This window comes from Tessaracoccus sp. MC1756 (assembly GCF_014164735.1).
Classification (GTDB): domain Bacteria; phylum Actinomycetota; class Actinomycetes; order Propionibacteriales; family Propionibacteriaceae; genus Arachnia.
The window spans coordinates 402406-517748 of sequence record NZ_JACJFZ010000001.1 but is presented as its reverse complement, the minus strand read 5'-3'; the positions used below and the strand labels follow the sequence as shown (position 1 = coordinate 517748).

The 115343-nt window shown below is 69.2% G+C and carries 96 protein-coding genes and 4 tRNA genes (2 of these 100 only partly in view); 41 read left to right on the top strand and 59 right to left on the bottom strand.

Going from position 1 to position 115343, the window contains the following annotated elements; translation table 11 throughout:
* Positions 1 to 275, bottom strand: partial view of an NADH-quinone oxidoreductase subunit B gene (locus tag H5393_RS02365; protein ID WP_182765366.1) — the 5' portion only. The gene continues 112 nt to the left of window position 1, outside the view; the window shows 275 of its 387 coding nt (coding positions 1–275); it begins with the start codon at positions 273 to 275; the stop codon falls past the left edge of the window.
* 58 nt (positions 276 to 333) lie between these two features.
* Between H5393_RS02365 and H5393_RS02360 the strand changes: the two genes are divergently transcribed.
* The 11 genes from H5393_RS02360 (at position 334) to H5393_RS02310 (ending at position 17259) form a co-directional block, all read left to right on the top strand.
* Positions 334 to 3486: a DEAD/DEAH box helicase gene (locus H5393_RS02360; RefSeq protein WP_182765365.1), complete on the top strand. Its 3153-nt coding sequence runs from the start codon at positions 334 to 336 to the stop codon at positions 3484 to 3486.
* 66 nt (positions 3487 to 3552) lie between these two features.
* Positions 3553 to 5190 (top strand): hypothetical protein, encoded by a 1638-nt coding sequence (locus H5393_RS02355; RefSeq protein WP_182765364.1) that lies wholly within the window; start codon positions 3553 to 3555, stop codon positions 5188 to 5190.
* Between the two features lie 135 nt (positions 5191 to 5325).
* Positions 5326 to 7200: a 2-oxoacid:acceptor oxidoreductase subunit alpha gene (locus H5393_RS02350; protein WP_370585901.1), complete on the top strand. Its 1875-nt coding sequence runs from the start codon at positions 5326 to 5328 to the stop codon at positions 7198 to 7200.
* Positions 7200 to 8234, top strand: coding sequence for a 2-oxoacid:ferredoxin oxidoreductase subunit beta (locus H5393_RS02345; RefSeq protein WP_182765363.1), 1035 nt, complete (start codon positions 7200 to 7202; stop codon positions 8232 to 8234). The genes H5393_RS02350 and H5393_RS02345 overlap by 1 nt, the downstream gene beginning before the upstream one ends.
* Before the next feature lie 29 nt (positions 8235 to 8263).
* On the top strand, positions 8264 to 9463 hold the full coding sequence (locus H5393_RS02340) for a hypothetical protein (protein ID WP_182765362.1): 1200 nt from the start codon (positions 8264 to 8266) through the stop codon (positions 9461 to 9463).
* A 19-nt stretch (positions 9464 to 9482) separates the two neighbouring features.
* The gene (locus H5393_RS02335) at positions 9483 to 11432 is read left to right on the top strand and encodes a M13 family metallopeptidase (protein WP_182765361.1); all 1950 of its coding nucleotides are present in this window, start codon (positions 9483 to 9485) and stop codon (positions 11430 to 11432) included.
* A gap of 212 nt (positions 11433 to 11644) precedes the next feature.
* The gene (locus H5393_RS02330; RefSeq protein ID WP_370585900.1) at positions 11645 to 12925 is read left to right on the top strand and encodes an ABC transporter substrate-binding protein; all 1281 of its coding nucleotides are present in this window, start codon (positions 11645 to 11647) and stop codon (positions 12923 to 12925) included.
* 60 nt (positions 12926 to 12985) lie between these two features.
* On the top strand, positions 12986 to 13939 hold the full coding sequence (locus tag H5393_RS02325; protein WP_076060815.1) for a carbohydrate ABC transporter permease: 954 nt from the start codon (positions 12986 to 12988) through the stop codon (positions 13937 to 13939).
* On the top strand, positions 13939 to 14844 hold the full coding sequence (locus tag H5393_RS02320) for a carbohydrate ABC transporter permease (protein WP_182765763.1): 906 nt from the start codon (positions 13939 to 13941) through the stop codon (positions 14842 to 14844). The genes H5393_RS02325 and H5393_RS02320 overlap by 1 nt, the downstream gene beginning before the upstream one ends.
* A complete protein-coding gene (locus H5393_RS02315; RefSeq protein WP_182765360.1) occupies positions 14841 to 16235 on the top strand; it encodes a GH1 family beta-glucosidase in 1395 nt (464 codons plus the stop codon). Before H5393_RS02320 ends, H5393_RS02315 begins: the two co-directional genes overlap by 4 nt.
* A gap of 10 nt (positions 16236 to 16245) precedes the next feature.
* Positions 16246 to 17259: a LacI family DNA-binding transcriptional regulator gene (locus H5393_RS02310; protein WP_182765359.1), complete on the top strand. Its 1014-nt coding sequence runs from the start codon at positions 16246 to 16248 to the stop codon at positions 17257 to 17259.
* A 21-nt stretch (positions 17260 to 17280) separates the two neighbouring features.
* Here H5393_RS02310 and H5393_RS02305 read toward each other — a convergent pair whose 3' ends face one another.
* The 17 genes from H5393_RS02305 to H5393_RS02225 form a co-directional block, all read right to left on the bottom strand.
* Positions 17281 to 18429, bottom strand: coding sequence for an MFS transporter (locus H5393_RS02305; protein ID WP_182765358.1), 1149 nt, complete (start codon positions 18427 to 18429; stop codon positions 17281 to 17283).
* A 95-nt stretch (positions 18430 to 18524) separates the two neighbouring features.
* Positions 18525 to 19490, bottom strand: a complete 966-nt coding sequence (locus H5393_RS02300) for a polyprenyl synthetase family protein (protein ID WP_182765357.1) — start codon at positions 19488 to 19490, stop codon at positions 18525 to 18527.
* Between the two features lie 16 nt (positions 19491 to 19506).
* Positions 19507 to 21087: an NADH-quinone oxidoreductase subunit NuoN gene (gene nuoN / locus H5393_RS02295; RefSeq protein ID WP_182765356.1), complete on the bottom strand. Its 1581-nt coding sequence runs from the start codon at positions 21085 to 21087 to the stop codon at positions 19507 to 19509.
* A complete protein-coding gene (locus H5393_RS02290; RefSeq protein WP_182763841.1) occupies positions 21087 to 22598 on the bottom strand; it encodes an NADH-quinone oxidoreductase subunit M in 1512 nt (503 codons plus the stop codon). The genes nuoN and H5393_RS02290 overlap by 1 nt, the downstream gene beginning before the upstream one ends.
* A 20-nt stretch (positions 22599 to 22618) precedes the next feature.
* Positions 22619 to 24475 carry an NADH-quinone oxidoreductase subunit L gene (gene nuoL / locus H5393_RS02285; RefSeq protein ID WP_182765762.1) on the bottom strand — a complete coding sequence of 619 codons (1857 nt, stop codon included), beginning with the start codon at positions 24473 to 24475 and terminating at the stop codon, positions 22619 to 22621.
* Between the two features lie 58 nt (positions 24476 to 24533).
* Complete coding sequence (nuoK, locus tag H5393_RS02280; protein ID WP_076060835.1) at positions 24534 to 24833, bottom strand: NADH-quinone oxidoreductase subunit NuoK; 300 nt, start codon at positions 24831 to 24833, stop codon at positions 24534 to 24536.
* The gene (locus tag H5393_RS02275) at positions 24830 to 25651 is read right to left on the bottom strand and encodes an NADH-quinone oxidoreductase subunit J (RefSeq protein WP_245243961.1); all 822 of its coding nucleotides are present in this window, start codon (positions 25649 to 25651) and stop codon (positions 24830 to 24832) included. Before H5393_RS02275 ends, nuoK begins: the two co-directional genes overlap by 4 nt.
* Positions 25648 to 26208 (bottom strand): NADH-quinone oxidoreductase subunit NuoI, encoded by a 561-nt coding sequence (gene nuoI / locus H5393_RS02270; RefSeq protein ID WP_076060839.1) that lies wholly within the window; start codon positions 26206 to 26208, stop codon positions 25648 to 25650. The genes H5393_RS02275 and nuoI overlap by 4 nt, the downstream gene beginning before the upstream one ends.
* Positions 26208 to 27536, bottom strand: a complete 1329-nt coding sequence (gene nuoH / locus H5393_RS02265) for an NADH-quinone oxidoreductase subunit NuoH (RefSeq protein WP_182763842.1) — start codon at positions 27534 to 27536, stop codon at positions 26208 to 26210. Before nuoH ends, nuoI begins: the two co-directional genes overlap by 1 nt.
* Positions 27533 to 29941: an NADH-quinone oxidoreductase subunit G gene (locus H5393_RS02260; protein WP_182765355.1), complete on the bottom strand. Its 2409-nt coding sequence runs from the start codon at positions 29939 to 29941 to the stop codon at positions 27533 to 27535. Before H5393_RS02260 ends, nuoH begins: the two co-directional genes overlap by 4 nt.
* On the bottom strand, positions 29938 to 31251 hold the full coding sequence (gene nuoF, locus H5393_RS02255; protein ID WP_182763844.1) for an NADH-quinone oxidoreductase subunit NuoF: 1314 nt from the start codon (positions 31249 to 31251) through the stop codon (positions 29938 to 29940). The genes H5393_RS02260 and nuoF overlap by 4 nt, the downstream gene beginning before the upstream one ends.
* Positions 31248 to 31991: an NADH-quinone oxidoreductase subunit NuoE gene (nuoE, locus tag H5393_RS02250; protein WP_182765354.1), complete on the bottom strand. Its 744-nt coding sequence runs from the start codon at positions 31989 to 31991 to the stop codon at positions 31248 to 31250. Before nuoE ends, nuoF begins: the two co-directional genes overlap by 4 nt.
* Entirely contained in the window at positions 31988 to 33268 is a 1281-nt protein-coding gene (locus H5393_RS02245) for an NADH-quinone oxidoreductase subunit D (RefSeq protein WP_220488198.1), read from the bottom strand. The genes nuoE and H5393_RS02245 overlap by 4 nt, the downstream gene beginning before the upstream one ends.
* 68 nt (positions 33269 to 33336) lie before the next feature.
* A complete protein-coding gene (locus H5393_RS02240) occupies positions 33337 to 34038 on the bottom strand; it encodes an NADH-quinone oxidoreductase subunit C (protein ID WP_182763846.1) in 702 nt (233 codons plus the stop codon).
* Positions 34035 to 34589 carry an NADH-quinone oxidoreductase subunit B gene (locus H5393_RS02235; RefSeq protein WP_182763847.1) on the bottom strand — a complete coding sequence of 185 codons (555 nt, stop codon included), beginning with the start codon at positions 34587 to 34589 and terminating at the stop codon, positions 34035 to 34037. Before H5393_RS02235 ends, H5393_RS02240 begins: the two co-directional genes overlap by 4 nt.
* A 12-nt stretch (positions 34590 to 34601) precedes the next feature.
* A complete protein-coding gene (locus tag H5393_RS02230; RefSeq protein WP_076060858.1) occupies positions 34602 to 34961 on the bottom strand; it encodes an NADH-quinone oxidoreductase subunit A in 360 nt (119 codons plus the stop codon).
* 16 nt (positions 34962 to 34977) lie between these two features.
* Entirely contained in the window at positions 34978 to 36267 is a 1290-nt protein-coding gene (locus tag H5393_RS02225) for a geranylgeranyl reductase family protein (RefSeq protein ID WP_182765352.1), read from the bottom strand.
* A 277-nt stretch (positions 36268 to 36544) separates the two neighbouring features.
* Here H5393_RS02225 and H5393_RS02220 point away from each other — a divergent pair, with 277 nt between their 5' ends.
* Complete coding sequence (locus H5393_RS02220; protein WP_255436246.1) at positions 36545 to 37777, top strand: isochorismate synthase MenF; 1233 nt, start codon at positions 36545 to 36547, stop codon at positions 37775 to 37777.
* A 54-nt stretch (positions 37778 to 37831) separates the two neighbouring features.
* On the opposite strand, the gene H5393_RS02215 is transcribed toward H5393_RS02220, so the two are convergent.
* Both H5393_RS02215 and H5393_RS02210 read right to left on the bottom strand, forming a co-directional pair.
* Positions 37832 to 39463, bottom strand: coding sequence for a DUF6297 family protein (locus H5393_RS02215; RefSeq protein ID WP_182765350.1), 1632 nt, complete (start codon positions 39461 to 39463; stop codon positions 37832 to 37834).
* Between the two features lie 3 nt (positions 39464 to 39466).
* The gene (locus tag H5393_RS02210; protein ID WP_076060865.1) at positions 39467 to 40111 is read right to left on the bottom strand and encodes an ABC transporter ATP-binding protein; all 645 of its coding nucleotides are present in this window, start codon (positions 40109 to 40111) and stop codon (positions 39467 to 39469) included.
* A gap of 72 nt (positions 40112 to 40183) precedes the next feature.
* Here H5393_RS02210 and H5393_RS02205 point away from each other — a divergent pair, with 72 nt between their 5' ends.
* Positions 40184 to 40888, top strand: a complete 705-nt coding sequence (locus H5393_RS02205; protein WP_182763851.1) for a demethylmenaquinone methyltransferase — start codon at positions 40184 to 40186, stop codon at positions 40886 to 40888.
* Positions 40888 to 42648: a TM0106 family RecB-like putative nuclease gene (locus H5393_RS02200; protein WP_182765349.1), complete on the top strand. Its 1761-nt coding sequence runs from the start codon at positions 40888 to 40890 to the stop codon at positions 42646 to 42648. Before H5393_RS02205 ends, H5393_RS02200 begins: the two co-directional genes overlap by 1 nt.
* On the opposite strand, the gene menD is transcribed toward H5393_RS02200, so the two are convergent.
* From menD to H5393_RS02180, 4 genes are read right to left on the bottom strand one after another with little or no spacing between them, the layout of a single operon-like run.
* On the bottom strand, positions 42579 to 44111 hold the full coding sequence (menD, locus tag H5393_RS02195) for a 2-succinyl-5-enolpyruvyl-6-hydroxy-3-cyclohexene-1-carboxylic-acid synthase (RefSeq protein WP_182765348.1): 1533 nt from the start codon (positions 44109 to 44111) through the stop codon (positions 42579 to 42581). The two genes, H5393_RS02200 and menD, sit on opposite strands and share 70 nt — an antisense overlap.
* Entirely contained in the window at positions 44108 to 45034 is a 927-nt protein-coding gene (locus tag H5393_RS02190; RefSeq protein ID WP_182763854.1) for an o-succinylbenzoate synthase, read from the bottom strand. The genes menD and H5393_RS02190 overlap by 4 nt, the downstream gene beginning before the upstream one ends.
* The gene (locus H5393_RS02185; RefSeq protein WP_182765347.1) at positions 45031 to 45909 is read right to left on the bottom strand and encodes a 1,4-dihydroxy-2-naphthoate polyprenyltransferase; all 879 of its coding nucleotides are present in this window, start codon (positions 45907 to 45909) and stop codon (positions 45031 to 45033) included. The genes H5393_RS02190 and H5393_RS02185 overlap by 4 nt, the downstream gene beginning before the upstream one ends.
* Complete coding sequence (locus tag H5393_RS02180) at positions 45906 to 46895, bottom strand: AMP-binding protein (protein ID WP_182765346.1); 990 nt, start codon at positions 46893 to 46895, stop codon at positions 45906 to 45908. Before H5393_RS02180 ends, H5393_RS02185 begins: the two co-directional genes overlap by 4 nt.
* Before the next feature lie 49 nt (positions 46896 to 46944).
* On the opposite strand from H5393_RS02180, the gene H5393_RS02175 reads away from it, so the two are divergent.
* The 4 genes from H5393_RS02175 (at position 46945) to H5393_RS02160 (ending at position 49920) form a co-directional block, all read left to right on the top strand.
* On the top strand, positions 46945 to 47193 hold the full coding sequence (locus tag H5393_RS02175; protein ID WP_182763857.1) for a PLD nuclease N-terminal domain-containing protein: 249 nt from the start codon (positions 46945 to 46947) through the stop codon (positions 47191 to 47193).
* A gap of 77 nt (positions 47194 to 47270) precedes the next feature.
* Complete coding sequence (gene dhaL / locus H5393_RS02170; protein WP_182764239.1) at positions 47271 to 47876, top strand: dihydroxyacetone kinase subunit DhaL; 606 nt, start codon at positions 47271 to 47273, stop codon at positions 47874 to 47876.
* Positions 47877 to 47917: 41 nt separating this feature from the next.
* On the top strand, positions 47918 to 48736 hold the full coding sequence (locus H5393_RS02165) for a nucleotidyltransferase family protein (protein ID WP_182765345.1): 819 nt from the start codon (positions 47918 to 47920) through the stop codon (positions 48734 to 48736).
* A complete protein-coding gene (locus H5393_RS02160) occupies positions 48733 to 49920 on the top strand; it encodes a galactokinase family protein (RefSeq protein WP_182765344.1) in 1188 nt (395 codons plus the stop codon). The genes H5393_RS02165 and H5393_RS02160 overlap by 4 nt, the downstream gene beginning before the upstream one ends.
* 135 nt (positions 49921 to 50055) lie before the next feature.
* On the opposite strand, the gene H5393_RS02155 is transcribed toward H5393_RS02160, so the two are convergent.
* Together H5393_RS02155 and H5393_RS02150 are read right to left on the bottom strand one after the other, a co-directional pair.
* The gene (locus H5393_RS02155) at positions 50056 to 50967 is read right to left on the bottom strand and encodes a cation diffusion facilitator family transporter (RefSeq protein WP_182765343.1); all 912 of its coding nucleotides are present in this window, start codon (positions 50965 to 50967) and stop codon (positions 50056 to 50058) included.
* A gap of 47 nt (positions 50968 to 51014) precedes the next feature.
* Entirely contained in the window at positions 51015 to 51956 is a 942-nt protein-coding gene (locus H5393_RS02150; RefSeq protein WP_182765342.1) for an NAD(P)-dependent oxidoreductase, read from the bottom strand.
* 198 nt (positions 51957 to 52154) lie between these two features.
* Here H5393_RS02150 and H5393_RS02145 point away from each other — a divergent pair, with 198 nt between their 5' ends.
* Together H5393_RS02145 and H5393_RS02140 are read left to right on the top strand one after the other, a co-directional pair.
* Entirely contained in the window at positions 52155 to 55202 is a 3048-nt protein-coding gene (locus H5393_RS02145) for a glycine--tRNA ligase (RefSeq protein WP_182765761.1), read from the top strand.
* Between the two features lie 18 nt (positions 55203 to 55220).
* Positions 55221 to 56684, top strand: a complete 1464-nt coding sequence (locus H5393_RS02140; protein WP_182765341.1) for a patatin-like phospholipase family protein — start codon at positions 55221 to 55223, stop codon at positions 56682 to 56684.
* Here the strand turns inward: H5393_RS02140 and H5393_RS02135 are convergent.
* The 3 genes from H5393_RS02135 to H5393_RS02125 all read right to left on the bottom strand — a co-directional run bounded on the left by H5393_RS02135 (position 56681) and on the right by H5393_RS02125 (position 59318).
* Positions 56681 to 57679: a tocopherol cyclase family protein gene (locus tag H5393_RS02135; RefSeq protein ID WP_182765340.1), complete on the bottom strand. Its 999-nt coding sequence runs from the start codon at positions 57677 to 57679 to the stop codon at positions 56681 to 56683. The two genes, H5393_RS02140 and H5393_RS02135, sit on opposite strands and share 4 nt — an antisense overlap.
* A 9-nt stretch (positions 57680 to 57688) precedes the next feature.
* The gene (locus H5393_RS02130) at positions 57689 to 59188 is read right to left on the bottom strand and encodes a CYTH and CHAD domain-containing protein (protein ID WP_182765339.1); all 1500 of its coding nucleotides are present in this window, start codon (positions 59186 to 59188) and stop codon (positions 57689 to 57691) included.
* Positions 59189 to 59242: 54 nt separating this feature from the next.
* Positions 59243 to 59318 (bottom strand) — tRNA-Lys (locus H5393_RS02125).
* A gap of 42 nt (positions 59319 to 59360) precedes the next feature.
* On the opposite strand from H5393_RS02125, the gene H5393_RS02120 reads away from it, so the two are divergent.
* The 5 genes from H5393_RS02120 to H5393_RS02100 all read left to right on the top strand — a co-directional run bounded on the left by H5393_RS02120 (position 59361) and on the right by H5393_RS02100 (position 62217).
* The gene (locus H5393_RS02120; RefSeq protein WP_182765338.1) at positions 59361 to 60008 is read left to right on the top strand and encodes a hypothetical protein; all 648 of its coding nucleotides are present in this window, start codon (positions 59361 to 59363) and stop codon (positions 60006 to 60008) included.
* A 361-nt stretch (positions 60009 to 60369) separates the two neighbouring features.
* Positions 60370 to 61755 carry an SH3 domain-containing protein gene (locus H5393_RS02115; RefSeq protein ID WP_182765337.1) on the top strand — a complete coding sequence of 462 codons (1386 nt, stop codon included), beginning with the start codon at positions 60370 to 60372 and terminating at the stop codon, positions 61753 to 61755.
* 69 nt (positions 61756 to 61824) lie between these two features.
* Positions 61825 to 61897 (top strand) — tRNA-Glu (locus tag H5393_RS02110).
* A gap of 143 nt (positions 61898 to 62040) precedes the next feature.
* Positions 62041 to 62114 (top strand) — tRNA-Asp (locus tag H5393_RS02105).
* Positions 62115 to 62143: 29 nt separating this feature from the next.
* A tRNA-Phe gene (locus H5393_RS02100) sits at positions 62144 to 62217 on the top strand.
* A 45-nt stretch (positions 62218 to 62262) separates the two neighbouring features.
* Here the strand turns inward: H5393_RS02100 and H5393_RS02095 are convergent.
* Together H5393_RS02095 and H5393_RS02090 are read right to left on the bottom strand one after the other, a co-directional pair.
* A complete protein-coding gene (locus tag H5393_RS02095; RefSeq protein WP_182765336.1) occupies positions 62263 to 63213 on the bottom strand; it encodes an alpha/beta hydrolase in 951 nt (316 codons plus the stop codon).
* A gap of 11 nt (positions 63214 to 63224) precedes the next feature.
* The gene (locus tag H5393_RS02090) at positions 63225 to 63470 is read right to left on the bottom strand and encodes a DUF3073 domain-containing protein (protein ID WP_182765335.1); all 246 of its coding nucleotides are present in this window, start codon (positions 63468 to 63470) and stop codon (positions 63225 to 63227) included.
* Between the two features lie 196 nt (positions 63471 to 63666).
* Between H5393_RS02090 and H5393_RS02085 the strand changes: the two genes are divergently transcribed.
* Together H5393_RS02085 and H5393_RS02080 are read left to right on the top strand one after the other, a co-directional pair.
* Entirely contained in the window at positions 63667 to 65871 is a 2205-nt protein-coding gene (locus tag H5393_RS02085) for an NADP-dependent isocitrate dehydrogenase (RefSeq protein ID WP_182765334.1), read from the top strand.
* Positions 65872 to 66110: 239 nt separating this feature from the next.
* Entirely contained in the window at positions 66111 to 67736 is a 1626-nt protein-coding gene (locus H5393_RS02080; protein ID WP_182765333.1) for an endo-1,4-beta-xylanase, read from the top strand.
* A gap of 65 nt (positions 67737 to 67801) precedes the next feature.
* Here the strand turns inward: H5393_RS02080 and H5393_RS02075 are convergent, their stop codons facing one another.
* Positions 67802 to 68350: a type 1 glutamine amidotransferase domain-containing protein gene (locus tag H5393_RS02075; protein ID WP_304650648.1), complete on the bottom strand. Its 549-nt coding sequence runs from the start codon at positions 68348 to 68350 to the stop codon at positions 67802 to 67804.
* 161 nt (positions 68351 to 68511) lie between these two features.
* On the bottom strand, positions 68512 to 69204 hold the full coding sequence (locus H5393_RS02070; protein WP_182765331.1) for a YceI family protein: 693 nt from the start codon (positions 69202 to 69204) through the stop codon (positions 68512 to 68514).
* 144 nt (positions 69205 to 69348) lie between these two features.
* On the opposite strand from H5393_RS02070, the gene H5393_RS02065 reads away from it, so the two are divergent.
* The 4 genes from H5393_RS02065 to H5393_RS02050 are packed head-to-tail and all read left to right on the top strand — an operon-like array spanning position 69349 to position 77007.
* Positions 69349 to 72705: an ABC transporter permease gene (locus H5393_RS02065; RefSeq protein WP_182765330.1), complete on the top strand. Its 3357-nt coding sequence runs from the start codon at positions 69349 to 69351 to the stop codon at positions 72703 to 72705.
* A complete protein-coding gene (locus tag H5393_RS02060; protein ID WP_182765329.1) occupies positions 72702 to 75392 on the top strand; it encodes an ABC transporter permease in 2691 nt (896 codons plus the stop codon). The genes H5393_RS02065 and H5393_RS02060 overlap by 4 nt, the downstream gene beginning before the upstream one ends.
* Positions 75389 to 76309 carry an ABC transporter ATP-binding protein gene (locus H5393_RS02055; RefSeq protein ID WP_182765328.1) on the top strand — a complete coding sequence of 307 codons (921 nt, stop codon included), beginning with the start codon at positions 75389 to 75391 and terminating at the stop codon, positions 76307 to 76309. Before H5393_RS02060 ends, H5393_RS02055 begins: the two co-directional genes overlap by 4 nt.
* Complete coding sequence (locus tag H5393_RS02050) at positions 76306 to 77007, top strand: ABC transporter ATP-binding protein (RefSeq protein ID WP_182765327.1); 702 nt, start codon at positions 76306 to 76308, stop codon at positions 77005 to 77007. Before H5393_RS02055 ends, H5393_RS02050 begins: the two co-directional genes overlap by 4 nt.
* Here H5393_RS02050 and H5393_RS02045 read toward each other — a convergent pair.
* From H5393_RS02045 to modA, 6 genes are all read right to left on the bottom strand, one after another.
* Positions 76986 to 77930 carry a transporter gene (locus tag H5393_RS02045; protein ID WP_182765326.1) on the bottom strand — a complete coding sequence of 315 codons (945 nt, stop codon included), beginning with the start codon at positions 77928 to 77930 and terminating at the stop codon, positions 76986 to 76988. The two genes, H5393_RS02050 and H5393_RS02045, sit on opposite strands and share 22 nt — an antisense overlap.
* A 72-nt stretch (positions 77931 to 78002) precedes the next feature.
* Complete coding sequence (gene purM, locus H5393_RS02040; protein WP_182765325.1) at positions 78003 to 79043, bottom strand: phosphoribosylformylglycinamidine cyclo-ligase; 1041 nt, start codon at positions 79041 to 79043, stop codon at positions 78003 to 78005.
* Positions 79040 to 80488 (bottom strand): amidophosphoribosyltransferase, encoded by a 1449-nt coding sequence (gene purF, locus H5393_RS02035; protein ID WP_182765324.1) that lies wholly within the window; start codon positions 80486 to 80488, stop codon positions 79040 to 79042. The genes purM and purF overlap by 4 nt, the downstream gene beginning before the upstream one ends.
* A 43-nt stretch (positions 80489 to 80531) precedes the next feature.
* Positions 80532 to 81587 carry an ATP-binding cassette domain-containing protein gene (locus H5393_RS02030; RefSeq protein WP_182765323.1) on the bottom strand — a complete coding sequence of 352 codons (1056 nt, stop codon included), beginning with the start codon at positions 81585 to 81587 and terminating at the stop codon, positions 80532 to 80534.
* Positions 81580 to 82353, bottom strand: a complete 774-nt coding sequence (locus H5393_RS02025) for an ABC transporter permease (protein ID WP_182765322.1) — start codon at positions 82351 to 82353, stop codon at positions 81580 to 81582. Before H5393_RS02025 ends, H5393_RS02030 begins: the two co-directional genes overlap by 8 nt.
* Positions 82350 to 83054 (bottom strand): molybdate ABC transporter substrate-binding protein, encoded by a 705-nt coding sequence (gene modA, locus H5393_RS02020; RefSeq protein ID WP_182765321.1) that lies wholly within the window; start codon positions 83052 to 83054, stop codon positions 82350 to 82352. The genes H5393_RS02025 and modA overlap by 4 nt, the downstream gene beginning before the upstream one ends.
* Before the next feature lie 63 nt (positions 83055 to 83117).
* On the opposite strand from modA, the gene H5393_RS02015 reads away from it, so the two are divergent.
* On the top strand, positions 83118 to 83636 hold the full coding sequence (locus tag H5393_RS02015; protein ID WP_182765320.1) for a molybdenum cofactor biosynthesis protein B: 519 nt from the start codon (positions 83118 to 83120) through the stop codon (positions 83634 to 83636).
* On the opposite strand, the gene moaC is transcribed toward H5393_RS02015, so the two are convergent.
* Positions 83625 to 84101, bottom strand: a complete 477-nt coding sequence (moaC, locus tag H5393_RS02010) for a cyclic pyranopterin monophosphate synthase MoaC (RefSeq protein WP_182765319.1) — start codon at positions 84099 to 84101, stop codon at positions 83625 to 83627. The two genes, H5393_RS02015 and moaC, sit on opposite strands and share 12 nt — an antisense overlap.
* A gap of 61 nt (positions 84102 to 84162) precedes the next feature.
* Between moaC and H5393_RS02005 the strand changes: the two genes are divergently transcribed.
* On the top strand, positions 84163 to 84696 hold the full coding sequence (locus H5393_RS02005; RefSeq protein ID WP_182765318.1) for a DUF488 family protein: 534 nt from the start codon (positions 84163 to 84165) through the stop codon (positions 84694 to 84696).
* Between the two features lie 2 nt (positions 84697 to 84698).
* Here the strand turns inward: H5393_RS02005 and glp are convergent, their stop codons facing one another.
* From glp to moaA, 12 genes are read right to left on the bottom strand one after another with little or no spacing between them, the layout of a single operon-like run.
* The gene (gene glp / locus H5393_RS02000) at positions 84699 to 85898 is read right to left on the bottom strand and encodes a gephyrin-like molybdotransferase Glp (RefSeq protein ID WP_182765317.1); all 1200 of its coding nucleotides are present in this window, start codon (positions 85896 to 85898) and stop codon (positions 84699 to 84701) included.
* Positions 85898 to 86701, bottom strand: a complete 804-nt coding sequence (locus tag H5393_RS01995) for a HesA/MoeB/ThiF family protein (protein ID WP_182765316.1) — start codon at positions 86699 to 86701, stop codon at positions 85898 to 85900. The genes glp and H5393_RS01995 overlap by 1 nt, the downstream gene beginning before the upstream one ends.
* Positions 86692 to 87108, bottom strand: coding sequence for a molybdenum cofactor biosynthesis protein MoaE (locus H5393_RS01990; protein WP_370585899.1), 417 nt, complete (start codon positions 87106 to 87108; stop codon positions 86692 to 86694). Before H5393_RS01990 ends, H5393_RS01995 begins: the two co-directional genes overlap by 10 nt.
* Before the next feature lie 52 nt (positions 87109 to 87160).
* Positions 87161 to 88549 carry an MFS transporter gene (locus H5393_RS01985; protein ID WP_182765314.1) on the bottom strand — a complete coding sequence of 463 codons (1389 nt, stop codon included), beginning with the start codon at positions 88547 to 88549 and terminating at the stop codon, positions 87161 to 87163.
* Positions 88546 to 89889, bottom strand: a complete 1344-nt coding sequence (locus H5393_RS01980) for a nitrate/nitrite transporter (protein WP_255436244.1) — start codon at positions 89887 to 89889, stop codon at positions 88546 to 88548. Before H5393_RS01980 ends, H5393_RS01985 begins: the two co-directional genes overlap by 4 nt.
* Positions 89890 to 89897: 8 nt before the next feature.
* Positions 89898 to 90656, bottom strand: a complete 759-nt coding sequence (gene narI / locus H5393_RS01975) for a respiratory nitrate reductase subunit gamma (RefSeq protein WP_182765313.1) — start codon at positions 90654 to 90656, stop codon at positions 89898 to 89900.
* Positions 90653 to 91264 carry a nitrate reductase molybdenum cofactor assembly chaperone gene (narJ, locus tag H5393_RS01970; protein ID WP_182765312.1) on the bottom strand — a complete coding sequence of 204 codons (612 nt, stop codon included), beginning with the start codon at positions 91262 to 91264 and terminating at the stop codon, positions 90653 to 90655. The genes narI and narJ overlap by 4 nt, the downstream gene beginning before the upstream one ends.
* The gene (gene narH / locus H5393_RS01965; protein WP_182765311.1) at positions 91264 to 92844 is read right to left on the bottom strand and encodes a nitrate reductase subunit beta; all 1581 of its coding nucleotides are present in this window, start codon (positions 92842 to 92844) and stop codon (positions 91264 to 91266) included. The genes narJ and narH overlap by 1 nt, the downstream gene beginning before the upstream one ends.
* Entirely contained in the window at positions 92844 to 96557 is a 3714-nt protein-coding gene (locus H5393_RS01960; protein ID WP_182765310.1) for a nitrate reductase subunit alpha, read from the bottom strand. Before H5393_RS01960 ends, narH begins: the two co-directional genes overlap by 1 nt.
* Before the next feature lie 56 nt (positions 96558 to 96613).
* Positions 96614 to 97195 (bottom strand): NTP transferase domain-containing protein, encoded by a 582-nt coding sequence (locus tag H5393_RS01955; RefSeq protein ID WP_220488144.1) that lies wholly within the window; start codon positions 97193 to 97195, stop codon positions 96614 to 96616.
* Positions 97196 to 97199: 4 nt separating this feature from the next.
* On the bottom strand, positions 97200 to 97439 hold the full coding sequence (locus tag H5393_RS01950) for a MoaD/ThiS family protein (protein WP_182765309.1): 240 nt from the start codon (positions 97437 to 97439) through the stop codon (positions 97200 to 97202).
* A gap of 18 nt (positions 97440 to 97457) precedes the next feature.
* On the bottom strand, positions 97458 to 98456 hold the full coding sequence (gene moaA, locus H5393_RS01945) for a GTP 3',8-cyclase MoaA (protein ID WP_182765308.1): 999 nt from the start codon (positions 98454 to 98456) through the stop codon (positions 97458 to 97460).
* A 73-nt stretch (positions 98457 to 98529) separates the two neighbouring features.
* Between moaA and H5393_RS01940 the strand changes: the two genes are divergently transcribed.
* Positions 98530 to 99135, top strand: coding sequence for a metalloregulator ArsR/SmtB family transcription factor (locus H5393_RS01940; RefSeq protein ID WP_182765307.1), 606 nt, complete (start codon positions 98530 to 98532; stop codon positions 99133 to 99135).
* A gap of 130 nt (positions 99136 to 99265) precedes the next feature.
* Here H5393_RS01940 and H5393_RS01935 read toward each other — a convergent pair whose 3' ends face one another.
* The 3 genes from H5393_RS01935 to H5393_RS01925 all read right to left on the bottom strand — a co-directional run bounded on the left by H5393_RS01935 (position 99266) and on the right by H5393_RS01925 (position 103151).
* Positions 99266 to 100153, bottom strand: a complete 888-nt coding sequence (locus tag H5393_RS01935; protein ID WP_182765306.1) for a sugar ABC transporter permease — start codon at positions 100151 to 100153, stop codon at positions 99266 to 99268.
* Complete coding sequence (locus H5393_RS01930; protein ID WP_370585897.1) at positions 100153 to 101724, bottom strand: ABC transporter permease subunit; 1572 nt, start codon at positions 101722 to 101724, stop codon at positions 100153 to 100155. Before H5393_RS01930 ends, H5393_RS01935 begins: the two co-directional genes overlap by 1 nt.
* A 119-nt stretch (positions 101725 to 101843) precedes the next feature.
* Positions 101844 to 103151, bottom strand: coding sequence for a maltose ABC transporter substrate-binding protein (locus H5393_RS01925; RefSeq protein ID WP_182763898.1), 1308 nt, complete (start codon positions 103149 to 103151; stop codon positions 101844 to 101846).
* Between the two features lie 294 nt (positions 103152 to 103445).
* Between H5393_RS01925 and H5393_RS01920 the strand changes: the two genes are divergently transcribed.
* A complete protein-coding gene (locus tag H5393_RS01920; protein ID WP_245243967.1) occupies positions 103446 to 104447 on the top strand; it encodes a LacI family DNA-binding transcriptional regulator in 1002 nt (333 codons plus the stop codon).
* Positions 104437 to 106062, top strand: coding sequence for a glycoside hydrolase family 13 protein (locus H5393_RS01915; RefSeq protein WP_182765305.1), 1626 nt, complete (start codon positions 104437 to 104439; stop codon positions 106060 to 106062). Before H5393_RS01920 ends, H5393_RS01915 begins: the two co-directional genes overlap by 11 nt.
* Positions 106063 to 106072: 10 nt before the next feature.
* On the opposite strand, the gene H5393_RS01910 is transcribed toward H5393_RS01915, so the two are convergent.
* Complete coding sequence (locus H5393_RS01910) at positions 106073 to 107737, bottom strand: phosphoenolpyruvate--protein phosphotransferase (protein WP_182765304.1); 1665 nt, start codon at positions 107735 to 107737, stop codon at positions 106073 to 106075.
* Between the two features lie 113 nt (positions 107738 to 107850).
* On the opposite strand from H5393_RS01910, the gene H5393_RS01905 reads away from it, so the two are divergent.
* Positions 107851 to 108105 (top strand): HPr family phosphocarrier protein, encoded by a 255-nt coding sequence (locus H5393_RS01905; protein WP_182763901.1) that lies wholly within the window; start codon positions 107851 to 107853, stop codon positions 108103 to 108105.
* Between the two features lie 4 nt (positions 108106 to 108109).
* Here H5393_RS01905 and H5393_RS01900 read toward each other — a convergent pair whose 3' ends face one another.
* Positions 108110 to 108763 carry a response regulator transcription factor gene (locus tag H5393_RS01900; protein WP_182765303.1) on the bottom strand — a complete coding sequence of 218 codons (654 nt, stop codon included), beginning with the start codon at positions 108761 to 108763 and terminating at the stop codon, positions 108110 to 108112.
* Between the two features lies 1 nt (position 108764).
* A complete protein-coding gene (locus H5393_RS01895) occupies positions 108765 to 110828 on the bottom strand; it encodes an ATP-binding protein (RefSeq protein WP_182765302.1) in 2064 nt (687 codons plus the stop codon).
* 350 nt (positions 110829 to 111178) lie between these two features.
* On the opposite strand from H5393_RS01895, the gene H5393_RS01890 reads away from it, so the two are divergent.
* Positions 111179 to 112063 carry a nitronate monooxygenase family protein gene (locus H5393_RS01890; RefSeq protein WP_182763904.1) on the top strand — a complete coding sequence of 295 codons (885 nt, stop codon included), beginning with the start codon at positions 111179 to 111181 and terminating at the stop codon, positions 112061 to 112063.
* On the opposite strand, the gene H5393_RS01885 is transcribed toward H5393_RS01890, so the two are convergent.
* Positions 112060 to 113541, bottom strand: coding sequence for an aspartate ammonia-lyase (locus H5393_RS01885; protein WP_370585896.1), 1482 nt, complete (start codon positions 113539 to 113541; stop codon positions 112060 to 112062). The two genes, H5393_RS01890 and H5393_RS01885, sit on opposite strands and share 4 nt — an antisense overlap.
* Before the next feature lie 59 nt (positions 113542 to 113600).
* On the opposite strand from H5393_RS01885, the gene H5393_RS01880 reads away from it, so the two are divergent.
* The 3 genes from H5393_RS01880 to H5393_RS01870 form a co-directional block, all read left to right on the top strand.
* Complete coding sequence (locus H5393_RS01880; RefSeq protein WP_182765301.1) at positions 113601 to 114029, top strand: NUDIX domain-containing protein; 429 nt, start codon at positions 113601 to 113603, stop codon at positions 114027 to 114029.
* An 87-nt stretch (positions 114030 to 114116) separates the two neighbouring features.
* A complete protein-coding gene (gene nrfH / locus H5393_RS01875) occupies positions 114117 to 114596 on the top strand; it encodes a cytochrome c nitrite reductase small subunit (RefSeq protein WP_182765300.1) in 480 nt (159 codons plus the stop codon).
* Positions 114597 to 114601: 5 nt separating this feature from the next.
* Positions 114602 to 115343, top strand: the 5' portion of a protein-coding gene (locus tag H5393_RS01870; RefSeq protein WP_182765299.1) for an ammonia-forming cytochrome c nitrite reductase subunit c552. The gene runs 719 nt beyond the window's last position; the window shows 742 of its 1461 coding nt (coding positions 1–742); it begins with the start codon at positions 114602 to 114604; its stop codon lies off the right edge, out of view.

The following is a 115343-nucleotide window of genomic DNA, read 5'->3' as shown; positions in this document are numbered from 1 at the left end:
GAATCCCAGTAGGGCCCACCGACGCAGGCGCAGGCGCCGAACGCGACCACCGTGGCGCCCGGCACCTGGTCGAGCGCGAGACGGATGGCCGGGACCATCGGCGCGGTGATCGTGCCGGACAGAGTGACCACGATCCTGGCCCCGTCGGGGATGGCCGCGATGTCGACGACGGGGCGCGAACCGGCCGCTGACTGCGATTCCAGCGCGCAACAGGCAAGCGGGACGTCGACGACGAAGATGTCGCCGTCGCCGAACCAGTCGCGTGCCATGAGCATGCCGAGAGTCTAGTGCGATACGGCACAGTCGGCTCGGGCGGCTAGACTCGCCCGAGCAATGACGACGACCTACCCGGACTGGGTCCCGCGACTGACCGACGCGGACCTCACTCTTCACTTCGGCGCACCGACGGTGGCGCGCGGGGCGCACTATGCCAACCTGGGGCGGGTCTCCAACATCCAGACGGCCGGCGTGCTGGCCACGGCGCAGGTGCGCGGCAGTAACTTCCGGCAGTACCAGACGAGCGTCGCGCTCAACCGCGGCGTGCTCACCGCCACGTGCAGCTGCCCCATGCGGGCGAACTGCAAACACGCGGTGGCCCTCATCCTCAGCATGCGCACACCGGCGCTCACCCGCCCACAGGTGTCCTGGCGGGCGCTCCTGCAACCGCTGATGGACCAGCCCACGGTGGCGGACGGCTCACCGATGGCGCTGGTCTTCAGCGAAGACGGCGCGGAACTGGGCATCGCCCCCGCCCGGTTGGGCGCGCGCGGCAACTGGGTCCGCTCCGGTGTCGGCTGGGCCGAGATCATCAGGGACCCAGGAAACCTGGAACCGTCCCACCTCCAGGCTGTCCGGGCCGTCCTCGAATCACGCGACCTGTCCAGGGGCGGCGGCAACTGGGTGCCGCAGGTGCTCGCGTTCAACGACCTCAACCCGGGCGTCTGGGAGGCCCTGCGCCGCGCCTCCGCCGTCGGCATAGAGTTCATCCCGGGTGCGGCGGCCTCGGGCCGCACGATGGCCCCACCGGTGGTCTCGGCCCAGCCCTTCGAGCCCACGCTGCTGCTGCGCCGCGACGACGGCGGCCTGAGGTTGGTCCCGGCCGTGCACGACGGCGAGGACACCGTCGAGGTGACCGGCCGGGCGCTGCTGGGTCGCCCGGCGCACGGCGTGTCGTTCCCGCGCGAGGGCGAGTTGGTCCTGGGCGCGCTGTCGCGCCCGCTGGACCAGTCGGAGCAGCGGGTGTTCGCGCACGGCTCCATCACCGTTCCCGAAGCGGAGGAGGCGGCGTTCTCCGCCGGCTTCCTGCCGCAGTTGCGCCGCCGGCTCCGGGTGAAGCTCGCCGACGACGTGCAACTCCCGGAGCCTGAACCGCCGAAACTGCTCCTCCGTGCCGAGTTCTCCCCGGACGCTGCCACCCTGCAGTGGGGGTTCCGCTACCGCATCGGCACCACCGTCGTCGACGTGCCGCTGCATGCCCGCGCGTCGGAACCCCACCCCCGCGACTACGCGGCCGAGGCGAAGCTGCTGCCCCTGGCGGCGAGCCCCTGGTTGCAGCCGCTCTCCCAGCGGCGCCCTGAACCCACCACCCTCACCGGGCGACCGCTGATCGGGTTCGTCAGCGACACCCTCCCGGACCTGCAGGCGCACCCGGCTGTCGAAGTGGAGTCCACGGGCAGCGCCCGCACCTACCGTGAGGCTGACGACCAACCGGACATCGAGCTCAACGTCACCGAGTCGGAGCGGGGCGACTGGTTCGATCTGGGCGTCAACGTCACCGTCGGCGGCGAATCCGTGCCGCTGGCCGAACTGCTGGCAGCCCTCACGGCCGGCGACGACCATCTCGTCCTCGATTCGGGTATCTGGTTCTCGCTGGACGTGCCGGAGCTGGTCCAGCTCCGCGAGCTCCTCGACGAGGCGAGGCTGCTCGTCGAGCACGACGGCGACACCATCCGCCTGCGGCCCGAACACGCCGGCCTCTGGGATGAGCTGGTCTCGCTCGGCGTCGTCGCAGAGCAGTCCGCCGCGTGGCGGCAGTCGGTGCAGGGCCTGCTGGACCCGGAATCGCTTCCCCCCGTGGACCTCCCGAGGGGCCTCGACGCGGAGCTGCGCCCCTACCAGGACACCGGTTTCCGCTGGCTCACGTTCCTGTGGCAGACGCGGCTGGGCGGCATCCTCGCCGACGAGATGGGTCTGGGCAAGACCCTCCAGTCGCTCGCCTTCCTGCAGTCGGTGCGCGAGCGGGGAGAGCTGACGCATCCCGCGCTCGTCGTGGCCCCCACCTCCGTGATCGGCACCTGGGTGGCGGAGGCGGAGCGGTTCGCCCCCGGCCTCACAGTCGTGGCCATCACGGAGACCCACGCCCGACGTGGCACCCAGCTGTCGGAGGCCATCGAGGGGGCAGACCTCGTCGTGACCTCCTACACACTGCTGCGGCTCGAGGAGGAGGCCTACCGGGACCTGGAGTGGTCTGCGGTCCTGCTCGACGAGGCTCAGTTCGTGAAGAACCACACGTCGAAGGCGTACAAGGCCGTCCGCCGGCTCCGGGCCCGCCTGAAGGTGGCCCTCACCGGCACGCCGCTGGAGAACAACCTGATGGACCTGTGGTCGCTGCTGTCGATCGCCGCCCCCGGGCTGTTCCCGGACCCGAAGGCGTTCACCATCGCCTACCGCAAGCCCATCGAGAACGGGAACCGCGACACCCTGGCCCGGCTCCACCGCCGGACGCGCCCGCTGATCCTGCGGCGCACCAAGGCCGCCGTCGCGGAGGAACTGCCGGACAAGCAGGAGCAGTTGGTGCCGGTGCAGCTCGCGCCGGCCCACCGACGGATCTACGACAAGCACCTGGCCCGCGAACGACAGAAGATCCTCGGCCTGGTGGGAGACCTGCAGCGCAACCGCATCACCATCCTGCGCTCGCTCACCATGCTGCGCCAGCTGAGCCTCTCGCCCGTCCTGGTCGACGGCGACTACCCGGCCGTCTCCGCCAAGATCGACGCCCTGCTCGACTTGCTCGACGAGGCCCTCTCCGGGGGTCACCGGGCCTTGGTCTTCTCGCAGTTCACCGGGTTCCTGGGGTTGGTGCGAGAGAGGCTCGACGCCGAGAAGATCAGCTACGAGTACCTCGACGGCAGCACCCGCAACCGGGCGGAGCGGATCTCCGCCTTCCGCGGCGGTGAAGCCTCCCTGTTCCTGATCAGCCTGAAGGCCGGCGGCTTCGGCCTCACGCTGACGGAGGCGGACTACGTCTTCATCCTGGACCCGTGGTGGAACCCCGCCGCGGAGGCGCAGGCCATCGACCGGACGCACCGCATCGGGCAGGACAAGCCCGTCAACGTCTACCGGCTCGTCGCGGAGGGCACCATCGAGGAGAAGGTGGTGGCGCTGCAGGAACGCAAGCGCGCCCTGTTCGACGACGTGGTGGGCTCCGGTTCGGACACCGCGGCCCCCATGAGCGCGGCAGACATCCTGGGGCTGATTCAAGACTGACAAGGCTTTGGGTTAGGCTCCGTGATCGGGGAAAGACGCCGCGAGAGCCCTGGGGAGAAGAACCTGATGAACCGCCTGAAGACCGTCATGCTGGTCACGCTCATGGCAGTGGGCGGCGTGCTGCTCCCCACCGTCACGGAGGCCCCCGAAGCGGCCGCGCTCGATGTGTACACCACGCCCGGCACCCACACGCTCAACGGCCGCCAGTGGAAGACGACGTGTGCCGCGTACTCCCCGACGATCGACCGCTGCCGCACGGAGATCTTCGCCACGCAGATCACCCGCGACGCGGCGGGGCGCTTCAGCCAGGCCAACGGCTGGGCGTTCAACAACCTCACCTACAAGCCCGTCGCACACAAGCTGTGGGGCGCCAACCCGCTGGCCAACCCCGGCGAGTGGACGGAAGGCGGCCGCAGGTGGCGCACCGAGTGCGGCACCGCGGCCACCGGCAAGGACGGCTGCCGCAGCTACATCCACGGCACCGCCTACACCTCCGTGGGCGGCCGGATCGAGGCCGTCAACCAGTGGATGTTCAACAACATCGTCCGCGTCACGCCGGGCTCGATGAAGGTGGGCCTGGAGGCGGACCCGATCCAGAAGGCGCCGGCCTTCCTGCTCGGCCGGCGGTTCTTCTCGCTGGGCACGATCATCACCAACCCCACCGAGGCCGGCCAGGCGCGCGGCACCGGCCGCCTCAGCCAGGTCGAGCTGGACCCCGCGGGCAAGGTGGGCACGTTCCGGGAGAGCCACTGGTCGTTCACCTGGGATATGGCGCGCGAGTCGGACTACGGCGCCTTCCGCACCTCCATCGCCAACCGCCCCATCGGCTGCACGGTGAGCGCCCCGGACAACGCGGACCGCGCCCGCATGGGGCTGCCCGCCTTGTCCGCCGGCACCTGCGACGTGCGCGCCGCACGTTCCTTCAGCGCCAAGCCCACCGTGCGCTACGGCACCTACGACCACTCGGGCGGCAACCGCCTCCGGCTGTTCTGGAACAACTCGTTCACCACGGAGACCTACCTCGACGTCACCGCCCCCGGCGCCGCCCACAGTGAGCTGCGCCTCGCCTCGCACACCCACCCGGGCAGCGTCGACGCGCTGGGCTTCATGTTCGGCTCGACGAAGGCGCCGGCTGCCGGCCGCTCCATGGTCCCGGAGACCCAGAAGCAGCCGCCGTGGCTGCCGCCGCGCTCGGTCAATCCGGCCGTCGTGTCACAAGCGCTCTTCCCGAGCCCTGCCGGGGGCGCCGACAAGACCCTCTGGGTGCAGAACCTGGCCACCCCTACCCTTCTCCCGGTGCGGCAGTCCTTCCAGTTCCGCGATTACCAGGACGCCGGGCGCGGCTGCATCGTGACGAAGCCGGAATTCCGGGGTCGGGTGTCGCCGTCCGGCTGGCACTCCTACTTCTGCCCCCTGGCCGACAACGGCAAGCTGGTCTGGCACCACATGGCCGCGTCGCTCGTGGCGGAAGGTCACGGCCTCTGCGGCATCGGAGACTGGAGCAAGTGCGCCGCCGCCAGCCCCCAGACCGTCCGGTACGGGCTCCCCGCACGGGCCGGCGGCCACGTCTACGCCGGGCTGCAGCTGATCGACGACAACAACGAGCTGGCCGCGATCGTCGGCCTGGAGACGAGCATGTACAACCACAAGGCCAGTTCGCAGTCGGCCATGGCACTGTTCGCCGCCGTGTCCCCTAACAGCTGAACGGGGATTCTCCCGAGCGATCGGGACTAATCGGGTGCCGCCCGGTGTTATGCGCTGAGGGACCCGCGAAACACCGGGTCTAAACTCTGACCGGAGACGATTCGTCTCCAGCGACACGACAAGAGGGAACAAACAGTGGCAGACCAGCTCTCGCTCGACCGGGTGGTCATCCGTTTCGCCGGTGACTCCGGCGACGGCATGCAGCTCACCGGAGACCGGTTCACGGCCGAAACGGCCGCGTTCGGCAACGACATCGCGACACTGCCCAACTTCCCGGCGGAGATCCGCGCGCCACAGGGCACGCTGCACGGGGTGTCCAGCTTCCAGCTGCACTTCGCCAACTTCGACATCGTCACCCCGGGTGACCGGCCGGACGTGCTCGTCGCGATGAATCCTGCGGCCTTGAAGGCGAACCTGAAGGACCTGCCCAAGGGCGGCGTCATCATCGTCGACACGGCAGACTTCACGCCCCGCAACCTCAAGAAGATCGGGTGGCAGACCAACCCGCTCGAGGACGGCAGCCTCACCAACTACTCCGTGCACTCGCTGGACCTCACCGGCCTGGCCACCGGCGCCGTCGAGGGATTCGGGCTGACCCGCAAGGACGCCTCGCGCACCAAGAACATGTTCGCCCTGGGCCTGCTGAGCTGGCTCTACTCGCGCCCCGTCGACGGCACCCTCCGGTTCCTCAGCGAGAAGTTCGCCTCCAAACCGGACATCCGCGACGCCAACATCGCGGCCTTCAAGGCCGGTCACGCCTACGGCGAGACCACGGAGGCGTTCGAGGTCAACTACACCATCGCCCCCGCACCGGTCCCCGCCGGCCGCTACCGCCAGGTGTCGGGCAACTTGGCCACGGCCTACGGCCTCATCACGGGTGCCCACAAGGCCGGCCTGCAGCTCTTCCTCGGGTCCTACCCCATCACCCCCGCGTCGGACATCCTGCACGAACTGTCACGCCGCAAGGACCTGGGCGTCATGACCTTCCAGGCGGAGGACGAGATCGCCGCCGTCGGCGCCGCGCTGGGCGCGTCGTTCGCCGGCTCCCTGGGCGTCACCACGACCTCGGGCCCCGGCATGGCGCTGAAGGCCGAGACCATCGGCCTGGCGGTGATGACCGAACTCCCGCTCGTCGTCGTCAACGTGCAGCGCTCCGGCCCGTCCACGGGCATGCCCACCAAGACCGAGCAGGCGGACCTGCTGCAGGCGATGTACGGCCGCAACGGCGAGTCGCCGCTGCCCGTGCTGGCCGCAAAGTCCTCGACGGACTGCTTCGACACGGCGCTGGAGGCCTGCCGTATCGCGGTGAAGTACCGCACACCGGTCATCATGCTGTCCGACGGGTACCTCGCCAACGGCGCGGAACCCTGGAGGCTGCCGGACCTCAGCGAGATCGAGCCCATCGAACCGGGCTTCGCGACCGAACTCAACGGCACCGACGCCTCGGGCAAGGATGCGTTCCTGCCCTACGCGCGTGATCCCGAAACCCTCGCCCGCGCGTGGGCCGTGCCGGGCACCCCCGGCCTGGAGCACCGCATCGGCGGCCTCGAGAAGTCCGAGGGCACGGGCAACATCTCCTACGACCCGGACAACCACGAGGCCATGACGCTGACGCGCCGGGCGAAGTTGCGGGGCATCGCCCGCGACATCCCGGACCTCGTCGTCGACGACCCCACCGGCGACGCCCGCGTGCTCGTGCTGGGCTGGGGTTCGACCTACGGCCCCATCACCGCGGCCGCGCGCCGCGTCCGCCTCTCCGGCCGCAAGGTCGCGCTCGCCCACCTGCGTCACCTCAACCCCATGCCGGACAACCTGGGCGACATCCTGCACCGCTACGACAAGGTCGTGGTGCCCGAGATGAACCTCGGTCAACTCGCCGTCGTGTTGCAGGCCCGGTATGCCAAGGCCATCACCCGTTACTCGCGCGTCCGCGGGCTCCCGATCTCGCTCACCGAGCTCGAAGTCGACCTGTGCGCGGAGATCGACGCCACCACCAAGGAGGACAACTGATGTCGGGTCTCGTCGGAGTTCCGCTGAGCGTCGAACCGCTCAGCAAGAAGGACTTCACCTCCGATCAGGAGGTGCGCTGGTGCCCCGGCTGTGGCGACTACGCCGTGCTGTCGACCTTCCAGTCCATGATGGCCACGCTCGGCATCAAGCGGGAGAACACCGTCATCATCTCGGGCATCGGCTGTTCGTCGCGGTTCCCGTACTACGTGGACTCCTACGGCATGCACTCCATCCACGGGCGCGCGCCGGCCATCGCAACGGGCGTGGCCATGACGCGGCCGGATCTCAACGTCTGGGTCGTGACGGGAGACGGTGACGCCCTCTCCATCGGCGGCAACCACCTGATCCACACGCTGCGCCGCAACGTGAACCTCACCATCCTGCTGTTCAACAACCGGATCTACGGCCTCACCAAGGGCCAGTACTCCCCCACCTCGGAGATCGGCAAGCTCACCAAGTCGACGCCGTACGGCTCGGTGGACACGCCGTTCAACCCCGTCACGCTCGCGCTCGGCGCCGAGGCGACCTTCGTGGCCCGCACCATCGATTCGGACCGCGCGCACCTGTCCGAGGTGCTGACGGCGGCGGCCAACCACCGCGGCACGTCGCTGGTGGAGATCTACCAGAACTGCCCCATCTTCAACGACGACGCCTTCTCCACGTTGAAGGGCCCGGACGGTCTGCTGATCAAGCTGGTGCACGGCGAGCCCATCACGTTCGGCAACGGGGAACTGGCGGTTGCCCGGGGAGTCGACGGCGACCTCAAGGTGGTCCGCACCGCGGAGGTGGACCAGGCCAGCATCGTCGTGCACGACGAGACGCGCCAGGACCCCACGCTGGCGTTCGCACTGTCGCGCCTCACGGAACCGGGCGTGCTCCGGCAGGCCCCCATCGGCATCTTCAGGCGCGTTGAGCGCCCCAGTTATGATGACCTCGTCCGGGACCAGATCGGTACCGCCAAGGCCGAAGACACCGAGGCAGCGCTGGCCGCGATACTCGCCGGGCCAGATACCTGGGAGGCAGAGACGCGATGACAGACCGGCAGCCGGGTTGGCATCAGCCGATGCCTCCCGACGGCCCCACGTCACCCACGACGCCCACCCGCCCCATGACCGGCGACGAGGCGCCGCCCCCCGCTCCGGACACGTTCGACGCCGTCGGCATGCAGTCCGTGCTCACCCGCGCCCGGAACCACAGCCGCTTCGTCGCGCCTCCCTCTGGGGACGCCGCGGTCCGGCGACCCTTCCCCGTGCGGGCGTTCGTGGGGGGTATGGCGCTGATCCTCGCCGTGGGTGTACTCACCGGTTTCCTCTACGTGAACCACTTCAGGCCGGTGGCCGATGATCCTGACACGATCGTCTCCCTGCCCAGCCCGACGGCGAGCATCTCGGAGGTCACGGCACAGACGCCGCAGGAGATCGTCTCGGAGTATTTCGAGGCACTCTCCACCGGCGACCTCGGCCGCGCGCTGGCGATGGGCGACACCGGCGGCAACGGCTCGCAGGCGCTGCTGAACGCGGACGTCTACGCCCGCTCCCGCGAACTGAGCCCCATCACCGATGTCGAGATCCTGTCGGACAGCCTGACGGCCACCGACATCCCGGTGCGCTACCTCATCGCGGGCCAGCCGTTCGAGACCACCATCTCGCTCAACCTGCTGGACAACGGCAGGTACCGCTTGGCGCAGACCACGGTCACTGCAGAGTTCGTGCTCGCCGGCGGCCAGAACCTCCCGGTGCTGGTCAACGATCAGCGGATCGACCCGTCGCTCACCTACGAGGTGGTGCCCGGCACCTACGAGGTCTCCACTGGGCTGCCCTTCCTCGATTTCACCGAGACCAGCGTGCTGCAGGTGGCCTCCCCGTCCCGGGCCGACGCCGTGAAGGTCAACATCACGCCCGAGCTCACAGAGGCGGGCCGGGACGCGCTGATCGGGGCCGCCAGGGCCTCCCTCAACGCCTGCTTCAGCACTCCGAGCATCGCTCCGGCCGGGTGTCCCAACCAGGCGGAAGCAGCCGGTGGCGCGACGGTCTCCTCTGCGAGATGGCGCCTGACCAACAACCCCTGGTCCGATGTTTCCCCCACCCTGGTGGCAGACGACCAGAGCGTGGCCCTGATCCGGCTGCGGCTGGCCACCGCGCTCGACATCACCTACAGCAACGGGTCCGCCTCGCACCCCACACCGACGATCTCCGCCGACGTGCGCGCCTCCATGCTGGGCCGCGATCCGTCGGCCATCGAGGTGACCTGGAGCACCGGATAGCGACGGTAGGGTGGCCGCCATGACCCCTGCGATCGACTTCGAACATTCCGACCCCGCCGTGCGTCCACAGGACGATCTCTTCCGCCATGTCAACGGAACCTGGCTGCGGACGGCCACCATCGAGCCTGACCAGTCCTCGGCCGGCGGTTTCGTGGACCTGCGCAACGCCGCAGAACTGGACGTGCGCGCGATCGTGGAGGAGCAGCAGCAGAGCGACCCCACCAGCGACGAGGGCCGCATCGCCGCGCTCTACGCCTCCTCCATGGACACGGACCGCATCGAGGCGCTCGGCATCGAGCCGGTGCGCCCCATCCTGGACACGATCGACGCGATCGACTCGCCCGTCGCCCTGGCCCGGCACCTCGGCTGGTCGCTGCGCCATGGGTTGAGCCCCTTGGTGCACCTCTACGAGGAATCAGACCCGGGAGACCCCAGCCGCTACGCCGTGTTCGCCTCCCAGGGTGGCCTGGGGCTGCCCGACGAGGCCTACTACCGCCTGGAGGAGCACGGCGAGATCCGGGAGAAGTACCTGGCGCACCTGACGCGGGTCTTCGAACTGGCCGGCTTCGAGCTGCCCGAGCAGCAGGCCCAGGCCGTCCTCGCCGTCGAGACCGAGATCGCGTCACACCACTGGGACAGGGTCCGGTGCCGCGACCTGCGGGCGATGTACAACCCCACGTCGCTGGAGGACGTCATCTCCGCCACGCCGGGGTTCGACTGGGACGCGTTCCTCGAAGGCGCCGAGATCCCCCGCGGGAAGCTGGCTGAACTGATCGTCAGCCAGCCGTCGTTCCTCGAGGGGGTGGCCCCGGTGCTGGTGTCGGCACCCCTCGACACGTGGCGGTCGTGGGCACGGTGGAAGGCCCTTTCGGGGCTGTCGGCCTACCTGTCCGAGGACTTCGTCGAGGCCCGCTTCGACTTCTACGAGAAGACGCTGGCGGGCAACGAGGAGCAGCGCCCCCGCTGGAAGCGCGGCCTCGCCCTGGTGGAGGGCGTGCTCGGTGAAGCCGTCGGCCGCCTCTACGTGGAGCGCCACTTCAAGCCCGAGGCGAAGGCCGCCATGGACGAGCTCGTGGGCAACCTGATGAGGGCCTACGCGAACTCCATCACGAAGCTGACCTGGATGACCGAGGAGACGCGGGCCGAGGCGCTGCGCAAACTCAGCAAGTTCACTCCCAAGATCGGTTACCCGGTGAAGTGGCGCGACTACTCGGCGCTGCCGGTCACCGCCGACGACCTGGTCGCCAACGTGCTCGCCGCCAACTCCTTCGAGCTGGACTACACCCTCGAGCGCATCGGTGGGCCGGTGGACCGCGACGAGTGGCAGATGTTCCCGCAGACGGTCAACGCCTACTACCACCCGCTCCGCAACGAGATCGTGTTCCCGGCCGCAATCCTGCAGCCGCCCTTCTTCAACGCGGACGCGGACGACGCGGTCAACTACGGCGCCATCGGCGCGGTCATCGGCCACGAGATCGGGCACGGCTTCGACGACAAGGGCAGCACCTGCGACGGCGACGGCCGCCTGCGTGACTGGTGGCAGCCCGCAGACCGGGAGGCCTTCGAGGCGCTCGCCGAGCGGCTGATCGGTCAGTATGAGGGCCTCATCCCGGAAGGCATCGAGGGCGCCGGCGTCAACGGCAGGCTCACCGTCGGGGAGAACATCGGCGACCTCGGCGGCCTGGGTATCGCCTACGACGCCTGGCTGCTGGCCGGCGGCGACCCCCATGGCGAGGCGGTCGACGGCCTGACCCCGGCCCAGCGCTTCTTCACCGGCTGGGCGCAGGCCTGGCGCGGCAAGCGGCGCCCCGAAGCCATGAAGGTCCTGTTGGCGACGGACCCGCACTCCCCCAACGAGTTCCGCTGCAATCAGATCGTGCGCAACCTCGACGCCTTCTACGGCGCCTTCGAGGTCAGCGACGACGACGCTCTCTGGCTCGCCCCTGAGGACCGCGTCACCATCTGGTGATCTCGGAAGAGGGGGCTGGAGCGCTGATCATGGCGCTCCAGCCCTTTTTACGTTTCCCCTTGTCAATGCCATTTCACGCAACGTGAGATCGCTCTCATGTCTCGATTTGATAACAGAACCTCGCTTCAGCTTGACGTACGTCGCGCGAACGATGACAGTTGCTCCATGAGAGCGCTCCCACGGAGCGCACGGACATTGACGAAGGAGTCATAGTGAAGAAGCGTTCCATCGCTCTGGTCAGTGCGCTGGCCATCGGGCTCACCGCCTGTTCCGCCAGCGCGGAGCCTGCCGACAACGAGACCGGAGCCAGCAGCGACGAGCAGATCACCCTGCGCGTGGCCACGTTCAACGAATTCGGCTACGAGGATCTCTTCCAGGACTACATGGATGAGCACCCCAACGTGAAGATCGAGCACAAGAAGGCCGCCACCACCGATGAGGCCCGCGACAACCTCAACACCCGCCTGGCCGCCGGCTCCGGCCTCTCCGACATCGAAGCCGTCGAGGTCGACTGGCTGCCCGAACTGATGCAGTACGCCGATAAGTTCGTCGATCTCAAGAACGACGACGTCGAGGGCCGCTGGCTCGACTGGAAGGAAGCCTCCGCCACCACCGCCGACGGCCAGCTGATCGGCTACGGCACCGACATCGGCCCCGAGGCCGTGTGCTACCGCTCGGACCTCTTCGAGGCCGCCGGCCTGCCGTCGGACCGTGAAGCCGTCGCCGACCTCCTCGAGGGCGACTGGGACACCTACTTCAACGTCGGCAAGGACTTCGTCGCCAAGTCCGACGCCGCCTGGTACGACTCCTCCGACGCCACCTTCCAGGGCATGGTCAACCAGGTCGCCACCCCCTTCGAGAACGAGGACGGCACGCCCATCCCGCTGGGCGAGAACACCGAGATCAAGGCCATCTACGACCAGATCATGCAGGCCAAGGCCGACGACCTCTCCGCCGGGTACGCCCAGTGGAGTGAGGACTGGACCGCGGCCTTCCAGAACGACGGCTTCGCCACGATGCTGTGCCCCGGCTGGATGATGGGCGTCATCGAGGGCAACGCGGCCGGCGTGACCGGCTGGGACGTGGCTGACGTGTTCCCCGGCGGCGGCGGCAACTGGGGCGGCTCGTTCCTGACCGTTCCCGAGCAGTCGGCCAACCCCGAGGCCGCCCGCGAGCTCGCGGCGTGGCTGACGGCCCCCGAGCAGCAGATCAAGGCTTTCATGTCGAAGGGCACCTTCCCCTCGCAGGTCGACGCCCTGGACAGTGAAGAGCTCCTCGGCCAGACCAACGAGTTCTTCAACGGCGCCCCCACCGGCGAGATCCTCGCCAACCGTGCGGCCGCCGTCGAAGTCACCCCCTTCAAGGGACCGAACTACTTCTCGATCCGCGCCACCGTCACCGATGCGCTGAACCGCGTCGAGTCCGGCACCGACGACGCGGCGTCGTCGTGGGACAAGGCCATCGAAGCCTACGAGGCCCTCGGCCTCAACTGATCCCCCGACTGGGTGGGCCCGGCGCTCCGCCGGGCCCACCACACACCCAAGGAACTGCGAATGCCATCCATGACCACCTGGCGGCAGCGGGCGAACCGCTGGGACGTCAAGTACTCGCCCTACCTGTACATCAGCCCCTTCTTCATCCTCTTCGCGATCGTGGGGCTCTACCCCCTCATCTACACCGCCTGGGTCTCCGTGCACGACTGGCACCTGATCGGCGGCCAGGGAGACTTCGTCGGGCTGCAGAACTTCATCGACGTCCTGCAGCAACCGCGCTTCTACAACGCGCTGCGCAACACGTTCTCGATCTTCCTGCTGTCGTCCGTGCCCCAGCTCATCGCGGCGATCTTCATCGCGTGGATGCTCGACGCCAACCTGCGGTCCAAGACCCTGTGGCGCATGGGCGTCCTCCTGCCCTACGTGGTGGCACCGGTGGCGGTCTCCCTGATCTTCTCCAAGCTCTTCGCGGACAGCTCCGGCCTGATCAACACCCTGCTCGGCCAGATCGGGATGAACCCCGTGGGCTGGCACTCCGACAGCTTCGCCGCCCACGTGGCGATCGCGACGATGGTGAACTTCCGGTGGACCGGCTACAACACGCTGATCTTCCTGGCCGCCATGCAGGCCGTGCCGCGCGAGCTCTATGAGGCCGCCGTCGTCGACGGGGCCAACCGGGTCCAGCAGTTCTTCTCCGTGACGCTGCCGTCGCTGCGTCCCACGATGATCTTCGTCATCATCACCTCCACCATCGGTGGCCTGCAGATCTTCGACGAGCCGCGCATGTTCGACCAGCTGGGTCAGGGCGGCGCGGACCGGCAGTGGCAGACGCTGACCATGTACCTCTACGAACTGGGCTGGGGGCCGCAACGCAGCTTCGGCCGGGCCTCCGCGGTGGCGTGGCTGCTGTTCCTCATCATCATCGTCATCGGCGTGATCAACTTCTGGCTGACCAGCCGCATCTCCAGTTCCGAGGGCCGCAAGGCCAGGCAGCGCACCAAGGAGGCCGTGTGATGCATTCGACACCCATGATCGAACAGACCGCGGGCAAGGGCGCGGCCCGCTACGCACGCCGCAAGCTGGGGCTGGTCTCCGGCAGGCGCCGGGCCGGGTGGGGCACGTACGCGACCCTGACGCTGGTGCTGCTCATCTCCATCTACCCCCTGTACTACGCCATCCAGCTGGCGAGTTCCGACGCGGCCACCATCGCCCGCAACCCCATCCCGCCCCTGCTGCCGCAGGGCAACCTCATCGAGAACCTCAACCGGGTACTCAACTCCGACATCAACTTCTGGCGGGCCTTCACCAACAGCGTCATCGTCTCGACGGTCACGTCGGTGTTCCTCGTGATCTTCTCGACGCTGGCGGGCTACGCGTTCGCCAAACTGCGCTTCCGCGGCAGGGGGCCGCTGCTGATCTTCGTCATCGCCACCATGGCCGTGCCGATGCAGCTGGGCATCGTCCCGCTGTTCATCGTCATGGGTGAACTGGGGCTCACGGGCAGCCTCGCCGCCGTCATCATCCCCAACATCGTCACCGCTTTCGGCGTGTTCTGGATGACCCAGTACCTGAGCCAGGCGCTGCCCTACGAGCTGATCGAAGCGGCCCGCGTCGACGGCTGCTCCATGATCAGCACGTTCCGCCACGTCGCGCTCCCTGCCGCGATGCCGGCGGCCGCGATGCTCGCCCTGTTCACCTTCGTGGCCCAATGGACCAACTTCTTCTGGCCGTTCATCGTCCTCGATGCCAGCAACCCCACGCTCCCCGTGGCGTTGCAGCTGCTGCAGTCCAGCTACTTCAAGGACTACTCCCTCATCATGGCCGGCGTGGTCATCTCCACCGTGCCGCTCATCATCGTTTTCATCATCACAGGACGTCGGCTCGTCGCCGGCGTCATGGAAGGAGCAGTGAAGGGATGACCCCCGTCACCTTTACCCCCGACTTCATCTTCGGCGCAGCCACGGCCGCCTTCCAGATCGAGGGCGCCAACACCGAGGACGGTCGCGTGCCGTCCATCTGGGACACGTTCTGTGCCACCCCGGGCAAGGTCGTCGGCGGCGACACCGGTGAGGTGGCGTGCGACCACTACCACCGCATGCCGCAGGACGTCGCCCTCATGAAGGAACTGGGGCTCCAGGCCTACCGGTTCTCGACGGCCTGGCCCCGCGTGGTGCCCGCCCCCGGTGAGGTCAACCAGAAGGGTCTCGACTTCTACTCGCGGCTCGTGGACGAGCTCCTGGCCGATGGCATCAAGCCGTGGCTGACCCTGTACCACTGGGACCTGCCCCAGTACGAGCAGGACAGGGGCGGCTGGACCAACCGCGACACCGCCCACCGGTTCGCCGACTACGCCGAGGTGATGTACCGCGCCCTGGGCGACCGGGTCGACATCTGGACCACGCTCAACGAGCCCTGGTGCTCCGCGTTCCTGGGCTACGCGAACGGCGAGCACGCCCCGGGCCACCAGGACGGACGCGAGGCACTGGCCGCGGCCCACCACCTCCTCCTGGGGCACGGGCTGGCCGTGACGCGGCTGCGTGAGCTCGGTCTCGCACAGCCGAAGCAGGTGGGGATCACCATCAACCCCAGCATCCACCACCCGGCAGACCCGGACAGCGCCGCCGACCGCGACGCCGCCCGGCGGCACGACGCCCTGCGCAACCGCATCTGGCTGGACCCCCTCTTCACGGCGGAGTACCCGGCCGACCTCATCGCCGACATGGGCGACCTCTGGCCCGCGGAACTGATCCTCGACGGGGACCTGGAGATCATCTCCCAGCCCATCGACGTGCTCGGCATCAACTTCTACAACGGTGAGACCACCGCCGCTGTCCCGGGCGCCGACGTCGACTCCCCCGGCTCGCCGCACCCGCGCACCGGCGACACCACGGGCGTCGGCCGCGACGTCCCCCTGACCGCCATGGGCTGGGAGGTCTACGCGCCGGACTTCACCGACGTGCTGGTGCGCCTGAGCCGCGACTGGGCCGCCCCGCACGGGGCCTACCTCGTCGTGACCGAGAACGGGGCCGCCTTCAACGACGTGCCGGACGCCGAGGGCTTCGTGGCCGACGCCGACCGCAGCGACTACCTCTACCAGCACATCGGTGCCGTCCACGACGCCATCGAGGCCGGCGCCGACGTCAGGGGCTACCTCGCCTGGTCGTTGCTGGACAACTTCGAATGGGCCTGGGGCTACGAGAAGCGCTTCGGCATCGTCCACGTGGATTATGACACCCAGGTGCGCACGCCCAAGGCTTCTGCCCGTTGGTACGCTGATGTGATCCGTTCACGCGAACTGGCCAAGCCGTAAGAAGGATGAGATGACTCTCAACGGTCGCCCGCCGACACTCGAAGACGTGGCACGCCTCGCCGGTGTGTCGCGGGCGACCGCTTCCCGCGCCATCATCGAACCCGCCAAGGTGTCGGAGGAGCGCCGCTCCGCCGTCGAGGAGGCGATGGCCCGCCTGGGCTACGTCCCCAACGCCGCGGCCCGCAGCCTGGTGACGCGCCGAACCATGTCGATCGCCGTCGTCGTGCCCGAACCCACGCGCACGGTGTTCGAGGACCCCTTCTTCCAGGCCGCCATCGGCGGCATCAACTCCGTGCTCACCGGCGCCGACTACCAGCTGGTCCTCCTGATGGGAGACCCGCAGGGGCAGACGCAGCGGGTGCGCCATTACCTGCGCTCCCGCCTGGCGGACGGCATCGTCGTGGTGTCCCACCACGGGTCCGACGGCGTGGTGGAGACCGCCGTGGCTGCGGGCGTGCCCACCGTGCTGGTGGGGCGTCCGTTCAGCGGCGCCGTCAATGTCGCCTACAGCGACCTGGACAACGTGCTGGGCGGCCGGCTCGCCACCCGGCACCTGGTCGAGCAGGGCTGCTCGACCATCGGCATCGTCACCGGCCCGCTGGACATGGTGGGCGCCCGCGACAGGTTCCAGGGTTGGCGCACCGAGCTCGCCGAGCACGGCAAGGCGGCCGGCGGCATCTGGCATGGCGACTTCGACCGTGACTCCGGCCTCTCCGCAGGGCACGAGATCGCCACCGGTGCGGTGAAGCTCGACGGGCTCTTCGTCTCCTCAGACCTCATGGCGCTGGGGGTGCTGGAATCGCTCGCGGAGCACGGCGTCCGGGTTCCGGACGACCTGCGCGTGGTGGGCTTCGACGACATCAGCCTGGCCGCCTATGCGAGGCCCTCCCTCACGACTGTCACGAACTCCGGTTTCGCGCTTGCCGCCGCCGCCGCCGACCTGCTGATCCAGCAGCTCCAGACCGGGGTGATCCCGGAACCCAGGATCTTGCATCCCGATCTCATCGTCCGCGAATCGGCCTGAGCGCTCATCTGATCCGGGCAGTCAGGGGAGGCGCTCGCGCAATGCGATGGCGACCGCCGCCAGCGCCACTGCGGCAGCGGTGACGACGAAGGCCTGGGCGAAGCCGAACCCGCCGGCCAGCGCACCGATCGCCATGGCGCCGACGCCGGTGCCGACGTCGAAGCCCACGTTCCAGATCACCGAGGTGGAGGCACGGTTCTCCTCCCCCGCCTCCACGAACGAGCGCACCAGCGTCACCGTCTGCAGCGCACCGTAGGCCACGCCCAGCAGGGCGGCGCCGACGATCATCCACGCGGGCTGCCCCCACCGGAGCGAAGCCGCGATGCCCGCCACGCCCAGCGCGGCCACCCCGAGCAGCGACCAGATGAACGGCCTGGTGCCGTAGCGGTCGCTCAGCCCCCCGACCAGGTAGCGCCCCACGGCGGCCAACCCGGTCACGGCGAGCAGGACCGTCATTGCCACGAGGGGGTCGCTGACCAGCTGCGGCGCGAACGTCAGCACCGCACCCCCGGAGGCCGTCACCAACAGCAGGGCGGCCACGGGCATCCAGATCAACGGGAGGACGCGCAGCAGCGGCGCGCCCGCCGAGGACGCCCCCGGGTCGCCCGCCGTCTGCCTGGAGATCTGCCGCCCGAGTTCCGCCACCCACAGGAGGGCGACCAGCGGCAGCAGGCCGAGGACGAGCGTCCAGCGCACGCCGATCACGTCGGCCAGCAGGGGCGCCACCGACATCAGCACCAGCTGCGGGATGGAGATGGCGAGGCCGTAGAGGCCGACGCCCCGGCCACGCACCTCGGGAGGGGTCAGGAGTGCCACGGCGGTGGCGCCGCAGACCGTGATGACGCCGAAGCCGACGCCGCGCAGGGCGTTGGTGCCGAGTACCACCCACAGGTCCGGGCTGATCGCCTGGAGTGCGGCGGGGATCCCCAGCGCCAGGAGGCCGAGCGAGAGCGTGCGGGTCCAGCCCCATTTCGCCAGCCACCGGTTGACCTGTAGCTGGGTGAGGACGGTGGTGGCCATGAGCACCGTGGTGGCCATGCCGGAGCCGAACTCCGCCGCGCCGCCCCGGGCGGCCCACAGCGGGGAGATGGGCAGCAACAGCGCGAACCCGGCGAACGCCACGGAGGCGGTCAGCAGGATCAGCGGCATACCCGGCGCGCGCAGCACCACGAGGAATCACTCCAAGAGCTAGGGGGAATCAACCGCCTCACTCTACCCGGACGGCCGTTAGGCCCCGCCTCGTCGGGCGGCGAGCCGGGCGTGGCCTAGGAGGTGCGCTCGACGAGATCCGTGCACACCTGCAGCAGCGCGTCCTTCGCCTCGCCCTCGGGCAGTGGCGCCAGGTGGGCGCGGGCGATGTCGGCATGGCGCTCGACCTCGGCCTTCGCACGGCCCATGACCGGGTGGGCCTTGAGCCCTTCCAGGGCGGCCTCCAGGTCCTCGTCGGAGCTGAGGTCGCCGTCGATCAGGGCGAGCAGGTCCGCGTCCGCCGCATCCTTCTCCGCCCGCAGCATGAGGACCGGCAGCGTGGGGACGCCCTCGCGCAGGTCCGTACCGGGCGTCTTGCCGGTGCTGGTCGAGGTGATGTCGATGAGGTCGTCCGAGAGCTGGAACACCAGCCCGATCTCCTCGCCGAAGTTCGTCAGCGCGGTGAGCACCTCGTCGGAGGCGCCGGACACCATGCCGCCGAAGCGGGCCGACGCGGCGATCAGCGAGCCGGTCTTGTCCGCGATGACCTGGATGTAGTGGGCCAGCGGGTCCTCGCCCTCGCCGGGGCCCTTGGTCTCGGCGATCTGGCCCTGCACCAGTCGCGAGAACGTCTCTGCCTGCAGCATGACGTAGTCGACACCGAGCTCGGCAACCGTGGTGGAGGCGCGGGCGAACAGGAAGTCGCCCACGAGGATGGCCACGGAGTTGCCCCACAGCCGGTTGGCCGACGGGGCGCCGCGGCGCAGGTCCGCGACGTCCATGACGTCGTCGTGGTAGAGGCTCGCCACGTGGGTGAGCTCCATGACCATGGCGGCCCGCATGAGGTCGTCATGGTCGGACTCCCCACCGAAGTGGGAGGAGAGGAAGACCAACAGCGGACGGAACCGCTTGCCGCCCGCCGCGATGATGTGGCGGGCAGCCTCGGTCACGAACGGCGAACTGGCCACGGCGCTCTCGACCAGGTTGCCCTCGAACTCGTCGAGGAGCACGGTCAAGCGTGCGTCGAGCAGGTCGTTGCCCACTGTGGGTCTCCTAGGGTCAGCGAATGAACTGTGCGGCACCGGCAACCAGGCTGAGCACGCCGCCCGGCACGAGGCCGAGGACCAGCGTAGCCAGACCTGTGACCACGAGCACAACCCACGTCCCGGCGGACGGGGAATCGACCACGCCCACGGTCGCCTCGTCGGCGTCCTGGAACCACATGGCCACAACGACCTTGAGGTAGAAGAACGCGGCGATGACGCTCATCACCACGGCGACCAGGACGAGCCAGCCGTAGCCGCCCTCCCACGCAGACGCGAACACGGTCAGCTTGCCGACGAAGCCCGCGGTCAGCGGGATGCCGGCGAAGCTCAGCATGAACAGGGTCATGAGGGCTGCGATGAGCGGGCTGCGCCTCCCGAGGCCCTTCCAGGACTCGAGGCCGTTGGCCTCACCGCCCGCGCGGCGCACCATCATGACGATGGCGAAGGCACCCAGCGTGGCCACGCCGTAGGTCAGCAGGTAGAACGCGACGGCGGCCACGGACGCCACCGACACGTTGTCGCCGGCCTGCACCGCCCCGACGACGCCCACCAGGATGAAGCCGGCGTGTGCGATCGAGGAGTAGGCAAGCAGGCGCTTGATGTCGGTCTGCGCGAGTGCCGCGGTGGCACCCACCAGCATCGTGACGACCGCGACGACGGAGAACAGCAGCTGCCAGTCCCAGGCGAGTCCGCCGAGTGCGACGTAGTACACGCGCAGCAGAGCGGCCACGGCGGCGGTCTTGGTGGCCACCGCCATGAAGCCCGTCACCGGGGTGGGCGCGCCCATGTAGGCGTCCGGGGTCCACGAGTGGAACGGCACTGCGCCCATCTTGAACAGCAGGCCCACCGATGCCAGCAGCATGCCGCCGAGCAGCAGCCACTTCGAGCCGGTCCCGGCGGTGACCGCATCTGCGATCCCGGCCAGCGTCAGGGCGCCGGAGTAGCCGTACAGCAACGAGATGCCGTAGAGCATGATCGCCGAGGCGATGGAGCCGAGGAGGAAGTACTTGAGGGCAGCTTCCTGGCTCAGCAGGCGACGGCGGCGGGCCATGCCGGTGAGCAGGTACAGCGGCAGCGACAGGATCTCCACGGCCACGAACAGCACCAGCAGGTTGTTGGTGGACGAGAACAGCAGCATGCCGAACAGCGCGAACACCAGCAGCGGGAAGACCTCGGTGTGCTCACGACGGAGGCGGTCCGCCTCCCGCTCGAGCGGCGAGCCGGGCACGGTGGCGGCCGACGACGCGAACGCCGACACTCCCCCACCGACGCGGCGCTCGGCGAAGAGCGCCACCCCGGCCAGCCCGACGAGCAGCAGCAGCGTCCAGAAGACGTAGGTCGGGCCGTCGATCGCGAGCAGCCCCATGGCGGCCAGCGAAGGTGTTTCCTGGACCCAGTTGAGGATGGTCACCCCGAGCGACGCGAGGATGCCGATCGCGGCCAGACCCGCCTGCACCGGCTGGCGGAGGTGCCGGGGCACGAAGCCCTCGAGCAGGATGCCCAGGGCACCCACACCGAGCAGGATGAACAGCGGCGTCAGCAGCATCCACTCCAGCGTGGGAGCGGGGATCGGCGTCTCCAAGAGGTTGATCATCAGTTGCCTTCCTCAGCCTGCGGGGCGGGATCGGTCACGCCGACGGTCGCCATCGTGCCCTGAGCAGCGTCGTCCGCCACTGACAGCACGGGCTTCGGGAAGAAGCCGAACAGCAGCAGCAGGGCGATGAGCGGCGCAACGACGGCCTTCTCGCGGAGCGTGAGATCGGTGGTGACATGGCTGGCGACCTGCTCGGTCACCGGGCCGGTCATCGTGGTCTTGTACATCCGCAGCACGTACACGGCGGCCAGCACCATGGCCAGCACCAGGAACGCGATGTGGATGGGGTAACGCTGCCAGGAACCGGCGAGCACCAGGAACTCGGCGACGAAGTTGCCAAAGCCCGGCAGCGACAGGGCGGAGAGACCCGCGAGCAGCAGGACACCGGAGAGCACCGGGGCCACCTTCTGCACGCCGCCGTACGCGTCGATGTCTGCGGAACCGCGGCGTCGGATCATGAACCCGACGACGAGGAACAGCGCGGCCGTCGACAGACCGTGGTTGAGCATGTAGTAGATGGAGCCGCTCATGGACTGGCTGGTCAGCGCGAAGATGCCGAACACCATCAGGCCGAAGTGGCTGATCGAGGTGTAGGACACCAGTCGCAGCAGGTCCTTGGCGCCGAACGCCATGAGAGCGCCGTAGAACATGGACACGATCGCCCAGACCAGGATCACCGGGGTGGCCCACTGGCTGGCCTCGGGGAACGCCTGGAGGCATATCTTGATCATCCCGAAGGTGCCGATCTTGTCCAGGATGCCCACGAGCAGCGTCGAGGTGCCCGGCGTGGCCTGCTCGGCCGAATCAGGCAGCCACGTGTGCAGCCCGGCCAGCGGCGCCTTCACCGCGAAGGCGAAGAAGAAGCCCGCGAAGAGCCAGCGCCCCATGGACGTGTCGATGTCGAGCCCGACGAGGTCGCCGATCAGGAAGCTCGGCGAGCCGGCCGCCGCCGTGACTGCGTAGACGCCCGCCACCGCGACCAGCATGACCAGGCCACCGGCCAGGGAGTAGATCAGGAACTTGACCGCGGCGGCGCTGCGACGGGGGCCGCCGTAGCCACCGATGAGGAAGTACGTCGGGATCAGCGTCGCCTCGAAGGCCACGTAGAACAGCAGGATGTCCGAGGCCATGAACACGAACAGCGCGAAGCCCTGCAGCAGCAGCGCGAGCGCGAAGAACGTGGAGCCGCCCCAGCGGGAGGTGGGCTCATCGCCCGTGTGCCATTCGGCGAGCAGCACCACCGGCACGATGAGGACGGTCATCAGCACCAGGATGGCGCCCATCCCGTCCAGGTCCAGCGCGTAGCGCGCGCCGATCGAGGAGATCCAGGAGACGTCCTCGGCCAACACGGCGTCCTGCGTGTGCAGGATGAACGCCAGGACACCGAGCACCAGAGTGGTGACCGCGAAGCCGTAGCCGACGAGCTTGCCGACGTGACCCTTCACGAAGAACAGCACGATCGCGCCGACGATGGGCACCAGGCCGAGGACCGTCAGAAGAGGGAATGCCATTGTCATTTCTCAGTTACTCCTTAGCCCAGCTGCCCGATGACAACGACGACGGCGAGGGCCAGGAGGCCCACCCCTGCGGTCAGCCCGTAGCTGCGGACGTAGCCGTTCTGCAGTTTGCGGAACCATTCACCCGCTCCGGTCGCGACCGCGGCGGAACCCATGACCGCGCCGTCCGCGACACCGTGGTCGAAGGCGCCGATGCCGGCTGCCAGAGACTTGGTGGGGCGGATGATGGCGTGCTCGTTGAAGGCGTCGCCGTACAGGTCGTGGCGGCCCGCGTGCACGAGCGGGTTCTTCGTCTCCGGCGCTTCGCGCGGGATGTCCCCCTTGTGCAGGAACCAACCGATCGCGACACCGACGACGACCACTGCCAGCGTCAGGATGCCGATGGTGGTGAAGTGGATCAGCGGGGTGTTGTGCGGCTCCTGGCCGGTGGCCGGGGCCAGCCAGTCCTGGATCCAGCCGTTCATGAGGACGCCGGCCACGATGGACAACAGCGCCAGCACGATGAGGGGCACCGTCATGACGAGCGGCGACTCATGCGGCTCGACGCCGTCCTCCCAGCGCTTCTTGCCGAAGAACGTCATCATCATCAGGCGTGTCATGTAGTACGCCGTGATGCCGGCGCCGAGCAGGGCCAGCACGCCGTAGATCACGTTCTGCTCGAAGGCGGCCTCGATGATGTGGTCCTTCGAGTAGAAGCCCGAGAGGAACGGGAAGCCGATGATGGCGAGGTAGCCGATCCCGAAGGTGAGGAAGGTGATCCGCATGGGGCGGGCCAGGGCACCGAAGTGACGCATGTTCACGTCGTCGTGCATGCCGTGCATGACGGAGCCGGCGCCCAGGAACATGTTGGCCTTGAAGAAGCCGTGCGTGATCAGGTGGAAGATCGCGAACGAGGCGCCGATGGGGCCGAGGCCCGCGGCGAGCATCATGTAGCCGATCTGCGACATCGTCGAGCCCGCGAGGACCTTCTTGATGTCGTCCTTCGACGTACCGATCCAGGCACCGAAGAGCAGCGTGACCGTGCCGACGATGGCGACCGCCGTCGTGGCGATCGGCGCCGCCTCGTAGATGACGTGCGAGCGCACGACCAGGTAGACGCCGGCGGTGACCATGGTCGCAGCATGGATGAGGGCCGACACCGGAGTGGGGCCCTCCATCGCGTCCAGCAGCCAGGACTGCAGTGGCACCTGGGCGGATTTACCGCACGCGCCGAGCAGCAGGAAGAAACCGATGAGCGTGACCCAGACGGGCGTCAGGTTCGCGACCCCCGCGTTGACGTCCTCGAAGCGCACCGAGCCGAACATTGCCAGCATCGTGAAGATCGCCATCGACAACCCGAGGTCGCCGACGCGGTTGACGATGAAGGCCTTGTTGCCGGCGGCCGACGCCGAGGGGCGGTGGGCCCAGAAGCTGATCAGGAGGTAGGACGCGAGGCCCACGCCTTCCCAACCGACGAACAGCACCAGGTAGTTGTCCGCCAGGACCAGGAGCAACATGGCGGCGATGAACAGGTTCAGGTACGCGAAGAAGCGACGGCGACGCTCGTCGTGCTCCATGTACCCGATCGAGTAGATGTGGATCAGCGAGCCGACGCCGGTGACCAGCAGGACGAACAGGATCGACAGCTGGTCTGCCAGGAAGCCGACGCCGACCGACCAGTTGCCGGTGGCGATCCACTCGTACAGCTGGACGTTGATGGCGCGGTCGTCGGGGGACGCCCCGAGGAGTTGCAGGAACAGCACCAGGCCGATGGCGAACGACGCGATGGGTGCCAGGGTGCCGAGCCAGTGGCCCCAGGCGTTGGTCGCCCGGCCTGCCAGCAGCAGGAAGGCGGCCGAAGCCAGCGGGATGGCCACCAGCAGCCAGACCATCAGGCCGGTGCTCGACAGGGCGGAGACGGATTCAAGGAGTTGCACGCTCGTAGTCCCCTTACAGCTTCATCAGGTTGGCGTTGTCGACGGAGGCCGAGCGACGGGACCGGTACACGGCGACGATGATCGCCAGGCCGACCACAACTTCAGCGGCTGCCACGACCATCACGAAGAACGCCGCGACGAGTCCGTCGAGGTTCCCGTGGAATCGGGCGAATGCGACGAATGCGAGGTTCGTGGCATTGAGCATCAGTTCGATGCTCAGAAAGGCGATGATCGCGTTGCGGCGCAGCAGGAACCCTGCGATGCCGATGGCGAACAGGATCGCCGAGAGGATCAGGTAACCCTCGGGGCTCATTCGTCGTCTCCTTCGATCTCAAGCGTGCGACCCTCGAGCGCCTGGTAGGCGGAGGAGGTGGGTGCGCGCAGTTCGTCCACGTCGACCACCACGCCACGCATGGTGAGGGTGCGCGAGACGGACTTCTCGGCGATGGACCCGTCCGGGAGCAGCGCCGGGATGGAGATGGCGTTGTGCCGGGCGAACACACCCGAGTTGGGCAGCGGGCCGGGGTGCTCGCCGAGCTCGGCGTAGGCGCGCTTGCGGAGTTCAGCGGACTCCACCTGGTTGACCTTCTTGCTGAGGAGCTCGCCGTGGGCCAGCACCATCGCGCCGACCGCGGCCGTGATCAGGAGGGCCGCGCTCGCCTCGAAGAGGAACACGTACTCGCCGAACAGCTTGTTGGCCAGCGACGGGATGTTGCCGCCGTACTCGGCGTTGGCCTCCGCCAGGCCGGCGGGCTGCCCGCCGACGGTGAACTGGCCGACGGCGGAGATCATCAGGATGCCGATGCCCAGCGCCACCAGCGAGGCGGCTATGCGATGGCCCTTCAGCGTCTCGACGACCGAGTCGAGCGAATCCACGCCGATCAGCATGACGACGAACAGGAACATCATCAGGATGGCGCCGGTGTAGACGACGATCTGGATGACGAACAGGAAGGGCGCGTCCTGGGCTGCGTAGAGGACCGCGATGGCCACCATTACGCCGGCCATCGCGATGGCCGAGTGGATGGGCTTGCGCGACAGCAGAAAGATCAGGGCGCAGATCACCGCGATGGGCGCGCACACCCAGAAGGCGACCTCACCGGCTGTCACCAGCGGGATCATGGGGATCATTTGGCCGCTCCTGTGGTCGTCGAGCCGGTGCGGGTGTCGGGGGTGCCCGTCGCGGGCAGCCCCAGGAAGTAGTCGCGCTCGTCCGCGCCGAGGCGACGGGGGTGCGGCGGTTGTTCCATGCCGGTCAGCAGCGGCGCGAGCAGGTCTTCCTTTTCGTAGATCAGGCTCAGCCGCGTGTCGTCGGAGATCTTGAACTCGTTGGTCATCGTCAGCGCCCGGGTGGGGCAGGCTTCGATGCAGAGGCCGCAGAAGATGCAGCGCAGGTAGTTGATCTGGTAGACGTGGCCGTAGCGTTCGCCCGGCGAGTAACGGGCGTCGTCTGTGTTGTCGGCGCCCTCCACGTAGATGGCGTCCGCCGGGCAGGCCCAGGCGCACAGTTCACAACCGACGCACTTCTCCAAGCCGTCCGGCCAGCGGTTGAGCTGGTGCCGGCCGTGGAAGCGCGGCATGGTGACCTTCTCCGCGCCCTTCTTATGCGGGTACGACTGCGTGAACGTCTTGCGGAAGATGGTGTTGAGCGTGATGCCGAAGCCGGCCCACGGATCGAAGATGCCCATCAGGCTTCCTTCCCTTCTGCGGTGACCTCGGCCATGGTCTGGTCCTGCGCGGGTCCGCGCACGACGCCTGCGAGCTCAGGCAGCATCTGCCCGGGCATCGGGGGCACCGGGTAGCCGCCGGCGAAGGGGTCGTAGACCTCTTCGACGACCGGGCGCTCCTCCGGCAGTTCGGCCACGGGGTCCTTGCCGCCGAACAGCCACCACAGGACGATGAGCAGCGCGAGGCCGAGGCCGAGAGTGGCGTTGCGGAACTGCGTGTTGGCGACCAGCGCGACCACGATGATCCAGATCAGCGAGATCTCGATCAGCACCTTCCAACCGAGACCCATGAACTGGTCGTAGCGCAGGCGCGGCAGCGTGCCACGCAGCCACACGAACACCGAGATCAGGAACTGGACCTTCAGCATGAAGAAGATCGGGCCGAACCACGGGTTGTTGAAGAACTCGATGTTGTTCAGCGGCCAGATCGGCAGGTAGCCGCCGAGGAACAGCGTCGTGCAGACCGCCGACACGGTCGCCATGTTGATGTACTCCGCGAGGAAGTACAGCGCGTAGCGGAAGCCGGAGTACTCCGTCAGGTAACCGGAGACCAGCTCCGACTCGCACTCGGGCAGGTCGAAGGGTGCACGGTTGGTCTCGCCCACCATGGCGATGGCGTAGATGATGAACGACGGGATCAGCAGCAGGAAGTACCAGGTCTGCAGCCCGAGCGGCAGCGCGATGTCGGTGAAGGGCACGACGAGTTGCAGCGGGATGCGCTGCGACTCGACGATCTCCGAGGTGGACATGGAGCCGGCCATCAGGAACACGGCGACCATGGACAGCCCCATCGAGATCTCGTAGGAGATCATCTGCGCCGTCGAACGGATGGAGCCGAGGAAGGAGTAGGTGGAGTTGCCGGCCCAGCCCGCGAGCACGATGCCGTAGATGCCGATCGAGGCCGAGGCCAGGATGAACACCGCGGCGACCGGCAGGTCGGTGAGCTGGAGGCGGGTCTCGACGCCGAACATCGTGACCTGCCCGCCGAACGGGATGACCGTCCAGCAGGTGAAGGCGGCCACCGCGGTGAGCACGGGGGCGATGTTGAACAGCCACTTGTCGGCGTTCTTCGGGCGGAAGTCCTCCTTGATGAGGGCCTTCATACCGTCTGCGAGCGCCTGGCCGAGGCCGAAGGGGCCGTTCATGATGGGGCCGAGGCGGTGCTGCATCTTGCCGACGAGGCGACGCTCGTACCACACGTTGAAGATCGTCCAGACGAGGAGGACGACGAAGAGCGCCACCACCTTGATCAGGATCAACCACCAGGGATCGTTCATGAAGATGTTCATGCCGTTGCTCCTTCGACGACGGTGACGGCCGTGACGCGGACCGGCGAACCGGGGGCGGCGACGAGGCGCTCCCCCTGGCCGGGGTTGACGGGCACCCAGACCACATCGTCGACCATGCCGGGGACGATGTCGACCGGCAGCACCAGGCTGCTGCCCGCTGCCTCCACGGTGGCGACCTCGGACAGACCGAGCCGCTCCGCAGTGGCGGCGGAGACCCGGGCGACCGGCGGACGTGCGGTGGCCCGCAGCGCCAGTTCGTAGTCGTTGCCCTGGGAGGCGTCGAGCAGTTCGCGCCATCCGGCGACGACCGGGCCGGCGTGGGCGGGAGCAGCCGCGACGGCGGGGGCCGCCGGCCGGTCGCCGTCCCAGGCACCGAGCTCGGTGAGGTCCGTGTAGGCCTGCTTCGGCGCGCGGAAGCCGAGCGTCGACCCGAGGGCATCTGCCAGCGCGGCCAGGATGCGGATGTCGGTCATCGGCGACACGGGCTGCTTGACGATCACGTTGACGCGGCCGTGGCGGTGCTCCCAGTTGAGGAAGTGACCCGACTGCTCCTCGAGGAGTGCGGCCGGGAAGACCACGTCCGCGCGGGCGGTGACGGCGCTGGCGCGCTGCTCGATGCTGACCACGAACTGGGCGGCCTCGAGGCCGGCCAGCGCGGTGGCCGGGGAACCGAGGTCGTGCGGGTCCACACCGGCGACGACCAGCGCCTTGAGCGTGCCGTCTGCCAGCGCGGCGAACTGCTCCTCGGCCGAAAGACCGGCCTCAGCGGGCAGCGAGCCGACGCCCCAGTGGGAGGCGACATCGACGCGGGCGGCGGGGTCCGCCACCGGGCGACCGCCGGGCAGCAGGCCCGGCAGGCAGCCGGCCTCGATGGCCCCGACGTCACCTGCGCGACGCGGGATCCAGGCCAGGCGGGCGCCCGTGGCGTCCGCCTTCGCGGCAGCGGCGCTCAGCACGCCGGGGAGGACTGCGGCGCGCTCGCCGACGAGGATGACCGAGCCCGCGTCGAGGTCCGTCAGGGCGTCCAGCGCCTCGGCTTCGCGGCCGGGGGCCGTGGGCACGAGGGTGGCGGACAGCTTGTCGGAGCCGCGGGAGAGGAACGGCGCGAGGGTGGTGACCTTCAGGTGCCCCTTGCGGACCGCCTTGCGGAGGCGGAGGAACACGATCGGCGACTCGTCCTCAGGCTCGAAGCTCACCAGCACCACGTGCTTGGCTACCTCCAGATCCGCGTACGTGACGGCTTCGTCGACCCCCCTGCCGGCCACGCGGGCGGCGAGGAAGTCTGCCTCCTCGGCAGAGGCGGGACGCGAGCGGAAGTCGACGTTGTTGGTGCCCAGCACCGCACGGGCGAACTTGCCGTAGGCGTAGGACGCCTCGACGCTCAGGCGACCACCGGTCTGGACACCGACGGCGGAGCCGGCGGCGCGGAGACCCTGGACCGCGGCGTCGATGGCCTCGGGCCACGACGCGGGCTCCAGCACTCCACCGCGGCGCACGAGCGGGCGGGTGATGCGGTCGTCGCCCCGGCCGTACATGAAGCCGAAGCGGCCCTTGTCACAGCTCCACTCCTCGTTGACCTCAGGCTTGTCGCCGGCGAGGCGACGCTTGACCTGGTGGTGCCGCTGGTCCGTGCGCAGTTCACAGCCGGACGCGCAGTGCTCACAGGTGGTGACCCGCGACACGAGGTCGAAGGGACGCGCCTGGAAGCGGTAGGCGGCGGAGGTGAGGGCGCCCACGGGGCAGATCTGCACCACGTTGCCGGAGAAGTACGAGTCGTACGGGTCCTGCTCGTAGGTACCGACCTGCTGCAGCGCACCGCGCTCCACCAGGGCGATGAAGGGGTCACCGGAGATCTGTTCGGAGAAGCGCGTGCAGCGCGCGCACAGCACGCAGCGTTCGCGGTCCAGCAGGATCTGCGCGGAGATGGCCACGGGCTTGGGGAAGGTGCGCTTCAAGCCTTCGAAGCGGCTCTCACCGGGGCCGTTGGCCAGCGCCTGGTTCTGCAGGGGGCATTCGCCGCCCTTGTCGCAGACGGGGCAGTCGAGCGGGTGGTTGATCAGCAGGAACTCCAGCATGCCGCGCTGCGCCTTCTCGGCGACGGGCGAGGTGCGCTGGGTGTTGACCTTCATGCCCTCGGCCACCGGCATGGTGCAGGAGGCCTGGGGCTTCGGGAAACCGCGGCCGTTGCCGGCGTCGGGGATGTCGACCATGCACTGGCGGCAGGCGCCCACCGGGTCCAGCAGCGGGTGGTCGCAGAAGCGCGGGATGGCGGTACCGATCATCTCGGCGGCCCGGATGATCAGCGTGCCCTTGGGAACGCTCACCTCCGTGCCGTCGATGGTCAGGGTGACCAGGTCGGGCTTCGGAGCCACCTCACCCGAGGTCGTCTTGGCGTCGACGGTCATCGCACGTCTCCTTCCGCGGCGAACAGTGCGCTCTTCTCGTACGGGAACACTTCCCAGGCGGGAGTGTGGTAGCCCTGCTCGAACTCGGAGCGGAAGTGCCGCACGGCACTGGTCACCGCGGCGACCGCACCGTCGGCGAGCGCGCAGAACGAGCGGCCACCGATGTTGTCGCAGATGTCGAGGAGCTTGTCGACGTCGCCCTCGCGGGCGGTGCCGGCTTCGAACTTCATCAGGAGCTGCACGAGCCACCAGGTGCCTTCACGACACGGGGTGCACTTGCCGCAGCTCTCGTGCTTGTAGAACTCGACGAAGCGCAGCGTCGTACGCACCACGGAGGTGGTGTCGTCGAAGATCTGCAGTGCCTTGGTGCCAAGCATCGAACCGGCCGCCGCCATGGATTCGTAGTCCATGGGGAGGTCGAGGTGCTCCGGCGTGAGGATGGGCGTCGAGGAACCGCCCGGGGTGAAGAACTTCAGTTCGTGGCCGTCGCGCATGCCGCCGCCGAGCTCAATGAGCTCGCGCAGCGTGATGCCCATCGGGGCCTCGAACTGGCCGGGAGTCTTGATGTGGCCCGACAGCGAGTACAGCGTGAAGCCCTTGGACTTCTCCGTGCCCATGGACTGGAACCAGTCTGCGCCGTTGTTGACGATGGCCGGCACCGAGGCGATGGACTCCACGTTGTTGACCACCGTCGGCGAGGCGTACAGACCCGCGACGGCGGGGAACGGCGGGCGCAGGCGGGGCTGGCCACGTCGGCCCTCGAGGGAGTCCAGCAGCGCCGTCTCCTCGCCACAGATGTAGGCACCGGCGCCGGCGTGCACGATCACGTCGAGGTCGTAGCCGGTGCCCATGATGTTCTTGCCCAGGTAGCCGGCCGCGTAGGCCTCCCGGACCGCCTGCTGGAGGCGGCGGATGACGTGCAGGACCTCACCTCGGCAGTAGATGAACGCCGTATGGCAGTTGATCGCGTACGACGAGATGATGACGCCCTCGACCAGCGTGTGAGGCGTGGCCATCATGAGCGGGATGTCCTTGCAGGTGCCCGGCTCCGACTCGTCGGCGTTGACCACGAGGTACTTCGGGTTGGGATTGTCCTGCGGGACGAAGGACCACTTCATGCCCGTCGGGAAGCCTGCGCCACCGCGGCCGCGGAGGTTGGCGTCCTTGACGAGCGAGATGAGGTCTGCGGGCTGCATGGCCAGGGCCTTGCGCATCGCGCGGTAGCCACCTGTGGCCTCGTAGCGGGCGAGCTTCCAGGAGTTGGGTGCGCCCCACTGTTCGCTGAGGACGGGGGTGAGCAGGTCGGTCACTGTGCGGCCTCCTGCTCGGCGGCGGCCGGCTTCGCGTCAGCGGCCGGGGCCTTCCAGTCGTTCTCACGGGCGATGTCGACACCGGCCAGCGAGGCGTGACCTGCGGAGGGCCCTTCGTCGGCCCGGCCGTCGGGGAACCCGGCGAGGACGCGCTCGGCTTCGCGCCAGGAGGTGATGGTCGCGCCACGGGAGGAGACGACCTCCTCGTCCTTCTGCAGCTTCTCCAGCAGGTCGTCGGCCTTCTCCGGGGTCATGTTGTCGAAGAACTCCCAGTTGACCATCATCACGGGGGCGAAGTCGCACGCCGCGTTGCATTCGAGGCGCTCCAGCGAGATCTGGCCGTCCGGGGTGGTCTCACCCTCGTCGATGCCGAGGCGCTGCTTGGCCCGGTCGAGCAGGATGTCGCCGCCCATCACCGCGCAGAGCGCAGTGGTGCAGACGCCGACGTGCTGCTTGCCTGCGGGGCGGCGCTTGTACATGGTGTAGAACGTCGCGACCCCGGAGACCTGCGCCGTGCTGATGCCCAGCACGTCGGCGCACACTTCGATGCCCCGGGGGCTGATCCGGCCGTCGACCGACTGGACGAGGTGGAGCATCGGCAGGAGTGCGGAACGGGGCTGCGGGTAGCGGGCCGCCAGCTCGCGCAGTTCGGCGATGGTGCCGTCGTCGATCTGGGACGACTGGTCGGTGTAGTCCACCGAACCGGAATCTGGGAAGTGGCTGGCAAAGTGGCCGCTCATCGGTCCACACCTCCAAGTACGGGGTCAAGGCTGGCGAGCGAGACGACGACGTCGGACATCATTCCGCCCTCGCACATCATCGGGATCGACTGCAGATGGTTGAAACCGGGATCGCGGAAGTGCACCCGGTAGGGTCGTGTCCCGCCGTCGGAGACGACGTGGCACGCGAGTTCGCCCTTGGGGGATTCGATGGCCTGGTAGACCTGCCCCACCGGGACCCGGAAGCCCTCGGTGACGATCTTGAAGTGGTGGATGAGCGCTTCCATGGACTCGCCCATGATGTGCTTGATGTGCTCGTTGCTGTTGCCCTGGCCGTCGGCGCCCAGCGAGAGTTGCGCGGGCCAGGCGATCTTCGGGTCTGCGACCATGACCGGCTGGCCGTGCGTGCGCTCGAGGCGGTCGATGCACTGCTCGACGATCTTGAGGGACTCCCAGCACTCCTGCAGACGGATCCGGAAGCGGCCGTAGCTGTCGTCCGAGTCCCAGGTCACGACGTCGAAGTCGTAGGTCTCGTAGCCGCAGTAGGGCTGCGTCTTGCGCAGGTCCCAGGCGTAGCCGGTGGCGCGCAGCGGCGGACCGGACATGCCCATCATCGTGGCCGCGGTGAGGTCCATCACGCCGACGCCGGACTGGCGGCCGATGAAGATGGGGTTCTCGTTGCAGAACGTGGCGTACTCCGGCAGGTGCTTCTTGAGCCAGTCCACGATGGTGCGCAGCTGGCTGATGCCATCCTCGGGCAGGTCGTTGGCCACGCCGCCGGGGCGGATGAACGCGTGGTTCATGCGCAGGCCCGAAATGGCCTCGAAGAAGTCGAGGATCATCTCGCGCTCGCGGAACGCGATGGTCATGACCGTCAGCGCGCCGATCTCCATGCCGCCGGTGCCCATGGCGACCAGGTGTGAGGCGATGCGGTTGAGCTCCATCATGAGCACGCGGATGACGCTGGCGCGCTCCGGGATGTCGTCGGTGATACCGAGCAGCTTCTCGACGGCCAGGCAGTAGACGGCCTCGTTGAACAGCGGCGCGACATAGTCCATGCGCGTCACGTAGGTCACGCCCTGGACCCACGTCTTGTACTCCGCGTTCTTCTCGATGCCCGTGTGTAGGAAGCCGATGCCGGGGCGGATGGACTTGACGGTCTCGCCGTCCATCTCGAGGATCAGGCGCAGCACGCCGTGCGTCGACGGGTGCTGCGGGCCCATGTTGACGACGATGGTCTCGTCACCACGTTCGGCCTGCTCGGCCGCGATGTCGGTCCAGTCGCCGCCCTGAGCCAGGTAGACGCGATCGACCTTCTCCTCGCTGGTGCCGGCGAAGACGTCTTCGGTGGTTGCGTGGGTGTGGGTCACGAGTAGGTCCTCCTGTTGTCGGGAGCGGGCACCTTGGCGCCCTTGTACTCGACGTCGACGCCACCCAGCGGGTAATCCTTGCGCTGCGGGTGGCCCTTCCAGTCGTCCGGCATGAGGATGCGGGTGAGCGACGGGTGGCCGTCGAAGATGATGCCGAACATGTCCCAGGTCTCACGCTCGTGGTAATCCACCATGGGGTAGGTGGCCACGACCGACGGGATGTGGGGATCTTCGTCCGGACAGGTGACCTCGAGCCGGACCCGACGGTTGTGGGTGTAGCTCAGCAGGTGGTACACGGAGTGCAGTTCCGCGCCCTTTTCGTTCGGGTAGTGCACGCCCGAGACGGACACGCAGACCTCGAAGCGCAGGAACGCGTCGTCGCGGAAGGTCCGGGCGACGGCGGCGAGGTGCTCGCGCGGAACGTAGATCGTGAGCTCACCGCGGTCGAACAGCACACGGGCGCCGCCGAGTTCCTCGGGCAGCAGTTCCAGGGCCCGGCCGTAGACGGCGTCCGACGGGTCGTCGAACGGCGGCTCGGTGCGGCCCGGCATGCTGAGGCCGCGGGTGAGGCCGCCGTAGCCGGAGGTGTCGCCGGCACCGCGGGACCACATGCCCGCCTTGCTGGTGAAGATGGGCTGCTGGGCGGGGAGGCCCGAGGTGGCGGGAAGGTTCTCCTCAGGAGTCTGGTCGTCGCTCATCGCATGAGACCCTTCATCTCGACCTTCGCGGGCGCGGCCAGCGCGGCCTGCTCGGTGTCCTCGACCCAACGGTCCATGTTGGCGCCGATCGGGTGCTTCTGCACCTTCTCGCGCAGCTTGAACATCGCCTCGATCAGCATGTCTGGGCGCGGCGGGCAGCCGGGGACGTACATGTCGACGGGCAGGAAGTGGTCACAGCCCTGGACGATCGAGTAGTTGTTGAACATGCCGCCGGAGGAGGCGCAGGCGCCCATGGAGATGACCCACTTGGGGTTGGGCATCTGGTCGTACACCTGGCGGATGACCGGCGCCATCTTCTGCGACACGCGGCCGGAGACGATCATCAGGTCAGCCTGGCGCGGCGAGGCGCGGAAGACTTCCTGACCCCACCGACCGGAGTCGTAGCGCGGCGTGCCGAAGGCCATCATCTCGATCGCGCAGCAGGCGAGGCCCATCGTCGCGGGCCAGAACGAGGCCTTCCGGACCCAGCCGAAGACGCCCTCGAACGTGGTCAGCAGGATGCCGCTAGGAATCTTGTCTTCGATACCCATGTTTATCTCCGATCATTCCCAGTCGAGGCCGTTGCGGCGCAGGACGTAGATGTAAGGGATGAAGAACAGCACGATGAACACGATCATGGCGATGATCGCGAACATGCTGAGCTGGTTGTAGGCGACCGCCCACGGGAGCAGGAACACCACTTCGATGTCGAACACGATGAACATCATCGCCGTGATGTAGTACTTGACCGGGAACCGGCCGCCGCCGATCGGCTGCGGGGTGGGCTGGATGCCGCACTCGTAGCTGTCGTACTTTGCACGGTTGTACCGAGCCGGTCCGACGACCAGGCTCAGCCCCATGGATACCACGACGAACACGGTGGCGAGCAGCACCATGCCGACGATGGGGATATAGGGGTTCATCGTTGTTTCCTTCCGATCAGGCCGACGGAGCGACCTTGCACAAGGTGTTAATGATCCGGTCCATCGCGTCCCCGTCACGGGCATCGGTCAGGTTGGCCAGGAGCTTCATCACGAAGCGCATGAGCATGGGCCGGGGTAGACCGTATCGGGTGCAGATGTACATGATCCGCGGGTCACCGATGAGCTTGGTGAAGATCATTCCCAGGCGATAGTAACCACCCAGGCTGTCCTTCAGCGCGGCGGGGTAGGCCTGCATGGCCCGCTCCGCGGAGGCGGTGCCGACACCGCGCGACTTCGCTTCGGCCAAGGCCTGGGCCGCCAGTTCGCCGGCCTCCATGGCGTAGGCGATGCCTTCACCGTTGAAGGGGCTGACCATGCCGCCGGCGTCGCCGACGAGCACGAGCCCGCGGCCGTAGTGCGGCTGACGGTTGAACGCCATCGGCAGCGCAGCGCTGCTCACCTTGCCCACCATGTTCTCGTCGCGGTAGCCCCACTCCTCCGGGGTGCCGGCCAGCCACCGCTTCAGCAGGTCGCGGTAGTTGGTCTGCCCGAAGCCCTTCGACGTGCTGAGGACCCCGAGGCCGACGTTGCAGGTGCCGTCGCCCATCGGGAAGATCCAGCCGTAGCCGGGGAGCAGCGTGGACTTACCGGGCTCGCCGTCCCAGAGCTGCAGGTGCGACTCGAGGAACTCGTCGTTGCTCTGCGGGCTCGTGTAGTACGTGCGCACAGCGACACCCATGGGGCGGCTGTCGATCTTGTTGATGCCCATCGAGATGGCCAGCCGCGCGGAGTTGCCGTCAGCGGCGACGACGTAGGGGGCCTTGAAGACGCGGCCGTCCTTGGTCTCGACGCCGGTGATGCGACCGGTGCGGTCGTCCAGCACGGCGTTGGTCACGTTGGCGCCCTCGATGAGTTCGGCCCCCGCGGCCACCGCGTGGCGGGCCAGGAGGTCGTCGAAATCCGAGCGGGGACGCTGCACGCCGTAGGGCGGGAAGTCGGTCAGTTCAGGCCACAGCAACTCGAACGGCTTGACATGGCCGCCGTGCACGCGAAGACCCTTGTTGTGGATCCAGCCGGCCTCTTCAGAGGTGTCGATCCCCAGCCGGGTGAGGGCGCGGGTGGCGCGGGGCGTGAGGCCGTCGCCACACACCTTCTCCCGGGGGAAATGAGACTTCTCGAGCAGCGTGACGGAGAGCCCGTGCCGTGCGAGGTAGGTGGCTGTCGCTGATCCGCCCGGTCCGGCTCCGACGACGATGACGTCCGATTCGTGGGTGGGGCGGGCCGTGCCAGAGTTGGCGAACGACATACACACTCCTGTCGACTACGACGGTGATTACCGAGTCAGTCTAGGGGTGCCGGGACATTTCGGCCAACCAAGGCTCCGACTGCGGGCTACACTGCGAACCGCCTGCTGACTTGGGTATTTGGTCACGGCAGGCTTGCTAAATTACGTGCCCGGCCGTGCGTCGCAGATACCCCTCCCCCGCCTGGGGACGGTGGTCCCATAATCGGGGGCTGAATGGCCTCAGGCGAGCGTCGCGGCTATGCTCGCGAGGGTGATTCTGGACTTCGGGAGCGCTCGGATGCGTGCGACCACTGTCGCGATCGACGACCCCGGGGCCCTGGAGAGATTCCTCCCGGAGACCGGCCCGTCGACGGCGTTCCTGCGCCGCGGCGACGGCTTTGTGGCACTGGGCGAAGTGGCCCGGTTCGAGACCGACCGGCTGGACGCCGCCGACGTCTGGTGGGAGGAGATCTCCGGCCAGATCGACCACGACTCCGAGGTGCTCGGCGAATTCGGCACCGGTCCCATCGCGGTGGGCACCTTCACCTTCGACCCCGACAGGTCCGAGGAGCGCTCGGTCCTCACCGTCCCGGAGGTGATCATCGGCAGGCGCGGCGGGCTCAGCTGGATGACCAAGCTCGGCCCGGCCCGCGGCAACGCCACCCTCCCCTCGCCCGGTGAGCCCGTCCGGCCCCCGGCAGGCGTGACCTCGTTGGGCGGTTCCATGGCCGACCACGCCTGGACCGACATCGTGGCAGCGGTGGTGTCGCTGATCCGCAAGGGCGAGGTTCACAAGGTGGTGCTCGCCCGCGACCTCATCGCCCGTGCCGACAACCCGCTCGACCTGCGGTTCGTGCTGCGCGAACTGATGGCCACCTACCCCATGACCTGGGCGTACCTGGTGGACGGCATGATCGGCGCCACCCCGGAACTGCTCGTCCGCCGTGAGGGTGGACTCGTCACGTCGCGCGTGCTGGCCGGCACCGTCTGGGGCGACGACGAGGATGCGGACCCGATCAGGCTCGCCGCACGCCTCGCGAAATCCAGCAAGGACATCTCCGAGCACGAGTTCGCCGTCGAATCCGTGGCGAGGGCGCTGGCGCCCTACTGCAACGCGATGAACGTGCCCGAAGCCCCCTCAGTGCTGAAGCTCCCCAACGTGATGCACTTGGCCACCGACATCACCGGGGTGGTCGACGGGGCGGCCAGCGCCATGACACTGGCCGCCGCGCTGCACCCGAGTGCCGCAGTGTGCGGGACCCCGACGCACCTGGCGCTCGACGTGATCTCAGAGCTCGAATCCCTGGACCGCGGCCGGTACGCCGGGCCCGTCGGGTGGGTGGACACCCACGGCGACGGGGAATGGGCCATCGCGTTGCGCGGCGGCCAGGTGAGGCCCGAGACCCCCAACGAGATCCAGTTGTTCGCCGGGGCGGGCATCGTGGCAGATTCCTCGCCCGAATCCGAACTGGCCGAGACCGGCGCGAAGTTCGTGCCGATGCTGCAGGCCCTCGGTCTCAACGGCTCCTGAACGGCGAAGCGCGCCGCGGCCTGAGCCACGGCGCGCACACTCCCCCTGGCGCGGTCAGCGGTTGCGCTGGACCTTGATCTTCGCCTTCGGTGCGGCCGTTCCCTCGCGGCGACGGCGTTCCTCGGCGAGTTCGCGCTTCTGCTCCTCCTGCTGCTCCATGAGCTGCTCGCGGTCAAGACCGCTGCGCAGGATCATGAACGCGATGAGGCCGACGACCAGCGAGATCCACACGGGCCAGCCCAGCACGATGGGCAGGGTGACGAGCGCCACCATGTCGAGGCCGCGCAGCAGCGAGAACATCAGGCCGGGCGGCATGGCGCCGAAACCGGTGGACATGATGGGTCCGGAGTAGTCCGGCGGGCGGGCCGAGACCCATCGCACCGCGCCGAGGAACCCGGCAATGCCGGTGACCACGGCGGCGGAGGCCGCGGCGACGGGCTCGACGGTGACGCCGCCGCCCACGCCCATGAACGCAGGCAGCGTGGCGACGGCCCACAGCAGGGCGAGGACTCCAGGGACGACCATCGCGGCCTGCTTGACCTTGCCCGGGTCGAACGGGAAGCAGCGCTGCAGGCCCCTGGTGCGGGTCAGCACGCGCAGCGAGTTCATGAACGGGATCAGCGCCGCCACCAGCACCAGCGCCGACAACGGCGGGTTCAGGGTGGCCAGGCCCAACGCCTGCACCGCATAGGGCACCACGACGGTGGCCGCCAGCGTGACCAGCCGCATGGGCTGGCGCCAGAGGCGCTGCACGTCGCGCATGACCAGGGCGGTCATGCCGGAGCCGGCGCCGCGGGTGGGCTTCACGTGACCCTTTTCGCGGGCCTTGGCCTCGATGAGGATGTCTCGGATCAGGGCGAATTCGAGCGCGAACGCCGCACCCTGCAGCCCGCTCAGCAGCGACCCGCCGGCGGTGAGGCGGTTACGACGGACCCCGCGGAGCCTGCGGTAGGCAACGAAGCCGGCCACGAGGACCAGCAGGAGGCCGACGCCCGCCACGATGTAGGCGAGTTCGACGGCGATGAGATGGGCCCCGCCCAGGTCGATCCAGCCGGCGGCGCCGAAGACCAGCAGGACGAGGGTGCCGATGGCGATGACGCCGATGATCCACTGCAGCACGGTCACGACCCAGCGACGGTCGAGCCCCTGCTCGGCCGCGGCGAACGCGAGCAGGCCTGCGGAGCCGAAGCCCCCGGCCAGCGCCCAGATGCCCACTTCCGGCAGCGGTGATCCCGTCAGCGCGGCGATCAACGCCCCCAGCAGCCCGCCGACGACGAGCGCCAGGACGATGGCCGCGACCAGGCGGCCGGCCAGCAGCCGCCGTCGGTCCGTGGGGCCGTCCATGAGCCAGAAACCTTCAGCGGCGGAGGCGACGACGGGGCCGAACATGCGCGACAACACCAGCGTCGACGCCAGGATGCCGGCGACCGAGGCCCAGGGCAGCAGGCCGCGGGCGGCGAGACAGCCGGCGGTGTCACAGATCGCCACCACCTGCTGGGCGCGGACGATCGAGGAGATCACCATGGCGCCGATCAGCACGATGGAGAACACCATGACGTAGCCGTCGGACAGCGCCTGCCAGAGGCTGCGGTCGGCGCGCCCGCGTCGCCAGTCCTTCATCAGCAGCTTGAGCTGCTTCTCGTCGACGACCCCCAGGCCGTCGAAGTGGTCGTGCGCGGTGCTCAAGGCTCAGACCCCCAGCCGGATGGTGCGCGCGCCGATGGCCTCGAGGAGCGAGGGCTCATGGCTCGCCAGCACGATCGCCAGGCCGCCGGCGATGTCGGCCTTCAGCCGCTGGCCCAGCCAGGCGACACCTTCCACGTCGAGGCGCTGCTCTGGCTCGTCGAGCACCAGCAGCTGCCTCGGGCGGACGAAGGCGGTGGCCAGCGCCAGGCGACGCCGCTGGCCCGACGACAGGGTGGAGGGGAGCTGGCCGGCCTGCGGCACGAGCTGCACCTCCTCGAGCACCTCGTCGACGAGGTCGTCAGGGTGCTCGAGCCCGTGCGCACGGGCGAGCAGGTCGAGGTGTTCCACGACGGAGAGGTCCGGGAAGAAGTCGAGGTCGTCGATGACGGTGGCCACATCGCGGCGGATGATCGGGTTGGTCTCCGACACCTTGATCCCGTTGACCATGACGGTGCCCTCATCCGGCCTGTCCGCGCCGACGAGGCAGCGCAGCACCGTCGACTTGCCGGCGCCGTTGCGCCCCGTGAGCGCGACGGCTTCACCGGCCCGCACCTTCATGGAGAAGCCCTCCACGATGGTTACCGGGCCGTAGCCCTTCTTGAGGTTGTCCACCTGGAGTACGACGTCATTCTTAGCCACGTCCGCCATTGTCCACCATCGCCGCAACCGGGGCGAACCGGCGTCCCTGCATCCGTCGGTGGGCAGCGATAAGGTGAACCAATGCAGAGTGAGCCCGGCAGCCGAGCAACCCTTGACAAGCGGCGCGGTGACGTCGCCGCCATGTTCGACGGTGTCGCCAAACGCTATGACCTGTTCAACGACGTGCTGAGCATGGGTCAGGTGAGGAGGTGGCGCCGCGCCACGGTGGAGGCGGTGGACCCGCAGCCCGGGCAGCGCATCCTGGACCTCGCGGCGGGCACCGGCACGTCGTCGGCCGTCCTCGCGGCGCACGGCGCCTACGTGGTGCCCAGCGACATCTCTCTGGGCATGCTGGCCCAGGGCAGACGGCAGCAGCCCGGCCTCGACTTCGTGGCGGGCGACGCGGTGGCCCTGCCGTTCCCGGACGACACGTTCGACGCCGTCACCATCTCCTACGGGCTGCGCAACGTCGAACGCACGCTGGACGCGCTGAAGGAGATGTACCGGGTCACCAAGCCCGGCGGCCGCGTGGTCATCGCGGAGTTCTCCACCCCCACCAACCGGGCCTTCCGGCACGTCTACACCAACTACCTCGTGGCCGCGCTGCCCCGCATCGCCAAGCTGTCCAGCAATCCGGTGGCCTACGGCTACCTGGCGGAGTCCATCCTCGCCTGGCCGGATCAGCAGGGGCTGGCAGACCTCATGCGCGAGGCCGGCTGGCAGAGCGTGGAATGGCAGGACCATGCCGCCGGCATCGTGGCGCTGCACCGGGGCTGGAAGCGTTGATGAACAGTTTCGTGCTGGACGCCTACGCCGCCCGTAGTTGCCCGGTGAAGACGTTCCACACGTTCGACCCCACGGTCCCCCAGCCGGCACAGCCGCATGACGAGTCGCTGCGCGAATCGTTCCAGGGCGGCTCGGATTTCCGCGACGGGGTGCTCAATCGGCTGGCCGCCCGCACCCAGGGCGTCGTGGACCTCCGCAGGCTCCACGCGGAGGGCGCCTCGTGGGAGGAGCGGCTCAAGGCCGCGCTCGAGGCGATGGGCGCAGGGGCGCCGCTGATCCTCGGCGGCGTGCTACCCATGGATCTCGACGGCCACCGCAGCGGCCGGCCGGACGCGCTGGTGCGCGGCAGGGACACCGAGGCGGGGACGCCCGGCTACTGGCCGCTGAAGGTCAAGCCGTACCGGGTGCGCGAAAAGCAGGTGGGCGCCACGCAGCTGCAGGTCTCCACCATCGACGCCATCGGCACCCTGCAGGCCCTCCCTGACCTGCGCTATCGCGGCTACCGAGAAGGTGTGCTGCTGGAACTGGCACACCACTGGCGGCTGCTGGAATCCTGCGGCTTCGCATCCTCCTCCCCGCTGGCAGCCGTCGTGGGCGACGACCGGGCCGCCGGTTCGGAGCCGTCGGCCACCTGGGTGGACCTCACCACCAAGTTCATCCGGACCTATTCGAAGACCGCGGGCCACAAGCTGCGCTCGGCGCTCGAGCGCTACGACCACGAGCACGGCTTCCGCGTCTACGTGGCCGAGCATGCGCGTGAGCGTACGGGCGTGGATGACCCCGCGCCGGTGGTGCGGCCCATCCGCATCAAGGAGTGCGAGTGGTGCGCCTGGTGGCAGGTGTGCCGCCCGCTGATCGACGACGACGACCTCTCGCTGCGCATCTCCAAGGCGCCGCTCGACGTGCGCGAACTCCAGACGCTGCTGGGGCTGGGCATCAAGACCGTCGCGGAACTGGCGGAGGCGGACATCGACGCCATCCTCCTCCGGTACCTGCCGCTCACAGGTCACCGCGACCGCTCCGAACACCGCCTGCGCCAGGCGGCCCGCCGTGCCAGGATGTTGGCCAGCGGCGTGGAGCTGGAGCGCGTGAGCACCGAGGCCATCGGGGTGCCGCGCGCCCCCGTCGAGGTGGACCTCGACATCGAGACCGCCGACGACGGCACCGTGTACCTCTGGGGTGTCCTGGTGACCGACGCTGGGGGCTCGCGGTTCCAGCACTTCAGCCGCTTCGAGCAACTCACCCAGGAGGCGGAGACGGCCGTGGCGGCGGAGTTCGCCCAGTGGCTGCTGGACATGGTGGCGCGTCATCCGGGGCTCAGGGTGTTCCATTACAGCGACTACGAGACCGTGCACCTGCGACGGCTCGCGGAACGCAGCGCAAACCCCGCGCTGCTCGCGGCCGTGGAACTCATCAAGGACCACTTCACAGACCTGTTCGGCTTCGTCCGCGACAACTTTGTGGGCGTCGACGGGCTCGGGTTGAAGGTCGTCGCCAGCCGCGGCGTCGGCTTCCATTGGCGCGACGAGGAGCCCGGCGGGCTCGCGTCGCAGACGTGGTTCGCGCAGGCGGTCAAGGGCGGCACCGCGGAGGCCCGAAGCTCTGCGCGGCAGCGGGTGCTCGACTACAACGAGGACGACGTGCGCGCCACGTTGGCCGTCCGCAACTGGCTCACCGCCCACGACGGCCGTCAGGGCCTCGGGACCCCCGCCACGATGAACTCTGCGTCCGAGGCGAGCGCCTCCTCCAGCGAGGGCTGATCGGCCACGCGCACCGCCCGCCACCCCATGGCTGTGGCCACGGCCACCAGGTCCAGCCCCTGGGGCGTGCCGAACACCCGTTCGAAGCTGTCGGCGTAGTCCGGCGCGCCCTGCTCGAGCGTATGGAAGATCGAGCCGCCGTCGTCATCGGCGACCACGACGCGAAGCCCCGGCCACGGCTCGAGGGTGGGCCGGACGAGGGCCCCCAGGTCGTGCTGCACCGTGAGGTCACCGACCAGCACCGTGGTGGGGCGGTGGTCGGCCAGCGCGATGCCGGTGGCGGTGGCGATGGTCCCGTCGATGCCCGCCACGCCGCGGTTGGCGTAGACCCGCGGGGCGTCGTCACCCACCGGGAGCACGTCTGCGGCGCGGATGATCGAGCTGGAACCGAGCATGAGGTCGTGCCCACCGTCGAGCGCCGCGAGCACGGCCCTGGCGACGTGGCGCTGCGTGAAGCCCTCGCCGACCCCCGCCGCGTCGGCCGCGCGCCAGCGGGCCAGCCAGGACTCATCCTGTTCCGGGATCTCGACCGAGTCCGCGATGACGACCGCGCGATGCCCGGGATCCGTCCAGTCGGCCGCGGAGGTCACCACGATGAGTTCGACGTCGGCGCGGGCCATCAGGCCGACCACCGGCCGCGACAGGGTGGGGTGACCGAACACCACCACCCGTTCGATCTCGGCGCCCAGCGTGCCCAGGAGGTCGCGGTAGCCGGCGATGGCGCAGCCACCTCCTCGGGCGTTGGAGCTGGGTTCAGCGAAGAGCGGCGCCCCAGCCGCTTCGGCGACCCTCCTGGCTTCGGCGCCGATCTCGGGCGGGGCGTCGCCGGCCAGCACGACGGTGCGCAGGCCTGCCTCAACCCGGTAGACCTGCCCGGGCAGACTGGGGCTCACCAACAGCGGCCACTGCCCTGGTGCCGGCAACGGGCCCACCACCGGGGCGGCGAACTCGACGTTCAGCTGCACGGGCCCCGGCCGGCGGGTGCGGTAGCCGGCCGCGAGCACGACGGCGCGGTGCACGCCGGCGGCCCAGGCCGCCTCGTCACCGGATTCGGACGACAACCGGACGACGCCCAGCGCGGCCGGCCCGAGGGCCCCCGCCTGGTCTGCCGTCTGGCTCGCGCCGGTGCCCACGAAATGGGCGGGGCGGTCTGCCGTGATGAAGACCAGCGGGATGCCGGCGGCCCGCGCCTCCATGGCCGCGGGGGCCAGGTTCGCGACGGCGGTGCCGGACGTGGTCATGACAACGGCGGGGCGCTGACCGGCCTTGGCCAGGCCCAACGCGGTGAACGAGGCCACCCGCTCGTCGATGCGGACGTGCAGCCGGAGCACCCCGGCGCGGTCGGCGCGCTCGACGGCGAGCGCCAGGGCCGCGCTGCGGGAGCCGGGCGCGAGCACGACGTCGCGCACCCCCATGCTGAGGAGGGCGTCGACGATCGTGCTGCCCAACCGGATGCTGCTCATGAGACCCTCCTCCACCGATCCAACCAGAAGCGGGTGAGTTCCGGGCCGGCCGCGTACCGCTCGAGCAACGCGGGGTCCACGACCACCGGCCGCACCGGGAGCACGCCGTCGACCGGGTGGAGCGGGCTCGCCGTGACGTCGCCGTCGAGGAGGCGGGCGGTCTCCAAACCGCAGGCGTGGGGCAGCTCGGGCAGCGCGGCAGCCAGGGCCAGCCCCGCCCGGAGGCCGACGGAGGTCTCCACGGCGCTGGACACCACCACGGGCATGGCCAGTTCCTCGGCGAGCCGCAGGCAGGCGCGCACGCCGCCCAGCGGCTGCACCTTGAGCATGGCGATGTCGGCCGCCCCGGCCCGCTTCACCCTGAGCGGGTCGCCTGCGCGGCGGATGGATTCGTCGGCGGCGATGGGCGTGCCCAGGTCGAGCCGCCGCAGCGCGGCCAGTTCCTCGACGGTGGCGCAGGGCTGTTCCGCGTACTCGAGCCCGAACGGGTCCAGTTCCCTGAGGGCGGCGGCCGCCTCCTCGAGGCTCCAGCCGCCGTTGGCGTCCACGCGGAGCTTGGCCCCCGGCAGTGCGGCGTGCACCGCGGCGACCCGGGCGATGTCGTCGTCGATCCGCTCCCCCGAGGCAGCCACCTTGATCTTGATCGTGCTGCAGCCGGACGCCACCGCGCGGGCCGCGGCCTGCTCCGGCGGGAGGCCCGGGACGATGCCGTTGACGGGCACGGTGTCGCGCACCGGCGCCGGGTACCCCTCCTCGGCCATCTCCATGGCCGCGCGGAGCCAGGCGGCGGCCTCCGCGTCGTCGTACTCCGGGAAGGGACTCCACTCGGCCCAGCCCGCCGGACCCTCGAACAGGACCCCGCTGCGGTGGCTGATGCCGCGGAACCGGACGGTGAGGGGGATGTCGTAGACGAAGAGCCTCATGCCAGGTAGGTCCCGACGAGCAGCCCCAGGCCGATGCCGATCTCGGCGAAGCCGGTGGACTGGATCACGGGGATGAGTCCCCGGCCGTTGGCTCCCCCGAGGATGCGGCGCAGGGGCTCGACGAGCAGGCCCACGGCCAGGAGCGCCACCAGGGCCCACCACGTGGTCAGCGCAGCGAAGCCGATGACGGCGGCGACGGTGAGCCCGACGAGCGCCACGTAGAAGAGGCGGCTGTTGCGGTCGCCCAACCGCGCGGGCAGCGTCATCTTGCCGGCGATCCGGTCCGTGGGGATGTCGCGCAGGTTGTTGGCCACCAGGATGCCGGCGGCGAGCGCGCCCACCGCTGCGCCTGCCAGCCACGCGTGCCACGGCGCGGCGTCGGAGATCACGTAGGCGGTACCCACGGTGGCCACCAGGCCGAAGAACACGAACACCATGAGCTCGCCCAGCCCCAGGTAGCCGTAGGGCCGCTGGCCGCCGGTGTAGAACCAGGCGGCGACGATGGCGAGAGCCCCCACGACCAGCAGCCACCAGTGACCGCTCCACGCCACGACGCCCAACCCGGCCAGGGCAGCCACTCCGAACGAGAGGAACGCGGCCCGCTTCACTGCGGCGGGCGACGCCAGGCCGGAGGCGGTGATGCGGGTGGGGCCCACCCGGTCGTCGTCGGTGCCACGCACGCCGTCGGAGTAGTCGTTGGCGTAGTTGACGCCCACCTGCAGCGCCAGGGCCACCACGAGGCAGAGGGCCGCGATGCCCCAGTGGTACCTGCCGAGGGCGGCGGCGGAGGCGGATCCCGCCAGGATGGGGGCGACGGCGGCGGGGAGGGTGCGGGGGCGCGCACCGGCCACCCAGACGGAGAGGGAGTCGTTCATGATTTGACCAATCCTAGGAGGATTCGCCGGTCCGGTTTACCGCCGCCGGTGCGCGGCAGCGTCTCGACGGTGACCAGTTGCCGCGGCAGCGCCGGGGCAGGCAGCGAGCCGCGCAGGGTGTCCCGCCAGGTTTCCAGCGTGCCCCGGGTGGCGAACAGCACGATGCGCGCGCCCCATTCGGGGTCGTCGACGGCGAGCACGTCGGTCTCCGGGTCCAGGTCCGCGACGGCGCGGCGCACCGCTGCGAGGTCGACGTTGACGCCGCCGCTGATGACGACATCGTCGAAGCGGCCGTCGACGACCAGTTTCCCGTCGGCCCAGTGGCCACGGTCGTTGGTCAGCACGGTCCCCCGTCCGGCGGGGTGGCCGAGGTAGCCCTCGAACACGGTGGGCCCGCCGATCTCGATCCGGCCGCGCTCCCCCACAGTGACCCTGACGCCGGGCAGCGGGACGCCGTCCCACACCACTCCGCCGCAGGTCTCGCTCATCCCGTAGGTCTCGATCACCCGGATGCCGGCCGCCTTGGCCCTGGCGCGCAGTTCGGGACGCAGCGCGGCGCCCCCGACGAGGACGGCGTCGAACCTGCCCAGCATCGCGCTCAGCGCGGGCGACTCGAGGGCGCGGTACAGCTGGGTGGCCACGATCGAGAGGCAGTTGCGTCCGGGCGCCGGATCGAGGTCCGTGAGGTCGGCGGACGCGGTGCGCACCCCGTCGCCCAGGTGGCCGCGCACGAGCACCATGAGCCCGGCCACGTAGTGCGGCGCGAGCGTCAGGTGCCAGGTGGCGGGGAATCCGAGGCGCTCCTCGGCGGCGCGCGCCGCTGCCAGGAGCGCGGCGCGGTGCAGCACCACGAGCTTCGCGTCGCCGGTCGAGCCGGAGGTCGCCACGACGGCGCACCCGTCCGGCGCGGTGCCGCTGCCGGGGGCGAGCCACAGGCCGGGGCCGCCGTCGAGGAGGTCGCGGACCCGGGCGCTGATGGTGTGCATCCCGTCACCCTAAACCGCGCTCCGGCCTGGACGACGTAGACTTAGGCGCATGCCCAGGATCCTCCTCATCATCGCGGTGGTGATGCTCACCATCTACTGCGTGGTCGAGGTCGCGCAATCCCGCGGTTACCAGGTCCGGGCCATGCCCCGCTGGCTCTGGGCCTTCGCCGTCATAGCGCTGCCCATCGTGGGGCCGGTGTCGTGGCTCGTCCTGGGCAGGCCGCTGAAGAATCACCCGCAGGTCCGCGATCATCGGGCCCCCGATGACGACGAGGATTTCCTGCGCGGCCTGCGCTGACATCGCGCGTTCACCTTGTGGGCGTACAATCTCGCCCGTTGTCTCGTCTGAGGAGGACGCACGTGGGAGCCGGAGTGATGGTGGTGGCCGAGTGGCTGCTGGAATGCTCGCGCGAATTCGTTGCCCGCATCGATGAGCTGGATGAACTCGACCGCGCCCTGGGCGATGGCGATCACGGCACGAACATGGTGCGCGGTTTCGCGGCGGCCGAGAACCTCGACCTCAGCGCCCAACTCCATGCCGCCGAGGCGCTGCGCCAGGTCGGCATGGCGCTGGTGCAGAACGTGGGCGGCGCCTCCGGGCCGTTGTTCGGCACGTTCTTCCTCCGTGCCGGCGCCCACTGGGACCCGTCGCTGACCACCCCCGGCCTCGCCCTCGCGCTGCGGGAGGCGCTCCGCGGAGTGCAGGCGCGCGGCAAGGCAGAACCGGGCGACAAGACGATGATCGACGCGCTGGCCCCGGCCTCTGCCTCCCTCGACGCGTCGGCCGCCGAAGGCGAGAATGTCGCGGATGCCCTGGAGAAGGCGGCCGCGGCCGCCGAGGCCGGGCGCGACGCCACCGTCGACATGGTCGCCCGCCGCGGCAGGGCCGCGCTGAACGCAGACCGGTCGGTGGGCATCATCGACCCGGGAGCCGTGTCGATGGCCCTGATTCTGCGCACGGCGGTTCACCACATCGGCTGACCACTTCGCGTCCCACCCGCGGCGGGCAATAGGGTGGTGCCATGAGCTATGAGGCACCTCACAAGGCAGTCATTCTGGCCCGCGGGCTGGGTTCGCGCATGCGCAAGGAAGCTGAGGGTGTCGACCTCAGCGAAGAGCAGTCCAAGGCGGCCGACGCGGGCGTCAAGGCGATGATCTCCGTCGGGCGTCCGTTCCTCGACCATGTGATCTCCGCGCTGGCCGACGCCGACTTCACCGACATCTGTCTGGTGATCGGCCCGGAGCACGACATGATCCGCGAGTACTACGACAACGTGGCCAAGGAGCGCATCACCGTCTCCTACGCCGTCCAGGAGGAGCCGCTCGGCACCGCCAACGCCGTGCTCGCCGCGGAGGAGTTCGCCGGCGACGACCGCGTGCTGGTGATCAATTCGGACAACTACTACCCCGCAGAGGCCCTCACCCTGCTGACGGACGTCCCCGGCTCCGCCCTCGTGGGCTTCACCCGCAACGGGATGCTCACCAAGTCCAACATCGCACCGGAGCGCATCGCCGCCTTCGCGCTGGCCACCGCCGATGACGAGGGGAACCTGGCCGAGTTGGTGGAGAAGCCGGACCAGGAGACCATCGAGCGCCTCGGCGACGATGCGGTCATCTCCATGAACTGCTGGCTGTGCACTCCGGCCATCTTTGCGGCGGCCAAGGCCATCCCGCTGTCGGCGCGCGGCGAGTACGAGATCACCGACGCGGTGCGCCGCGCCATCGAGGACGGCGACCCGTACGCCGTCGTGAAGGCCGACGCCGGCGTGCTCGACATGAGCAACCGCGGCGACATCGCCTCCGTCGTCGAAGCCCTCGGTGACCGCGAGGCCCGTCTGTGAAGTGGTTCGTCCCCGGCCGCCTCGAGGTCCTCGGTAAGCACACCGACTACGCCGGCGGCCGGTCGCTGCTGGCTGCCGTGGACCGCGGCATCACCATCACACTGGAGGACGCGGACGAAGGCTTCTACGCCTCGACGACGGCCGTCCCCGGTGAACTGACGCTCACGCCCGGGTCGCCATCAGGCCTGCCGAAGGGCCACTGGGGCAACTACGTCCAGGCGACGCTCGACAGGCTGTTTATGAACTTCGGCGAGCTGAAGCCCGCCCGCCTCGTGATCGACTCCAACCTGCCGCTGGCCTCGGGCATGAGCTCGTCGTCGGCGCTCGTGGTGGCGGTGGCGCTGGCCGTGGTGGACCACAACGACATCCGGGAGCGCGACGAGTGGAAGGCCAACATCCACTCCGACATCGACCTGGCCGGCTACATGGCCACGATGGAGAACGGGCTGACCTTCGGCACCCTCGCCGGCATGCGCGGCGTGGGTACCTTCGGCGGCTCGGAAGACCACACGGCGATGCTCTGCTGCCACGAGGGCAGCCTGACCGAGTTCACGTTCTGCCCCATCGAGGAGGGCGCCTCGGTGGCGCTTCCCCAAGAGTGGTCGTTCGTCGTGGCGGTCTCAGGTGTGCTGGCCGAAAAGACCGGCGGGGCGCTGGAGTCGTACAACAACGCCTCGTTGCGGGCGCGCGAACTGGCTGAGGCGTGGAACGACGCCACCGGCCGCGAGGACGCCGTCCTCGCAGACGCGCTGGCGTCCGACGATGACGCCCTCGAGGGGCTGCGCGCGATCGCGGCCTCGGATGAAGGCCTCACCAGGCGCCTGACGGCCTTCGTCACCGAATCCGAGGTCGCCATCCCCCAGGCGGTGAAGGCCCTGCAGGCCGGCGACCTGGAGGCCTTCGGCCGCGCCGCCGACCTCTCGCAGCGCAACGCTGACGAGCAGTTGGGCAACCAGATCCCCGAGACCAACCGCCTCCAGCGGCTCGCCCGCGAGCTGGGCGCGGCCGCCTCGGCAGGCTTCGGCGCCGGCTTCGGCGGCTCCGTCTGGGCCCTGGTCAAGACCGACGAGGCTGAGGCCTTCGCCGACAGGTGGCTGGCTGCCTATGTGGCCGAGTACCCCGAGGTCGCCGAGACCGCCTCGACGATCGTCACCCGCCCCGGCGGCCCGGCCCGTCGCCTCTAGCGGCAACAAGAGAGAAAATAGCTCCCTCGCAAGGGGTTCCCTGCGTGACGTCACGCACGGAACCCATCGCGAGGGAGCTTTGTTGCGCATCCAGCCGCCAGCGGCACCTTGCGGCGGCAGTGCGGCCAATCTTGATCAGATGAGGAATTCGTCCTGGTAGCTGCGCGGGTCCTCGATGGGCTCCAGGTGGCCCAGCACGCGGAGGTCCGGGAACTCCTCCTGGATGAGGTCGACCAGGTCCTCCATCGCGTCGTGGCCCTCCTGCACCGTCCAACTCCCGGGGACGAGCATGTGCATCTCCATGAAGGCGCGGGCCCCGGAGACGCGGGTGCGGAAGGCATGGAACTGCACATGCTCGTTGGTGTGTCGGTCCAGGATCTCGCGCAGCCTGGTGTTGGTCTCCTTGGGCAGCGACTCGTCCATGAGCCCGGAGGACGACTCCATGACCAGCCGCCAGCCGGTCCACAGGATGTTGAGGCCCACGAGGATGGCGATCACCGGGTCGAGCCAGTCCCAGCCGGTGAGGCCCACGAGGAGGATGCCGACGATGACGCCGGCCGTGGTGATGAGGTCGGTGTAGAGGTGCTTGGCGTCGGCACGCAAGGTGATCGAGTTGTGCTTCTTCCCGGCGCGCATCAGGACGAACGCGACGGCCCCGTTGACGAGGGCCGCCACCACGGAGATGCCGAGGCCGAGGCCCACCTCCTCGATGGGCCGCGGGTCCATCAGCCGCTGGATGCCGAACACCAGGATCGCGGCGGCCGCGATGAAGATCAGCACGCCCTCGACCCCCGAGGAGAAGTACTCCGCCTTCGTGTGACCGAAGTGGTGGTTCTTGTCCGCGGGGCGAGCAGCGAGTTTCAACACGTACAACGCCACGAACGCCGCGACCAGGTTCACCACGGATTCGGCCGCGTCGGACAGCAGGCCCACCGAGCCGGTGACCCACCACGCGCCCATCTTCAGGACGATGGTGAGCAGGGCGGCGGCGATGGACAGCCACGCGAACCTGGTCAGGTCAACGCGCTGCGTGGGAGAGGAAGGCACGCGTCAATGGTGGCCCTTCTGGCGGGTCAAACCCAAACGCCGCGCACTCAGCGCAGGACGTTGCGCAGCTGACCGCCCGTCGCCAGCGCGCTCACCTGCCGCGCCACGAACTCCGAGGCACCGACGGGCCGGTCGCTGGCGATGTGGGGGGTGATCAGCACGTTCGGCTCGTCCCACAACGGCGACTCCGCGGGCAACGGCTCCACCGCGGTCACATCCAACGCCGCAGCGGCCAGCCGCCCCGAGCGCAGCGCGGCCAGGAGCGCCGCCTCATCGACGGTGGTGCCGCGCCCCACGTTGACCAGCAACGCGCCCTCCTTCAGCGCCGCCAGCCGGCCAGCGTCCAGCGCCTTCGCCGTGGACTCCTGGCTGGGCAGGATCATGACCAGCACGTCGGTGTCGGCGAGCACCTCGTCGAGGCCCTCATCGGCGACCACCGGGAACCCGTGCCGCTCCCCCGCGCTCCTGGCGACGCCCGTCACCTCGGCGCCCAACGACTTCAGCAACGGAGCGACGGTGGACCCGATCGACCCGAAGCCCCAGACGGTCACCTTCGCCCCGCGCAGGCTCACGACGCGGCCGTCGTCGCCACGGGCCGCGACGGCGCCGCCCAGGTGGTGGTCCCAGCGGCGCTCGCTCTTCCTGACCAGAGCCAGCGGCAGGAAACGCACCAGCGCCAGGGTCAGGGCCAGGATGTGCTCGGCGACGTTGTCGTCGTGCAGCCCGACGCCGTTGGCCAGCACCACGTCATCGTCGAACCCCGCCGCCAGCACGCTGTCCGCACCGGCCGCCAGCCCCTGCACCAGCCGGAGGCCGGTCATCCGCCGGGCGGCGTCGTCGATCACCGTCTGCGGCTGCCCCCACACGACGAGCACGTCGGCGTCGAGGTGCGCTTCGGGCACCGCCTCGTCGGGCGGCACGACGACGACCTCCGCGCCCTCGAACTGCGGCGCTCCGCCGGGAAAAGTGCTGGGGATCACAACCTTCATGCCTGCAGGCTAGCCGTGGTTGCGCTGATTCCCCACAAGCAATTGGATGTGGTCACGGCTTCGGTAACGACGTTTCTCGGCGTGTCGCGGCGCTGACCCCATCCATTGCTCACGGCCCAGGGTGCGGGGCGCGACCACCGGGCGAAACCCGGATGGGATTCCCAGGCGCGAAGTCGATAGCATGACGGGGTGCTGACCATGCAAGATGCCCTCCGCCGTCTTTCCGACTACTGGACCTCGAAGGGGTGCCTGACCTGGCAACCGTTCAACGGTGAGGTCGGTGCCGGAACGATGAACCCCGCCACCGTGCTGCGCGTGCTCGGGCCTGAGCCGTGGGACGTGGCGTACGTGGAACCTTCGGTGCGCCCGGATGATTCCCGCTACGGCGAGAACCCCAACCGCCTGCAGATGCACACCCAGTTCCAGGTGATCCTGAAGCCGGAGCCCGGCAACCCGCAGGAGCTGTACCTCGGCTCGCTCGAGGCGCTCGGCATCGACCTGTCCGCCCACGACGTGCGCTTCGTCGAGGACAACTGGCAGCAGCCCGCCATCGGCGCGTGGGGACTCGGCTGGGAGGTCTGGCTCGACGGGATGGAGATCACCCAGTTCACCTACTTCCAGCAGGTGGGCGGGCAGAACCTCGACCCCATCCCGGTGGAGCTCACCTACGGCGTCGAACGCATCCTGATGGCACAGCAGGGCGTGACGCACTTCAAGGACATCGTCTACTCGATCGCCGCGGACGGCCGCCCCGTCACGTACGGCGAGGCCTTCGGCCAGCAGGAGTACGAGATGAGCCGCTACTACCTGGACGACGCTGACGTCGATGCCAACCGTCGCCTGTACGAGACCTACGTGGCAGAGGCCACCCGGATGGTGGAGGCCCGCCTCCCCGTGCCGGCGCACGGCTACATCCTGAAGTCGAGCCACGCGTTCAACGTCATGGACGCCCGCGGCGCGATCTCCACCACCGAGCGCGCCAAGGCCTTCGCGACGATGCGCCGACTCATGCGCGACACCGCCGCCCTCTGGATCGAGCGCCGCGAGGAGCTCGGCTTCCCGCTGCTGCACGAGGCTGCCGTCGGGGAGCAGGCTGCGCCCGCCGTCGACGCCGGCACGCTGAGCGACGACCCGCAGACGCTCGCCTTGGAGATCGGTGTCGAGGAACTCCCTCCGCACGTCGTGCCGCAGACCATCGAGGCCGTGCGCACCGCACTCACCGAGAAGCTCGCCGCCACGCGCCTCAGCTACGGCGACATCACGGTGGAGGGCACCCCCCGCCGCATCGTCGCAGTGGTCGACGGCGTGGCCGCCCGCGAACCCGACGCCGAGCAGTTGCGCAAGGGCCCCAAGTGGAGCGCCGCGTTCGACGCCGACGGCAACCCCACCAAGCCGCTCGAGGGCTTCATGCGCGGCCAGGGCGTCACGGCGGATCAGATCGTGCGCGCCGAGATCGGCGGCAACGAGCACGCCGCGGTGTCGGTGAAGGTCGACGGCCGCCACGTCGTGGATGTGGCCGCCGAGGCCATCTCATCCATCATCGGTGGTCTTCGCGCCGAGAAGAACATGCGCTGGAACGACGCCAACCTGTCGTTCTCCCGCGCCATCCGCTGGCTCGTCGTGCTCTGGGGCGACACCGTCGTCCCGGTCAACGTCTCGGGGCTGACGGCGGGCCGCACCACCTACCTCCAGCGCGCGGTCCAGGGCCAGGAGAGCGGCAGGCGTTCCGACGGTGCCCTCGTCGGGTTCGTCGAGGTGGCCACCGCCGCAGACCTGCTGCCCACCATCCAGCAGGGCTCCATCCTGCTCAGCTCCGAGGACCGCCGCGCCTCCGTCGTCAGCCAGGCCGAGGCCCTCGCCCGGGGCGTGGGCGGCACCATCGATGTCGACGCCGAGTCCTCCGTCATCGACGAGATCACCAACCTCGTGGAGGACCCCCGGGGTGTGCTGGGCAACTTCGACGAGCGCTACCTCGACCTGCCCGAGCAGATCCTGACCGCCGTCATGCGCAAGCACCAGCGGTACCTCCCCATCTACCGCGATGGCAGGCTCGCTGCGCACTTCGTCACCATGGCCAACGGCCTGTGCGACGACGACGTGGTGCGCGCCGGCAACGAATCCGTCATCCGCGCCCGCTACGAGGATGCGCTGTTCTTCTGGAACGCCGACCTCGCTGCAGAGGGCGTGGACGGCTTCGTGCCCGGCTTGGACAAGCTGACGTTCGAAGACCGCCTCGGCTCGGTGGGCATGCGCGCGCGCCGCATCGCCGATGTCGCCGGCAGGCTGGCAGACCGGCTCGGCATCGACGGCACGGACCGCGAGACCCTGAGGCGCGCCGGGCAGCTCGCCAAGTTCGACCTGGCCACCCAGATGGTGGTCGAGATGAGCTCGCTGGCCGGCTTCATCGCCCGCGAGTACGCCGTCCGCAAGGGCGAGACCCGGGCGGTGGCGGACGCGCTGTTCGAGATGGAACAGCCGCACACCTCCGCCGACGCCGTGCCCGCCTCCGTCCCCGGTGCGCTGCTGGCGTTGGGTGACCGCTTCGACCTGCTCGCCGCCATGTTCGCGCTCGGCGCCAAGCCCACCGGCTCCTCAGACCCGTTCGGTCTGCGTCGCGCCGCCCTCGGCGTCGTGCGCATCTTGCGCGAATCGGCCGGCACCCCGCTGGAACGCCTCACCGTGCGGGCCGGGCTCGAGGACGCCGTCGCACGGCTGGCTGAGCAGGGCGTCGACGTGGCCCCGGACGCCGTCGAATCCGCCCTGGAGTTCACCATCGGCCGCTTCGCGCAGCTGCTGCGCGACGAGGGCACCTCCGCAGATCTCGTGACGGCGATCCTGCCCGCGGCAGACGCGCCCGGACGTGCCGCCCGCCTGCTGGGCGAACTCGCCGGGGCCCAGTCGGACCAGGCGCTGCGTGACCTCGTGTCCACCAATGTGCGCATCGCCCGTATCCTGCCCGACGGTGTCGCGGCCGGCTACGACGAGGCCAGCCTGACCGAACCCGCTGAGGTGGCCCTGAAGGAGGCCGTCGAGGCGGTCCAGACCGGCATCGCCGACCAGCCCATCGCTCACGTAGTGACGCACACCGCCCCGGTGGTGCGGGCCGCGGTGACGTTCTTCGACGACATCCTCGTCAACGCGGAGGACCCCGCCGTCCGCGCCGCCCGACAGGGCCTCCTGGCGTCGGTGCTGGCGTTGTCGCCGGAGGGTATCGATTGGAAGGCCCTCGACATCGCGCTGAGCTGAGGCCAGTAACCTGGGGTCATGGCAGTTAAGGGCTGGTTCGGGCTTCCGTTCTTCGCGAAGGATCCGCAACCGGAGGTCGTGACGTGCACGCTCTCGGGCGGCGGCTCTCGGGCCAGCTTCCAACTGGGCGCGCTCGACTACCTGTACCAGCATGACGAGCGGTTCACGCCGACGATCTTCGTCGGCACCTCCGCCGGTTCGATCATCGCCAGCGCGCTGGCACAGGGCCGCGACAGGGAAGAGCAGTACGGCTATCTCACGCGGCTGCGGACCATCTGGAACGGGATGCGGGAGCAGAGCGACATGTTCACGCCCCGTCCCTGGCTGTCGACGGCGGAGCGCCAGGCGCCCACCCTGCTGGAGCTGATGAAGCCGCTGCGGCCTGAACCCCCGAAACCGCGCCAACCGCTGCTGCAGCTGCCCTTCCTACGCCCGCAGCTTCAGACCCCGGTGACTCCTGCGTCACCGATCGAGGCACCGGACCCGCTGGAGTTGGCGCTCCAACCAGACGAGGAGCTCCGTTCCGACTGGTCGTTGGCCACGCTCGGCGCCATGGCGGGCGCCCTGAGCCGGCTGAGGCTCAGCGACCTGAACGCCGTCGCGTTCGGCCTGGAGCGCACCCGTTCCATGTACCGGCCCGGCCCGGTGCTCTCCCAGCTCCTGCACGACGAGATGTTCGTCCCCGATCGGGTGGCCGTGTCCGGCATGACGTTGCGCATCGCGATGGTGGGGCTGGAATCCGGTGAGCTCCGGTTCATGACGGAGGACGGCCAGTTGGTGAGCCGCTGGAACGAGCCGTACGACGACACGCACCACGACCTGGGTGTGGGCGTGCTGGCCTCCTGCTCCATCCCCGCGGTCTTCCGACCGGTGCCCATCGGCGGCGAGACCTACGTCGACGGCGGGGCCCGGGAGAACCTGCCCGCCGAGCTCGCCATCGGCCACCTGGGCGGGGCGCGCAACTACGTGCTGAGTTCCCAGAGCCAGGGCGTCCAACGGCGCGCCGCGATGACCGACGTGGACCTGTTCGCCGTGGTGATGCGCTCCACCGAGATCCTCATCGACGAGGCCGGCCGCGACGAGCTCGCCTACGCCCACTCCACCGGCGCCGAGGTGGTCCATCCGGAACTGAGCGTGCACGACGCCATGACCGTGCATCCGGCGCTGATCACGATCAACGAGGCCTACGGCTGGTTGCGAGCCGCAGAGATGCACCTGGGGCTCGGCCCGGACGAAGAGGCCCGGCACCGCCGCATCATCGAACTGCGGATGCGGATCGTGCAGTTGGAGGACCACTTCCTCAGCCTTGAACTGCCGTTGAAGCGCGACGTACAGCGGCTGCGCAGCGCCAAGGTGGAGCTGCGCGACCTGGTCCGCTCAGCCCACTCCACCCCCATGCCGGCGGGCGCGGACAGCTGGTGGCTTGAGTGGGAGCGGCGGGTCGTACCGCCGTCGATCGATCCACCCTGGCTCAGCCTCTAGCCTCGCCTGCGCGCGGCCTCCGCCTCTGCCCGCGCCAGCCCGCCGTGCTCGAGGCCGGCCAGCCGTGACTCCCCGGCCCACATGACGCGGCCGTCGCGTCGGACCGTGACGGCCATCCGCCCGGCCAACTGCTCGAGCGCCCCCGGGGTGCCGCGGCGCTCCTCGACGAGGGGGACGGGAAGCACCAACGCCTGGGCGGGTTCGGCCTCGGCGTCGAGGTCCACCTGCCAGCGGGCCGAACGGGCCCGAAGTCGCCAGCGCGAGTCGCTGGTGGTGGCCCGGACGGGCGACGTCACAGGGTTGCCGAGCCGGAGCACCGCACCGTCGGGAAGGCGGACCACCAACCCGGTGACCTCCGTGCGCAACGGGCCGGCGCGCACCTCGCCTCCGGCGAAGGCCACGCAGACCTCCGCATCCGCGAACCCGTGCGCCTGTCCCCACCACCAGGACTCTGGAAACCCCGCCCGTCCCCAGTTCTTCTCCCCGTACACGGCCGCACCCGAGAGGTCCCAGCGTTCGCCGTCGACCACGGCCCCTCCGTCGGCCGTGCCGCCCAAGAGCCAGGGGTGCCAGTACTGGTTGAGCGCGGGCACGCTCTGGAAGTAGCTGGAGCCACCGAGGAGGCGGTGCGGCCAGCGCCGCTGCGCGCCGATCGTGACGTCGAGCCGGGCATCCGGACCGAGATCGACGGCGACCCTGGCGTCGTCGCCGAAGAAGCGGCCATCGAGGGTGCGGGCACCGGGCCCGAAGCGTCTGCATTCGGCTCCTTCGATCACCGCGTGGCGCCAGAAGCCGCCGGAGGTGCCGATCCCGCACAGGGCCCAGGGCCCGGCCGCAGTCTGCTGGACGCCGATCAGCGCGATGAGCACGCGGCCGGTCTCGGCGTGCGTGAACCGCCAGAAGTGTCCCTCCATGGCGACCCCGTGGGCTCGCTCGGGGAACCCGAAGGGAAGGTCCGCGCCGCTGCGTCGGTAGGAGCCCAGGTGATGCGGCATGGGCATACCCTAACGGGGGAGTACCCGGTCGAGGGCCCGTTCGGCTCCCTTCCTGAGGTCGCCGCTCTGACCGGCGCGTTCCAGGCCGGCGAGCACGCCGTAGGTGAAGCTCGGCTCCCCCGCCGTCTCCGCCGCCGCAGCTACGTCCGTCAGCGACCGGGTGGCCACGGAGGAGTCCTGCAGCAGGCCCATCGCATCCGTGGCGGCCTCCCACTCCTCGGCGGACTCGCCTGCGCGGTCGCCGAACGAGGGCGCCACGGCCTCGTAGGCGTAGCGCACGGCCTTGGCCCGCTTGCGTGCCTCATGCAGCAGGTGCAGCTGGGCGTCGCCCTCGGCGTGCGCCGCCGCGTCCCTGTCACGCCCGGCCCGACGCACCGCCTTGCGGATGAGCGGCGGCAAGACCGTGCGCGCCGGTTTCGAGGCCCGCCCCCGCCACGGCGTGTCGCCCAGGAAATCCAGGAGCGAGTCAACCAGCGCCAGATAACGCTCCGAGTTCAGCGCCGCCACCAGCGCATCATGGGCGGAGTCGTGCCGGGTGCCCACCTCGTGCCGCAGCCGTTCGTGCACCGGGCCCCTGACCAGATCGCCGGGCAGCTCGTCGAGCTCACCGCCGAGGTGCTCGAGCATGACCTCCGCGTCGCGGGGTGCGCCGAGGAGGTCGCCGAGCCAGGACAGTTCGTCGCGCAGCGGGTCCGAGAGCTCGCGCCGGAACAGCCGCCGGAACGTGCGCAGTGCGCTCCGCAGTCGCCGCACCGCGAGCCTGCCCTGGTGCACGGCGTCCTCCTCATCGGCCCGCATCGCGTCCTCGCGCCCGACGACGGCGGCCACCTCCCGGCGCAGGTAGGAGTGCACCAGCACCGCCGCTGGCCCCGAACGACGAGGGCCCCGCCCCTTCCCGACGCGGCGGGGCAGGCTGCCGAGGGACCACACCATCTTGGACGGGGATTCCGAGCGCTCGACGCCGTGCTCGGCGAACCGCTCTTCGACCGCGGCGAGCAGTTCCTCGGCGCCGTCGATGAGCTCGACCTCGACCTCCCGCATCGACAGCCCAGAGGGCAGGGCGCTGACGCGGTCGTCGGACAGGCCGGCGAGGACGGCGCCCTCCGGGCCGAGCAGCTCAGTCTCGGTGCGCTGGGTGGTGAGGAAGGAGAGCGGGACCAGCGCGTTCTCGGGGTCGGCGGGCCAGTCGGCACCCAGGGCGGCGGCGACCGCGCCCAGCAGCTCGGTCGGCACCCGCAGGTGGCCGGGCGCATCGTCGAGATCCGCGTGGACCTCCCGGCGCGAGCGGGGGCCGACGGGCAGCTTGAGGTGCCAACCGTCGTCGCTGCCCCCGATCCTCCGGCGAAGGGTGATGGAGTGCCTGGTCAGGAGGAGGTCCACCGTGTCGCAGTAGACGGCCCGCTGCCGGTACTCGTGGACGGCACCGAGGCGGACGAGCCCGTCCAGCGGGGGGACCGAACCGTCCTTCTCCAGCTCGAACTTGAACTCAGTCTCAAGGTGTCCAGCCATGCCACCCAAGCTACGCGACACCCGTCGGGCGCCGCGCTGGTGTTCGGCAAGTGATGGTGCCCCCAGCGGGGCTCGAACCCGCGACCCATGGATTAAAAGTCCACTGCTCTGCCAACTGAGCTATAGGGGCCTAGACAGAATAGCGCCACTTCGGCATGGCATGCTTGGGGACATGCCTTCCTGGCTCTGGTTCGTCGTTGTCGTCGGCGTGGGTGTCCTCATCCTCGCCGGAGCCGTGCTGCTCGACCGCAGGCAGCGTCGCCGCAGCACCGGCGCCGGTGAACCCGCACCTCGACGCGGGCATCCCCAAGTGGACAGCCACGTGCCCCGCTACATCACGCAGGACGAGATCGACGACCTCCCGTCGCCCGCCGCCGGGCACACCCGCGACCTCCCCCGGCAGGGCGAGGGTTTCGGCTTCGGCCACGCCCATCCGGATTTCGCCACCAACCCCGAGGGCGCCTCCTACGATGACCCCCGGCTGCTGATCGTCGACGGCGAACTCAGCTCCATGCGGGAACTCCTCGCGCCGTTGAAGTGGGCGCGCGAGGGCGTCCCCCTGGTCGTGGTGGCGGCCGGCTTCCATCCGGAGGTCCTGGCCACGCTCGCCGCGAACCGCCGCGCCCTGGCCATGCCTGTGGTGGTCGCGGTGGCCGACAGGCGGGACCGTCGCCGGCTGGCCGAACTCAGCGGCGCTCAGGAACTGAGCGGGGCGGATCTCCAGGCCGGCTACGTGCCGGGTTCCGCCCTGGGCACGGCCCGACACTGGTCGAGCACCTCGAGCAGTGCGTGGGTGGAGCCCGGCTCGGCGCGGCCCTGATCCGAACCTCAACCTCAAGCCTCAACCTCATGGTCGAACCTCAAGCTGCACTTGAGTCGGGTTCTTCCTGAAGCTTCTGACACTTCTTACCAGACCTTCAGTTACCGGATCTGGCACGGTCTCCGGCGGAACCCCTAGCCAACCCTGAGTCGGGCCATGAAAGCCCATGAAAACTACGTCAGTGTGTTTCTCATCATTCACCCGGCGTGTCGCCTTGCCGTCTCTAAGGAAACTCTCAAGTTCCATTGTCTGACAACGCGTTTCCTTCCTAATGTCCATCGCACCGGCGGACGTGCCGGGACCAATTTCCGGTCCGGGGAAGCGGCACGTCCTCCCGCCCCCAGCGACGACGAGGAGAGACGTGAACAAGGCACTGAAGAGCCTGAGGCTGAGCGCGGCCGCGGTCGGAATCGCCGTCCTGGCGCAGGGACTCGGCGGATTGGCGCTCGGCCCCGCAGCCACTGCCAACGGCGAGGTGACCGCGAAGACACGCGTCCACGTGCGCACGGAACCCAGCGCCTCCAGCGCGAGCCTCGCCGTGCTGAACAAGGGCGACAGCCTGCCCGCGCAGGGCTCGAAGGACGGCTGGACCGAGGTCTCCTTCAACGGCACGACGGCCTACATCGCCACCGCCTACATCCAGGGCAGCAGCGTCCTCGCCGGCGCGCCCACCTCCGCCATCGCGAACGGCACCAGCCAGGGCAGCAAGGGCACGGTCTACTCGACCACCACCCTCAACCTGCGCAAGGGCCCCTCCACCGACGACCCCATCGGCGTCCGCGTCGAACGCGCCGTGCGCCTGGAGTTGACCGGCACCGTCAGCGGCGAGTTCGCCCAGGTCACCTACAAGGGCGGCACCTACTGGGCCGCCGCGCGCTACCTGAGCGATACCGCCGCCTCGGCCCTCTCCTCCCTCCCCATGGCCACCGGCAAGGCCCGCGGCACCGCGGCGCTGATGGTGCGCTCCTCCCCCAAGGCCGAGTACATCAACTACGGCGACGCGCCCGTCGGCACGATCTTCGACACCACCGGCAAGACCTCCAACGGCATGGCCCAAGTCATCCACAACGGCGCGGTCCGCTGGGTCAACGCCCGGTACCTCACCCAGATCCCGCTGAAGGCAGCGTCGCCTTCAGCGCCAGATCTGCCCAAGACGTCGACCCGGTACGCCACCACCCTGCTCAACATCTGGGCGGCGAGCACGGGGTCCAAGTACAACGGCGAAATCCAGCGCGGCGCGGAACTGCAGGTCACCGGCATCGTGGAGAACGGCCGCGCCCAGATGGTGCACAACGGCGAGCTGCGCTGGGTGACGGCACGCTACGTCGCCAAGACCCCTCCGGCGACCGGCGGCGCCTCGGGCGGCAACAGCGGCGACATCAACAAGGGGTACTCCTCCGGCCTCGAGAAGACCAACGCCAACGTCCAGGCCATCGCCTGGGACGTCTGGGCACGCTTCCCGCAGATCAAGACGCAATACGGCTGGCGTCGCGACGTGACGCCGGACCACCCGGCCGGCCGCGCCGTCGACGTGATGATCCCGAGCTACAAGAGCAACCAGGCCCTCGGCTGGGAGATCGCGAACTACTACCGCGCCAACGCGAAGAAGTTCAACATCAACTACATCATCTTCGGCCAGAAGATCTGGTCCGTGGCCCGCAACAGCGAGGGCTGGCGCGCCATGGCCTCCCGCGGCGGCGACACGGCCAACCACTACGACCACGTGCACATCAACACGTACGGGTGAGTGTGAACCGCCGGCGTTTGCCGGCGGTTTGCCTGAACGGCTCAGAGTCTCTAAACTTCTTCGAGCTAGGTCCCCATCGTCTAGCGGCCTAGGACCCCGCCCTTTCACGGCGGTAGCACGGGTTCGAATCCCGTTGGGGATGCGATGCAGTTGAGCTTCGGTTCGGCTGCAAACAGGTAATGACAACGGGTTCGCCCGATGTGACAACCGCGAGGATGTCACGCTATAGTTACCGGGCTGGCGCAGGCCAGCAGGGCCGGGAAACCGGTCGAAGGTCAAGAAATTGGCCCCGTAGCGCAGTTGGTTAGCGCGCCGCCCTGTCACGGCGGAGGTCGCGGGTTCGAGTCCCGTCGGGGTCGCTGGTATGGCGGAAACGCCAGGCCAAGCCGGCCAGGTAGCTCAGTTGGTACGAGCGTCCGCCTGAAAAGTGGAAGGTCGCCGGTTCGATCCCGGCCCTGGCCACAAACCCCCTCGCCCAGCGTGGGGGTTTCTGCTTTTCCCGGTTCTTCAGCGCTGCGCGTAGCAGCGGATGAAGCGGCCGAATTCCTCGAAGACGACGGCACGGACCTTCTCGGACGACAGCGTCAGGTCGTGCATGGCGTCGGGCACGCGGATGATGGTCACGCTGTTGCCCAGTTTCGGCGCGCGCGCCGCGATGAGCTCGACGTCGAGCACGATGTCGGCCAGCTGCTGCTCCTCGCCCCACACCCTGCTGAAGAACGACCGCTCCGAGATGGCCACCAGCACCGGGCAGTCGACGTGGAGGCCCTCCGCGACGCGGGCGTGGCCGGTGGTGATGGCGGCCAGCCACCCGAAGCGGGCCCGGAAGGCCGGATCGCCCTTGAGGTTGAGGTTGTAGGTCCACTCGCCGTCCTCGGAGGCGGCCACCGAGCGGCGGTAGAAGCCCGAGTCCCCCAGCGGCAGCACCGTCGTGGGGGCGACGGCGCGCGCCGCCGTCACTGCGGGCCTCAGCAGCGTGTTGCCGTAGGTCTCCAGCCAGGGGGCGTTCAGGATCAGGCCAGTGAATGTGCCGGGCCGCTCATCGGCGAACAGGGCGGAGGTCAGGCCCCCGGTGGAGTGCCCCATCAATACGATCTCGTCGTGCCCCTCGGCCCGCACGATGTCGACGGCGGCGTCGAGCTCCACGAAGTAGTCGGCGAGGTCCGCGATGTAGCCGGCCAGCAGGCCCGGACGCAGCGATCGCCCGTACCGCCGTAGGTCGAGGGCATAGAAGTCACGGCCCAGATCGCGCATCGCGTCCGCGAGATGGGTCTGGAAGAAGTAGTCGTTCCAGCCGTGGACGTACAACACGGCGCGCCCGGAGACGGGCGCGCCGCGGCGCACAACTGTTGCCACCAGGGAACCCTTCGGTTCCAGGGCGTACGTGGGTTCATCACTGAGGTCTATCGAGCGCTGCTCGTAGCCCGGCAACTCGGTGTCGGGCACCCAGTTGGTCACATCAGTGTCTGTCAGGAAGAACGACGCTCGTCGAGGCCGTCGTAGTCCTCATCGTCGGTGTAAGCCTCATATTCGGCTGCCAACTCGGCGTAGGGGTCAGGGTCCTCGGTTTCGCTGGTGTCATCGTCCTCGTAAACTTCGTCGACAACATCCCCGCGCAGCTCCCGTTCCAGAGACGAGAAATCCGTCTGGATTGAACGGTACTTGAGCTCACGGGCGACCTTGGTCTGCTTCGCCTTTGCACGGCCGCGCCCCATATCGGGTCGACCCCCTTGCTTTGTTCATCGCGTGCTTGCCGCGGATCTGGTCACTAACTCGTGGGTACAGGCTACCTAATCGTTCGATTTACTCCAAAGAAGGCGTCGTCTCGCTCATCCCCTGTTCGCGGCCGACGAACAACGCGCCCGATGGCTAAGCTGAGGAGGCGCATCCCGACTCAAGGAGTTCCTTCGCATGGGCAAGATCATTTACACCCTCACTGATGAGGCCCCCCTCCTCGCCACGTACTCGTTCCTCCCGATCGTCAACGCTTTCGCCGGCCAGGCAGGCGTCGATATCGAGACCCGGGACATTTCGTTGGCGGGCCGGATCCTGGCACAGTTCCCGGATCGCCTCGAGGAGAAGGTGGATGACTCCCTCGCCGAACTCGGAGAGCTCGCCAAGACCCCGGATGCGAACATCATCAAGCTGCCCAACGTGTCCGCCTCGCTCCCCCAGTTGAAGGCGGCCATCGCCGAACTGCAGGGCCTGGGCTACGCCATCCCGGACTTCCCGGAAGACCCGCAGACCGACGAGGAGCGCGACGTCCGCGCCCGCTACGGCAAGGTCATGGGTTCGGCCGTCAACCCGGTGCTCCGCGAGGGCAACTCGGACCGCCGCGCCCCGGAGTCCGTGAAGAACTACGCCAAGAAGAACCCCCACCGCATGGGCGCGTGGAGCAGCGACTCCAAGACCTCCGTGGCCACCATGGATGCCGACGACTTCCGCCACAACGAGCAGTCCGTCGTACTGCCCTCCGCAGACACCCTGACCATCCGTCACCGCGCCGCCGACGGCACCGAGACCGTCCTGAAGGACGGCCTGAAGGTGCTGGAGGGTGAAGTGGTCGACGCCACGGTGCTGCGCGCCGCCGCCCTCGACGCATTCCTCACGGAGCAGGTCGCCCGCGCCAAGGAGCAGGGCGTGCTGTTCTCCGTCCACCTGAAGGCCACCATGATGAAGGTGTCGGACCCGATCATCTTCGGCCACGTCATCAAGGCGTTCTTCCCCGAGGTCTTCGAGAAGTACGGCGCAGACCTGGCGGCTGCGGGCCTCTCGGCCAACGACGGGCTGGGCGCGATCTATGCCGGCCTGGAGAAGCTCAACAACGGCGCCGAGATCAAGGCTGCCTTCGAGCAGGGCATCGCAGACGGCCCGACGCTGGCGATGGTGAACTCCGACAAGGGCATCACCAACCTGCACGTCCCCTCGGATGTCATCGTCGACGCCTCGATGCCCGCGATGATCCGCACCTCCGGCCACATGTGGGGCCCCGACGGCGGCGAGGGCGACACGCTCGCCGTGCTGCCGGATTCGTCCTACGCCGGCGTCTACCAGGCCGTGATCGAGGACTGCCGCGAGAACGGCGCCTTCGACCCCTCCACCATGGGGACAGTGCCCAACGTGGGGCTGATGGCACAGAAGGCAGAGGAGTACGGCTCGCACGACAAAACCTTCGAAATCGAGTCCGACGGCGTCGTCGAGGTGGTGAACTCGGCCGGTGACGTGCTGATGAGCCACGACGTGGCCGCGGGCGACATCTGGCGCGCCTGCCAGGCCAAGGACGCCCCCATCCAGGACTGGGTGAAGCTGGCCGTGACCCGCGCGCGGATCACCGGCTGGCCGGCCATCTTCTGGCTCGACCCGGAGCGGGCCCACGACCGCAACCTCATCGAGAAGGTACGCACCTACCTGGCAGACCACGACACGGAGGGGCTCACCATCGAGATCATGAGCCCGATCGAGGCGACGAAGTACACCATCGAGCGGATCCGCCGTGGCGAGAACACCATTTCGGTCACCGGCAACGTGCTGCGCGACTACCTGACGGACCTCTTCCCCATCCTGGAGCTGGGCACCTCCGCCAAGATGCTGTCGGTCGTGCCGTTGATGGCGGGCGGCGGCCTGTTCGAGACCGGCGCCGGGGGCTCGGCCCCGAAGCACGTGCAGCAGCTCGTGGCCGAGGACTACCTCCGCTGGGATTCGCTGGGCGAATTCCTGGCGCTGGCCGCCTCGTTCGAGCACCTCGCCCAGACCGAGGACAACGCCCGCGCCGCCGTCCTGGGCGCCACGCTCGACAGGGCCACCGGCACGTTCCTCGACAACGACAAGTCCCCCACCCGTCGCATCGGTGGGATCGACAACCGCGGCTCGCACTACTGGCTGGCCCGCTACTGGGCCGAGGAACTCGCCTCCCAGACGGATGACGCGGAGCTGGCACAGACCTTCAAGCCGGTCGCGGAGGCGCTGGCGTCGAAGGAGGGGCAGATCATCTCCGACCTGCTCGGGGTGCAGGGCAAGCCGGCCGACATCGGCGGCTACTACCGGCCCGATCCGGCGAAGACCACGGCGGTGATGCGCCCCAGCGCCACCATGAACGAGGTCATCGACTCGCTCTGACCGCCGCCCACACATCGGACACACAGTGCCCCGCAGCCACGGCTGCGGGGCACTGTCACTGCTACCGGACGGCTAAGCCCCTGGAAAAAACGTTATCGAAAACTCCCGGGGCCCTTGACGATGATCCTGGGACCAACTTATGGTCGTATTAAGTTTGGTGACGCACCAAAATGGGTGGGGCGGCCGGGCATCACGGATGATGCCCAGCATGCCTGCCCCGCCACCCACGAGAGGAAGCAATGTTGTCTCGTCATCGCCGCCGAGTCGCGGCCCGCTGGATCGGCGCGGGTCTCGCAGCAGCACTCGCCACCGTCAGCTACGCCGTGCCCGCCCAAGGGGCGCCCGCCGACGTCGCTGATGCCCCCATCCCATCGCTGAAGGAGACCTACGCGGACTACTTCAACGTGGGCAACATCTACTCCGGCCGCCAGACCTACCAGGAGGGCACCCCGAACTGGGCCCAGGTGGATCGGCACTACAACGTCATGACGGCCGAGAACATCATGAAGCCGGACCAACTGCTCCCCAACGCGAACATCAACCTCGACACGGGCGAGTGGAACTTCACGTTCGACGAGGCTGACTACTTCGTGAACGAGTCCCTCGCGAGGGACATCAAGGTCCACGGCCACGTGCTGGTGTGGCACAGCCAGTCCCCCAGCAAGATCTTCCAGGGCGGCCGCGACCAGGCCCGCGCCAACATGGAGCGCTACATCGAGACAGTCCTGACCCACTTCAAGGGCCGCGTGGTGTCGTGGGACGTCGTCAACGAAGCCTTCAGGGATGGACTCGACACGTTCGACCCCGAGACGCAGAACTGGGAGGACTTCCTCCGCGGCGGCCCCGGGGACTACGCCTACTCCGGTTGGTACAACGCCTACACCACCGACATGGACGTGGAGGCAGGTGAGTCTCCCGGCGACTTCATCTACGACGCCTTCGTCTTCGCCCGCAAGTACGGTCCCGAGACCAAGCTGGAATACAACGACTTCAACGTCTTCCAGTCCGAGGGTAAGGCAAAGGCCATCATCGCCATGGCCACGGAACTCAACGAGCGCTACGCGGCTGAGTACCCCGACGACCCGCGCCAGCTGATCGAGACCATCGGCCTGCAGTCGCACAACTACATCAACCAGACCCCGGCGTTCGCCTGCTCCGACCTCACCCGGCTCCCGGGCCTGGTCGACGAGTCTGCCGAGGAGTGGCAGCCGGGCGCCTGCTCGGACCACGCCTCCGTCGAACGTTCCCTGCAGCTGATCATCGAGGCCGGCTTCACGGCCAACGTGAGCGAACTGGACCTCCAGGTCTGGGAGGCCTGGAACGCCGAGCCCGAGGGCTCCAACCGGGCCAACTACGCAGACCTGGACGACCCCACCGTGGCCGACCGCTTCTACAAGGACGGCTTCACCTACTGGGTGGGCAAGATCGAGAACCGGATGGAACTGGAAGCCATCCAGGCACAGCGCTACGCCGAGTACTTCGCGGTCTACAAGAAGTACTCGCAGGACATGGACCGCGTGACGTTCTGGGGTCTGACCGACTACCTGAACTGGCGCGCCACCCACAATCCCCAGTTGTTCAACAGGGACTGGTCCGAGAAGCTCTCCGCTGACGCGGTTGCGGATCCGGAAGGCTGGCTGGGCGTCAAGAAGCCCATCATCGACGAGTCGAGGCTGACAGACAGCATCGCATGGGCCGACAGCCTGGATCTGCGCGGCAAGAACTACAAGGGCGCCACGCTCGGTGCCGTCAACAGCACCCGCGGTAAGGCCAACGCGGTGCTCCGCAGCAACCGGACCCAGGCCGAGGTGAATGCGGCCACTGAGGCACTGGTCGCGGCCATCACCGCCCTCCAACCGAAGTAGTCGACGATGACAAGCGCCCCGCAGCCTCGTGCTGCGGGGCGCTTCGCGTCCGTGGCGACGCGGCGTCAGGCCGTCTGACCCTGGTGGCGGCCCTCGGCGAATTCCTCGATCAGCTTGGCGTTGAACGCCGGTAGGTCGTCGGGCGTCCGGCTGGAGACCAGACCCTGGTCCACCACCACCTCCTCGTCGACCCAGTCTGCGCCGGCATTGCGCAGGTCCGTCTTCAGGCTGCCGTAGGAGGTGAGCCTGCGGCCCTTGACCACGTCCGCATCGGTCAGGATCCAGCCGCCGTGGCAGATGACCCCCACCGGCTTGTGCTGGTCGAAGAAGCCGCGCGTGAACCTCACCGCGGCCTCCTCCATCCTCAGGTGGTCCGCATTCACGACGCCACCGGGCAGCACCAAGGCGTGGAAGTCTGAGGCGTCGACGTCACCGACAGTGGCGTCCACCTTCTGGGTGTGCCCCTTCTTGCCCTTGACATCGCCGCTTTCCGGGGCGACGAGGGTCAGTTCGGCGCCCGCGCTGGCGAGGGCCTCCCAGGGGCTGGCCAGCTCCGAATCCTCGTACCCATCGGTGAGGAGGAAGGCGACCTTCTTGCCGGACAGTTCGGACATGTTCATCTCCTAGGTTCGGGGCCCTCCACGCTAGTCGGCGAAACGGGCGCGCCCAATACCTGAAAGTGTGGGTCAGCCCGGGCGGTCGTCCTGCCCAAACTGAAAGGGGCGGGCCCTCACGGACCCGCCCCTGTGTTTCACCACCCCAGTGGTGAAGTGATTCAGCCGAAGACGCGCTTCAGCCAGCCCATGAAGCCACCCTGCTGTGCGGCGGCGGGGGCGGTGGTCTGCGGCTGGGCAGCGCGGGTCGGTGCGGGGGTTTCGACGACCGGCTGGGCCTCGATGACGGGCTCGGCCACGGCCTCAGCCTCGTCGGCCTGCTTGATGGCGGAGACCTCGAAGACCAGATTCACGTTCTCGGAGACCAGCACGCCCCCGGTCTCGAGGGCCGCGTTCCAGACGAGGCCGAAGTCCTTGCGGTTGACCTGGACGGAGCCACTGAGGCCCACGCGCTCGTTGCCGAAGGGGTCCACGGCGACACCGTCGTACTCGAAGGGGATGCTCACCTCGCGGGTGACGTCCTTGATCGTGAGGTTGCCCTCGACGTCCAGGCCCTCGCCGGCCGCGGTCACCTTGGTGGAGGTGAAGCGGATGGTGGGGTAGGTCTCGACGTCGAAGAAGTCGCCGGAGCGGAGGTGACCGTCGCGGTCCGCGTTGCCGGTGTCGATGGACGAGGCCTGGATGACCACGTTGATCTTGGCGTCTTCCAGGTTGGCGCCGGTGGCGGCCGTGCCCTCGAAGTCGGTGAAGGAGCCGCGCACCTTCGTGACCATGGCGTGACGGGCGGTCCAACCGATCTCGGTGTGGCTGTTGTCGATGACGTAGTTGCCGGACAGTGCGGTGAGTGCAGTCATGGGGTTCTCCCGGGATTGGGGCGAGCTCGTCACTCACCGGTTGTTGAAGATGCTACTACTTTAGCACACTTACTTGAAACGTCAACTACTGACGAATCGGCCGTCACTGATTGACGCCCGAGCGCCCGGGACTAGGCTCACCGCATGACAACGTGGTGGGGCTGGGCTGCACGCCGTGCCCGCGCCTCCTCGCTCCTGTTGGCGACGCTGGTGGCCCTGGTCACCGTCACCACGGCGATCCTCGCCTTCGTCGTCGGGCAGGCCGGCACGCTGGCCACCGACGCGGCGCGCGCCGCCCTCTCCATCGCCGCACCGGGTGCCGGGGCAGTCCAGGCCCAGACCCGCCTCGGCCCGGATCCCACGGCCCAGGACGGGGTGGCGCGCAGCGCGCTCACCGAGGGCTTCTCCCCCGCCCCCGTCACTGTCCACACCACCTACGTGTCCGAGCCGCGTCGCCCCACCGTGAACGGCGGCGAGGCCGCCCAGCGGGTGACGCTGTGGTCCGGCGAACACCTCTCCCTCGGCCTGTTGAGTGTCAACGGGGGCACCTGGCCCTCCGCTGCGGACGAGGCCGCGCTCCAGTCCGGGGCGGCCGCCGAGCTGGGGCTCTCCACGGGAGACACGCTGACGGTCGATGGCCACACCCTCAAGATCACCGCCCTCTGGGAGGCATCGGAGCCGTCCTCGCCGCTCTGGTTCGGCGACCCCCTCGTCACGGACGGCGCAGACGCCGCTTCGGTGGGTCCGCTCATCGTGGACCGCTCGGTTCTGACGGGCGGCAACCCGTTCATCCGGTGGTCCGTGGTCCCGGATGCGGAGCGCATCACGCCCCAGGCACTCGACGTGTTGGCCGCCGGGGCCGACCGCGCCAAGGCGCTGGTGGCCGGGGCCGACGTCACGGGGCGGGGCATCGTCGTCGACGGCGACCTGGCGTCGACGGCCGAGCGGGCCTCCCGCGACTGGGAGGTGGGCCGCGCCTTCGGCATCGTGCCGGTGAGCGTGCTGCTGCTGGTGGCCGCCGTCGGCCTGGTGCAGGTCTCGGGGCTGCTCGCCGCCACCCGGCAGCGGGAGCATGAACTGCTCGCCGCCCGCGGCGCTGCCCGCCGCCAACTCATCGTCACCGGGCTGGCCGAGTCCACCCTGGTGGCCGTGTTGGGCGCGGCACTCGGCTCCGCCGTCGCGCTTGGGGCGCTGTGGCTGACGTCGCGCAGCACCGCGCAGTTCGACATCGTGTTGCTGGGCGGAGCGGGCAGCCTCCTGCTCACCGTCGTGGCGCTCTGGACCGTGACCATCCGCGCCACGTCCTCCCTGACGGGACGGCCGCAGGCAGACAGGGTGCGGGCCGTGGCGGGAGCCGCGGCGCTGGTGGTGGTGTTCGCGGCCGCCGCCCTCACCACGTGGCAACTCCGCGGTGCGGACAGCCTGCAGTTCCTGCCGGCACTGGCCCCCGCCTTCCTCCTGGCTGCCGCGGCTGTCCTGGGCCTCGCGGCCCTCGGCCCCATCACGCGACTTGTCGAGGCGGCGGGCAGGTTGGCCGGGACCACCGCCTGGCTCGCCGCCGCGCAACTGGCCCGCGGCCTGCTGGTGCACGCGGTGCCGGTGACACTCACCATCCTGGCCACCGGCACGGCGACCTTCGCGTCGCTCTACGCCGGCACCGCCGCCACCACCCACCGCGACCTGACCATGCTCGTCACGGGCGCCCCCCTGCGCGCCACGCTCTCCAGCCTCGACGCCGGCACCCAGGGTCTACAGTTGCCGGACCTCGCAGCTGTCGACGGGGTGTCGGCCTCGGTACCCGTCTGGCTCGACGACTCCGGCACGGTCGGCGACACCCCCGTCGCTGTCCTCGCCGGGCCCCTGGACCGCCTGTCGGAGGTGGCCACGCTCCCGGCCGGCCTGGCGTTCCCCGAGCTCCCGGGTCGCGTCGAGGACGTCGACCCCCTCACCGTCCCCGACGGCGCCACCACCCTGCACGCCCAGCTGGACGGCCGGGTGTACCTCGATGAGTGGCAGCAGGAGTACTTCGACCGGGCGGACGAGTTCAACCGCGCAAGCGCCGCGGACCTCCCGCCCCAGGAGGCCGAGTTCCTCGCCCAGGTGTGGACGGAGGACTACCTGGACCGCGTCTCGCGGACCTCGTCGTACTCCCTGCGTCTCACGCTGCGGGACGTGGCCACCGGGGTGAGCCGCACCGTCAACGGGCCGTCCGTCTCGATCGACCAGCCGGATCCCGACGGCGCCACCCCTCCGGGGGACCGGCCCTTCTGGAGAGACCTCGTGGGTACCGCCGCGGCCGACATCGCCCTCCCGCAGGACGGTGCGGTCGTCGTGGAGAGCGTCCAACTCGTCGGTCCGCCCGACGACAACGCGGACCGCAGCATGCGGCTGGAGATCGCCCTCAGCGCCGACGGCGTGGCCCTCGGCGGGGTGGGGGACTGGACCTCGGACCTAGCCGTCACCGAGGAGCTGGCCGGGCCCTACCGGGAGGCCCTGGCGTCCGTGGAACCCGCCTGGGAACCGCGCACCCACACCGTGACCTTCGAGGACGGCACGACGCAGACCTTCCACAACCCCGTCAGCAACAAGCCGCCCGTGCCCCAGGCCACCGTCGACGCCCGTGGCGAGGTCTGGCGCGTCGAGACCAGCCCGGCGCTGCCACTGATCACCTTCGGGGCCAACGTCCCCTTCGAGGGGCACGACCCTCAGGGCGTGATGGCGGGGGCGGCTCCCGCCCAGCCCGCACCCGTGCCTGTCGCCATCACCACCGAACTCGGCGACGCCACCACGCTCGGCCCCGGAGACGCCCTCGACCTGGCCGCGTTCGGCCGTCGCATCCCCGCCGTCGTCGCGGCCGTGACACCGGCCCTGCCGGGCCTCACCACCGAGCTCGGTGTCCTCGCAGATTCCGGCGCGGTGTCGGCCCACCTCGCCACCACCGCCAACCCGTTACGCTGGCCCTCGGAGCTCTGGGCCACTCTCGACGGTGACCCCAGCGCGGTCCGGGCCGCCGCGGCGCAGGTCCCCGGCGTCTCGGCCCTCCGCACGCCGGACGAGACGCCCATCCGCACGGCGACGGCGGCCCGCTCTCTCTGGATCGCCGCCGGGAGCGCACTCCTCCTGTCCCTCACCGGCCTCGCGGCCGCTGCCGCCACCCAGCTGGCGGCCAGGCGCCCCGAGGTGGCGGTGCTCCGGGCGCTCGGCATGACGCCCCGCGCGCAGCGGCGCAGCCGCACGCTGGAGTCCGGCGGGCTGCTCGTCATCGCCACGCTGGCCGGCATCGCCTCGGGCGTCGCGGTCGCTTGGCTCGTCGTCGACCCCCTCGTGCAGGCCGCCCAGCCGGCCGGCCCCGGCTACCGCAGCCCCCTGACCGCAGAGGTCCTCCCCTGGGCGGCCCTGCTCGGCGCGGGCGCCGTGGCGCTGCTGCTCATCCTCTGGCTGGTGGGACGCACGGTGCAGCGTCAGGCGCTGGACCCGGAGTACCGGGAGGAGGTCCGGTGACCGCGCTGAAACTCCTGTGGCGGCAGTTCTCCTCGGAGCGCTGGCCGGCGCTGCTGCTCGCGCTGAGCGTGCTGATCCTCGCGGCCCTCACCACCGCCGCGCCACGCCTGATGGCGAACCTCGACGACCGTCAACTCACCCAGACGCTCTCCGGCCTCTCGGCCCTCCAGGGCGATGTCGCCGGCACCTGGGCACAGAACACCATGAACTCCCCGGTTGGGGGCCTCCAGGAACCATGGGAACCGCATCGGGAGGCGCTCGAGACCCTCCGGGATGCCCAGCCGGAGCCACTGCGCTCGCTCCTGGGGGCGCCCCAGTTCCTGGCGGAGGTGCCGGCCGACCTGACCGTGGTGCCGCCCACCGCCACAGGCTACTTCGAGGCTCGCTTCCTGTTCTTCGTCGACCCCGACCTCGCCGAGCACGCGGAACTGGTGGCCGGTTCCTGGCCCTCCCCGCGGCCAACCACCGAAGGCCCGGAGGGTGCCACACCCACCGGCCCCCAGGGGGTCACGGCGCTGGCCGAGGTGGCTGAGCGCCTGGGCTGGGAGATCGGTGAGCAGATCAACGAGTCGGTGACCCTGAGCGGCACGTTCCGCCCACTCGATGAGGGGGACACCCGCTGGGAGCACATCCCCTACGCCCGCACCATCGTCGAGCAGCAGGACGCGAATCTCGGTACCCGCCTGGTCACCGGCCTCTTCCTCCCGCCGTCCTACCTCTCCAGCGGCATCCCGGTCGAGAGGCTGGGCCCGGGCGTCACGGAGACGCTCACGATGCACGCCTGGTTCGGCGTCGACACCGCCGGCCTCGCCGATGTGGACGTCCGCGAGCTGCGATCGCAACTGACCGGTCTGCTGGCACAGCGCTACGCGGTCCTGACCGCGGACCCGGAGTCCGACGCCCCGCCCCCCACCCAGTTCCGGCTGGAGTCCGAACTGGGTGAGGCGCTGACCTCGGTCGCCGCCCAGCAGGACGTCACCCGCGCGGCAGTAGCCGTGGCCGCGGTCGGGCCGCTCGCAGTGGGTCTCGCCCTGCTCGTGCTGGCCGCCCAACTGGTCATCGAACGCCGGAGGGGCGCCGTCGAACTCGTCACGGCGCGCGGCGTGTCCTGGCACCAGCTGCGCTCATTGCTCAGCCTCGAAGGGCTTCTGCTGGGCGTGCCCGCGGCAGTGCTGGGCCACCTGCTGGGGGCGGCCGTGACGCCGGGCGGCAACGCAACCTGGGCGTGGGCCGGCACGCTGCTCATCGGGGCGGCAGCCGCCCTCGCCCTGTCCTGGGCCGCCAGGCACATCGGTCCCGCCAGCATCCGTGCCGACCTCACCCTGCGGCCCGGCCGGTGGCGCGTCGTCGCGGAGGTCCTGACCGTCATCGCCGGCGCCGCCGGCCTCTGGGCCCTGCTCAGCCGCGGCGACACCCCCACCGGGGGAATGGACCTCCTCGCCACCGCCACCCCCGTCCTCCTCACCGTGGCAGCCTGCCTGCTCGCGCTCCGGCTCTATCCCCTCCCCCTGCGGGTGGCGGCCCGGTGGCTCCGGCCGGGGCGGGGGGTAGCCGGGTTCCTCGGTTCGGTGCGCGCCCACCGGGATCCGGCGGGCGGCCTCACGCCGGTGTTCACGGTTGTCCTGGGCACCACCATCGCGGTTCTCAGCGCCACCCTGCTCGGCTCCGTCATCGCCGGCACCGAGCGCGCCACGTGGGAGGCCAACGGCTCGTCGGTGCACATCAGCGGCCCCCGGATCACCGACGAGATGCTCGCGGACCTGCAGCGCGTCGACGGTGTGCTCGCCGTCGCCCGCATCCACGACGCCGGCTCCAACCACCGCCTCAGCCAGGGCGGCGAGACCCGGGTGCGGCTGTGGCTGGCGGAGCCGGCCATCGAGGACGCCTACGCGGCGTCACCGTTCGGGTCGGCCCTCCATGCAGGGATGTTCGCCGGGGAGGGTGCGCCGGGGATCGTGCTCGGCGACTCCGTGCCGGTGCAGGCCGGCGGCGCTCGGCTGGAGGGCATCGGGGGCGTGACGGTGCTCGACGCGTTGCCGGCGCCGCCGGGCGTCCGGACGGGGGCCGCCTGGGCGATGATGAGTGCAGAGCGCTGGGCCGAGGCCCACCCCCTGCCGCCCGCCACCCTGGCGTTGGTGTCCTTGGCAGCCGGCACCGATTCCGCGGCCGTCCGCGCACGGATCGGCGAGGTGGTGGGCAACGCGCGCATCACCGTCGCCGACGAGGAACTCAGCGCCATCCGTGAGACGCCCACGGTGTCCGGGCTCACCACCACGTTCGCCGCCCTCACGGCAGCCACCGCCGCCCTGCTGACGCTCACCCTGCTGGGTTCGCAGCTGATGGCCACCCGGGCGCGCACCCGGCTCGGCGCCGTCCTGCGGACCCTCGGCATGGGGCGCCGGGAACTCCGGGCGTTGACGGCCTGGGAGATCGCCCCCAGCGCTCTGCTCGGCCTCCTCCTGGGTGTGGGGGTCGGCATCGCCCTGGCGGCGCTGCTGCTCGCCACCCTGGACTTCCGCAGCCTCACCGGCGGCTCCCAGCCGCCCCCGCTGCACCTCGACCCGGCGCTGCTCGGCGGCGTCGGCGCCCTGCTGACCCTCACCGTGATCGTGGCCATCGCCGCCACCGCCTGGCTCGTGGGCCGAACCAATCTCGCACAGGAACTCCGCATCGGGGAGGAACGATGAACGACACCATCACCCGCAGTCACCACGGCCCAGACATCTGGTGCGAAGACCTCGTTCGCATCCACACGACGGAGGGCGTCGAGGTCCAGGCCCTGCAGGGGCTCAGCCTCACCGTGGACCCCGGCGAGGTGGTCGCGGTGATCGGCGCCTCCGGCTCCGGCAAGTCCACGCTGCTCAACATCCTCTCCGGTCTCGACCGGCCCACCGGCGGCCGGGCCCGGGTCGCCGGGCAGGACCTCACCGCGATGGGCGGGCGGCAACGCATCGACTTCCGCCGGCACAGCGTGGGCTTCGTCTTCCAGCAGACCTCCCGCAACCTGCTGCCGTTCCTCACCGGCGCGGAGAACGTGATGATGCCAATGGTGATCGCCGGGCGCTCCCAGCGGCGGGGGCGGGCGCAGCAACTGCTCGAGCTGCTGGGCGTGGCCGACTGCGCCAACCGCGTCCCCCGGCAGCTGTCGGGCGGCCAACAGCAGCGCGTGGCCATCGCCACCGCACTGGCCAACTCCCCCGACGTGCTGCTGGCGGACGAGCCCACCGGCGAGCTGGACGAGGTCAACTCCGCCGAGGTCCTCGACCTCATGCGCGCGGCCGCCACAGACCTGGGCACCACGGTCCTGATCGTGACCCACGACCCGATGGTCAGCGGTCACGTGGCCCGCACCGTCCAGATCCGCGACGGCCGCACCTCCACCGAGGTGCTGCGCCGCACGGAGGTCGGCCCCGACGGGGTGGCCCGTGAGATCGCCGAGGAGTACACCGTGATCGACCGTTCCGGCCGGCTTCAGCTGCCGCCGACACACGTCGAGGAGCTCGGGCTGCACGACAGGGTGCGCATCACCCGCGAGACCGGCCACGTCGGGGTCTGGCCCAACGGCTCGCGCGCCCGCCGTTCGGCCCCTGAGGAGGACGCATGACCACCACCGCACGGATCGCTGGCGTTGGCCTGCGCCGCACCTTCGGATCGGGCGACACGGAGGTGCACGCCCTCGACGGCGTCAGCATCGAGGTGCACGCCGGCGAACTCACCGTCGTCACCGGCCCGTCCGGCTCCGGCAAGACCACGCTACTGAACCTGTTGGGCGGCCTGGACCGCCCCACCAGCGGCCGCGTCGTGCTCGACGACGGGCGGGTCCTGTCGGAGTTGCCGGAGGGCGAGGTGCTGGCCACCCGCCGCGAGCGGATCGGGTACGTCTTCCAGACCTTCGGGCTGATCCCCGTGTTGTCGGCCGCGGAGAACGTCGAGGTGCCGCTGCGGCTGGTGAAGGTCCCCGCTGCGGAGCGCAGCGAGCGGGTCGCGGCCATGTTGGAGAGGGTGGGCCTCGCCCGGCACGCGAAACAGCGGCCCCACGAGCTCAGTGGCGGTCAGCAGCAGCGCGTGGGGGTCGCCCGCGCCCTCGTCGCCCGCCCTGACATCCTGATCGCCGACGAACCCACCGGCCAGCTCGATTCAGACACTGCCGCCACCATCATGGACCTCATCGTGGAACTCACCCACGAGTTGGGCATCGCGACGGTGGTGTCCACCCATGACCCGTTGCTGCGGCAGCGGGCCGACAGGGTCGTCGAACTGCTCGACGGGGTGCTCGCCGGTCAGCCGACGATCACCACGTAGGCGACGAAGGCCACCACGCTGACCAGCGTGTACAGGCTCAACACGTTGTTGGCGAAGATGATCTCCGCCGACCGCCTCGGCGGCAGGTACAGGGGCACGATGAACGGCGGCGGCAGGATCAGCAACATGAACACCGCGGCCTGCACCGACGCCCCCAGCCCGAGCCACTGCCCCACCACGAACAGCGAGACGACGACGGCCAGGACCAGGCAGACGAGGAAGCGGACGGCCACGAAGCCCGCCGCCCCCCGCACCCCGTCGAGGGTGAGCCGGGCGCCGAAGCCGACGATGATCAGGATCAGCGGCACTATCATGGCGGCCAGGTAGCCGGCCGCCGCCAGCAGCGCGCCGGAGAACGGATTGGCCTCCAGGGCCGGCCTGAGGCCGAGCGCGTTGAGCACCAGGCCGAGCGCGATCGCCACGATGACGGGCGATGTGGCGAAGGAACGCACGGTCTCTGCGAGCGACGAGGCCCCGTCGCTCTGCCGCTTCAGCAGCGTGACGAAGACGAACCAGATGAAGAACTCGTGCCCGAGGCCGACGATGGCGGCCACCGGCGCCTGCTCCAGGCCGTAGGCGGCGGTGAACAGCGCGAGGCCCACCATGCCGAACTCGAACCCCGTGAACAGGAAGGTGCCGACCGGCGGCACCTTCAGCCAGCCGGTGATGACCTTCCCGGCGCCGAACAGCAGCACGCACAACAGCGGCACCAGGAGGACCAGCGCGACGTACTCGCGTTGGAACTCAAGGCCCAGGAAGGCGATCAACAGCACGGCCGGCAGGACGACGTTGACCACGAACCGCTTGAGACCCTCGACGGTGGTGGCGTCGAGGACGTGGAGCCGTCGCAGGAGAACACCCAAGCCGATCAGCAGGAGGATGGGCACGATGCTGGCCAGAGTGGGTCCGAGGGCTGAGCTCATGATCCGATCATCGCAGGGCGGGTGACGGCCCCTGACCCCGGCGATGCTTATGTCCCGGAGGGGGTCGGCGGGTCAGACGAGGACGGCGGCGCCGGGGCCTTCCACTGCTTCGACCTCGCCCAGCACCCAGGACGTGACACCACGGCCGTTCAGCAGCCTGAGCGCGGCGTCGACCTCGCTCTGCGGCAGCATCGCGACCATACCCACGCCCATGTTCAGTGTGGCGTCGATGTCCGGCTGCGAGATCTCGCCCACCTCCTGCACGAGGCGGAAGATCGACGGCGGGGTCCAGCTGGAGCGCTGCAGCACCGCCGTCATGTCCGTGGGCATCACGCGGGCCAGGTTGTTGGCCAGGCCGCCGCCGGTGACATGGCTCATGGCGTGCACCTCGACGTTGCGGATGAGGTCCAGCACGTCGAGCGCGTACACCTTGGTGGGCTCGAGCAGTTCCTCGCCGAGCGTGCGGCCGAGGTCGTCGACGTGGCGGTCGAGGTTCCAGCCCGCCTGCTCCAGCAGGACGTGGCGCACCAGCGAGTAGCCGTTGGAGTGGAGACCTGAGGAGGCCATGCCGATGACGGCGTCACCCACGCGCACGCGGTGTGCGCCGAGGATCTTGGACTTCTCCACGACGCCGGTGGTCGCACCCGCGATGTCGTACTCATGGGGGCTGAGCAGGCCGGGGTGTTCGGCGGTCTCGCCACCGATGAGGGCGCAGCCGGCAGCGACGCACGCGTCGGCGATGCCCTGCACGATGGCGGCGATGCGCTCCGGCACCACCTGCCCGCAGGCGATGTAGTCGGTCACGAACAGCGGCTCGGCGCCGGCGACCACCAGGTCGTCGACGAGCATGCCGATCAGGTCGAACCCGATGGTGTCGTGCTTGTCCATGGCCTGCGCGATGGCGACCTTGGTGCCCACACCGTCCGTGGACGTGGCCAGCACCGGGTGGTCATACTTCTTGAACGCTGCAGCGTCGAAGAAACCGGCGAACCCGCCGAGTCCGCCCAGCACCTCATGCCGGTTGGTGCGGGCCACGTGGGCCTTCATGAGTTCGACGGCGCGGTCTCCGGCCTCGATGTCGACGCCGGCGGCGGCGTAGGCACTCTGGTTCACATTTCCTCCAGGTTCAGCAGCTTGGCCTGTGCGGGGGGGATGGCCACGGGGTACTTGCCGTCGAAGCAGGCGCGACACAGGTTGTCCGCCGGCACGGTGGTGGCCTCCGTGAGTCCCTCGAGCGAGATGTAACCGAGCGTATCGGCGCCGATGGAGCGGCGGATCTCTTCCAGCGAAAGGCCGGGGGCCAGCAGTTCTGCGCGGGTGGCGAAGTCGATGCCGAAGAAGCACGGCCACTCCACCGGCGGCGAGGAGATGCGCACGTGCACCTCTGCCGCGCCCGCTTCGCGGAGCATCCGCACGAGGGCGCGCTGCGTGTTGCCGCGCACGATGGAGTCGTCCACCACCACGAGACGCTTGCCGGCGATGACGTCGCGCAACGGGTTGAGCTTGAGGCGGATGCCCAGTTGCCGGATGGTCTGCGTCGGCTGGATGAACGTGCGGCCCACGTAGGCGTTCTTGACCAGGCCCTGCCCGTACGGGATGCCCGAGCCCTGCGCGTAGCCGATGGCCGACGGGGTGCCGGAATCCGGCACCGGGATCACCAGGTCCGCCTCCACGGGGTGTTCCTCGGCCAGCTTGCGCCCGATGTTGACGCGCACCGAGTGCACGTTGCGGCCGGCGATCGTCGTGTCCGGGCGGGCCAGGTAGACGTACTCGAAGATGCAGCCCTTCGGATCCGGCGCGGCGAACCGCTGCGACCGCAGGCCACGCTCGTCGATGGAGATGAACTCGCCAGGCTCGACCTCGCGTACGAAGGTGGCGCCGACGATGTCCAGCGCCGCGGTCTCCGAGGCGATCACCCAGCCGCCCTGCAGTCGACCGATGACCAGCGGCCGCATGCCGTGCGGGTCACGCGCCGCGTACAGGGTGGTCTCGTTCATGAACGACAGGCAGTAGGCGCCGCGGAGGCGCGGCAGCACCTTGAGCGCGGCCGCTTCCAGGCCGCCCTCGTCGAAGCTGGCGATCAGTGCCGAGATCAGCGCGGTGTCGCTGGTGGAGTCCATGACGCGGTTCTTGTGCGGCACGGATTCGGCGGGGGCGATCTCGTGCAGCCACTCCTCGAGTTCCTCGGTGTTGGTGAGGTTGCCGTTGTGGGCCAGCGCGAGGCCGCCGTGGGGCGTGGCGCGGAACGTGGGCTGGGCGTTGTTCCACTCGCTGGCGCCATGCGTCGAGTAGCGGGTGTGGCCGATGGCGAGCCGACCCGGCAGCGACTTGAGGGTGGATTCGTCGAAGACCTGGGACACGAGGCCCATGTCCTTGAACACCATGATGCGGTTGCCGGTGCTGGCCGCGATGCCCGCGGACTCCTGTCCGCGGTGCTGCAGGGCGAACAGCCCGTAGAAGGTCAGCTGGGCGACATCTTCCTCCGGCGCGAAGACGCCGAAGACGCCGCACTCTTCCTTGGGACCCTCGTAGTCGCGGGGATCGTCATTGCTGATCACCCGCCAAGACTACCGCCCGAGCGCCTGGGCCCTGTCATCGCGATCAGCCCTGATACAACGTGACCTGGGTCGCCTTGAGGACAGCCAGCACCCGGTCGCCCGGCGCGAGCGCCATCTCCCGGACGGATTCGGGGGTGAGGTCAGCGGCCAGGCGGTGCCCCGCCACCCGCAGGATGACGCGCTGCACCGGCCACCGGTCCTCCACCAGTTCGACCACCGCCGGCAGCACGTTGCGCGGGCTCCCGTGCGGAGCGGAGCGGAAGACGGACACCGCCGTGGGAGGGAAGACTGCCCGCGCATCGCCGCGGGTCAGCCCGTGCTCCGCGAGCCCGGCCACGGCGACCCCCTCGCCCAGCGCCAGGGCCCCGTCGTCGTCGATGGCGCCACGCAGCAGGTTGAGCCCCACGAAGTGGGCCAGAAACTCCGTCGACGGCCCCTGCGCCACGTTTTCGACGGGGCCACCCCCGACGACGGAGCCCTTTCCCAGTTCGAGCACGTGGTCGGCCAGCGCGACGACATCGAGGAAGTCGTGGGTCACCAGCACGGTGGTCAGCCCGCGCAGCCGGGCACGCAGGAGTCTCCTGAGTTCGGGGGTGACCGTCGCGTCGAGCGCCGCGAAGGGTTCGTCGAGCAGCACCACGTCGGGGTCGATGGCCAGCGCCCGGGCCAACGCCGCGCGCTGAGCCTGCCCCCCTGACAGCTGCGCCGGCCGCCGCTGCGCGAGTTCCTCCAGCCCGATCTCCGCAAGTTCCCGCGCGGCGCGCTCCCGCGCCGCAGCCTTCGACGCGCCGCGGGAGCGCGGCCCATAGGCGACGTTCTCGAGCACCGTCAGGTGCGGGAACAGCAGGGCGCGCTGCTCCAGGTAGCCCAGCCTGCGTCGGTGCGCGGGCAGCAAGCGCCCGGGCGCCGACACCGTGCGGCCCAGCATCGTCACCGAACCGGTATCTGGGGCCAGGCCACCGGCGATGAGGTGGATGAGGCTCGATTTGCCGGCACCGTTGGGCCCGACCACGGCGACGGTGATGCCTTCAGGGATGCCGACGGTGAGGTCCAGGCCGCGTGCGGCCACCGTCGCCTCGATGCGCACCGCGTCAGTCATGCATGCTCCTCAACCCGTGCGAGAGGCCCACGACCAGCGCGGCGACGCCCAGCAGCACGACGGCGAGCGCGAGCGCCAAGTCAGTGTCGCCCTCGCGCAGGAGATAGATCTCGAGCGGCAGCGTGCGCGTGACGCCCTGCAGGGAGCCGGCGAACGTCAGCGTGGCGCCGAACTCCCCCAGCGCCCTGGCGAAGGCGAGCGCCGTGCCGGAGCCGACGGCCGGTGCCAGCATGGGCAGCGTCACGGTGAAGAAGGAACGCGACGGGCTGGCGCCGAGGTAGGACGCGGCCCGTTCGTAGTCGCCGCCGGCGGCGCGGAAGGCGCCCTCCAGGGAGACCACCAGGAACGGTAGCGCCACAAAGGTCTGCGCCACGATCACGGCCATGGTCGTGAAGCCGATCTCGATCCCGAGCACCGACAGGTGCTGGCCGATCAGCCCCCGGCGCCCGAGCGTGATCAGCAGCGCCAGGCCGGCCACCACGGGCGGCAGCACCATGGGCACCGTCACCAGGGTGCGCACCCACCGCGCCCACGTGGCCCTGGAGCGAGCGAGCACCAGCGCCGTGGGCGTGCCGATGACCAGCACGATCAGCGTCGAGACGACGCACGTGGCGAGGCTCAGCGTGAGCGCGTCCATCGCGCGTTCCGAGGCCAGGAGTTCGGGGAGGCGCCCCCAGGGGGCACGGATGACGAGCGCCAGGAGCGGGACGGCCAGGAGAGCGACCGCGACGCCGAAGGGCAACCAGGCCCACCGTGGGACGTTCATGACGGCGACCCGAACCCGAAGACCTGCAGTTGCGCGCCCCACTCCCCTGCGAGCCGGTCCGCGTAGGCACGCGCAGTTCCGGGGTGGGCCGCGCCCTTCACCACGGCCACCCAGTACGTGTTCGGGTGCTCCTCGGCGCCGGGCACCGGAAGGGTCTCGACGGCGTCGGAGGTGGCGGCATCGGTGACGTAGACCAGGCCGGCGTCCGCCTCCCCGGAGGCGACCTTGCCCAGCACATCGGAGACCTTGGTCTCCTCGGACACCGGACGCAGGGCCACCCCGTGGTCGGCCGCCAGCCGGTACGCGGCGGCGCCGCACGGCACCTCACGGGCACACACCACCAGCTTCGCGCCGGCCAACGACGCGTCGAACCCCGTCACGCCGGCGGGGTTGCCGGCGGGCACGACCAGCACGAGGTGGTTGGTGGCGAACATGCGGGCCTCCCCCACGACGAGGCCCTCGTCGACCGCGCGGTCCATGGTGTCCCTGTCCGCGGTGGCCAACACGTCGGCGGGGGCGCCCTCCGCGATCTGGTCGACGAGGCCGAAGGAGCCGTCGAAGGAGTAGCTGGCGTCCGGCTGGATCTCCGGGAGCACCTGGTTGAGCGAGGCCGCCGCGAAAACGACCGGGCGGCTCGCCGCGGGCTGGGTGCAGGCGGTCAGCGCGAGCGCAACGCAGGCGAGCACGAGCACAGTACGCACGGGGCCTCCTCCGTTGGGTCACGGCGCTGATTTCCCCCACAACCTATCGCCTAGGCTGAGGACATGAGCCATTCTGCCGCCGTGGTCACCTGTTCAGACCGTGCCTTCGCCGACGTCTACCAGGACCGCTCCGGCCCCGTCGCCGCGGCCGCCCTCGAGGAACTGGGTTTCACCGTCACCGAGCGCGTGATCGTCCCCGACGACCCGGAGCAGATCCGGTTCGCCATCGCCAGCGCGGTCGACGGTGGCGCGCGGGTCGTCGTCACCAGCGGCGGCACGGGGGTCGGCCCGCGGGACCTCACCGTGGAGGTGACGCGCGACATGATCGTCTACGAGGTGCCCGGGCTGATGCAGGAGGTCAGACGGCGGGGTGCCGAGAAGGAGCCCCGCGCTCTGCTCAGCCGCGGCGTCGCCGGCATCCTGGCCCTGCCTGATGCGAAGCGTGCCCTCGTCATCAATGCACCCGGTTCACGCGGCGGCGTTCGCGACACCATGGCCGTCGTGGGCCCGCTGTTGAGCCACATCGTCAGCCAACTCGACGGCGGCGACCACGACGTGAGCGCCCCACCGTCACAAGGCTGACGGGCGCTCCCAGTCGCCTGAGCGGCCACCGCTCTTGGCCATGATCTTCGCCGAGACGATCTCCGCGCTGCGGTCCACGCCCTTCACCATGTCGACGATCGCCAGGGCAGCGACGGTGACCGAGGTGAGGGCCTCCATCTCGACGCCGGTGCGGTCGGCCGTGCGCACGGTGGCGGTGATGTCCACGCCGCCGTCGGTGATCTCGAGCTCCACCGCGCAGCCGTGCACCCCGATGATGTGCGCCAGCGGCAGGAGGTCCGGCGTCTTCTTGGCCGCCGCGATGCCGGCGACCCTGGCCACGGCCAGGACGTCGCCCTTCGGCACCGTGCCGCTGCGCAGCGCCTCCACCACCTCAGGCGAGGTCCGCACCGTGGCGACGGCGGTGGCGGAGCGGACGGTCGGCTGCTTGGCGGTGACATCGACCATGAAGGCCTGGCCCTGACCATCGAGATGGGTGAATTCCATGCGGCAAACCTACCGTGCGGGCAGTGGACCGGATGCGTGCCCGAGCGCCTAGCCTGGTCAGATGCCGTTGTTCACCGTCGGACATTCAGACCGCAGCATCGAGGAGTTCATCGACCTGCTCGCCGCCCATGAGGTGGGCGTGCTCGCCGATGTGCGCAGCCTGCCCGGGTCGCGCAAGTTCCCGCACTTCAACAGCGAGGCGCTCGCCACCTCCCTCCCGGAGCGCGGCATCGAGTACCTGCGGATCGAAGACCTGGGTGGACGCCGGAACAAGTCCAGGACGGTGAACCCGTCGGTCAACGGGATGTGGCGGAACCAGAGCTTCCACAACTACGCGGACTGGGCCATGGGCGAGGCGTTCGAGCGGGCGTTGGAGCGGTTCAGGGCGCTCGAGCCAGGGCGGCCCACGGTGATGTGCTCCGAGGCGGTCTGGTGGCGGTGCCACCGCCGCATCATCGCGGACCATCTCCTGGCGCTCGGCGACGACGTGCGGCACATCATGTCGCCCACGAAGGCAGACCCCGCCACCCTCACCCCTGGAGCCGAACCGCGCCACGGGTCTGTGACCTATCCCGTGGATGACCTCCGCGGATGACCTCAGCGGGTGATGAGGACCTCAACGGTGTCCCCGGGTGACTCCCGGTCCTCCGGCACCATCGCCATGCCGTCGGCACGGTGCAGTGAGGCGATCAGGTGGGAGCCGGAGCCCAGCCCGTGCGACGGGGCGACTCCCCCGTCGACGAGCCGAACAGGGATGAACTGGCGGCGGTGGGACGACTTGCGCCAGGTCTCGCGCACCGGCAGTTGGAGGGTGAGCGGCTGCTTCCCGGCTCCGGTGAGCTCGGCCAGGAGCGGGCGGAGGAACAACCAGGCGGAGACCCAGGTGCTGACAGGGTTGCCCGGGAGCCCGAGGAAGGGCACGCCCCTGCCATCCGCGGCTCGCAACAGCCCGCTCGCCTGGGGTTTCCCCGGCTGCATGTTCACCCGGACGAACTCGATGTCGCCCTCCACCACCTGGCGCACCACCTCGTAGGCGCCCACGGAGACGCCGCCGGTCGTGACGACGACGTCCGCGGCGAGCGCCTCGTCGATCACGGCGCGGAACTGGGCAGGGTCGTCGCCGACGGCGCGCCTCAGGACAACCTCGCCGCCGAAGCGCGACACCAGCGCGGCGAGCAGATAGGAATTGGAGTCCGGGATCTGGCCGAAGCCCAGTTCTTCGCCCGGCGCGACGAGTTCGTCGCCCGTGGCCAGCACCGCCACCCGGGGGCGGCGACGCAGCGGCACGGTCCCGTAACCGATCGACGCTGCGGCGGCCGTGACCTCAGGGCTCCATACGGTGCCCGCGGGCAGCACCAACTGGCCGACCGGCACGTCCTCACCCCTGTGGCGCACGTGCCTCCCGGCGTCGACGGTCTCGTGCACGACGATCCACTCCGGCAGGGGGGCGTCGCCCATGGGCTGGTCCGTCAACTCCACCGGTACCACGGCATCTGCGCCCGGCGGCAGCGGCGCCCCCGTCATGATCCGCGCGCACTCCCCCGCCCCGACTGCGGGCGCCGACGAGGCGCCCGCGGGCACGTCGCCGATCACCCTCAGCCGCGCGCCGGCGGAGAGTTCCGCGGCCCGGACGGCGAAGCCGTCCATCGCCGAGTTGTCGAAGGGTGGCACCGCGAACCGCGCGAGGAGGTCCTCGGCCAGCACGCGGCCGACGCCGTCGGACACCGGCACGTCCTCCGCGGGCACCACGGTGGCCAGGCTGACGACGCGCGCCAGGTAGTCCTCAACGCTCAACATCAGGCGGCCTTTCGCAGGGGGAGCACAGACCAGCGGCCGCGGGCCGCGTCGAGCACCATGACACGCCCGACGAGCGGCTCGCCGTAGCCGGCCAACAACTTGATGGCCTCGGTGGCCTGCAGGGCACCGATCTGGCCGACCATGGCCCCGAGCACGCCGATGTCGGTGGCCTTGGGGTAGTCACCGTCGGCCGGTTCGACGGGGATGAGGTCGCGCAGGTAGAGCCTGTCCCCGTGGGCGTCGGGGACACCGAAGACGGAACACTGACCCTGCATGCCCACGGCGGTGGCCCACACGAGGCGTGCGCCCACGGCCTCGGCGGCGTCGGAGATGAGGAACTTGGCGCCGAAAGTGTCGCAGCAGTCCATCACCAGGTCGAACCCGGTGAACAGTTCCTTGGCCCGCTGGAGGTCGATGTACTCGGGGAACTCCTCCACGGTGACGTCCGGGTTCAGCGCCCGCATCCGTTCGGCGCCCGAGACCGCCTTGTTGCGGCCCAGTTCGGTGTGCAGCACCTGTCGCTGCATGTTCTTCAGTTCCACGTGGTCACCGTCGACGACCCCGATCCGGCCGACGCCGGCGGCCGCCAGGTACGGCAGCGCCGCGGACCCGAGACCCCCGGCGCCGATCACCAACACCGACGACGACAGCAGCCGCTGCTGCCCCTGGACGCCCACGCCGACCACGTCGATGTTGCGGACGTAGCGCTCCAGCTGGGTGGGAGTCAGCGCGCCCGGAGCGTGGCGTGACGCCTCGAGTTGCTTCGACTGTTCCTCGGTGGACTGCGCCGCCGTCACGGGCATTCGGACCACTCGTGCGTGCCGTCCGCGAGGAACTGCTTCTTCCAGATGGGGAGGATCTCCTTGACCCGGTCCACGAGGTCCGACGCGCACTGGAACGCCTGTTTGCGGTGCGAGGCCGCGACGGCGACGAACAGCGCCACTCCCCCGATGTCGAGGTGACCGACGCGGTGCTGGGCGGCGATCGCGTGCACGCCGTCGCGACCCACGAACTCCTCCACCACCTGACGCATCACCTGGTCCGCCGACGGGTGGCCGACGTACTCGATGGCCGTGACGGCCTTGCCGTGGTCGTGGTCGCGCACGACCCCGGCGAACGAGACCACGGCACCGGCCCGGTCGTCGTTCACGGCCGAGAGGAGCGCGTCGGTGTCGACGTCGGTGGATGTCACGCCAGCGGATCGGATCATGGCTGCCATGGTATGTCCTTCGATCGTTGCCCTCGCACGGTCACCGGGTGGCTCAGCTGGGCTTCGGGGCGCCGGGCCGCGCGTAGCGCACCCAGGCTATGCCGATGCACATCACCGCGAAGACGGCGCCGATGATGTAGAACGTGGTGGGCGACATGATGGTGAGGCCCACGCCGAACAGGAACGGTCCGAACGCGGCGATGGCGCCCGTCCAGCCGATCACGCCGCCCGCCTGGCGTCGCTCGAAGATCATCGGCATCTGCTTGAACGTGGACGCGTTGCCGATCCCGGAGAACAGGAAGATCGCCAGCATGCCCCAGAGGAACAGGTTGAACGAGCCCTGAAGGGCCTCGGCGCTGGAGTAGTCCGGCGTCAGCGACGGGATGGTGATGATGATCGACACGAGGATGCCGATGCCGGACACGAGGGTCCAGATCGCGCCCCCCATGCGGTCCGTGAGCGGTGAGAACAGGATGCGGGCACCGGCCCCCACCAGCGGGCCGAGAAAGACGAACTTCACCGGGTCCGGCACCGCGTAGCCCTCGATGAGCACCTGGGCGGTGGCACCCGCGCCCTCCACGATCTGCGGGTTCGCGGCGCCGTAGAGGTTGGCCATCAGCAGGCCGAACTGCGCGGACAGGCCCGAGAACGTGCCGAAGGTCATGATGTAGAGCAGCGTCATCAGCCAGGTGTCCGGGTTGTTGAAGATGTCGAACTGCTGCTTGATGTTGGCCTTGACCGGCACGGACTTCAGGACGATGTAGGCCCAGATGGCGCCCGCGATGATGAAGGGAAGGTAGACCAGCGCCGAGTTCTGGTACCAGATGGTGACCGGCTGCTCACCGGACACGGCCATCTGCTGCGAGCCCAGGAAGGCGAACATGCCGAACGAGATGAGCCACGGCGTCAGCAACTGCACGAGCGAGACACCGAAGTTGCCGATACCCGCCTGCAGGCCCAGGGCGGTGCCCTGCATGCGCTTGGGGAAGAAGTAGGAGGTCGACGGCATGAAGCCGGAGAAGGCGCCGCCGCCGATACCGGCCAGGAACGCCAGCCCCATGAGGCGCCAGTACGGCACGTCCGGGTTGGTCACTTCGAAGCCCCAGCCGAGGACCGGCAGGATCAGCAGCAAGGTGGTGAGCACCACCATCTTGCGGGTGCCGATCTTGGGCGGGAGCACCATCCAGACCAGGCGCAGAAGGCCGCCGGAGAGGCCTGGCATCGACGCCATCCAGTACAACTGCGCCTTGGTGAAGGTGAAGCCCAGCGCGTTGAGCTTGGGGATGATGGCGCTCGGCAGGAACCACGCCACGAAACACAGCGTCAGCGTGAACGTCGACACCGTCAAGGTGCTCCAGGCGAGCTTCTTGTCCCACTTGGATTCATCCTCGGGGTCCCACGAGACGAGCCAGTCGCCCTTCGTCTCCAGCTTTGTACTCATTGCGTGGCCTCCTCCATGGGTCGTTCGATCGTGCCGGCGAGTTGTGGGGTCTCCTCATGGAGCATCCGGACGATGGTGATGTGCATCCACGCGGCGCAGATCACCGTGAGGACGAAGATGACGAAGAACGTGCTGCTGGGGAACCCGGACCACGTCTTCGAGTAGGCGAACAGGGGCGGCAGGATGAAGCCGCCGAGGCCGCCGAGCGTGCCGACGAGCCCGCCGACCGAGCCGACGTTCTCCGGGAAGTACTCGGGGATGTGCTTGAAGACCGCCGCCTTGCCGAAGCCCATGGCGCAGCCCAGCAGGAACACCACGAGGACGAACCAGGGCAGTTGCATGGAGTAGTGCAGGTGCTGGGTCTGGGCACCATCGGGATGCACGATGGTGATGTGGCCGTTCGGCATCATGAGGATGCCGCTGGTGACCAGCATCAGGGCGAACGTCCAGTACATGACCTTGCGGGCACCCCATCGGTCGCTCATCCAGCCCCCGACGGGCCGCAGCAGCGACGCCGGGAAGATGAAGGTGGCCGTCAGCAGGCCCGCGACGGCGAGGTCGATGTCGAAGTTGTCCACGTAGTACTTCGGCAGCCACGCCGACAACGCCACGTAGGCGCCGAACACGGCCACGTAGTAGACGCTGAAGCGCCAGACGCGCACGTTGCTGAGCGGCTTGAGCATCTCCGAGACCGGCTTCGCGGTGCCGGGGGCGCGATCGACGCGCGGCACGATCAGCCAGGTCGCGACGCCCGTGATGACGAGGAGCACCGCGTAGATAACGGGGATGAGCCGCCATCCACCCTGGACACCCAGGAAGAAGGTGGAGCCCGCCGTGGTCGTGATCAGGACCGGGCCGATGAACTTCGTCACCGACGCGCCGACGTTACCGGCCCCGAACACGCCCAGCGCGAGCCCTTGGCGGCCCTTCGAGTGCCACGCCGAGTTCCAGGTGGTGCCCACGGAGAAGAGGTTGCCCGCGAAACCCACGAGGAACGCGAGCACCAGCAGCATCGAGTAGTTGTCCGCCAACGAGACCAGGTAGGCCGGGACGGCGCAGGCGAACAACAGGAACAGCGTCACCTTACGGCCGCCGATCCGGTCGGCGATGATGCCCGCGGGCAGCCGCCACATCGACCCGTTGAGGACGGCCAACGCGGCGATCCAGCTCAGTTCCTCGTCGGAGATCCCCAGTTCCTTCTGGATGGGGATGCCCAGGATGCCGAACATGAGCCACACGGCGAACATCAGGGTGAATGCGATGGTGGACATCGTGAGAACCCGGCCGGCGCCCTTGCCGGTGTCGTGGATGGGCGCGACCTCGATGAGGTGTCTGTTCAACGGGGGTCCTAGCGGCGCGTCTTCTCGTTGTCACGGGTACCGACCGGCTCCCATCCGCGACCCGTGCGGGTGGCGGAGTGGCGCGGCGAAGTGTCGCGGGTGCGGTACACGATGTAGGGACGGAACAGGTAGTGGAACGGTGCGGAGAAGGCGTGCACCAACCGGGTGAACGGCGTGATGGCGAACAGCAGCAGTCCGATGACCACGTGCGTCTGGAACTGCCAGGTGGAGGCCGCCATCGCGTCGACGTTCGGCTGCAGGACGAACAGCGATCGGAACCAGATGGAGACGGTCTCGCGGTAGTTGTGTTCGGTGCCGTCGGCGAACCGGTCGCCGGTGAGGGTGGCGACCATGCCCAGGCCGATGACCGTGGCGAGGACCAGATACATGATCTTGTCGTTCCAGGTGGTGGCCGCGAACACCGAGCCGGTGCGCCGACGACGCCAGATCAGCAGGGCCAGGCCGACGACGAGCGCCAGGCCGGCGAGACCGCCGCCGTAGTAGGCACCCAGGTGGTACGAGTGCTGGTCGAGGCCGACCCAGTCCGTGAACACCTTGGGGATCAACAGGCCCACGAGGTGGCCCATGAGCACGGCGATCAGCGCGAAGTGGAACAGCGGGGAGGCGACCTTGAGGAGCTTGGACTCGTACATCTGCGACGATCGGGTGGTCCAGCCGAACTGGTCGAACTTGTAACGCCAGATCAGGCCGCCCACCAGGACGAAGAGAACGACGTAGGGCAGCACGCCCCAGAGCAGGAATTTCATCGTGCGGCTCCTTGCATCGTGGGATATGGCAGGAGGGTCTGCTCCAGGCCGACGGTTTCAGCAGGCGGTCCGGCCATGAGGTCGCGCACCTCGGCGCGCGACTGCGGCGAGGCGCCGCCCAACTCGGCGCAGATGGCGGCCAGCAGCCCTGCCTGGGGCAGCTTGTCCTCAGCCAGGCCGATGCGCAGCAGTTCGAGCGAAGCCCGGAACTTGTTGAGCAGTGCGACGCCCAGCTCGGGATTCCCGACCGCGGCGAATTCGAGCACCATCGGTAGGAAATCCGGCAGTTCGCCGTCGAGGTCGACGAGCAGGCCGGAGTCGCGGTACGTCTGCTTGATCGCGGCCAGCACCTCCCCGCGACGGCGGGTGTCGCCGTCGGTCCAGTACGTCAGGTGGAGCGCGTGGCGGCGGGACAGGTCGAACTCCTGGACGTGCCAGGACTGCAATTCCATCAGCGGCATGGAGCGCAGGTGGGCGATCGTCGGCGCGAAGTCTGCGGCGGCGCGGGTCTGCCCCACCGCCTCCTCCACGAGGTCGAGGCGGCCCAGGAGCTCCTCATCGGGGTACGTCAGCAGCAGGCCGGCGGCCTGGAAGATGACGGCGCTCATCACACCGCCCCCGGGTCCGTCTGGCGGGCCTTCGCCGAGGCGAAGCTCTCGATGGCCACAGGTATGGGGCGCCCGGACGACGAGCCGAACGGCCCCTCGCCACCCGCGCCCGGTCCGCCGTCGAAGTCGAGCGAGCAGCCCATCTCCTCCAGGTTGTGGGCGTCCTCCCGGTGCGCCTTGGGGATGACGTAGCGCTCGTCGTACTTGGCGATGGCCAGCAACCGGTACATCTGCTCCAGCGCCTTGGGCTCCATGCCGACGGCGTGCGCCAATTCCGGCTGCCGCTCGCGGGCGAGCGTCACGTCACGCATGTACGAGCGCATGGCCGCCAGCTTCTGCAGTACCAGGGTGACCACGTCGGCGTCGCCCGCGGTGAACAGCTCCGCGAGGTACTCGACGGGGATGCGCAGCGTGTCGATGGCGCCGAACAGGTTGCCGCCCGCCTCGGAGTCGTGGCCTTGCGCCTTCAGCAGGTCCACCACCGGCGACAGCGGCGGCACGTACCAGACCATCGGCATGGTGCGGTACTCCGGGTGCAGCGGCAGCGCGACCTTGAAGTGCTTGATCAGCGCGTAGACCGGGGAACGCTGCGCGGCCTCCAGCCAGTCCGACGGGATGCCGTTGGCCTTGGCGTCACGGATGACCTCCGGGTCCTTGGGATCCAGCATCAGGTCGAGCTGGGCTTCGTACAGGTCCTTGTCATCGGCGAGCGCGGCTTTGGTGACCATGTCGGGGTCGTAAAGGATGATGCCGATGTAGCGCAGTCGACCGACGCAGGTCTCGGAGCACACCGTCGGCAGGCCCACCTCGAGGCGGGGGTAGCACATGGTGCACTTCTCGGCCTTGCCGGAGCGGTGGTTGAAGTAGATCTTCTTGTACGGGCACCCGGTGATGCACTGGCGCCAGCCACGGCACTTGTCCTGGTCCACCAGCACGATGCCGTCTTCCGCACGCTTGTAGATGGCGCCCGACGGGCAGGCGGCCATGCAGGACGGGTTGAGGCAGTGCTCGCAGATGCGGGGCACGAAGAACATGAAGGTCTTCTCGTACTCCGCCTTGATCTCCTGGTTCGCCTCTTCGCGCAGTTTGCGCACGATGGGGTCCTGGTCGATCGTCTCGCTGATGCCGCCCAGCGAGTCGTCCCAGTTGGCCGAGGCCGTGATCGCCATGTTGTCGCCGGTGATCAGCGACTTGGGGCGCGCGACCGGGAAGTCGTCGCCGAGCGGGGCCTGGATGAGGTTCTCGTAGTCGTAGGTCCACGGCTCGTAGTAGTCGCCCAGTTCAGGCTGCACGGGCGAGGCGAAGATGCTCAGGAGCTTCTTGAACCTGCCGCCCGAGCGCAGCTTCAGCCGGCCCGACTTGGTGCGGACCCAGCCGCCCTGCCACTTCTCCTGGTCCTCGTACTGCCTGGGGTAGCCGAGGCCCGGGCGGGTCTCCACGTTGTTGAACCAGACGTACTCGGTGCCGGCGCGGTTGGTCCACGCCTGCTTGCACGTCACGGAACACGTGTGGCACCCGATGCACTTGTCCAGGTTCATCACCATGGCCACCTGGGCCATGACACGTCGCTGCTTTGCCATCAGTACTGAACCTCCTGCGAGCGGCGGCGCACCGTCGACACGATGTCGCGCTGGACGCCGGTGGGGCCGATGTAGTTGAAGGCGTACGCCTGGTGCGCGTATCCGCCGATGAGGTGCGTCGCCTTGAGCAGGATGCGGGTCACCGAGTTGTGGATGCCGCCGCGGCGGCCGGTGGCCTCCGACTTCGGCACGTCGATGGTGCGTTCCTGCGCGTGCTGCACATAGGCCACGCCGTCGGGCAGTTTCGGGGTGACGACGGCGCGGGCCACGAACACGCCGTTGGCGTTGGTGAGCTCGATCCAGTCGTTGTCCCGGACGCCGATCGACGCCGCGTCGGCCACGCTCAACCAGGCCTGCGGCCCGCCTCTGCCGAGGCTCAGCATGAGCAGGTTGTCCTGGTATTCGGAGTGGATGGACCACTTGTTGTGCACTGTGAGGTAGCGCAGGGTGATCTGCTTCTCCCCCGTGGGGCCGAGTTCGGGCTCACCGTAGGCGGCCGTCATGTCGAGGGGGGGCCGGAACGTGGGCAGGTTCTCGCCGGCGTCCGTCATCCAGTCGTGGTCGAGGAAGAAGTGCATCCGGCCCGACAGCGTGTGCCACGGCTTGAGCCGCTCCACGTTGATCGTGAACGCGGCGTAGCGGCGGCCACCGGTCTCAGAGCCGGACCACTCCGGGGAGGTGATGACCGGCTGGGGGGACTGCTGCGTCTGGGCGAAGGTGATCCGACGCTCCTCGGAGCCCTCGGACAGGTCCGCCAGGCGGCGGCCGGTCTTCTTCTCCAAGGTGTTGAAGCCCTGCGTGGCCAGTTCGCCGTTGGTGGTGCCCGAGAACATCAGGATGGCTTCTGCCAGGCGCTTGTCGGTGTTGATCGCCGGGCGGCCGGCGGCCGGGCCCGAGGGGTAGACACCGTGCAGCTTGCCGAGCTCGCCCACTTGGTGCGAGACGTCGTACTTGATGTTCTTGACGGTGAAGCCCAGCTCCTCGGCCAGGGGGCCGACGGTGAGCAACTTGTCGGCGATCGCCGTGTAGTCGCGCTCCACGACCTGCAGGATCGGCAGGTTCCTGCCGGGCACCGCGGGAAGGTCCGTGCCGCGCCAGTCCGGCACGGTGCCGCCGGGCTGGGCCAGTTGGCCGGGGGTGTCGTGCTGCATCGCCACCGCGACGAGGTCCTTGCGGGTGTCGAGGCGCCCCTTGGCCATCTCGGAGAACTTGATGGCGAGTTCGGTGAACACGTCGAAGTCCGACTTCGTCTCCCACGGGGGATCGATCGCCGGGGTGAACGCGTGCACGTAGGGGTGCATGTCGGTGCTCGACAGGTCGTACTTCTCGTACCAGGTGGCCGCCGGGAACACGATGTCGCTCAACAGGGTGGAACTGGTCATGCGGAAGTCGGCGGTGATGAGCAGGTCGAGCTTGCCCTCCGGGGCCTCGTCGTGCCACTTCACCACCTCTGGCCTGAGGTCTGCCCCGTGCTGGTTCTCCATCACGTTGTGGTGCGTCCCGAGCAGGTGTTTGAGGAAGTACTCGTTGCCCTTGGCCGAGGACCCGAAGAGGTTCGAGCGCCAGAGGATCATGGTGCGCGGCCAGTTCTGGGGCGCGTCGATGTCCTCCACCGAGCTCCTGATCTCGCCGGACTTCAGCTTCGCGGCCACGTAGTCCTGCACGCTGGGGGCCTCGCCCCGGTCGACGGCGGCCTGCGCCTGGTCCGCGAGGTCCAGCGGGTTCGCGTCGAACTGCGGGTAGAACGGCATCCATCCCAGCCGGTGGGACAGCGCCACCGCATCAGCGGTGTGCACGCCGTCGAGGCTGCCGGTGGACAGCGGCGACTTGATCCGGTCGGCAGAGAAGCCGTCGGTGCGCCACTGGTCGGTGTGCATGTACCAGTACGCGGTGCCGATCATGGTGCGCGGCGGGCGCGACCAGTCCATGGCGTTGGCCATGTTGAACCAGCCCGTCATGGGGCGGCACTTCTCTTGGCCCACGTAGTGGGCCCAGCCGCCGCCGTTCTTGCCGATGCAGCCGGTGAGCATGAGCAGCGCCATGATCGAGCGGTAGGTGGTGTCGGCGTGGAACCAGTGGCAGATGCCTGCGCCGATGATGATCATCGTGCGCCCCTCGGACTCCTCCGAGTTCTGGGCGAACTCGCGGGCAGTGCGGATGCAGGCCTCGGCGGGCACGCTGGTGATCTCCGCCTGCCACGCCGGGGTGTAGGGCGAGTCCACGTCGTCGTAGCCCTTCGCCCACGTACCGGGCAGGCCGTCGCGGCCGACACCGTACTGGGCGAGCATCAGGTCGAAGACGGTGGTGACCAGGTGGTCACCGACCTTCCGCGCGGGCACGCCCCGGCGGATGATGGAGCCGACGCCTTTGGGGTCCTCGAAAACCGGCAGCGCCACCTCGACGCCCTGGGCGCCGGCCAGGTGGAGGAGCGACAGGGCCGGATCGATGCTGCCCAGTTCCAGGTTCCACTGGCCGGCGCCGTCCTCGTTGTAGCGGAAGCCCATCGAACCGTTCGGCACGGCGGGCCCACCGGCGGTCTGGTCCCACATCACGGTCTTGAAGGCCGCGTCCGGCTTGTCGGCGTGCTCGGGCAGGTCTGCCGCGGTGAGGAACTTGCCGGCGGTCAGGCCATGGCCGTTCGGGTGCTCCACCAGCGTGATCAGCATGCCGAGGTCGGTGTACTGCTTCACATAGTCCTGGAAGTAGGGCACCTGGCGGTCGACGAAGTTCTCCTTGAGCATCACGTGGCCCATCGCCATCGCCAGGGCGGCGTCGGTGCCCGCCTGGGCGGGGAGCCATTCGTCGGCGAACTTCACGTTGTCCGCGTAGTCCGGGGCGACGGTGACCACCTTGGTGCCGCGGTATCGGACCTCGGCCATCCAGTGCGCATCCGGCGTGCGGGTGACCGGCACGTTGGAGCCCCACATCATGAGGTAGGTGGCGTCCCACCAGTCGCCGGATTCCGGCACGTCAGTCTGGTCGCCGAAGACCTGCGGCGACGCGACGGGGAGGTCGGCGTACCAGTCGTAGAAGCTCGTCATGGCGCCACCGATGAGGTGCGTGAAGCGCGTGCCGATGGCGTGGCTGACCTGGCTCATCGCCGGGATGGGCGAGAACGACACGACCCGGTCGGGGCCGTAGTTCTTGATGGTGTTGACGTAGCTTGCGGCGGCGATCTCGAGCGCCTCGTCCCAGCTGATCCGCACGAGGCCACCCTTGCCGCGGGCCTGCTGGTAGCGGCGGCGTTTGGCGGGGTCCGTCGAGATCTCGCGGAACGCCTCGACCGGGTCGCCGAGCCGCTTCTTGGCCTCGCGGTACATCTCTATGAGGACGCCGCGGCCGTACGGGTAGCGGACCCGCGTCGGGGAGTAGGTGTACCAGGAGAACGCGGCGCCGCGGGGGCACCCGCGCGGTTCGTACTCCGGACGGTCAGGGCCCGTGGTGGGATAGTCGGTCTGCTGGGCCTCCCACGTGATGATGCCGTCCTTGACGTAGACCTTCCACGAGCAGGATCCGGTGCAGTTCACGCCGTGCGTCGAGCGCACCACCTTGTCGTGGCTCCACCTGTCACGGTAGAACACGTCGCCTTCGCGTCCGCCCTCGCGGAACACGGCCCGATCATCGTCTGTGGTCTCCCATTGAGTGAAGTACCGCCCGAGTTTGAGGAGGGCGTCAGAGGCGGGGCCGTCAAGGCGCGCGGAATCTGTACTCATGCGCCACAGTCTGCCTTCATCGAAGCCCGTTTGTATGACATTTTCGAAATTATGTCTTACGGCGTGTCGTAGAGCAATCGACCTGCCTGAGCGAACTCCTCCGGGGTGTCGAGATCGGCGGTGACCGACGACGACGCGGGCACCCGCGCGACGTCCAGGCCGCCCAGGAAACGGCGCACGGACAGGTCGCGCACTTCCTCCACCTCGTCGACGGCGCGGCGCAGTGCTCCGAGGCGGTAGCGGCCCGCGAGGTACTGGGGCCACCCCTGTGCGTCGACCAGCACCACACCGTCATCTCCGAGCGCGGAGGCGGTCAGGAGGTCGACGACCGCGTCTGGGTTCGCCAGGTCGCCGGCGAGGACGATCACGGTGTCCACCGCTGCGTCCCCACGTGGTGTGTCCACAGCCAGCAGCCCCGCCACGATGCCCGCGACCGGACCGCCGAAGGGTGGGTCCTCCAGCACGAACTCGACGGCGAGGCCCGGCTGCTCCTGACCTGCCACCGCCACGCGCCCGGCGACGCGGGCCGCAGCCGCGCAGGTGCGCGCAAGCAAGGTGGCGCCGTCGAGTTCGAGGGCCAGTTTGTCCGTGCCCATGCGGGCCGATCGGCCCCCGCCCAGCACGATGGCGGCGATCACGGGATCATCCCCCGGCGAAGGGCGGCAGCACGTCCAGCGACCGGACTTCAGAAAGATCGATGCCGCGGTCGGTGATGCGGGTGCCGTCTGCGAGCAGTGCGCTCACGTTCAGCACCTTGGCGAGGCGCTCGTTGCCCTCGGCGAGTTGGTCGACCACCTGGTCCGCAGTCAGCCCGCGGGCGTCGATGATTCGGTTGTCGGCGCCTGCCGCTTCGGCAGCGCCGGCGAAGAACCGGACCTCCACTGATTCATCTCCCTACTGTCAGCCGCCGATGGCGCTCATCGTGCGGTCTGGCTGGACGAAATCCACCTCGTCGATCCCGTGGGCCTTCGGCTTGGCGCGGTGGGCGCCGGTCCAGGCGGCGACCAGGTCGTCGTCGGAGCCGCCACCGCGCAGAATGGCGCGCAGGTCCGTCTCCGTGCGGGAGAACAGGCAGGTGCGCACCTGGCCGTCCGAGGTGATGCGGGTGCGGTCACAGTCGCCGCAGAAGGGGTGCGTCACCGAGGCGATCACACCAACGAGCCCGCCCGGCTGCGCGGCGTCGGCCGCGACCCGCCACAGTTGGGCTGGGGCCGCACCGCGCGGTTCCTCGGCGGGGCCGAGTTCGAAGCGTTCTTCCAACGCGCCCAGGATCTCGGCGGCGGTGACCATGGCGTCGCGGTCCCACTCCCCCTTGGGCCCCAGCGGCATCTGCTCGATGAAGCGCAGCTCGTAGCCGCGCTCCAGGCAGAACTGGGCCAGCGGCACGATGTCGGGCTCGTTGATGCCGCGCATGATCACGGAGTTGATCTTGACCGGACGCAGGCCGGCGGCCTGTGCGGCCTCGATGCCCCGCAGCACATCCGGCAGCCGGTCCCTGCGGGCGAGCTGGGCGTAGCGCTCGCGGGCCAGCGAGTCCAGGGAGATGTTGACCCGGTTGAGGCCGGCGGCCACCAGGCCCTTGACCCTCTTGTCGAGGCCGAGGCCGTTGGTGGTGAGCGCCAACTCGGGGCGGGGGGTGATGGCCGCTGCCGAGGCGATGATGCGCTCCAGCCCGGCGCGCAGCAGCGGCTCTCCACCGGTGAAGCGGATCCTGGTGACGCCCAGCTGCTCGACGGCGACCCTGATCACGCGCGCCATCTCGTCGTCGGTGAGGGTTTCGTCGACGGGCTGCCAGTCCAGCCCTTCCGCGGGCATGCAGTAGGTACAGCGCAGGTTACAGCGGTCCGTCAGCGAGACGCGCAGATCACGCGCCGTACGTCCATATCCGTCAACCAGCATGTCCGCATGGTACCCCTGAATTTCACCACACCCCTCGTGTTAATCCTCCGCACCGCTGTGTTTAAATGGATCGATGCACGGTCTAGGTCCCACTCGTACCCGCGTTCTGTCACTCCTGCAGTCGGCCAGCGGGCCATTGACCGTGGGCGCAGTCGCCCAGCAACTGGACCTGCACAAGAACTCGGCCAGGTTCCACCTCGACGCCCTCGTCGACTCCGGTTTTGCGGAGCGCTCCACGGAGCCCAGCGGCCGCACCGGCCGCCCGCCGCTGCTCTACTCCGCCACCAGCGAGTCCCCCACGATCGGCAACACACACCTCCTGGAACTGGCCAACGCCCTGCTGGGCGAGTTCGTCGCCCCGGAGAGCGACGGCCCGGAAAGGGCCAGACACGCCGGCAAGAGCTGGGGCGCACGGTCCCGCGACCCCGAGGCGCTGGACGTCGAGGGCCTCAAAGCCCACCTCAGCCAGCGTGGCTTCGGCGTGCTGACCACGGAGGACTCGCTGACGTTCACCCGCTGCCCGTTCCGCGAGGTCATCGATGTCGACCAACTGCCGCTGGTCTGCTCCGTGCACCAGGGCCTGCTGGACGGCATCACCGAGGGCTCCCGGTTCACCGTGGGCCACCTCGAGGTAGGGCCACGGGTCTGCCGGGCAGCGCTCAGCGTCGAACTGACCTGAGCCTGCTTCGCCCTGCCCAACGCCATCGTCGCGCCACCCGCGACCATGGCGGCGCCGTTCAGTCACCAGGTCCCGCCTCGGCCTCAGCGGCACCTGCACCGTCGCGCTGCGCGGGCCCGGACCTGACGCGTCAGCCCTTCACGCCACCTGCCGTCAGGCCGGAGACGATGTACTTCTGGAGGTACATGAACAGCAGGATGATCGGGATGGCGGCGATGACCGCGCCCGCCGCGAACAGCCCCCACGGGGCGTTGCGCTCATCGGAACCCCAGACGTACAGGCCCACCGCCAGCGTGTAGTTCTCCGGGCGGGCCAGGATGACCTTGGCCAGGATGAACTCACCGTAGGAGCCGACGAAGCTGAGGAGGCCCACCACCGCGAGGATGGGCGTCACCAGCCGCATGATGATGCCCCAGAACACCTGGGCATGCGTGGCTCCGTCGATCTTGGCGGCCTCGTCGATGTCCATCGGGATGGTGTTGAAGAAGCCGTACATCAGGAAGGTGTTGGCGCCCAGGGCGCCGCCCAGATAGATGGCGATGAGCTGCAGGTGCGAGCCGATGCCCAGGATCGGGAAGATCTCGCCGAGGGTCAGCGCCAGCAGGAAGATGGCGATGAAGGCCAGCATCTGCGGGAACATCTGGATGATCAGCAGCGCCGTCAGCCCGCCACGGCGACCTGTGAACCGGAAGCGACTGAAGGCGTAGGCCGCGGCCGCGCCCATGAGCACGGTGCCGATGGCGGTCACTGAACTGACGAAGAACGAGTTGATCATCCACTTCGTGAAGTCCGTGGTGAACAGGCGCTCGTAGTGGACGCCGCTGAACGCTCGGAACAGCCGGTTGGAGCCCGTCAGGGTGCCGCCCGGGTTGAGCGAGGCCGACAGCACGTAGAGGATCGGGAACAGGCAGTAGGCGATCACCACCAGGGCGAGGATGTGCTTCCACCCCACTTGGCCCCACCAGCGGCCGCCGCGCAGGCGGGTGTCGTTGTCACCGTTGGCTAGCTTCCTGGCCATCACATGATCTCCTCAAGCTTGCGGGTCTGGCGGAAGCCCAGCCACGAGATGAAGCCGACCACCACGAAGATGAGGATCGACATCGCGCTGGCCAGGCCGAACATCCGGTTGCCGCCCTCGAACGCGATGGCGTAGACCATCGAGATGAGGATGTCGGTCTCACCGATCGGCCACGGTGCGCCCGCATAGTTGGGCCCACCGCCGGTCAACATGAAGATCAGCGAGAAGTTGTTGAAGTTGAACGCGAAGCTCGCGATCAGCAGCGGCGCGACCGACACCAGCAGCAGGGGCAGGGTGATCGACCAGAACCGGCGCAGCGGACCTGCGCCGTCCACCACCGCGGCCTCGGTGAGCTCGCCGGGAATGGACTGCAGAGCTCCGGTGGCCACCAGGAACATGTACGGGAAGCCCAACCAGAGATTCACGCCCAGGATGGCCAGCTTCGCCATGGTGCCGTCCGTCAACCACGGGATGGCCGCCCCTCCCAGCAGCACCTCGTTGATGAAGCCGAAGTCGCGGTTCAACATGCCGCGCCAGACCAGCGCCGCGAGGAAGCCGGGGAAGGCGTAGGGAAGGATGAACAGGGCCCGGTAGAGGGTGCGGCCCTTGATCCGGGGATCGTTGAAGACCACCGCCAGCATCAGGCCGAAGGCGAAGGTGGTGAGCACCGACAGGATGGCGAACGCGAACGTCCACCCCAGCGCCGCGAAGAACGGGCCGGCCAGGCGGCCGTCGGTGAACATCGTCGTGAAGTTGTCGAAGCCGACGGTGACGCGCCAGCCGGGCGTCAGCGTCTGGCCGTCCTCGGCGACGAACAGGCCCTGGCTCTCGTCAGCCGTGTAGACCTTGCCGTCGGGATCCGTGAACGTGTCGGCGGCCCCGTCATAGGTCAGCAGCGACTTCGCGACATAGGCCATGGCGGCGTTGTCGGTGCGCAACCACCCGTCGTCGGGGTTGTCCGTCATCGACACGCGCAGGTCGAGCACGTCGCGTTGGCGCTGCTGGATCTCGGCGAGCGTGAGCACTTCGGCGCCCGGCACCTCGGCGACCCTGTCACCGTCGACCACTGCATCGGGAATCTCCTCGAGCGGGGTATCGGTGTCGCCCACCTTGGCCACTCCGTCCTGCACGACGGCGAACGCCACCTCGCCTTCACGCTCCAGCACGGTGACGGGATAGGTCTGGGTGCCCTCGACGCGGCGGTCGGCCGTCTTCATGATCTGCGTGATCGCGGGGGCCTTGGCGTCGTTGTGGCCATCGCCGTAGTTGGTGAAGGCCACGTAGGCCGTGTTGGCCATCACATAGATCTGGAAGACGATCAGGAACAACAGGCCCGGCACGAGGTACTTCGCGGGGACTGCCCGCTTCGTGAAGTACACGTAGTCGACGACGATGAGTGCCAGTGCCAGGAAAATGAGGACTCCCCATTCCTGCTGGCCGTAACTGGCCAGGATGCCGTACAGGCCAAGGGCGTTGACCAGCATCATCAGGACGAGCTTCACATAGAAGCCCGGGCGCGAGATGTCGCGCGCGTGGGAGAGCCGCGGCGACGGGTCTGTCGAGCTGCTCACAGTTGATCCACCTTCGCTTCGTTGCGGGATTGATATTGACTCTAGGGGAACGGGTTGCCCCGGACGTGGAAAGGGGCCGCACCGGCGTACGGTGCGGCCCCCCCCCCGATCAGGTGTTATCAGCCTTCGACGGCGCCGAAAGCTTCCTTGATGTTGGCGTTCATGGCGTTCCAGGCTTCGGCCGGAGCGGCCTGGCCGTTGATGATGCTGACCTCAGCACCGCCCCAGAACTGCCACACGGCGCCCATCTCCGGGATGGCCGGCATGGGCTGGCCGTCCTTGCCCGCCTCACCGAAGCCGGCGAGCAGTTCGTCGGAGACGGCGTCGGCGGACTCGGTCAGTGCCGGCAGACGACCGCCCTTCTCGAAGAGCACGTCCTGGGCTTCCTTGGTGGCCATGTAGTCGATGAACTGACCGGCGAGGATGGCGTTCTCAGACTGCGAGGAGAGGAACACGCCCTGCACGCCCACGAACGGAGCGGCGGGCTGGCCGCCGGCCGAGGGGACGGGGAGGACGGAGATGTCCATGTCAGCGGCTGCGAACTCCGTGGTCCACCAGGGGCCGGTGATCATGTACGGGGTCTTGCTGTCGAGGAAGGCCTGCTTGGCCTGGTCGCCGCCCATGGAGACGGAGACGACGCCCTCGTCCGCCAGCTTCTTCAGGTACTCGGCGAAGGCGAGGCCCTCGGGGCCTTCCATGCCGAGCTCAGCGGTGTAGTCACCGTTCTCGTCGGTCTTGAAGACCGGTGCGCCGAACGAGGTCTGGATCGGGTACAGGTGGTACGCGTCGCCGTCCGGGCCCTGCTGGATCACGACGGGGAACTCGGCGCCTTCGGCGGTCTTGCCCTGGGCGATCAGCTCGTCGAACGTGGCGGGGGTGTCCTGCACCATGGCGTTGTTGCGCACGAGCGCGATGTTCTCGACCGCGTAGGGGACGCCGTAGGTCTGGCCGGCGTTGGTGAACGCGCGGAGCGAGACGTCGGAGAAGGCGTCGGCCTTGTCACCGAGTTCGACGGGAGAGATGACGCCGTTCTTGACGAGGTCGCCGGTCCAGTCGTGTGCGCCGACGATGAGGTCGGGACCCTGGCCCGTGGGGGCCTGGGCGATGAAGTCGGTCTTGATGTCCTGCGACGGCTTCTGGACGACGTCCAGGGTGACGCCGGTCGAGGTCTGGAACGTCTCGCCGAGGGCCTTGAAGCCTTCGATGCGGGTCTCGTCGACCCAGACGGTCAGCGTGCCGGTCGCTTCGGCGGGAGTGGATTCGGTGCTCGCGTCCGCCGAGGCCGAAGCCTCGGTCGAGGGGCTGGCGCTGCCGGCGGTCTCTTCGGCAGTGGGCTCAGTGGTCGTCGTGGCGCCGTTGCCGCCGCCACAGGCGACGAGCGTCAGCGAAAGCCCGGCCGCGGCAACGGCGAGGAGGCTCTTGCGCATGTGGGTTCTCCTTGGTTTGGGTCGGGTCGCCTCGGTGCTGACCCGCTAATACGATAGTAACGGTTTTTGCAAAGCTTGCAACCCCCTTGCGTAACAAGTCGATAACGAACGGCGCGAGGACGGCTACGTTACCGACGCCCCAGACGCCGGACGCCGTTTTCGGCGCTCGTGGCGGTAATTCCGCGCACCGGACGAGTTTCTGCAAAGGGCTTGCAACGGGTTGCAAAGTGTTGCAGGATAGGCTGCAACTGATCAGTTGCAACGAGCACGTCTTTTCAATGGAGAGGAGGCAACGTGATCCCCCAGGGCGCAAAACTCGCGGACCTCGCGCGGGCCGCCGGAGTGTCGACCGCCACGGTGTCCCGGGTCCTGAACGGGAAACCAGGGGTGGCAGAGACCACCCGCCGGACGGTGCTCTCGTCCATCGAGGCGCTCGGCTACTTCGTCGACGACCAGCGCGCCGGTGCGGACGACGGGTTCATCGCGGTGATGGTCCCCGAGCTCGGCAACCCCGGGTTCGCTGCCTTCGCCGCCGAACTCTCCCTGCAACTATCGGCGGCCGGCCGCCACATGATCCTCTGCACCGCCGGCCCCGGAGCCACCACGGAGGTCGCCTACCTCGACGCCCTGCTGGGCGTGGAGATCTCCGGCATCATCTCGGTGTCCGGAACGCTCGCCGACAAGCTCGTCGGGCACGACCATTACCAGCGGCTCATCTCCGCGGGAGTGCCCGCGGTCTTCATCAACGCCCATGACCCGAACATCGACGGATCGTTCTTCTCCACCTCCGACGCGGAGGCCGTGGCCATGTCCCTGGCCCACCTGCGCCAGTTCGGGCACGAGAAGATCGGGCTGGCCGTCGGTCAACAGCGGTACCTTCCGGCCCAGCGCAAGATCGACGCGTTCCTCGCCCACGGTCTGTCGCGCGGCAGCATCGTGTCCACCATCTTCAGCGTCGAGGGCGGGCAGTCCGCCGCCGCGCGCCTCCTGGAGGCCGGCCACACCGCCATCATCTGCGGCTCGGACCTCATGGCGCTGGGCGCCATCCGCGAGGCGCACGCCCGGGGCCTTGACGTCCCCGGCCACGTTTCGGTGGTCGGCTACGATGACTCGCCAGTGATGGCTTTCACCTCTCCCGGGCTCACCACGGTGCGCCAGCCGGTGGCCGCTCTCTGCCAGGCCGCCGTCGGCGCATTGATGAGCGCGATCCGGGGTCTCCCCACAGATTCAACCGAGATGTTCTTCCATCCCGATCTCATCATCCGACAATCAACAGGACCTCACCATGGCAACTGAGTGGTGGCGCGACGCCGTCATTTACCAGATCTATCCCCGCTCGTTCGCAGACTCCACCGGCGACGGTTACGGAGACCTACCCGGCATCATCGACCGGTTGCCGTACCTGCGGCAACTGGGCGTCGACGCCGTGTGGTTGTCGCCGTTCTACACCTCACCCATGTCGGATGCCGGCTACGACGTGGCCGACTACTTCAGCGTCGATCCGCTCTTCGGCGACATCACGGACGCCGAACGGCTGATCGAGCGTTCACACGAGCTCGACATCCGGGTGCTCGTCGACCTCGTCCCGAACCACACCTCGGACGAACACAAGTGGTTCCGCCAGGCGCTGGCCAGCGAGCCCGGCTCGCTGGAACGCGGCCGCTACCACTTCGTCGACGGGCTCGGCGAGAACGGCGAACTTCCCCCGAACAACTGGAAGTCCGTCTTCGGCGGCCCCGCCTGGACCCGGGTGGACGACGCGGCAGGCAATGGCGAACGCACCCAGTGGTACCTCCACCTCTTCGACGTGAAGCAGCCGGACCTCAACTGGAGCAACGAGGAGGTCCGCAAGGGCTTCGACGAGATCCTGCGGTTCTGGCTGGACAAGGGCGTCGACGGTTTCCGCGTCGACGTCGCCCATGCCCTCGTCAAGGCGCACGGCCTGCCGGACTGGGACGAGGATCAGGCCATGCTCGACGGCCTCAGCGGCCCCATGTGGGACCAGGACGGCGTGCACGACATCTACCGGCGCTGGCGCCGGATCCTCGACGAGTACGACGGCGACCGCAGCCTGGTCGCCGAGGCCTGGGTCTCAGACCCGGACAGGCTCGCGCTGTACCTGCGCCCCGACGAGATGCATACGGCCTTCAACTTCCAGTTCCTTGACAGCCGCTGGGATGCCGAGGAGTACCGCACCAAGATCGCGCGGACCCGCGCGGCCGACGCGGAGGTGGGTGCACCCACCACCTGGGTGCTGAACAACCACGACGTGGTGCGCAGCGTCAGCCGGTTCGGCCTGGCGGACCCCGGCTCCAGTCATGAGGGCCTTGGCTCTGAGGACGAACAGCCCGACAACGAGGTGGGCCTCCGGCGAGCCCGGGCGGCCGCGCTGCTGATGTTGGGCCTGCCGGGCTCCGCCTACCTCTACCAGGGCGAGGAGCTCGGCCTGCCCGAGCACACCACGCTCCCCGACGAACTGCGTCAGGACCCCACGTGGTTCCGCTCGGAGTTCACCCGGGTGGGCCGCGACGGCTGCCGCATCCCCATGGCCTGGGAAGCGGACAGGGCGGCGCTGGGCTTCTCGCCCAACGGCGCGCGCTGGCTGCCCCAGCCGCCGGAGTACCGCAGCCTCGCCGTCGACCAGCAGGTGGGGGTGGAGGGGTCGACCTGGGAGCTCTACCACTCCGCCCTGGCACTGCGGAAGGAGCTGGGCCTCGGTTCCGGTTCGCTCGACTGGGTGCACGCGGGCGAGCACGTCGTCGCCTTCGACAACGGGCGCGTCAGGGTCATGACCAACGTACTGGGCGAGGCGGTGCCGCTGCCCGAGGGTTATCGCGTGCTGCTCTCCAGCACTCCCCTCGACGACGGCGTGCTGCCGACGGACGCGTCCGCCTGGTTCACCGCCGAGTGACGCCAACCCGTCAGACCAGTTGAAGCTCCCCGACCGCCGCTGACCTCGCGTCAGTGGCGGTCGGTGCTGTGAGCGCCGCTTGGGCTGCGCGGCGGCACTTCTCGACGGAGACCTTCGCCAACTGCACACCCACTCCTGGCACGGCTGCCGCCGCCATCGACAGGCTGGTGATGCCCATCCCCACCAGCACACAGGCCAGGGCGGGATCCGCCGCCGCCTCACCACACACCCCCACCGGCTTCCCCACCCGCTGGCCGGCATCGGCGGTCATCTTCACCAACCGCAGGACACCCGGCTGCCAGGGGTTGGTCAGATGGGCCAACTCCGGTGCGAGGCGGTCCGCCGCCATCACGTACTGGGCGAGGTCGTTGGTGCCGATCGACACGAAATCCACTTCCCGCAGGATCTCCTCAGCCAGCAGCGCGACGGCGGGCACTTCGACCATGATCCCGGCGACGAGGTCCCGCTGCCGGCATTCGCGGGCGAATCCGCGCGCCTCGTCGACGGTGGCGATCATCGGTGCCATCACCCAGGGCCTCGGCTCGCGACCCCGGGCGGCGAGTGCGATGGCGTCCAGCTGCCGCCGGACCAGGCCCGGTTGCGACATCGCGAGCCGGTGCCCGCGGATGCCGAGGGCGGGGTTCGGCTCGTGGGGCAACGAGGCGAAGGGCACGGGTTTGTCCGTGCCGGCGTCGAGGGTGCGCACGACGACCTTGCGTCCCGGGAACGCGTCGAGCACCTGGGCGTACGTGTCTGCCTGCTGCTCGACCGGTGGTTCGGTGACGGAGTTGAGGAACCCCAGTTCCGTCCGGTAGAGGCCGACTCCGCTCACCGGGCCGGTCGCCGCGGCGCGGGCGGCGGCGCCGTCAGCGACGTTGGCCAGCAACTGGACTGCGGTGCCGTCGGCAGTGGCCGCCGGGCCCGTCCATCCGTCGATGACGGCGCGCCGACGCAGGTCGGCCGCGACGAGCGCGTCGGCGTCGAGCTCCGAGAGCCTCCTGGAGAGGGTGCCGGCGGCACCGTCGAGCAGCACCACGTCACCGTCGGCGATGGACTCCAGGTCCGTCACGCCCACGACACAGGGCAGGCCCCGCTGCCTGGCGATGATGGCGGTGTGGCTCGTGGGCCCGCCGAGACGGGTGGCGATGGCGATGATGAGATCGAGGTCGAGATCTGCGGTGTCGGCCGGTGACAGGTCGTCGGCGAGCAGGATGGAGGGCCGCTCCGGCATCGGCACACCGGGCTCCGGCTGGCCGGACAGCCTCGACACCACCCGGTCGCGGATGTCGCCCAGGTCTGAGACCCGCTCCGCCATCACCCCGCCCAGGCGCCGGAACGTCGCGGCGATGGATTCGATGGCGTTGATGGCCGCGGTGGAGGCCGGCACCCCGGCGGCGATGGCCTTCAGCGCGGGCCGCACCCAGCCGCGGTCGCTGGCCAACTGAGCGGTGGCCGTGAGCACCTTCACCGCGGCTCCATCGGCCCGACGAGCCCGCTCCTCGTATCCGGCAGAGACGCTCTGCACAGCCTGCATGAGTTCCTCGGCGGCCGCCTCGCGGTGGTCCGCGGCAAGCGCGTAGAGCGGCGCGGGAGGCGTCAGGTTCGGCCGCTTCCACACCACGGGCGCCTTCACCACTCCGGCAACGACTCCAGTGCCGCGCACGACGTCGGTCATGGTCCTCCCACCTCCAGGGTCGACGTTGTCAATGTACTTCCCCTTCGGCGACATGGCTATGCTGGGGCCGGAGTCCGCGCAAAGTCGCGCCTGGGCCGTGAAAGGAGCCGCTCGTGCCGAGCAAGACTGTGACCGTGGGGTCGACGGTGGGCCTGCATGCCCGCCCCGCAGCCCTCATCGCCGCCGCCGCCGGGGAGTTCGACGACGACATCACCCTCTCCACGGGGGGCGAATCGGTCGATGCCGCATCCTCATTGCTGATCATGACGTTGGGCGCCGAGAAGGGCCACCAGGTGACGGTCACCTCAGACAACGTCGCTGCGGTCGAGCAGATCGCGACGATGATCGAGCAGGACCTGGACGCGTAGCGCCTCACACATCGAACCAACCGTCGCCGGCCGTCTCCAGCGCCGCCTGCGTGGTGTTGACCACCTCACGACCGACGGCGGCGTATTTCTCGTAGGCCCGCGCCAGGTAGGTCTTCACCGAACTGAGGGAGATCGGCGGGTCGAACTGCCGGCCGATGGCCTTCACCGGCACACCCTCCCCCGCCAGCCGGAGGCACTGCAGTTCCTGCGGCGAGAGGCTGGGGACGCTCTCGGCCTCCTGGAGGAGCGTGGCGGCCATGACGCTGCTCTGCGACCACCCTCCGTCGGCGACATCGCGGATCGCCTGCACCAGCACCTGGGCGGGGTCCGACTTCAGCACCAGCCCCCGGGCACCCGCCTGCATGGCCAGCATGACCGGCACCCTGCGGTGCTCCGCGGTGAAGGCGATGCTCCACACGTTGCGGGCGGTGAGCGCCTCGATCGTTTCGTGTCCGGAGATCCGGCCGTCGAGGAAGAGGTCCACGACGGCGACGTCCGGGCTGATGCTGTCCAGATCGGCGAGCATGGCCGACGGCTCCGTGTAGGAGCCCACCATCTCGAGGTCGCCCCCTGCGAGCTGGGGCAGGTCGCCCAGCGAACGCAGAATGAACTCGTGGTCGTCGAGGACGACAACCCGGATGGGTACAGCCTGCGTCACGTCAACTCTCCTTGCCGGTTCTGAACTGGGTGAAATCCGGGTCAGCAATGCTGACCCAGCGTCGCAGTGGGGAATGCTCTGCCATGGCGACGGCGGGGGTCGCGGTCACGGTCGCGGTTCCGTCCTCGGCGGAAACGAGCAACTGGGCGTGTTCCTCGCCCGGTCGCCCCAGGTGCCCGAGCAACTCGGCGAGATCGTCCGACGTCGACCCGACGTCGCCGGTCAGCAGGCGGGCGTCCCAGCCGGCGCCGCGGAGCCGGTCGAGTTCGGAGGCGAGGCGGAGCGGACCGGGCCACAGGCGCAGTTCGTCGCGCATCCGGGCTCCGAGGCGGGCCGCCTGCGCCCGCGTCTCCGGCGCGAAGGGGTCGCGGCTGCCGTCGGCGACCTCGCCGAGGAAGGCCCCGGTGAGTCTCTCGGCTCGCGCGAGCCAGGCGTGCCACACCCCGTCGCGCACCTGCGCAGCGTGGGCCCGGAGTTCCGCGGCGGCGGCGAGACGCCGGGTGACGTGGAGGTGTCGCGACACCGTCTGCGCTCCGAACACCAACACCAGCGTCACGATCGTGTAGAGCAGCACCGCCAGGAGGCCACCGAAGTGCGATCCGATCGTGGCCTGCCAACCGAGGGTGAGCCAACTGGTGGTGACCGCGCCGACCACCACGACGCCCGCCAGCGGCACCGCCACTCTGACGGGCTGGCCGGGCAGGCCGATGATCAGCAGCGCCGACACCAGCGACGGTGCCCACAGGTCCCAGTCGATACTGGGCGCGCCCTGGACAGCGGCGTAATTGACGATGAACGTGATCATCCCGACGCCGCACAGCACCGCCGACTGCCACGGCGCCAGGCCGCCGCCGCGCACCGCGACGGCGCCCACCGCGATCAGTGCGGCGACGATGAGCGTGATCGCCATCGGAAAGGCCGCCCCTGGCCACTCCAGGGTCAGGATGTGCAGGGCGCTTGCCGCGACCAGCGGAATGGGGCACCAGGAGATCAGGCGGCGGGCGCGCTCACCCAGGCCGCCCGGCTCGGGGGGCGATGCCGGCCACTGCATCTCCACCGTGGTGCCGCCGGCGGCGGACTGCACGTGCGCTTCGCCCCCGATGGCCGCCATGCGCTGCACGACAGAGCCTTCGAGCCCCAGGGACTGCCCGCGCGGTGCCGTCACGTCGAAGCCCGGCCCCTCGTCGCTCACGGTTACACGCACCGTGCCGCCGCGCTGGACCAAGTGCACCTCCGGGCTGCCGGAGGTATGCTCCAAGGCGTTGCGTACGGCCTCCCTCGCGGCGCCCACGAGCGCCTGTGCCACGGAGAGCGGGACGAGGAGGGTCTCCGGTTCGCACGTGATGACCTGGCGGCGGGGCTTCAGCGAGCGGTGGAGCATTGCACATACGTCGACGGGCTTGTCGTCGGTGAGCGGCTCCGGCATCTGGGCGAGCCGTTGACGAGCCTCCTCGCAGGACGCTCGCACCTCGTCGGCGTTTGCCGCACTCCAGCTGGCGCCCATCCGCTGCAGGGCGTGCAACAGCGAGTCGTGCATCTCGCGCCGCAGCCCGGCGAGGGCCTCAGCGCGGGCGGCCGACTCCCCAGCATCCTGCTCCTGTTCGGCGCGCAACTGCCGGCTGGCGAGGTATTCCTCGGTGATGGCGATCGTGATCAGGCGGGCCACCACCAGGACGCCCAGTCCGCTGAGCGTGTAGGCGAGGCTGCGGATCTGCGGCACCCACTCGAGCTGCTGGGTGGTCACGACGACGGCCAGGCCGATCACGAAGGACCCGGAGAGCACCAGGAGTTGGGGCTTGCGGCCGCGCAACAGGATGCCGTAGGTGAGCAACGTGCCGAACCACGCGTCGGTCCGCCAGTGACCCGGCACGGCGGGCCCCTCGAGCAGTTGACCCACAACGATGATGCCGGTGGCGACAACGGTCAGGCCGACGATCAGCCAGCCCAGCCTGCGGATCCAGAGGCAGTCGATGGCGACGAGGACATGGGCGACGAAGAGGACGCCGAGGCCGGTGAGGAGGTACGTGGGGTCGTCCTGGGAGATGCCTCCGACGAGCTTGGGCATCCCGAGGATCGCGATGACCGCGACGGCGACTTCGACCGGCCTCTCACGTGACGCCCCGCCCCCGCGCGGCCAAGGCCGCAGTACCTCCTGCGGCCGACCCTGCCGGCGGTGAACGTCCGGCGGCTCTGTCGTCTCCAGCGCCACGGGTTCACAATAACGTCAAAAGGAGGATGATGCCCCTGGTCTCCCCCAAATGGCCAGGGACATCACCCTTCACGAGAAGGACCCCCCATATGCGCCCGACTCTTCTCATACTTCACCACTGTCCGCGACGTCCGTACAGTCGTCCGTACGGACGACACGGGAGACGGCTAGGGTGGGGCACCCCGGCAACGTCGCTAGGAGGCCCCATGCCGCTCCCCGAACCCCTCGCCAGCAGACTCCGCCTGCCCGTGGTGGCCGCTCCGCTGTTCCTGGTCTCCGGCCCGGAACTGGTCATCGCGGCCTGCCGCGCGGGCGTGCTCGGCGCCTTCCCGGCCCTCAACCAGCGCACCACGGAGGGGCTCATCAGCTGGCTCGAACAGATCGACGGCGCTCTCAGCGCCTCGGACGCGCCATACGCCGTGAACCTCATCGTCCATGCCACCAACACCCGGCTGGCCGCTGACCTCGAGGCTGTCGTCGCCCGCAAGGTGCCGGTCGTCATCACTTCGCTGGGCGCCGTGCCCGACGTCGTGGAGGCGGTGCACTCCTACGGCGGGCTCGTGCTGCACGACGTGACCACACTCCGGCACGCACAGAAGGCGGCCGACGCCCGGGTGGATGGCCTGATCCTCGTCTCGGCCGGGGCCGGCGGCCACGCGGGCACCACCAATCCGTTCGCGCTCATGGCATCCGTGCGGCCGTGGTTCGACGGCATCGTCGCCCTGGCCGGGGGCATCACCAGCGGGGCCGACGTGCTCGCCGCGCAGGCGCTCGGGGCGGACCTCGCTTACATGGGCACCCGTTTCGTCGCCACGGCGGAGTCGCGCGCCTCAGACGACTACCGCAGGCAGATCGTCGAAGCTGGAGCCGCAGACATCGTGTACACGCCCGAGGTCAGCTCCATTCCGGCGAACTTCCTCGCCGCGAGCCTGGCTGCGGCCGGCGACCAGACCCGTGACGAGTACACGGCGTGGCGCGACATCTGGTCCGCCGGCCACGGGGTGGCAGGCATCCACGACATCCCGACGGTCGACGAACTGGTCCGCCGCCTGGCGGTCGAGTACGACGAGGCCCGGGCGCGGGTGGGTTAGGACTGGTCGCGGCGGTCCGCCGCGTCGAGCTTCTCCTCCATCTGCGCGATGAGCTCCGGCGTCATCGCCGGCAGGCGGCCCGTGTCGAAGAGCCCGCCGGAGAGGTCCGCCGGGTCCAAGGCGTCGTCGATCTCCTCCGCGGTGAGGTTGCCCTCCTCCAGCACCAGTTCCCGGATCGAACGGCCGCTCGCGAGGGCCTCCTTGGCGATCTTGCTGGCATGCAGGTAGCCCAGCTTCGGCATCAACGCAGTGACCACGCCGACGGAGGTCGACACCTGCTTGTCCAGGCTCTCGCGGTTGACGGTGATGCCGTCGACGCAGTTGATCCGCAGCGTGCGCACCGCCCGGCGCAGCCAGGTGCAGTTCTGCAACAGAACGTGCGCCATGACGGGCTCGAACGCGTTGAGCTGGAGCTGCCCGGCCTCGGCCGCGAAGGACACGGTGATGTCGGCGCCCGCGATCACGAACGCCACCTGGTTGACCGCCTCCGGGATCACCGGGTTCACTTTGCCGGGCATGATCGAGCTGCCCGCCTGCACGGGGGGGAGGTTGATCTCCCCGAAGCCCGCCTGCGGCCCCGAGCTGAGCAGGCGGAGATCGCTGCAGATCTTGCTGAGCTTCATCGCGGCGCGCTTCATCACCGAGGACGCGGAGATGAACACGCCGGTGTCACTGGTGGCCTCGATCAGGTCCGGGCCGTTGTGGAGTTCGGGGTGTCCCGTGATCACGCGCAGGTGCCCGATGACCGCTTTGGCGTAGCCGTCGGGTGCGGTGATGCCAGTGCCGATGGCCGTGGCGCCCAGGTTCATCTCCTCCAGCAGCGGCAGGACGTCCTGGATGCGGTCGATGTCCTCGCCCAGGGTGGTTGAGAACCCCCGGAACTCCTGACCCACCGTCATGGGCACCGCGTCCTGCAGCTGGGTGCGCCCCACCTTCAGCACGTCCTTGAACTCGCGGCCCTTGGAGGCGAAAGAGTTGCGCAGCAGCCTCATCTCCTGGCTGAGCCGCTCCATGGCGTAGACGAGGCTGAGCTTCACCGCCGTCGGGTAGGTGTCGTTGGTTGACTGCGAGCGGTTCACGTGGTCGTTGGGCGAGATGTAGTCGTAGTCGCCGAACGGCCTCCCAGCCAGTTCCAGCGCGCGGTTGGCGATCACCTCGTTGAAGTTCATGTTGGTCGAGGTGCCGGCCCCGCCCTGGATGACGCCGACGACGAACTGGTCGTGGAGTTCGCCGTCGACGATGTCCTGGGCCGCCCTGTCGATGAGGTCGGCGCGCTCCGCGTCGAGCACCCCGATGTCGCGGTTGGCTCGCGCCGCGGCCTGCTTCACCTGGGCGTAGGCAACGATCAGGTCCGGGTACACCATGATCTGGCGGCGGCTGATGTAGAAGTTCTCCACTGCCCGCAGCGTGTTGATGCCCCAGTAGACGTCATCCGGGATCTCACGCTCCCCCAATGAATCACGCTCGATGCGGACCACGATTCCTCCTCGCTGAAGAACAACACTGTCACGCTACCCGACATGGTTGAGTTACCACCATGGATCTGATCGCCTGGGTGATTCTGAGGGACGACGTGGGCCGCGTGCTGCTGGCACGGCGCAGCGGCACCGTGCTGGCCGACGGGCTGTGGAACCTGCCCGGCGGTCACATCGAGGACGGTGAGCCCGCCGTCGTCGCCGCGGCACGGGAGGCGGGCGAGGAGATCGGGGCCACCGTCGCCGCCGGGGACCTGTCCCACGTCGGCCTGCAACGCTTCGACGTGCCCTACGGCGCCACGCGGGCGCAGGGCTTCAACTTCTTCTTCGAGTCAACTCTGTGGCGCGGCGCCCTGGCACCGGGCGAGGCGACGTCCGAGGTGGGGTGGTTCGCCGTCGACGACCTGCCGGAGGACTCACTCCCCTGGCTCTCCGCGGCCCTGCACACGCATCTGGTCGAGGGCCGCTTCTACGTCGAGAATGTCGGCTGACAGGTATTCTTGCCCGCGCACCTTTGCACTACATAACGTAGTAGAGTCCCGGTAACTCCACCCACCGTCGTCGAGGAGGCGAGCAGCGTGGCCCGGCCCGGCATCAGCAACTGGTTGACCGCCCCCAACATCCTGCGCGCCCTCATCATCTTCGTCATCGGATCCCTGTTCGGAGTGGGTCTCTTCACCTTCGGCTACGCGAAGGGCGCCTCCTACCTGAGCAACAACCCCGAGACCTGCATCAACTGCCACGCGATGGAGAGCCAGTGGGACGGGTGGAAAGCCAGTAGCCACAGCGCTGTGGCGGGCTGCAACGACTGCCACGCTCCTCACGACAATCAGGTGCACAAGTGGCTGGTCAAGGGCGAGAACGGCTTCTGGCACGCGCTGAAGTTCACCACTGGGTGGTATCCGGAGAACATCGAGATCCGTGAGTCGAACCTGAAGGTCACGAACAACGCGTGCCTGTACTGCCACGCCGATTACGTGGACGAGATCCACCTCACCAGGGCCGAGGGACAGCAGGTCACCTGCACCCAGTGCCATTCCGACGTCGGACACAAGTAGGGATCATGAGCACCAGTGCACACCAACCTCGCCAGAAGAGACTGTGGGCGGACTCCGGCAAGTGGATCGTCGCCATCGCCGTGGTGGCGGTGGTCACGTTCGGGCTGACCGCACTGCTGATCACCATCATGGAGCGCCAGACCGAAGCCCAGGCGCCGTTCACCAAGGTGGTTGAACTGGAGGAGACCACCGTCGACCCCGCGGTCTGGGGCCAGAACTTCCCGGTGCAGTATCAGGATTACCTGAAGACGGCGGAGATGGGCCCGACGAAGTGGGGCGGCAGCCACCCCGTCGCCCAGGACGTCGACGGCGACCCGCGCACCGAGATCTCCTCGAGCCGCCTGGAAGAGGACCCGCGCCTGGTCACCATGTGGGCCGGCTACGCGTTCGCGACCGACTACCGCCACGCGCGGGGCCACGCCTACATGCTCGAGGACCAGCGCCACACGCTGCGCGTCCAGGACTTCGACCAGCCCGGGACCTGCCTCAACTGCCACGCCTCCACCGTCGCGCTCATGGACGAGCTGGGCGACGGCGACCGGGACGCCGGCTTCGCGAAGATGAACTCCATGTCCTACGCCGAGGTCAGCGACATGGTGGACCATCCGGTCTCCTGCCTCGACTGCCACGACCCGGACACCATGCAGCTGCGCATCACCCGCCCCGCGTTCGAGGATGGCATCAAGGCACTCAAGGCCTCCGAGGGCATCGAGGACTACGACGTCAACAGGGACGCCACGGCACAGG

What these genes read in the sequence shown, in the direction of transcription:
- H5393_RS02360 (WP_182765365.1), top strand. Translation starts at nt 334, where the DNA reads ATGACGACGACCTACCCGGACTGGGTCCCGCGACTGACCGACGCGGAC.
- H5393_RS02355 (WP_182765364.1), top strand. Translation starts at nt 3,553, where the DNA reads ATGAACCGCCTGAAGACCGTCATGCTGGTCACGCTCATGGCAGTGGGC.
- H5393_RS02345 (WP_182765363.1), top strand. Translation starts at nt 7,200, where the DNA reads ATGTCGGGTCTCGTCGGAGTTCCGCTGAGCGTCGAACCGCTCAGCAAG.
- H5393_RS02340 (WP_182765362.1), top strand. Translation starts at nt 8,264, where the DNA reads ATGCCTCCCGACGGCCCCACGTCACCCACGACGCCCACCCGCCCCATG.
- H5393_RS02335 (WP_182765361.1), top strand. Translation starts at nt 9,483, where the DNA reads ATGACCCCTGCGATCGACTTCGAACATTCCGACCCCGCCGTGCGTCCA.
- H5393_RS02325 (WP_076060815.1), top strand. Translation starts at nt 12,986, where the DNA reads ATGCCATCCATGACCACCTGGCGGCAGCGGGCGAACCGCTGGGACGTC.
- H5393_RS02320 (WP_182765763.1), top strand. Translation starts at nt 13,939, where the DNA reads ATGCATTCGACACCCATGATCGAACAGACCGCGGGCAAGGGCGCGGCC.
- H5393_RS02315 (WP_182765360.1), top strand. Translation starts at nt 14,841, where the DNA reads ATGACCCCCGTCACCTTTACCCCCGACTTCATCTTCGGCGCAGCCACG.
- H5393_RS02310 (WP_182765359.1), top strand. Translation starts at nt 16,246, where the DNA reads ATGACTCTCAACGGTCGCCCGCCGACACTCGAAGACGTGGCACGCCTC.
- nuoN (WP_182765356.1), bottom strand. Translation starts at nt 21,087, where the DNA reads ATGATCAACCTCTTGGAGACGCCGATCCCCGCTCCCACGCTGGAGTGG.
- H5393_RS02290 (WP_182763841.1), bottom strand. Translation starts at nt 22,598, where the DNA reads ATGGCATTCCCTCTTCTGACGGTCCTCGGCCTGGTGCCCATCGTCGGC.
- nuoL (WP_182765762.1), bottom strand. Translation starts at nt 24,475, where the DNA reads ATGGTCTGGCTGCTGGTGGCCATCCCGCTGGCTTCGGCCGCCTTCCTG.
- nuoK (WP_076060835.1), bottom strand. Translation starts at nt 24,833, where the DNA reads ATGAGCCCCGAGGGTTACCTGATCCTCTCGGCGATCCTGTTCGCCATC.
- H5393_RS02275 (WP_245243961.1), bottom strand. Translation starts at nt 25,651, where the DNA reads ATGATCCCCATGATCCCGCTGGTGACAGCCGGTGAGGTCGCCTTCTGG.
- nuoI (WP_076060839.1), bottom strand. Translation starts at nt 26,208, where the DNA reads ATGGGCATCTTCGATCCGTGGGCCGGCTTCGGCATCACGCTCAACACC.
- nuoH (WP_182763842.1), bottom strand. Translation starts at nt 27,536, where the DNA reads ATGAACATCTTCATGAACGATCCCTGGTGGTTGATCCTGATCAAGGTG.
- H5393_RS02260 (WP_182765355.1), bottom strand. Translation starts at nt 29,941, where the DNA reads ATGACCGTCGACGCCAAGACGACCTCGGGTGAGGTGGCTCCGAAGCCC.
- nuoE (WP_182765354.1), bottom strand. Translation starts at nt 31,991, where the DNA reads ATGAGCGGCCACTTTGCCAGCCACTTCCCAGATTCCGGTTCGGTGGAC.
- H5393_RS02240 (WP_182763846.1), bottom strand. Translation starts at nt 34,038, where the DNA reads ATGAGCGACGACCAGACTCCTGAGGAGAACCTTCCCGCCACCTCGGGC.
- H5393_RS02235 (WP_182763847.1), bottom strand. Translation starts at nt 34,589, where the DNA reads ATGGGTATCGAAGACAAGATTCCTAGCGGCATCCTGCTGACCACGTTC.
- H5393_RS02230 (WP_076060858.1), bottom strand. Translation starts at nt 34,961, where the DNA reads ATGAACCCCTATATCCCCATCGTCGGCATGGTGCTGCTCGCCACCGTG.
- H5393_RS02225 (WP_182765352.1), bottom strand. Translation starts at nt 36,267, where the DNA reads ATGTCGTTCGCCAACTCTGGCACGGCCCGCCCCACCCACGAATCGGAC.
- H5393_RS02220 (WP_255436246.1), top strand. Translation starts at nt 36,545, where the DNA reads ATGCGTGCGACCACTGTCGCGATCGACGACCCCGGGGCCCTGGAGAGA.
- H5393_RS02210 (WP_076060865.1), bottom strand. Translation starts at nt 40,111, where the DNA reads ATGGCGGACGTGGCTAAGAATGACGTCGTACTCCAGGTGGACAACCTC.
- H5393_RS02205 (WP_182763851.1), top strand. Translation starts at nt 40,184, where the DNA reads ATGCAGAGTGAGCCCGGCAGCCGAGCAACCCTTGACAAGCGGCGCGGT.
- H5393_RS02200 (WP_182765349.1), top strand. Translation starts at nt 40,888, where the DNA reads ATGAACAGTTTCGTGCTGGACGCCTACGCCGCCCGTAGTTGCCCGGTG.
- menD (WP_182765348.1), bottom strand. Translation starts at nt 44,111, where the DNA reads ATGAGCAGCATCCGGTTGGGCAGCACGATCGTCGACGCCCTCCTCAGC.
- H5393_RS02190 (WP_182763854.1), bottom strand. Translation starts at nt 45,034, where the DNA reads ATGAGGCTCTTCGTCTACGACATCCCCCTCACCGTCCGGTTCCGCGGC.
- H5393_RS02185 (WP_182765347.1), bottom strand. Translation starts at nt 45,909, where the DNA reads ATGAACGACTCCCTCTCCGTCTGGGTGGCCGGTGCGCGCCCCCGCACC.
- H5393_RS02180 (WP_182765346.1), bottom strand. Translation starts at nt 46,895, where the DNA reads ATGCACACCATCAGCGCCCGGGTCCGCGACCTCCTCGACGGCGGCCCC.
- H5393_RS02175 (WP_182763857.1), top strand. Translation starts at nt 46,945, where the DNA reads ATGCCCAGGATCCTCCTCATCATCGCGGTGGTGATGCTCACCATCTAC.
- dhaL (WP_182764239.1), top strand. Translation starts at nt 47,271, where the DNA reads ATGGTGGTGGCCGAGTGGCTGCTGGAATGCTCGCGCGAATTCGTTGCC.
- H5393_RS02165 (WP_182765345.1), top strand. Translation starts at nt 47,918, where the DNA reads ATGAGCTATGAGGCACCTCACAAGGCAGTCATTCTGGCCCGCGGGCTG.
- H5393_RS02150 (WP_182765342.1), bottom strand. Translation starts at nt 51,956, where the DNA reads ATGAAGGTTGTGATCCCCAGCACTTTTCCCGGCGGAGCGCCGCAGTTC.
- H5393_RS02145 (WP_182765761.1), top strand. Translation starts at nt 52,155, where the DNA reads ATGCAAGATGCCCTCCGCCGTCTTTCCGACTACTGGACCTCGAAGGGG.
- H5393_RS02140 (WP_182765341.1), top strand. Translation starts at nt 55,221, where the DNA reads ATGGCAGTTAAGGGCTGGTTCGGGCTTCCGTTCTTCGCGAAGGATCCG.
- H5393_RS02135 (WP_182765340.1), bottom strand. Translation starts at nt 57,679, where the DNA reads ATGCCGCATCACCTGGGCTCCTACCGACGCAGCGGCGCGGACCTTCCC.
- H5393_RS02130 (WP_182765339.1), bottom strand. Translation starts at nt 59,188, where the DNA reads ATGGCTGGACACCTTGAGACTGAGTTCAAGTTCGAGCTGGAGAAGGAC.
- H5393_RS02120 (WP_182765338.1), top strand. Translation starts at nt 59,361, where the DNA reads ATGCCTTCCTGGCTCTGGTTCGTCGTTGTCGTCGGCGTGGGTGTCCTC.
- H5393_RS02090 (WP_182765335.1), bottom strand. Translation starts at nt 63,470, where the DNA reads ATGGGGCGCGGCCGTGCAAAGGCGAAGCAGACCAAGGTCGCCCGTGAG.
- H5393_RS02085 (WP_182765334.1), top strand. Translation starts at nt 63,667, where the DNA reads ATGGGCAAGATCATTTACACCCTCACTGATGAGGCCCCCCTCCTCGCC.
- H5393_RS02080 (WP_182765333.1), top strand. Translation starts at nt 66,111, where the DNA reads ATGTTGTCTCGTCATCGCCGCCGAGTCGCGGCCCGCTGGATCGGCGCG.
- H5393_RS02075 (WP_304650648.1), bottom strand. Translation starts at nt 68,350, where the DNA reads ATGTCCGAACTGTCCGGCAAGAAGGTCGCCTTCCTCCTCACCGATGGG.
- H5393_RS02070 (WP_182765331.1), bottom strand. Translation starts at nt 69,204, where the DNA reads ATGACTGCACTCACCGCACTGTCCGGCAACTACGTCATCGACAACAGC.
- H5393_RS02065 (WP_182765330.1), top strand. Translation starts at nt 69,349, where the DNA reads ATGACAACGTGGTGGGGCTGGGCTGCACGCCGTGCCCGCGCCTCCTCG.
- H5393_RS02055 (WP_182765328.1), top strand. Translation starts at nt 75,389, where the DNA reads ATGAACGACACCATCACCCGCAGTCACCACGGCCCAGACATCTGGTGC.
- H5393_RS02050 (WP_182765327.1), top strand. Translation starts at nt 76,306, where the DNA reads ATGACCACCACCGCACGGATCGCTGGCGTTGGCCTGCGCCGCACCTTC.
- H5393_RS02045 (WP_182765326.1), bottom strand. Translation starts at nt 77,930, where the DNA reads ATGAGCTCAGCCCTCGGACCCACTCTGGCCAGCATCGTGCCCATCCTC.
- H5393_RS02030 (WP_182765323.1), bottom strand. Translation starts at nt 81,587, where the DNA reads ATGACTGACGCGGTGCGCATCGAGGCGACGGTGGCCGCACGCGGCCTG.
- H5393_RS02025 (WP_182765322.1), bottom strand. Translation starts at nt 82,353, where the DNA reads ATGAACGTCCCACGGTGGGCCTGGTTGCCCTTCGGCGTCGCGGTCGCT.
- H5393_RS02015 (WP_182765320.1), top strand. Translation starts at nt 83,118, where the DNA reads ATGAGCCATTCTGCCGCCGTGGTCACCTGTTCAGACCGTGCCTTCGCC.
- moaC (WP_182765319.1), bottom strand. Translation starts at nt 84,101, where the DNA reads ATGGAATTCACCCATCTCGATGGTCAGGGCCAGGCCTTCATGGTCGAT.
- H5393_RS02005 (WP_182765318.1), top strand. Translation starts at nt 84,163, where the DNA reads ATGCCGTTGTTCACCGTCGGACATTCAGACCGCAGCATCGAGGAGTTC.
- glp (WP_182765317.1), bottom strand. Translation starts at nt 85,898, where the DNA reads ATGTTGAGCGTTGAGGACTACCTGGCGCGCGTCGTCAGCCTGGCCACC.
- H5393_RS01995 (WP_182765316.1), bottom strand. Translation starts at nt 86,701, where the DNA reads ATGCCCGTGACGGCGGCGCAGTCCACCGAGGAACAGTCGAAGCAACTC.
- H5393_RS01990 (WP_370585899.1), bottom strand. Translation starts at nt 87,108, where the DNA reads ATGATCCGATCCGCTGGCGTGACATCCACCGACGTCGACACCGACGCG.
- H5393_RS01985 (WP_182765314.1), bottom strand. Translation starts at nt 88,549, where the DNA reads ATGAGTACAAAGCTGGAGACGAAGGGCGACTGGCTCGTCTCGTGGGAC.
- narI (WP_182765313.1), bottom strand. Translation starts at nt 90,656, where the DNA reads ATGAAATTCCTGCTCTGGGGCGTGCTGCCCTACGTCGTTCTCTTCGTC.
- narJ (WP_182765312.1), bottom strand. Translation starts at nt 91,264, where the DNA reads ATGAGCGCCGTCATCTTCCAGGCCGCCGGCCTGCTGCTGACGTACCCC.
- narH (WP_182765311.1), bottom strand. Translation starts at nt 92,844, where the DNA reads ATGGCAAAGCAGCGACGTGTCATGGCCCAGGTGGCCATGGTGATGAAC.
- H5393_RS01960 (WP_182765310.1), bottom strand. Translation starts at nt 96,557, where the DNA reads ATGAGTACAGATTCCGCGCGCCTTGACGGCCCCGCCTCTGACGCCCTC.
- moaA (WP_182765308.1), bottom strand. Translation starts at nt 98,456, where the DNA reads ATGCTGGTTGACGGATATGGACGTACGGCGCGTGATCTGCGCGTCTCG.
- H5393_RS01940 (WP_182765307.1), top strand. Translation starts at nt 98,530, where the DNA reads ATGCACGGTCTAGGTCCCACTCGTACCCGCGTTCTGTCACTCCTGCAG.
- H5393_RS01935 (WP_182765306.1), bottom strand. Translation starts at nt 100,153, where the DNA reads ATGGCCAGGAAGCTAGCCAACGGTGACAACGACACCCGCCTGCGCGGC.
- H5393_RS01925 (WP_182763898.1), bottom strand. Translation starts at nt 103,151, where the DNA reads ATGCGCAAGAGCCTCCTCGCCGTTGCCGCGGCCGGGCTTTCGCTGACG.
- H5393_RS01915 (WP_182765305.1), top strand. Translation starts at nt 104,437, where the DNA reads ATGGCAACTGAGTGGTGGCGCGACGCCGTCATTTACCAGATCTATCCC.
- H5393_RS01910 (WP_182765304.1), bottom strand. Translation starts at nt 107,737, where the DNA reads ATGACCGACGTCGTGCGCGGCACTGGAGTCGTTGCCGGAGTGGTGAAG.
- H5393_RS01895 (WP_182765302.1), bottom strand. Translation starts at nt 110,828, where the DNA reads ATGCCCAAGCTCGTCGGAGGCATCTCCCAGGACGACCCCACGTACCTC.
- H5393_RS01890 (WP_182763904.1), top strand. Translation starts at nt 111,179, where the DNA reads ATGCCGCTCCCCGAACCCCTCGCCAGCAGACTCCGCCTGCCCGTGGTG.
- H5393_RS01880 (WP_182765301.1), top strand. Translation starts at nt 113,601, where the DNA reads ATGGATCTGATCGCCTGGGTGATTCTGAGGGACGACGTGGGCCGCGTG.